Source organism: Exiguobacterium sp. s21, from assembly GCF_018617975.1.
GTDB lineage: Bacteria > Bacillota > Bacilli > Exiguobacteriales > Exiguobacteriaceae > Exiguobacterium > Exiguobacterium mexicanum_A.
Window position 1 is genome coordinate 114,345 of record NZ_JACSLF010000004.1, and the last position, 111,826, is coordinate 226,170.

The 111,826-nt window shown below is 52.2% G+C and carries 124 protein-coding genes, 2 riboswitches and 2 other annotated features (2 of these 128 only partly in view); of the genes, 69 read left to right on the forward strand and 55 right to left on the reverse strand.

Annotated elements, in window-relative coordinates:
- Window positions 1–481, forward strand: the end of a protein-coding gene (locus KNP06_RS06635) for a glycoside hydrolase family 13 protein (RefSeq protein ID WP_214710704.1). The gene continues 1,169 nt to the left of window position 1, outside the view; 481 of the gene's 1,650 nt are visible here — the last part of the coding sequence; the start codon falls outside the window, past its left edge; the stop codon is at window positions 479–481.
- 104 nt (window positions 482–585) lie between these two features.
- The gene (locus KNP06_RS06640) at window positions 586–1,092 is read left to right on the forward strand and encodes a flavodoxin domain-containing protein (protein ID WP_214710703.1); all 507 of its coding nucleotides are present in this window, start codon (window positions 586–588) and stop codon (window positions 1,090–1,092) included.
- Here KNP06_RS06640 and KNP06_RS06645 read toward each other — a convergent pair.
- A complete protein-coding gene (locus KNP06_RS06645; protein ID WP_214710702.1) occupies window positions 1,056–2,654 on the reverse strand; it encodes a glycoside hydrolase family 55 protein in 1,599 nt (532 codons plus the stop codon). The genes KNP06_RS06640 and KNP06_RS06645 overlap by 37 nt on opposite strands.
- 267 nt (window positions 2,655–2,921) lie before the next feature.
- Between KNP06_RS06645 and KNP06_RS06650 the strand changes: the two genes are divergently transcribed.
- From KNP06_RS06650 to KNP06_RS06665, 4 genes are all read left to right on the forward strand, one after another.
- Window positions 2,922–3,122, forward strand: a complete 201-nt coding sequence (locus KNP06_RS06650) for a cold-shock protein (protein ID WP_016507985.1) — start codon at window positions 2,922–2,924, stop codon at window positions 3,120–3,122.
- 126 nt (window positions 3,123–3,248) lie between these two features.
- Window positions 3,249–3,662, forward strand: a complete 414-nt coding sequence (locus KNP06_RS06655; protein ID WP_214709719.1) for a pyridoxamine 5'-phosphate oxidase family protein — start codon at window positions 3,249–3,251, stop codon at window positions 3,660–3,662.
- 192 nt (window positions 3,663–3,854) lie between these two features.
- Window positions 3,855–4,358 (forward strand): DoxX family membrane protein, encoded by a 504-nt coding sequence (locus KNP06_RS06660; RefSeq protein WP_114164914.1) that lies wholly within the window; start codon window positions 3,855–3,857, stop codon window positions 4,356–4,358.
- Between the two features lie 82 nt (window positions 4,359–4,440).
- Window positions 4,441–4,737, forward strand: a complete 297-nt coding sequence (locus KNP06_RS06665) for a DUF3817 domain-containing protein (RefSeq protein ID WP_214710701.1) — start codon at window positions 4,441–4,443, stop codon at window positions 4,735–4,737.
- A gap of 22 nt (window positions 4,738–4,759) precedes the next feature.
- On the opposite strand, the gene KNP06_RS06670 is transcribed toward KNP06_RS06665, so the two are convergent.
- The gene (locus KNP06_RS06670) at window positions 4,760–6,025 is read right to left on the reverse strand and encodes an MFS transporter (RefSeq protein ID WP_214710700.1); all 1,266 of its coding nucleotides are present in this window, start codon (window positions 6,023–6,025) and stop codon (window positions 4,760–4,762) included.
- A 111-nt stretch (window positions 6,026–6,136) separates the two neighbouring features.
- Here KNP06_RS06670 and KNP06_RS06675 point away from each other — a divergent pair, with 111 nt between their 5' ends.
- Window positions 6,137–7,327: a helix-turn-helix domain-containing protein gene (locus tag KNP06_RS06675; protein WP_214710699.1), complete on the forward strand. Its 1,191-nt coding sequence runs from the start codon at window positions 6,137–6,139 to the stop codon at window positions 7,325–7,327.
- Window positions 7,328–7,331: 4 nt separating this feature from the next.
- Here the strand turns inward: KNP06_RS06675 and KNP06_RS06680 are convergent, their stop codons facing one another.
- Window positions 7,332–8,339 (reverse strand): S66 family peptidase, encoded by a 1,008-nt coding sequence (locus KNP06_RS06680; protein ID WP_214710698.1) that lies wholly within the window; start codon window positions 8,337–8,339, stop codon window positions 7,332–7,334.
- Between the two features lie 63 nt (window positions 8,340–8,402).
- On the reverse strand, window positions 8,403–8,729 hold the full coding sequence (locus KNP06_RS06685) for a winged helix-turn-helix transcriptional regulator (protein ID WP_214710697.1): 327 nt from the start codon (window positions 8,727–8,729) through the stop codon (window positions 8,403–8,405).
- A gap of 106 nt (window positions 8,730–8,835) precedes the next feature.
- Between KNP06_RS06685 and KNP06_RS06690 the strand changes: the two genes are divergently transcribed.
- A complete protein-coding gene (locus KNP06_RS06690; protein WP_214710696.1) occupies window positions 8,836–9,636 on the forward strand; it encodes a VOC family protein in 801 nt (266 codons plus the stop codon).
- Window positions 9,637–9,650: 14 nt separating this feature from the next.
- On the opposite strand, the gene KNP06_RS06695 is transcribed toward KNP06_RS06690, so the two are convergent.
- Together KNP06_RS06695 and KNP06_RS06700 are read right to left on the reverse strand one after the other, a co-directional pair.
- A complete protein-coding gene (locus KNP06_RS06695) occupies window positions 9,651–10,643 on the reverse strand; it encodes a 5'-3' exonuclease (RefSeq protein ID WP_034780689.1) in 993 nt (330 codons plus the stop codon).
- Window positions 10,644–10,835: 192 nt separating this feature from the next.
- Window positions 10,836–12,158 carry a hemolysin family protein gene (locus KNP06_RS06700; protein ID WP_034780692.1) on the reverse strand — a complete coding sequence of 441 codons (1,323 nt, stop codon included), beginning with the start codon at window positions 12,156–12,158 and terminating at the stop codon, window positions 10,836–10,838.
- A gap of 191 nt (window positions 12,159–12,349) precedes the next feature.
- Between KNP06_RS06700 and KNP06_RS06705 the strand changes: the two genes are divergently transcribed.
- Window positions 12,350–13,147 (forward strand): glucose 1-dehydrogenase, encoded by a 798-nt coding sequence (locus KNP06_RS06705; RefSeq protein WP_034780694.1) that lies wholly within the window; start codon window positions 12,350–12,352, stop codon window positions 13,145–13,147.
- A 41-nt stretch (window positions 13,148–13,188) separates the two neighbouring features.
- Here KNP06_RS06705 and KNP06_RS06710 read toward each other — a convergent pair whose 3' ends face one another.
- A complete protein-coding gene (locus KNP06_RS06710) occupies window positions 13,189–15,144 on the reverse strand; it encodes a HAMP domain-containing sensor histidine kinase (RefSeq protein ID WP_214710695.1) in 1,956 nt (651 codons plus the stop codon).
- Window positions 15,145–15,335: 191 nt separating this feature from the next.
- Here KNP06_RS06710 and KNP06_RS06715 point away from each other — a divergent pair, with 191 nt between their 5' ends.
- Entirely contained in the window at window positions 15,336–15,656 is a 321-nt protein-coding gene (locus tag KNP06_RS06715; RefSeq protein WP_214710175.1) for a PadR family transcriptional regulator, read from the forward strand.
- Window positions 15,653–16,678 (forward strand): DUF4097 family beta strand repeat-containing protein, encoded by a 1,026-nt coding sequence (locus KNP06_RS06720; protein WP_214710694.1) that lies wholly within the window; start codon window positions 15,653–15,655, stop codon window positions 16,676–16,678. The genes KNP06_RS06715 and KNP06_RS06720 overlap by 4 nt, the downstream gene beginning before the upstream one ends.
- 58 nt (window positions 16,679–16,736) lie before the next feature.
- On the opposite strand, the gene KNP06_RS06725 is transcribed toward KNP06_RS06720, so the two are convergent.
- From KNP06_RS06725 to KNP06_RS06740, 4 genes are all read right to left on the reverse strand, one after another.
- Entirely contained in the window at window positions 16,737–17,432 is a 696-nt protein-coding gene (locus tag KNP06_RS06725) for a LutC/YkgG family protein (RefSeq protein ID WP_138860096.1), read from the reverse strand.
- Window positions 17,429–18,832 (reverse strand): LutB/LldF family L-lactate oxidation iron-sulfur protein, encoded by a 1,404-nt coding sequence (locus tag KNP06_RS06730; RefSeq protein WP_214710778.1) that lies wholly within the window; start codon window positions 18,830–18,832, stop codon window positions 17,429–17,431. Before KNP06_RS06730 ends, KNP06_RS06725 begins: the two co-directional genes overlap by 4 nt.
- Window positions 18,833–18,834: 2 nt before the next feature.
- Window positions 18,835–19,572 carry a (Fe-S)-binding protein gene (locus KNP06_RS06735; RefSeq protein ID WP_138860095.1) on the reverse strand — a complete coding sequence of 246 codons (738 nt, stop codon included), beginning with the start codon at window positions 19,570–19,572 and terminating at the stop codon, window positions 18,835–18,837.
- Window positions 19,573–19,810: 238 nt separating this feature from the next.
- Entirely contained in the window at window positions 19,811–21,100 is a 1,290-nt protein-coding gene (locus tag KNP06_RS06740) for an NCS2 family permease (protein ID WP_214710693.1), read from the reverse strand.
- Window positions 21,101–21,336: 236 nt separating this feature from the next.
- Between KNP06_RS06740 and KNP06_RS06745 the strand changes: the two genes are divergently transcribed.
- The 5 genes from KNP06_RS06745 to KNP06_RS06765 all read left to right on the forward strand — a co-directional run bounded on the left by KNP06_RS06745 (window position 21,337) and on the right by KNP06_RS06765 (window position 24,148).
- On the forward strand, window positions 21,337–21,570 hold the full coding sequence (locus KNP06_RS06745) for a hypothetical protein (RefSeq protein ID WP_114164900.1): 234 nt from the start codon (window positions 21,337–21,339) through the stop codon (window positions 21,568–21,570).
- A gap of 11 nt (window positions 21,571–21,581) precedes the next feature.
- On the forward strand, window positions 21,582–22,541 hold the full coding sequence (locus KNP06_RS06750; RefSeq protein ID WP_214710692.1) for a LacI family DNA-binding transcriptional regulator: 960 nt from the start codon (window positions 21,582–21,584) through the stop codon (window positions 22,539–22,541).
- Window positions 22,542–22,608: 67 nt separating this feature from the next.
- Window positions 22,609–22,890 (forward strand): HesB/YadR/YfhF family protein, encoded by a 282-nt coding sequence (locus KNP06_RS06755; protein ID WP_021068075.1) that lies wholly within the window; start codon window positions 22,609–22,611, stop codon window positions 22,888–22,890.
- 94 nt (window positions 22,891–22,984) lie between these two features.
- The gene (locus KNP06_RS06760) at window positions 22,985–23,122 is read left to right on the forward strand and encodes a hypothetical protein (RefSeq protein ID WP_021068076.1); all 138 of its coding nucleotides are present in this window, start codon (window positions 22,985–22,987) and stop codon (window positions 23,120–23,122) included.
- A 96-nt stretch (window positions 23,123–23,218) separates the two neighbouring features.
- Window positions 23,219–24,148 (forward strand): manganese-dependent inorganic pyrophosphatase, encoded by a 930-nt coding sequence (locus KNP06_RS06765; RefSeq protein ID WP_214710691.1) that lies wholly within the window; start codon window positions 23,219–23,221, stop codon window positions 24,146–24,148.
- A gap of 51 nt (window positions 24,149–24,199) precedes the next feature.
- Here the strand turns inward: KNP06_RS06765 and KNP06_RS06770 are convergent, their stop codons facing one another.
- Genes KNP06_RS06770 through KNP06_RS06780 form a run of 3 tightly spaced genes read right to left on the reverse strand, consistent with a single transcriptional unit; the run spans window position 24,200 to window position 27,568 of the window.
- A complete protein-coding gene (locus KNP06_RS06770) occupies window positions 24,200–25,324 on the reverse strand; it encodes a DUF418 domain-containing protein (RefSeq protein WP_214710690.1) in 1,125 nt (374 codons plus the stop codon).
- 21 nt (window positions 25,325–25,345) lie between these two features.
- Window positions 25,346–26,899 carry an ABC-F family ATP-binding cassette domain-containing protein gene (locus KNP06_RS06775; protein WP_021068083.1) on the reverse strand — a complete coding sequence of 518 codons (1,554 nt, stop codon included), beginning with the start codon at window positions 26,897–26,899 and terminating at the stop codon, window positions 25,346–25,348.
- A 60-nt stretch (window positions 26,900–26,959) separates the two neighbouring features.
- Complete coding sequence (locus tag KNP06_RS06780; RefSeq protein ID WP_214710689.1) at window positions 26,960–27,568, reverse strand: NAD(P)-dependent oxidoreductase; 609 nt, start codon at window positions 27,566–27,568, stop codon at window positions 26,960–26,962.
- Between the two features lie 131 nt (window positions 27,569–27,699).
- A riboswitch (purine riboswitch) is annotated at window positions 27,700–27,801 on the forward strand.
- A 77-nt stretch (window positions 27,802–27,878) separates the two neighbouring features.
- Here KNP06_RS06780 and KNP06_RS06785 point away from each other — a divergent pair.
- From KNP06_RS06785 to KNP06_RS06800, 4 genes are read left to right on the forward strand one after another with little or no spacing between them, the layout of a single operon-like run.
- Entirely contained in the window at window positions 27,879–28,460 is a 582-nt protein-coding gene (locus KNP06_RS06785) for a xanthine phosphoribosyltransferase (protein ID WP_214710688.1), read from the forward strand.
- A complete protein-coding gene (locus tag KNP06_RS06790) occupies window positions 28,457–29,761 on the forward strand; it encodes a nucleobase:cation symporter-2 family protein (RefSeq protein ID WP_214788294.1) in 1,305 nt (434 codons plus the stop codon). The genes KNP06_RS06785 and KNP06_RS06790 overlap by 4 nt, the downstream gene beginning before the upstream one ends.
- Before the next feature lie 34 nt (window positions 29,762–29,795).
- Window positions 29,796–30,443, forward strand: a complete 648-nt coding sequence (locus KNP06_RS06795) for an NAD(P)H-binding protein (protein ID WP_021068087.1) — start codon at window positions 29,796–29,798, stop codon at window positions 30,441–30,443.
- Window positions 30,440–30,832 (forward strand): RDD family protein, encoded by a 393-nt coding sequence (locus KNP06_RS06800; RefSeq protein ID WP_214788297.1) that lies wholly within the window; start codon window positions 30,440–30,442, stop codon window positions 30,830–30,832. The genes KNP06_RS06795 and KNP06_RS06800 overlap by 4 nt, the downstream gene beginning before the upstream one ends.
- 20 nt (window positions 30,833–30,852) lie before the next feature.
- Here the strand turns inward: KNP06_RS06800 and KNP06_RS06805 are convergent, their stop codons facing one another.
- Window positions 30,853–32,118, reverse strand: a complete 1,266-nt coding sequence (locus KNP06_RS06805; protein ID WP_214788300.1) for a purine/pyrimidine permease — start codon at window positions 32,116–32,118, stop codon at window positions 30,853–30,855.
- Window positions 32,119–32,193: 75 nt separating this feature from the next.
- Here KNP06_RS06805 and KNP06_RS06810 point away from each other — a divergent pair, with 75 nt between their 5' ends.
- Window positions 32,194–32,898 carry an alpha/beta hydrolase gene (locus KNP06_RS06810; protein WP_214788302.1) on the forward strand — a complete coding sequence of 235 codons (705 nt, stop codon included), beginning with the start codon at window positions 32,194–32,196 and terminating at the stop codon, window positions 32,896–32,898.
- Window positions 32,899–32,932: 34 nt separating this feature from the next.
- Here KNP06_RS06810 and KNP06_RS06815 read toward each other — a convergent pair whose 3' ends face one another.
- The 3 genes from KNP06_RS06815 to KNP06_RS06825 form a co-directional block, all read right to left on the reverse strand.
- Entirely contained in the window at window positions 32,933–34,114 is a 1,182-nt protein-coding gene (locus KNP06_RS06815) for an MFS transporter (RefSeq protein WP_251131559.1), read from the reverse strand.
- Window positions 34,115–34,230: 116 nt separating this feature from the next.
- Complete coding sequence (locus tag KNP06_RS06820) at window positions 34,231–35,022, reverse strand: endonuclease/exonuclease/phosphatase family protein (RefSeq protein WP_214709236.1); 792 nt, start codon at window positions 35,020–35,022, stop codon at window positions 34,231–34,233.
- A 52-nt stretch (window positions 35,023–35,074) separates the two neighbouring features.
- Window positions 35,075–36,703: a PTS transporter subunit IIBC gene (locus KNP06_RS06825; RefSeq protein ID WP_214788308.1), complete on the reverse strand. Its 1,629-nt coding sequence runs from the start codon at window positions 36,701–36,703 to the stop codon at window positions 35,075–35,077.
- A gap of 221 nt (window positions 36,704–36,924) precedes the next feature.
- Here KNP06_RS06825 and KNP06_RS06830 point away from each other — a divergent pair, with 221 nt between their 5' ends.
- From KNP06_RS06830 to KNP06_RS06840, 3 genes are all read left to right on the forward strand, one after another.
- The gene (locus tag KNP06_RS06830) at window positions 36,925–37,689 is read left to right on the forward strand and encodes a TrmH family RNA methyltransferase (RefSeq protein WP_114164885.1); all 765 of its coding nucleotides are present in this window, start codon (window positions 36,925–36,927) and stop codon (window positions 37,687–37,689) included.
- Between the two features lie 58 nt (window positions 37,690–37,747).
- Window positions 37,748–38,203, forward strand: a complete 456-nt coding sequence (locus KNP06_RS06835; protein ID WP_021068095.1) for a GNAT family N-acetyltransferase — start codon at window positions 37,748–37,750, stop codon at window positions 38,201–38,203.
- Between the two features lie 90 nt (window positions 38,204–38,293).
- Window positions 38,294–38,782, forward strand: a complete 489-nt coding sequence (locus KNP06_RS06840) for a hypothetical protein (protein ID WP_214710682.1) — start codon at window positions 38,294–38,296, stop codon at window positions 38,780–38,782.
- Window positions 38,783–38,814: 32 nt separating this feature from the next.
- Here the strand turns inward: KNP06_RS06840 and KNP06_RS06845 are convergent, their stop codons facing one another.
- Complete coding sequence (locus KNP06_RS06845; RefSeq protein ID WP_138860077.1) at window positions 38,815–39,324, reverse strand: hypothetical protein; 510 nt, start codon at window positions 39,322–39,324, stop codon at window positions 38,815–38,817.
- 115 nt (window positions 39,325–39,439) lie between these two features.
- On the opposite strand from KNP06_RS06845, the gene KNP06_RS06850 reads away from it, so the two are divergent.
- Window positions 39,440–40,096, forward strand: coding sequence for a TVP38/TMEM64 family protein (locus tag KNP06_RS06850; protein WP_138860076.1), 657 nt, complete (start codon window positions 39,440–39,442; stop codon window positions 40,094–40,096).
- Window positions 40,097–40,124: 28 nt separating this feature from the next.
- On the opposite strand, the gene queF is transcribed toward KNP06_RS06850, so the two are convergent.
- Genes queF through queC form a run of 4 tightly spaced genes read right to left on the reverse strand, consistent with a single transcriptional unit; the run spans window position 40,125 to window position 42,416 of the window.
- Window positions 40,125–40,613 (reverse strand): preQ(1) synthase, encoded by a 489-nt coding sequence (gene queF / locus KNP06_RS06855; RefSeq protein ID WP_021068099.1) that lies wholly within the window; start codon window positions 40,611–40,613, stop codon window positions 40,125–40,127.
- Window positions 40,614–40,624: 11 nt separating this feature from the next.
- Window positions 40,625–41,320, reverse strand: coding sequence for a 7-carboxy-7-deazaguanine synthase QueE (queE, locus tag KNP06_RS06860; RefSeq protein ID WP_240731270.1), 696 nt, complete (start codon window positions 41,318–41,320; stop codon window positions 40,625–40,627).
- Window positions 41,320–41,775: a 6-carboxytetrahydropterin synthase QueD gene (queD, locus tag KNP06_RS06865; RefSeq protein WP_021068101.1), complete on the reverse strand. Its 456-nt coding sequence runs from the start codon at window positions 41,773–41,775 to the stop codon at window positions 41,320–41,322. Before queD ends, queE begins: the two co-directional genes overlap by 1 nt.
- Window positions 41,772–42,416, reverse strand: coding sequence for a 7-cyano-7-deazaguanine synthase QueC (gene queC / locus KNP06_RS06870; RefSeq protein ID WP_214710681.1), 645 nt, complete (start codon window positions 42,414–42,416; stop codon window positions 41,772–41,774). The genes queD and queC overlap by 4 nt, the downstream gene beginning before the upstream one ends.
- A 207-nt stretch (window positions 42,417–42,623) precedes the next feature.
- Here queC and nhaC point away from each other — a divergent pair, with 207 nt between their 5' ends.
- The 5 genes from nhaC (at window position 42,624) to KNP06_RS06895 (ending at window position 47,436) form a co-directional block, all read left to right on the forward strand.
- Window positions 42,624–44,000 (forward strand): Na+/H+ antiporter NhaC, encoded by a 1,377-nt coding sequence (gene nhaC / locus KNP06_RS06875; protein ID WP_214764055.1) that lies wholly within the window; start codon window positions 42,624–42,626, stop codon window positions 43,998–44,000.
- A gap of 80 nt (window positions 44,001–44,080) precedes the next feature.
- Window positions 44,081–44,671, forward strand: coding sequence for a DNA-3-methyladenine glycosylase (locus tag KNP06_RS06880; RefSeq protein WP_138860072.1), 591 nt, complete (start codon window positions 44,081–44,083; stop codon window positions 44,669–44,671).
- A 69-nt stretch (window positions 44,672–44,740) separates the two neighbouring features.
- Window positions 44,741–45,253, forward strand: coding sequence for a type 1 glutamine amidotransferase domain-containing protein (locus KNP06_RS06885; RefSeq protein WP_214788311.1), 513 nt, complete (start codon window positions 44,741–44,743; stop codon window positions 45,251–45,253).
- A gap of 128 nt (window positions 45,254–45,381) precedes the next feature.
- On the forward strand, window positions 45,382–46,509 hold the full coding sequence (locus KNP06_RS06890) for an MFS transporter (RefSeq protein ID WP_214788313.1): 1,128 nt from the start codon (window positions 45,382–45,384) through the stop codon (window positions 46,507–46,509).
- Window positions 46,510–46,602: 93 nt separating this feature from the next.
- A complete protein-coding gene (locus tag KNP06_RS06895; RefSeq protein ID WP_214788314.1) occupies window positions 46,603–47,436 on the forward strand; it encodes an undecaprenyl-diphosphate phosphatase in 834 nt (277 codons plus the stop codon).
- 165 nt (window positions 47,437–47,601) lie between these two features.
- On the opposite strand, the gene bshB2 is transcribed toward KNP06_RS06895, so the two are convergent.
- From bshB2 to pdxK, 3 genes are read right to left on the reverse strand one after another with little or no spacing between them, the layout of a single operon-like run.
- Window positions 47,602–48,255 carry a bacillithiol biosynthesis deacetylase BshB2 gene (gene bshB2, locus KNP06_RS06900; protein ID WP_214788317.1) on the reverse strand — a complete coding sequence of 218 codons (654 nt, stop codon included), beginning with the start codon at window positions 48,253–48,255 and terminating at the stop codon, window positions 47,602–47,604.
- A complete protein-coding gene (locus KNP06_RS06905; protein ID WP_034780768.1) occupies window positions 48,252–48,623 on the reverse strand; it encodes a YojF family protein in 372 nt (123 codons plus the stop codon). Before KNP06_RS06905 ends, bshB2 begins: the two co-directional genes overlap by 4 nt.
- 53 nt (window positions 48,624–48,676) lie before the next feature.
- Entirely contained in the window at window positions 48,677–49,501 is an 825-nt protein-coding gene (pdxK, locus tag KNP06_RS06910) for a pyridoxine/pyridoxal/pyridoxamine kinase (RefSeq protein WP_214788320.1), read from the reverse strand.
- 187 nt (window positions 49,502–49,688) lie between these two features.
- Here pdxK and cbpA point away from each other — a divergent pair, with 187 nt between their 5' ends.
- Window positions 49,689–50,324, forward strand: a complete 636-nt coding sequence (gene cbpA / locus KNP06_RS06915; protein WP_034780770.1) for a cyclic di-AMP binding protein CbpA — start codon at window positions 49,689–49,691, stop codon at window positions 50,322–50,324.
- Window positions 50,325–50,358: 34 nt separating this feature from the next.
- Here the strand turns inward: cbpA and KNP06_RS06920 are convergent, their stop codons facing one another.
- The 3 genes from KNP06_RS06920 to KNP06_RS06930 form a co-directional block, all read right to left on the reverse strand.
- Entirely contained in the window at window positions 50,359–50,883 is a 525-nt protein-coding gene (locus tag KNP06_RS06920) for a GNAT family N-acetyltransferase (protein WP_214710676.1), read from the reverse strand.
- A 56-nt stretch (window positions 50,884–50,939) separates the two neighbouring features.
- The gene (locus KNP06_RS06925; RefSeq protein ID WP_214788323.1) at window positions 50,940–51,827 is read right to left on the reverse strand and encodes a diacylglycerol/lipid kinase family protein; all 888 of its coding nucleotides are present in this window, start codon (window positions 51,825–51,827) and stop codon (window positions 50,940–50,942) included.
- Window positions 51,828–51,919: 92 nt separating this feature from the next.
- On the reverse strand, window positions 51,920–52,294 hold the full coding sequence (locus KNP06_RS06930) for a hypothetical protein (RefSeq protein WP_138860066.1): 375 nt from the start codon (window positions 52,292–52,294) through the stop codon (window positions 51,920–51,922).
- Between the two features lie 159 nt (window positions 52,295–52,453).
- Here KNP06_RS06930 and KNP06_RS06935 point away from each other — a divergent pair, with 159 nt between their 5' ends.
- The 4 genes from KNP06_RS06935 to KNP06_RS06950 all read left to right on the forward strand — a co-directional run bounded on the left by KNP06_RS06935 (window position 52,454) and on the right by KNP06_RS06950 (window position 56,335).
- Window positions 52,454–52,885, forward strand: a complete 432-nt coding sequence (locus tag KNP06_RS06935; protein WP_021068116.1) for a MarR family winged helix-turn-helix transcriptional regulator — start codon at window positions 52,454–52,456, stop codon at window positions 52,883–52,885.
- 120 nt (window positions 52,886–53,005) lie between these two features.
- On the forward strand, window positions 53,006–53,641 hold the full coding sequence (locus tag KNP06_RS06940) for an FMN-dependent NADH-azoreductase (protein ID WP_214718468.1): 636 nt from the start codon (window positions 53,006–53,008) through the stop codon (window positions 53,639–53,641).
- Between the two features lie 81 nt (window positions 53,642–53,722).
- Window positions 53,723–54,400, forward strand: a complete 678-nt coding sequence (locus tag KNP06_RS06945) for a uracil-DNA glycosylase (RefSeq protein WP_214788326.1) — start codon at window positions 53,723–53,725, stop codon at window positions 54,398–54,400.
- Window positions 54,401–54,522: 122 nt separating this feature from the next.
- Window positions 54,523–54,719 (forward strand) — a binding site (T-box leader).
- A 53-nt stretch (window positions 54,720–54,772) separates the two neighbouring features.
- Window positions 54,773–56,335 carry an aromatic amino acid hydroxylase gene (locus tag KNP06_RS06950; protein WP_214788329.1) on the forward strand — a complete coding sequence of 521 codons (1,563 nt, stop codon included), beginning with the start codon at window positions 54,773–54,775 and terminating at the stop codon, window positions 56,333–56,335.
- Window positions 56,336–56,375: 40 nt separating this feature from the next.
- Here KNP06_RS06950 and KNP06_RS06955 read toward each other — a convergent pair whose 3' ends face one another.
- Window positions 56,376–57,365, reverse strand: a complete 990-nt coding sequence (locus KNP06_RS06955; RefSeq protein WP_214788332.1) for an alpha/beta hydrolase — start codon at window positions 57,363–57,365, stop codon at window positions 56,376–56,378.
- 36 nt (window positions 57,366–57,401) lie between these two features.
- Entirely contained in the window at window positions 57,402–58,223 is an 822-nt protein-coding gene (locus tag KNP06_RS06960) for a Cof-type HAD-IIB family hydrolase (protein ID WP_214788335.1), read from the reverse strand.
- A 123-nt stretch (window positions 58,224–58,346) separates the two neighbouring features.
- Here KNP06_RS06960 and KNP06_RS06965 point away from each other — a divergent pair, with 123 nt between their 5' ends.
- The 4 genes from KNP06_RS06965 (at window position 58,347) to KNP06_RS06980 (ending at window position 62,266) form a co-directional block, all read left to right on the forward strand.
- A complete protein-coding gene (locus KNP06_RS06965; protein WP_034780802.1) occupies window positions 58,347–59,039 on the forward strand; it encodes a response regulator transcription factor in 693 nt (230 codons plus the stop codon).
- Complete coding sequence (locus KNP06_RS06970) at window positions 59,036–60,415, forward strand: sensor histidine kinase (RefSeq protein ID WP_214788338.1); 1,380 nt, start codon at window positions 59,036–59,038, stop codon at window positions 60,413–60,415. Before KNP06_RS06965 ends, KNP06_RS06970 begins: the two co-directional genes overlap by 4 nt.
- 64 nt (window positions 60,416–60,479) lie before the next feature.
- The gene (locus KNP06_RS06975) at window positions 60,480–60,845 is read left to right on the forward strand and encodes a DUF1499 domain-containing protein (RefSeq protein WP_205729343.1); all 366 of its coding nucleotides are present in this window, start codon (window positions 60,480–60,482) and stop codon (window positions 60,843–60,845) included.
- Window positions 60,842–62,266: a dihydrolipoyl dehydrogenase family protein gene (locus KNP06_RS06980; protein WP_138860060.1), complete on the forward strand. Its 1,425-nt coding sequence runs from the start codon at window positions 60,842–60,844 to the stop codon at window positions 62,264–62,266. Before KNP06_RS06975 ends, KNP06_RS06980 begins: the two co-directional genes overlap by 4 nt.
- A 35-nt stretch (window positions 62,267–62,301) precedes the next feature.
- Here KNP06_RS06980 and KNP06_RS06985 read toward each other — a convergent pair whose 3' ends face one another.
- From KNP06_RS06985 to KNP06_RS06995, 3 genes are all read right to left on the reverse strand, one after another.
- Window positions 62,302–63,078 carry a flagellar motor protein MotB gene (locus tag KNP06_RS06985; protein WP_214788341.1) on the reverse strand — a complete coding sequence of 259 codons (777 nt, stop codon included), beginning with the start codon at window positions 63,076–63,078 and terminating at the stop codon, window positions 62,302–62,304.
- Complete coding sequence (gene motA / locus KNP06_RS06990; RefSeq protein ID WP_021068127.1) at window positions 63,056–63,838, reverse strand: flagellar motor stator protein MotA; 783 nt, start codon at window positions 63,836–63,838, stop codon at window positions 63,056–63,058. The genes KNP06_RS06985 and motA overlap by 23 nt, the downstream gene beginning before the upstream one ends.
- Window positions 63,839–63,925: 87 nt before the next feature.
- The gene (locus tag KNP06_RS06995) at window positions 63,926–64,165 is read right to left on the reverse strand and encodes a hypothetical protein (protein WP_021068128.1); all 240 of its coding nucleotides are present in this window, start codon (window positions 64,163–64,165) and stop codon (window positions 63,926–63,928) included.
- Window positions 64,166–64,318: 153 nt separating this feature from the next.
- On the opposite strand from KNP06_RS06995, the gene KNP06_RS07000 reads away from it, so the two are divergent.
- Complete coding sequence (locus KNP06_RS07000) at window positions 64,319–65,698, forward strand: TrkH family potassium uptake protein (protein ID WP_214788344.1); 1,380 nt, start codon at window positions 64,319–64,321, stop codon at window positions 65,696–65,698.
- A 17-nt stretch (window positions 65,699–65,715) separates the two neighbouring features.
- Here the strand turns inward: KNP06_RS07000 and KNP06_RS07005 are convergent, their stop codons facing one another.
- Both KNP06_RS07005 and KNP06_RS07010 read right to left on the reverse strand, forming a co-directional pair.
- Window positions 65,716–66,786, reverse strand: coding sequence for an SDR family oxidoreductase (locus KNP06_RS07005; protein ID WP_138860057.1), 1,071 nt, complete (start codon window positions 66,784–66,786; stop codon window positions 65,716–65,718).
- Complete coding sequence (locus KNP06_RS07010) at window positions 66,783–68,957, reverse strand: PAS domain-containing sensor histidine kinase (protein WP_214788347.1); 2,175 nt, start codon at window positions 68,955–68,957, stop codon at window positions 66,783–66,785. The genes KNP06_RS07005 and KNP06_RS07010 overlap by 4 nt, the downstream gene beginning before the upstream one ends.
- A 134-nt stretch (window positions 68,958–69,091) precedes the next feature.
- Here KNP06_RS07010 and KNP06_RS07015 point away from each other — a divergent pair, with 134 nt between their 5' ends.
- Both KNP06_RS07015 and KNP06_RS07020 read left to right on the forward strand, forming a co-directional pair.
- On the forward strand, window positions 69,092–69,577 hold the full coding sequence (locus KNP06_RS07015) for a restriction endonuclease (protein WP_235420246.1): 486 nt from the start codon (window positions 69,092–69,094) through the stop codon (window positions 69,575–69,577).
- A 217-nt stretch (window positions 69,578–69,794) separates the two neighbouring features.
- Complete coding sequence (locus KNP06_RS07020) at window positions 69,795–70,274, forward strand: LURP-one-related family protein (RefSeq protein ID WP_034780813.1); 480 nt, start codon at window positions 69,795–69,797, stop codon at window positions 70,272–70,274.
- A gap of 67 nt (window positions 70,275–70,341) precedes the next feature.
- On the opposite strand, the gene KNP06_RS07025 is transcribed toward KNP06_RS07020, so the two are convergent.
- Complete coding sequence (locus KNP06_RS07025) at window positions 70,342–70,965, reverse strand: DUF1836 domain-containing protein (RefSeq protein ID WP_034780815.1); 624 nt, start codon at window positions 70,963–70,965, stop codon at window positions 70,342–70,344.
- Between the two features lie 149 nt (window positions 70,966–71,114).
- Here KNP06_RS07025 and KNP06_RS07030 point away from each other — a divergent pair, with 149 nt between their 5' ends.
- Complete coding sequence (locus tag KNP06_RS07030) at window positions 71,115–71,765, forward strand: diacylglycerol/polyprenol kinase family protein (protein ID WP_034780817.1); 651 nt, start codon at window positions 71,115–71,117, stop codon at window positions 71,763–71,765.
- A gap of 154 nt (window positions 71,766–71,919) precedes the next feature.
- Window positions 71,920–72,840 carry a UDP-N-acetylmuramate dehydrogenase gene (murB, locus tag KNP06_RS07035; RefSeq protein ID WP_034780819.1) on the forward strand — a complete coding sequence of 307 codons (921 nt, stop codon included), beginning with the start codon at window positions 71,920–71,922 and terminating at the stop codon, window positions 72,838–72,840.
- Window positions 72,841–72,929: 89 nt separating this feature from the next.
- Here murB and ald read toward each other — a convergent pair whose 3' ends face one another.
- The 4 genes from ald to trhO form a co-directional block, all read right to left on the reverse strand.
- A complete protein-coding gene (gene ald / locus KNP06_RS07040; protein ID WP_214788350.1) occupies window positions 72,930–74,060 on the reverse strand; it encodes an alanine dehydrogenase in 1,131 nt (376 codons plus the stop codon).
- A gap of 131 nt (window positions 74,061–74,191) precedes the next feature.
- A complete protein-coding gene (locus KNP06_RS07045; RefSeq protein ID WP_138860053.1) occupies window positions 74,192–75,415 on the reverse strand; it encodes a PucR family transcriptional regulator in 1,224 nt (407 codons plus the stop codon).
- A gap of 101 nt (window positions 75,416–75,516) precedes the next feature.
- Complete coding sequence (locus KNP06_RS07050; protein ID WP_034780824.1) at window positions 75,517–75,942, reverse strand: divergent PAP2 family protein; 426 nt, start codon at window positions 75,940–75,942, stop codon at window positions 75,517–75,519.
- A gap of 116 nt (window positions 75,943–76,058) precedes the next feature.
- Window positions 76,059–77,000, reverse strand: coding sequence for an oxygen-dependent tRNA uridine(34) hydroxylase TrhO (trhO, locus tag KNP06_RS07055; protein ID WP_114164846.1), 942 nt, complete (start codon window positions 76,998–77,000; stop codon window positions 76,059–76,061).
- Window positions 77,001–77,222: 222 nt separating this feature from the next.
- On the opposite strand from trhO, the gene KNP06_RS07060 reads away from it, so the two are divergent.
- Window positions 77,223–77,873: a TVP38/TMEM64 family protein gene (locus KNP06_RS07060; RefSeq protein WP_214788353.1), complete on the forward strand. Its 651-nt coding sequence runs from the start codon at window positions 77,223–77,225 to the stop codon at window positions 77,871–77,873.
- Window positions 77,874–77,894: 21 nt separating this feature from the next.
- Here the strand turns inward: KNP06_RS07060 and KNP06_RS07065 are convergent, their stop codons facing one another.
- Both KNP06_RS07065 and KNP06_RS07070 read right to left on the reverse strand, forming a co-directional pair.
- Window positions 77,895–79,196 (reverse strand): Na+/H+ antiporter NhaC family protein, encoded by a 1,302-nt coding sequence (locus KNP06_RS07065; RefSeq protein ID WP_214788356.1) that lies wholly within the window; start codon window positions 79,194–79,196, stop codon window positions 77,895–77,897.
- A gap of 52 nt (window positions 79,197–79,248) precedes the next feature.
- Window positions 79,249–79,344: riboswitch (SAM riboswitch) on the reverse strand.
- A 96-nt stretch (window positions 79,345–79,440) separates the two neighbouring features.
- A complete protein-coding gene (locus KNP06_RS07070) occupies window positions 79,441–81,120 on the reverse strand; it encodes a GGDEF domain-containing protein (protein ID WP_251131561.1) in 1,680 nt (559 codons plus the stop codon).
- A 152-nt stretch (window positions 81,121–81,272) separates the two neighbouring features.
- Window positions 81,273–81,485, forward strand: a binding site (T-box leader).
- Between the two features lie 52 nt (window positions 81,486–81,537).
- Here KNP06_RS07070 and argS point away from each other — a divergent pair.
- Window positions 81,538–83,220 carry an arginine--tRNA ligase gene (argS, locus tag KNP06_RS07075; RefSeq protein WP_034780833.1) on the forward strand — a complete coding sequence of 561 codons (1,683 nt, stop codon included), beginning with the start codon at window positions 81,538–81,540 and terminating at the stop codon, window positions 83,218–83,220.
- Window positions 83,221–83,257: 37 nt separating this feature from the next.
- On the opposite strand, the gene KNP06_RS07080 is transcribed toward argS, so the two are convergent.
- Together KNP06_RS07080 and KNP06_RS07085 are read right to left on the reverse strand one after the other, a co-directional pair.
- Window positions 83,258–83,836: a metallophosphoesterase family protein gene (locus tag KNP06_RS07080; RefSeq protein ID WP_034780835.1), complete on the reverse strand. Its 579-nt coding sequence runs from the start codon at window positions 83,834–83,836 to the stop codon at window positions 83,258–83,260.
- Entirely contained in the window at window positions 83,833–84,324 is a 492-nt protein-coding gene (locus tag KNP06_RS07085) for a YajQ family cyclic di-GMP-binding protein (RefSeq protein ID WP_034780837.1), read from the reverse strand. Before KNP06_RS07085 ends, KNP06_RS07080 begins: the two co-directional genes overlap by 4 nt.
- A gap of 70 nt (window positions 84,325–84,394) precedes the next feature.
- Between KNP06_RS07085 and pulA the strand changes: the two genes are divergently transcribed.
- Complete coding sequence (pulA, locus tag KNP06_RS07090; protein WP_214788359.1) at window positions 84,395–86,389, forward strand: type I pullulanase; 1,995 nt, start codon at window positions 84,395–84,397, stop codon at window positions 86,387–86,389.
- Between the two features lie 17 nt (window positions 86,390–86,406).
- On the opposite strand, the gene KNP06_RS07095 is transcribed toward pulA, so the two are convergent.
- Window positions 86,407–86,571: a YycC family protein gene (locus KNP06_RS07095; RefSeq protein WP_214788361.1), complete on the reverse strand. Its 165-nt coding sequence runs from the start codon at window positions 86,569–86,571 to the stop codon at window positions 86,407–86,409.
- A 140-nt stretch (window positions 86,572–86,711) separates the two neighbouring features.
- Here KNP06_RS07095 and KNP06_RS07100 point away from each other — a divergent pair, with 140 nt between their 5' ends.
- The 3 genes from KNP06_RS07100 to KNP06_RS07110 all read left to right on the forward strand — a co-directional run bounded on the left by KNP06_RS07100 (window position 86,712) and on the right by KNP06_RS07110 (window position 90,617).
- Complete coding sequence (locus tag KNP06_RS07100) at window positions 86,712–87,503, forward strand: hypothetical protein (RefSeq protein WP_034780841.1); 792 nt, start codon at window positions 86,712–86,714, stop codon at window positions 87,501–87,503.
- A 101-nt stretch (window positions 87,504–87,604) separates the two neighbouring features.
- Window positions 87,605–89,728: an MMPL family transporter gene (locus tag KNP06_RS07105; protein WP_214788364.1), complete on the forward strand. Its 2,124-nt coding sequence runs from the start codon at window positions 87,605–87,607 to the stop codon at window positions 89,726–89,728.
- 253 nt (window positions 89,729–89,981) lie between these two features.
- Window positions 89,982–90,617, forward strand: a complete 636-nt coding sequence (locus tag KNP06_RS07110; RefSeq protein WP_214788367.1) for a YitT family protein — start codon at window positions 89,982–89,984, stop codon at window positions 90,615–90,617.
- Between the two features lie 42 nt (window positions 90,618–90,659).
- Here KNP06_RS07110 and KNP06_RS07115 read toward each other — a convergent pair whose 3' ends face one another.
- Window positions 90,660–91,196 carry a DUF4367 domain-containing protein gene (locus KNP06_RS07115; protein WP_353048602.1) on the reverse strand — a complete coding sequence of 179 codons (537 nt, stop codon included), beginning with the start codon at window positions 91,194–91,196 and terminating at the stop codon, window positions 90,660–90,662.
- A gap of 89 nt (window positions 91,197–91,285) precedes the next feature.
- Here KNP06_RS07115 and KNP06_RS07120 point away from each other — a divergent pair, with 89 nt between their 5' ends.
- On the forward strand, window positions 91,286–92,008 hold the full coding sequence (locus tag KNP06_RS07120) for a YwiC-like family protein (RefSeq protein ID WP_214788370.1): 723 nt from the start codon (window positions 91,286–91,288) through the stop codon (window positions 92,006–92,008).
- Window positions 92,009–92,029: 21 nt separating this feature from the next.
- On the opposite strand, the gene KNP06_RS07125 is transcribed toward KNP06_RS07120, so the two are convergent.
- The 3 genes from KNP06_RS07125 to KNP06_RS07135 all read right to left on the reverse strand — a co-directional run bounded on the left by KNP06_RS07125 (window position 92,030) and on the right by KNP06_RS07135 (window position 93,829).
- Complete coding sequence (locus tag KNP06_RS07125; RefSeq protein WP_251131562.1) at window positions 92,030–92,974, reverse strand: DUF4003 family protein; 945 nt, start codon at window positions 92,972–92,974, stop codon at window positions 92,030–92,032.
- Window positions 92,975–93,064: 90 nt separating this feature from the next.
- On the reverse strand, window positions 93,065–93,496 hold the full coding sequence (locus KNP06_RS07130; RefSeq protein WP_016509669.1) for a type III secretion system chaperone family protein: 432 nt from the start codon (window positions 93,494–93,496) through the stop codon (window positions 93,065–93,067).
- A gap of 66 nt (window positions 93,497–93,562) precedes the next feature.
- Entirely contained in the window at window positions 93,563–93,829 is a 267-nt protein-coding gene (locus tag KNP06_RS07135; RefSeq protein ID WP_138860044.1) for a metal-sensitive transcriptional regulator, read from the reverse strand.
- 280 nt (window positions 93,830–94,109) lie between these two features.
- Here KNP06_RS07135 and KNP06_RS07140 point away from each other — a divergent pair, with 280 nt between their 5' ends.
- The 4 genes from KNP06_RS07140 to KNP06_RS07155 all read left to right on the forward strand — a co-directional run bounded on the left by KNP06_RS07140 (window position 94,110) and on the right by KNP06_RS07155 (window position 99,058).
- Window positions 94,110–94,421, forward strand: a complete 312-nt coding sequence (locus KNP06_RS07140) for a rhodanese-like domain-containing protein (protein ID WP_251128478.1) — start codon at window positions 94,110–94,112, stop codon at window positions 94,419–94,421.
- Window positions 94,418–96,886, forward strand: a complete 2,469-nt coding sequence (locus tag KNP06_RS07145; protein ID WP_214788373.1) for a CoA-disulfide reductase — start codon at window positions 94,418–94,420, stop codon at window positions 96,884–96,886. The genes KNP06_RS07140 and KNP06_RS07145 overlap by 4 nt, the downstream gene beginning before the upstream one ends.
- A gap of 183 nt (window positions 96,887–97,069) precedes the next feature.
- Window positions 97,070–98,518 carry an alanine/glycine:cation symporter family protein gene (locus tag KNP06_RS07150; protein WP_214788376.1) on the forward strand — a complete coding sequence of 483 codons (1,449 nt, stop codon included), beginning with the start codon at window positions 97,070–97,072 and terminating at the stop codon, window positions 98,516–98,518.
- Window positions 98,519–98,602: 84 nt separating this feature from the next.
- Window positions 98,603–99,058, forward strand: coding sequence for a DUF1877 family protein (locus tag KNP06_RS07155; RefSeq protein ID WP_138860041.1), 456 nt, complete (start codon window positions 98,603–98,605; stop codon window positions 99,056–99,058).
- Between the two features lie 434 nt (window positions 99,059–99,492).
- Here KNP06_RS07155 and KNP06_RS07160 read toward each other — a convergent pair whose 3' ends face one another.
- Window positions 99,493–100,503, reverse strand: a complete 1,011-nt coding sequence (locus KNP06_RS07160; protein WP_214788379.1) for a metal ABC transporter solute-binding protein, Zn/Mn family — start codon at window positions 100,501–100,503, stop codon at window positions 99,493–99,495.
- A 172-nt stretch (window positions 100,504–100,675) separates the two neighbouring features.
- Here KNP06_RS07160 and KNP06_RS07165 point away from each other — a divergent pair, with 172 nt between their 5' ends.
- The 3 genes from KNP06_RS07165 to KNP06_RS07175 all read left to right on the forward strand — a co-directional run bounded on the left by KNP06_RS07165 (window position 100,676) and on the right by KNP06_RS07175 (window position 102,764).
- The gene (locus KNP06_RS07165) at window positions 100,676–101,611 is read left to right on the forward strand and encodes an alpha/beta hydrolase (RefSeq protein WP_214710652.1); all 936 of its coding nucleotides are present in this window, start codon (window positions 100,676–100,678) and stop codon (window positions 101,609–101,611) included.
- Between the two features lie 66 nt (window positions 101,612–101,677).
- Window positions 101,678–102,277, forward strand: a complete 600-nt coding sequence (locus tag KNP06_RS07170; protein ID WP_138860038.1) for a histidine phosphatase family protein — start codon at window positions 101,678–101,680, stop codon at window positions 102,275–102,277.
- Between the two features lie 10 nt (window positions 102,278–102,287).
- On the forward strand, window positions 102,288–102,764 hold the full coding sequence (locus KNP06_RS07175; RefSeq protein ID WP_034780856.1) for a DUF456 domain-containing protein: 477 nt from the start codon (window positions 102,288–102,290) through the stop codon (window positions 102,762–102,764).
- Between the two features lie 74 nt (window positions 102,765–102,838).
- On the opposite strand, the gene KNP06_RS07180 is transcribed toward KNP06_RS07175, so the two are convergent.
- Entirely contained in the window at window positions 102,839–103,312 is a 474-nt protein-coding gene (locus KNP06_RS07180; RefSeq protein ID WP_214788382.1) for a YwpF-like family protein, read from the reverse strand.
- Window positions 103,313–103,426: 114 nt separating this feature from the next.
- Between KNP06_RS07180 and KNP06_RS07185 the strand changes: the two genes are divergently transcribed.
- Window positions 103,427–103,729: a hypothetical protein gene (locus tag KNP06_RS07185; RefSeq protein WP_034780857.1), complete on the forward strand. Its 303-nt coding sequence runs from the start codon at window positions 103,427–103,429 to the stop codon at window positions 103,727–103,729.
- 40 nt (window positions 103,730–103,769) lie between these two features.
- Here KNP06_RS07185 and KNP06_RS07190 read toward each other — a convergent pair whose 3' ends face one another.
- Entirely contained in the window at window positions 103,770–105,215 is a 1,446-nt protein-coding gene (locus KNP06_RS07190; protein ID WP_214788385.1) for a nicotinate phosphoribosyltransferase, read from the reverse strand.
- Between the two features lie 22 nt (window positions 105,216–105,237).
- A complete protein-coding gene (locus KNP06_RS07195; protein WP_214709345.1) occupies window positions 105,238–105,771 on the reverse strand; it encodes a cysteine hydrolase family protein in 534 nt (177 codons plus the stop codon).
- Window positions 105,772–105,913: 142 nt separating this feature from the next.
- Between KNP06_RS07195 and KNP06_RS07200 the strand changes: the two genes are divergently transcribed.
- The 3 genes from KNP06_RS07200 to KNP06_RS07210 are packed head-to-tail and all read left to right on the forward strand — an operon-like array spanning window position 105,914 to window position 107,015.
- Complete coding sequence (locus KNP06_RS07200; RefSeq protein WP_214788388.1) at window positions 105,914–106,189, forward strand: 4a-hydroxytetrahydrobiopterin dehydratase; 276 nt, start codon at window positions 105,914–105,916, stop codon at window positions 106,187–106,189.
- Window positions 106,182–106,664 carry a hypothetical protein gene (locus KNP06_RS07205; RefSeq protein ID WP_235420248.1) on the forward strand — a complete coding sequence of 161 codons (483 nt, stop codon included), beginning with the start codon at window positions 106,182–106,184 and terminating at the stop codon, window positions 106,662–106,664. Before KNP06_RS07200 ends, KNP06_RS07205 begins: the two co-directional genes overlap by 8 nt.
- A 33-nt stretch (window positions 106,665–106,697) precedes the next feature.
- Window positions 106,698–107,015 carry a hypothetical protein gene (locus KNP06_RS07210; protein ID WP_214709349.1) on the forward strand — a complete coding sequence of 106 codons (318 nt, stop codon included), beginning with the start codon at window positions 106,698–106,700 and terminating at the stop codon, window positions 107,013–107,015.
- Between the two features lie 153 nt (window positions 107,016–107,168).
- On the opposite strand, the gene KNP06_RS07215 is transcribed toward KNP06_RS07210, so the two are convergent.
- On the reverse strand, window positions 107,169–107,894 hold the full coding sequence (locus KNP06_RS07215; protein WP_214709351.1) for a rhomboid family intramembrane serine protease: 726 nt from the start codon (window positions 107,892–107,894) through the stop codon (window positions 107,169–107,171).
- Window positions 107,895–107,957: 63 nt separating this feature from the next.
- Here KNP06_RS07215 and acpS point away from each other — a divergent pair, with 63 nt between their 5' ends.
- The 7 genes from acpS to sigB form a co-directional block, all read left to right on the forward strand.
- Complete coding sequence (gene acpS / locus KNP06_RS07220; protein ID WP_214709353.1) at window positions 107,958–108,335, forward strand: holo-ACP synthase; 378 nt, start codon at window positions 107,958–107,960, stop codon at window positions 108,333–108,335.
- Entirely contained in the window at window positions 108,313–109,389 is a 1,077-nt protein-coding gene (gene alr / locus KNP06_RS07225) for an alanine racemase (protein ID WP_214788391.1), read from the forward strand. The genes acpS and alr overlap by 23 nt, the downstream gene beginning before the upstream one ends.
- A gap of 129 nt (window positions 109,390–109,518) precedes the next feature.
- Window positions 109,519–109,797, forward strand: coding sequence for a hypothetical protein (locus KNP06_RS07230; RefSeq protein WP_034780874.1), 279 nt, complete (start codon window positions 109,519–109,521; stop codon window positions 109,795–109,797).
- A 5-nt stretch (window positions 109,798–109,802) separates the two neighbouring features.
- Entirely contained in the window at window positions 109,803–110,153 is a 351-nt protein-coding gene (locus KNP06_RS07235) for a type II toxin-antitoxin system PemK/MazF family toxin (RefSeq protein WP_029596222.1), read from the forward strand.
- Between the two features lie 140 nt (window positions 110,154–110,293).
- Window positions 110,294–110,620, forward strand: a complete 327-nt coding sequence (locus KNP06_RS07240; protein WP_021068183.1) for an STAS domain-containing protein — start codon at window positions 110,294–110,296, stop codon at window positions 110,618–110,620.
- On the forward strand, window positions 110,617–111,093 hold the full coding sequence (gene rsbW, locus KNP06_RS07245) for an anti-sigma B factor RsbW (protein WP_214788393.1): 477 nt from the start codon (window positions 110,617–110,619) through the stop codon (window positions 111,091–111,093). The genes KNP06_RS07240 and rsbW overlap by 4 nt, the downstream gene beginning before the upstream one ends.
- A protein-coding gene (sigB, locus tag KNP06_RS07250; protein ID WP_021068185.1) for an RNA polymerase sigma factor SigB crosses the window boundary here: on the forward strand, window positions 111,059–111,826 show its 5' portion. It continues 33 nt past the right edge of the window; the window shows 768 of its 801 coding nt (coding positions 1–768); its start codon is at window positions 111,059–111,061; its stop codon lies beyond the right edge, outside the window. The genes rsbW and sigB overlap by 35 nt, the downstream gene beginning before the upstream one ends.

The window sequence follows — 111,826 nt, forward strand, 5'->3', positions numbered from 1 at the left end:
CGCGTATCGGGATTACACGACGAATGGCTTGTTGACGCATGATGAGATTTTCCGCGGTATTCACGCACGTGGGCGCGACAACTCGCGGACACCGGTCCAGTGGTCGGCCGAGGCGCAAGGCGGATTCACGTCCGGAACGCCGTGGATTGGGGTCAACCCGAACTATACGACCGTGAACGCGGAAGCGGCGCGGCGTGATCCAGACTCGCTGTTCCATTACTATCGCCAGTTGATTCAGCTCCGGAAACAAAATCCGACCGTTGTCTACGGGAAGTATGAACTGTTACTCCCAGACGATGAAGCGGTATACGCCTTCACTCGAACGTTCGAAGGGGAGACGTGGCTCGTGCTCTGCAACTTCTCGGATGAGACGGTGACACGCGAACTCCCGTATGACGTGACAGAACGTGTCATCGGGAACATGGAACCGATCGAACCGTTCACGCTTCGTCCGTATGAAGCGCAAGTGTATAAAGTGTGACGAAAAAAAACTCGCCTCCGCGGCGAGTTTTTTTGTGGTTACTAGTAAACGTGGCTGCTTTCGGGAATAAAGATAGTAGAGTCTGACCGAAAGGGGGAAACGCGATGAATACGTTAATTGCTTACTCGACCCGCTACGGGACGAGTGAGAAAGTTGCTCATTTGTTGGCCGAACGGCTTCCGGGAGACGTTCACATCCAAAATGTAGTCGAGCAGCCGAATGTCGAGTGGGGGACGGTCGACCATGTGATTGTCGGCAGCTCGATCCGGATGGGCAAAATTCAAGACGAGATGACGGCTTGGCTGCACAGGAACGAAACCCAACTGCTCAAACGACCGCTCGGCCTCTATTTATGTGCCGGTACGCCGACTGCGGCCGAACGGCAACGAGAACTCGAGGATGCTTATCGAGAAGTGTTGCGGGCACATGCTTATTTCGTCGAAGTCGTCGGCAACGGCTATGATTTCGAACGAATGGGCTTTCTCGACAAAGCCATCGTCCGCATGATGGCGAAACAGACGGTGAGTTCACTCAATTTAGATGAGGCGATGCTCGATGAACTCGTCGAGTCGGCTCAAGCGTCATTGCGTACGCGATCGGAAAACCCATAAGCGAATAAATCATGGGCCTCGATCGGGCTACTCGTGGAGATGAGTACATCTCCACTTTTTTGTTCGCCTTCAATTCGGCGGAGCATGACGTTCGTGAGCTGTCCGCCGATTTTCAACACGACCGGGGCCGAGTGAAGGCAAATGACATCCTCAATCGTGACGTCATCGGTTCGATTATCCCCGCCGAACAGTTCGATGTCGGCCCGGCCCGAAGTAAAACCACTCGTCGCAATCCGCTTCAAGCGGACGTTCCGGGATTTGTATTGAATGGCAAGCGCCGGGTTTCCGCGATAGTCATATTCAGGATTCCCAATCGCCGTGAACCCGTGAATGAACACGTCTTGATACGCTGATATGACGAGGCTACGCGCAGAAGACTTCTTATAAAGACTCGAACGGACCGGCTCCATCGAGACGAGGTTCGTCCCTGAAAGGAAGCGTGCCGTCTTCGACTGCGGATCATCAGCCAAGTGGTGGCTGATGTGCCGGAAGTTGAACGAGCGATTATCGTGATATGAGAAGTGTCCGAATATGTGGACGTCGTGAGCGGCTGAAGACGTCCCGTGCGCCTTCACTTCGACGCCCCCGAAGCAACCCTCGCTCATATTGTTGACGAGTGTGACATGGCGTGACCCGTCATCAATCTCGATTCCGTTCGAGTTCGAGAATCCATGGGCATGGGTGCGTCCGTGTGGATGATGACAATAGCAGTTCGTGATATAGATGGCGTCACTATGGTGGGTCGTGATGCCATCGTCGCCGTAATTCGTCGCCTCGCAATGATCGAGCCACACGTAGCGGCTGCCTTTTTTGGCGCGTAATCCGTCTCCCAAGTAATGATAGTGGGGTGCAGTGATATCAAAGGCATGCAGTCCCGCGTTTTTCGCCGTGACGTGATGGATCCAACCGAATTTGACGTGCGCGAACGTCAACGCGCTCGAAGCGGTATCGCCACTCGACGTCCGGTCGACGTCACCGAGGCGCTCCACGTTCCAGTCGAGCGTCAAATGTGCGACTTCGATATGGTGGTTGCCGGCGAAGGGAGTCGCATTTCGAAGTAATCGTCGATGTTTCGGTGCCCGGTCTGAGAGCTTGATGATCGTTTCCTGCTGGCCGGCCCCTTCGAGCACGCAGTTCGACGGGATACGGATGCCGCGGACGAGATATACGCCGGCCGGCACGTGGACGTGGCGGCTCGACCTGAGGGCGAGCCGAAAAGCGAGCGTGCAATCCGTCTGCCCATCCCCGATGGCGCCATAATCGGTGACGTCGACGTGCTGACGCGTCATTTGTCTCAAGTTCAAGTGCTCGGCGTCGAGCCGGCGCATCCACACCGGACGGACGATTCCATCTACCGTCTCGAGCGGCAACGAACTTGTCACCGGGATGATGCGTTCGGTCATCGGTAGGTGAGAGAGATAGGTTTTTGCTTGATCGGGATAGTGGGCCTGTCGTGTTGATTCATGCCAGTCGAGTGTGTCCGTCACTAGCTCATCGAGTGCCCAATTCGAATGACGGGCGATCGTGGCGGCGATATTCGAGCGATCGATATGTGCGGTCATAGGGTTCATCCTCCTAGCGTTCACTACAATTGGATGTACCCGTTTTAGAAGTATTTTTAGCAAACCGAAGTATTTAGTAGACAGAAGCATTTATCCATGGTATATTCTATATGTGCTTAATTAAGAATAGCTGGAAACATAATTCACAAAACGCTTTGGATTATTTTTCGTTTAAGATAATCCTAGAGGTTTGTGATTTTTTATTGGTCAGTTTTTTCTAGTAAGGCACTACTAGAACGCACAGCGTTTATTTCAGGAGGGTTCATTATGAACACAGGTAAAGTAAAATGGTTTAACTCAGAAAAAGGTTACGGCTTCATCGAAATGGAAGGCGGAGACGACGTATTCGTACACTTCTCAGCAATCCAAGGCGACGGCTTCAAGACACTTGAAGAAGGCCAAGCAGTAACTTTCGAAATCACTGACGGAGCTCGTGGACCACAAGCTTCTAACGTTGAAAAAATCTAATCTTCCTTTCTAAGGAATTTTATAACCTGCTCGCTTCGGCGAGCAGGTTTTTTGTTGTCCGCGTGTTTAATCACTTGCCCCGGGGGAATCAATATACGAGTGACTACCACAAGGAGGTTTTTCAGAATGGATGCAATGCAAACGGCAAAACAGATTTTAGATCATAGTAACGTAGGGACAATGGCAACGGTCTATAAAGGCAAGCCGCACAGCCGTTATATGACGTTTTTCCATGATGAACTGACACTCTACACGGCAACGTCGAAAGACACGGATAAAGTCGATGAATTAAAAAACAATCCGTATACGCATATTTTGATTGGTTATGACGGCGATGGTGTCGGGGATACGTATCTCGAGATTTTAGGCGAGACGAGTGTATCGGATGATGAATCGATGAAAGAAAAAGTATGGAACGAGAAACTCGAAGGCTGGTTCGATGGTCCGGACGATCCAAAACTCGTCATCTTGAAAATCGCGCCGCAGTCGATGCGCGTGATGAATAAAAAAGGACAGCCCCCTCAAGAAGTGAATTTGTAACTCAAACAAGGACGTCCCTCGCGGACGTCCTTTTCAAATTGACCAATTTCCAAAAAGTGACTGACCTGTGACGCACATATGAACGAAACGTGAACTCTTGCCCTAACTTATGTGAAAGTGTGAACATAGATGGTATATTGTGAATGTAATCACATATCAATCATCATTCACTCATTCAAAGGAGGAATTATCATGTTCATAAAATTTTGGCAGAACCACAACATCGCTACCGGTATTTTGACAGTCCTTCGTCTCTGGCTCGGCTATCACTGGCTCACAGCGGGCTGGGGCAAAATCACAGGTGGATTCGAGTCGGGTGGTTATCTTCAAAACGCAGCTTCCCTCGCCACGGGTGATCACCCAGCCGTTGCCGGTTGGTGGGCAGCATTTTTAGAGAACTTCGCCATCCCGAACGCGGCTTTGTTCGATGTGTTGATTCCTTACGGTGAGTTTCTCGTCGGTCTCGGGCTCTTGCTCGGTGCCCTCACACGTAGCGCCGCTTTCTTCGGTCTCGTCATGAACATGGCGTTCTTGCTCTCAGGTACGGTCAGCACGAACCCGACGATGTTGATCGTCTCAGTCCTCATCCTCGTCGCGGGCTACAATGCTGGTAAACTTGGCGTCGATGGATTGTTCCTTCGCAAGTTCGTCGAAACGAAAGTGTTACATCGTTCACCAAATCGTCAAATAGCGTAACGGATTTATGACGTTCTCCTGTGACAAAACTCACCTCTTTCGGCTACGATGAACGTAGCATCGATTGAAAAGGAGAACGAATATGAACGCGACACATTTCAAATGGCTCGGATACACAGAGGGGATGTCTTTCTTACTTCTGTTGCTCATCGCGATGCCACTCAAGTACTTGGCGGGTATGCCGCTCGCCGTCAGCATCGTCGGCGCGGCCCACGGTTTCTTGTTCGTCACCTACGTGGCGGCAGCCGTCTATATGGCATGGCGTTTCAACTGGGGCTTCAAAGTGTTAGTGCTCGCCGTCATGGCGTCGGTCATCCCGTTCGGACCGTTCTTGTTAGAGAAACGAGTCCTCCCATCAACAGAAAAGACATCGAACTGAAACGTTCGATGTCTTTTTGTGTTCACTGATGCGCCGGAGCGCTTTCCGCATCGGCCAATACATCTGATTTTTCGGCAGCAATGTCGTGACGGATGCGATGCATCGCGAACAACGTGATGGTGAGCAGGCAGACCATGCAAATAGAATAGAGGTATGCGACGGGCACCCATTCGCTCAATGCGCCGAATAAGATAAATCCGAGCGGTGTGATGCCCATAGCGAGTGCTTCGAGGACGCCCATGACACGACCGAGATAACTTGGTTCCGTGTTTGTCTGTAAATACAGTTGCATCGGGATGTTGACACGGAGAATGAAAAAGCCGCTCAATAAAGCGAAACTTGTGAATAAGACGATGGCCGGCGTGATTGTGAAGTCAAAATAGATGGGTATGGCCGGTGCAATAAAAAGACAACTCATGACAATGAGCGACGTGCGAACGGTCGCAAGGCGATACTTGATTGCAAAGACTGGTAACGCATGGGCGAGCGAGGCGACTAAAAAGCCGACAGCGAACATGCTCTCTAAAAAGCCGAACTGGAGGGGACTGACACCGATTTCCTGTAAAGCGACAATAGGAAACAAAATTTCTGAGGCGACGAAGAAGAAGTTGAGCAAGGCGGCAAGAACGGTCAATGTCCATAATACCCGTTGTTGTTTCAAATAGCGGAAGCCGGACCGGACGTCGTCCCATGTCGATTGGTCAGAAGAGATGCGTTCATGCGTTCGGAACGTGAGACGAGAAGCGACAAGGGCGGCGATAACAAACAAGAGGGATGAACTGAGTAGGAAGGCCGAGATCGGTAACAGTTTGAACAAGGCACCCGCTAACAATGGTGTACCGATGCTCGAAACGGAAATGACAGTTTGAATCAATGAGTTGGCGCGTTGAAGTTCTCCCTGATTGAACAAGAGCGGAATCGAACTCGACAACGTGACCGATAAGAAAGTCGAGACGATAGAGAGCAGACATGTGATAATCAAGAAAGCAGGTACGCCGAACGTCCAAACGAGACTCGCAATTCCAGCAACCAAAAATAATAAGGCGTTTACTGACTCCATCGTGATAATCACGCGTTTGCGATTCAATTTGTCGGCGAATGCCCCGGCAAACGGAGATAATAAAACGCGCGGTACTGTGCCGGCTAGTAGGACGAGCGCGAACTGTAGTCCCGAGCCAGATGTGGTCAGGACGGTCAATCCCGCGACAAACGTGAAAAGACTGGATGCAAACAACGACATGAACTTTCCGAGCAACAATACATACAAGTTCGATGAGGTGGTCGTCATATCGATTCTCCTTTATAGTTAAGTTCAACCTGATTTAACTTTATAATAAACGATGACAACCGATTTGTATACAATAAGTTCAATTAAATTTAACTTTTAAGAGGTGCCCCTATGATCGGACAACGAATAAAAACGTTACGAAAAGAAAAAAAGTTGACGCAAAGTCAACTGGCCGAAGGCATCATCACAAAATCGATGCTCAGTATGATTGAAAATGGAAAAGCGGAGGCGTCGATGCGCAGTCTTCGGGAACTCGCGAAACGGTTGGACGTGTCGTTACAGTCGTTGCTCGTCGATCCGCGCGAGGCAGACTTGCAGAAAATCGTCGAAGAAATTGAATATATGCAAGGGAGTCTCAACTCATGGGAAGATGCAGCCGTTCAGAAGGCGCTCGTACCTTATTTGGACGTGGAGATGAACTCGGTGTGGCAAGGGAAGGCGTACACGTTACTCGCGGACAGTTTCTTCAATCGTGGGGACCAACAACAACTGTTGGAGTGGTACGACCGGGCAATCGCGGTGTTCGAGCGGCTCGAGGAGAAAGAAGAACTGATTATGGCTCGCATCAGCCAAGCGTTTTATCTGCTCATGTGGAATCGATTTGATGAGGCGATTGAGCGTATCGATACGATTGAGTTGATTGATTCGAGAAGGATGAAGACGAAGACGCACGTCGAATTCAGCATGTTGATGGTGTTTCGTAATATGTTGTATGACGATGATTTACCAGGCGCGATTCGTCGTCTCGAAGATACGCTTGATTACATGAAACGAACGAAAATGTACTATCGGGTCGACGATGTATATCGAACGATCGCCATTTGCGCCCTTTATTTAAAAGATGAAGCAGCGATTGTCGATGCGCTACAAAAAGCGAAACAATACACGAATTTCACAAACGATGTGACGATGAAAATACGACTAGCGATGACAGAAGCGCTCTATGCGATTGAATATCGGAAGACGGATCTTCTACAGCAACAGATTGCTGTCATGAACCAGCTGCTAGAAGGAAATACAGAATTCATCGCAGCGTTCGAGATGAGTAAAGGTGTCTATTTCGCGCTGACTGGTAAGATAGAGGCGGCCCGGAAATCGTTTTTGAAACTGTTGGAGCATCATGATCAATGGGCGAAGCATGGGTTTGTCGATCAAGCGATTTACTTTGAAGGGCTGTTAATTGGAACGAGTCACGGGTGTGGGGATGAATGGGTACCGTTGATTGAACGAGAAGTGGGCTTGTTCCCGGAAGGTCGTTTCCGCAGCCATCTGATGTCGCTCATCAAAAAAATCAAGGGCTGACGCGTCAGCCCTTGAACGTTTGAATAAGTGTCCCTTTGCCGTCATCGACTTGAATCGAGGCGTGGGCACCGTTAATCAGTGTCATTTGCGGCGGGACGTGCCCGCAGTCGATGTCGTAGATGACAGGCACGTCGAGCAATTCCTGCAGTTCCGCATACACGTCTTCTGCCGTGTAGCCTTGGACGGGCTGTTGGGCTGCACTGCGTCCGAACAGAATGCCTGACGTATGATTGAACCAACCGGCCCACTTCATTTGAAGCAGGGTCCGTTTGAGTGCAGGAACATCGAGCTCAGCGTTCTCAAAATACCAGAGGATCGGTTCGCCTTTTAAATAGGTCTGTTGGAACGTGGCGACATCTCCATACGGTGTGCCGATGGTATGCAACAAGACATCGATACAGCCACCGAGCAATCGTCCGGTCGCCTCTGTCCCGCCGAGTGATTTCCACTCCGTCGGTTCGGTCAAGTGATACACATGAGGGCTCGGGTTGTCATGTTGCCACTCTTTTTGGAACTGCTCTGAGGCGAGCTGGATGACTGTCTCGCCTTCTTTCGCCGATACGATGTCGAGCCAACGCGAGCTCGTCGCGTCCCATTCTTCGCCGCGCAGGTCGACGAGGTTCGTCCCGTGAGCCGAAGCGATCCCCGTCTTGAGCGTGTAGACGAATAAAAATAAGCTGACGTCGGAATATCCGAGCATCCATTTTGCGGGTAACGCGTCCCAGTCGAGTCGGTCCAAAGGCTCAATTAAGAGGACGCCGCCCCATGGCGGAATAATCAAATCAATCGTGTCATCGTGAAATAAACGTGTCAATTCATCGGCCCGGACTTCTGCCGGTGCCGATTTTGCTTTGTCTTGCGTCCAGACCGATGGTTCGAATTGGAGGGTGAATCCGTGGCGAATGAATGTCGCCTCGGCCTCATGAAGTAGTCCATGTAACTCAGTAGGAACACCGGATGAAGGGGCCGTCACCCCAAAATGATGGCCGGTTAACTGTGGATAACGAATCATGTGAGCCTCCTGTGGATAAGTGATAGGTAGTTTTGCGGAAACGGGTTATCCACATGTGGATAGTTATTTATTGCGCATCCGTTCGGCATGTTGGATACCCCAAGTGTTCATCATCTCGAGCACTGGAATGAGCGTCTTCCCGTACTCGCTCAAGCGATAATCGACGCGAGGCGGTACTTCCGGATAGACGGTGCGGATCACGATGTCTTGCTCTTCTAAATCGCGGAGCTGGGCCGTCAAAATCTTTTGACTGATGTTCGGGAGCGAGCGTTTCAATTCGCTGAACCGTAACGTGTCTTCATTGATGAGCGTGAGTAAAATCGATGGTTTCCATTTTCCTGTGATCAGCTCGAGCGCGGTATCGACCTCGCAGCTTGAGATTCTGTTCATGTACATCCCTCTTCTCAAAGTATCCTTTTGGTAACTATACCACCTTTTTGTGCCGTCTTCTGCCGCTCCCACCTAGCGGGTATACTGAGGATAGAGGTGATCAACTATGAAATTGACAAACATACAACTCGGCGCCGTCACGTTGCGCGTCCATGATTTAAAAATGATGAAAACGTATTATGAACGCGTCATCGGCATGGATGTACTCGAGACGACAGAGAATCGCGTCATGCTCGGTGCGCCAAATACGCCGCTCGTTATCTTACATGAAGTGAGCGGCGTGCGTTCCAATCCACGAACAGCCGGCTTGTTCCATATGGCAATCCTGTTGCCGGACCGTATCGAACTTGGACGGATTCTCCGTCATTTGATCGAGCAACGGATTGAAGTCGGCCAAGGTGATCATTTGGTCAGCGAGGCGTTTTATTTGAGCGACCCGGAAGGCAACGGCATCGAGCTCTACGCGGATCGTCCCCGAGAGCAGTGGGAATATGAAGCGAACGGTCATGTGAAGATGTCGACGGACCCGGTTGAATATGAATCGATGCTCGAGGCGGCGGCCGACCGTCCGTTCACGGGCCTTCCGAACGGGACGACGATGGGGCATGTCCACTTCAAAGTACGTTCCCTAGAAGCGGCAAAATTATTCTATCAAGATCGTCTCGGTTTCACGGTGACGACCGATTCGTATCCAGGCGCCTTATTTTTAGCGGCCGACGGATATCATCACCACATCGGGACGAACGTCTGGGCCCGGCCGAGCCAGGCGATGGGACAAGAGGCCGGTCTGGAGGCGTGGACGCTTTTGGTCGACGCAGAGACAAACCGCGCGCTTGGCGGAACGACACCGGAATGGTCGCTCACCGACGATGATGGCATCAAGGTAAATATAAAAAGCGTGGACTAATTGTCCGCGCTTTTTTAGCGTGCTGAAATTTTCTTTTGACTCGAATCAAACGAGAGGCGAATGCCGCGTTTTTGATACGCTTGTTCGACACGTTTTGAATTGATACTGAGCTCAAGATGAGCGAGTTTCAAGTGTTCGAGTTCTGGCACCGTGACATCGAGACGGACGAGCTCCATGTTGCGCTCGGCCTTTTTACGTGTGCGTCTCAAGTTACGGGGCACTTCTTCTGACGTCAGTGCCGCGATCGTTTCATTGATTAATTGTCGTTTGTCGCCTTTGACGCTTAGCGCCGTATAGAGCTTATCAAGCGAACCAAAGCGTTTGATCAACTGGACCGATTGGCTTTCGTCCAATCCGGCCACAGGCGGGATCCCGTCTGAACGGTCTCCTGTCAATGCTTTGACTGCTGAGAGCTGTTTTGGCTTCAATCCTTCGTACAACGCCGCAATCTCCTCAGGACGAATCTCGAGATGTCGCTTGAGCGGGAGCGGGCGATTGTCTTTGATGTCGCAACGAGCCTGCATTTGTTGCAACTCTTGCGTTTGAAGCCAAACGGTGATGCGTGGGCTCACGAGCTGAAGCAAGTCCTTGTCTTTCGTCATGATGACGACAGGAGCGCTACAGCTAAACTTCCGAGCGATATGAGCGATCAAATCTTCTCCTTCATAGCCTTCGACTTGATATTGCGGAATCCCGCTATCTTCAAGCAATTGGCGCATGAGTTCCATTTGAGCTTTCAACTCGGGTGGTGTCTGGCGGCGACGGCGTTTATAGCCTGGATAAAGCTCGCGGCGCCATAATGTTTCACGTGAGACGTCCCACACGACGACAAAATGAGTCGGACGATGTCTACGTAGAATCGTCCGGATGAGGCCTGTCATACCGATGACGGCACTCCGATCGTTTTTAGATACCTCGCGTCCTTTTTTCGTTCGGCTCGCGGCGGCACCGTAATAGGCACTGGCCAGCATGGAGTTTCCGTCAATTAAAAATAGTTTACGTTCCATGCGTAACCTTCTTTCTGTAGTTGTTGGACCGAACATTCATGAACTGTTCGGTGATGTTGTGTCAATGAGTGACACGCACTCAAATAAGCAACATATGTGCAGTATATCACGACAAGGTCTGAAAATATAGCGACAGTTCGAACCGCCTACGAAAAGCCCTCCCCGATTTTTCGGGGAGGGCGGTCTAATTGGTCAGTCGAGTTCAGGTTGAATCTCGTCTTTATGAGCCAAAATCAAATCGACGAAAACGATACGGTGATTGTCGATTTCACGAACAATCAGCTCATGTTCGCCCGGTAAGACGAAGCGTTCTCCAGTACGTGCATTCGCTTTTTGTGATAAGACGAAGCCGCCGATCGTATCGACATCATCCTCGATTTCGATGCCGAACCGTTCTTCGATCTCTTGCGTCAAGACGAGACCGGACAGGCGATAATGCCCGGGTGTGACTTCGGTGATCTCAGCTTGCTCGTCACGGTCGAATTCATCACGAATCTCCCCAACGATTTCCTCGAGGATATCTTCAATCGTGAGAAGTCCCGCCGTACCCCCATACTCGTCGATGACGAGACACATCATCGTCCGCGCGTTCTGCATTTTCACCATCGCCTCTTGAAGCGGCGTGAACTCCGTCACGAGCGGGAGTTGATGGATGAACGATTCGAACGGGGCGTCGCTCTTGACGAGTTGAGCGGTGAATAGCTGCTTGGCGTTAATAAAGCCAAGCACATCATCGCGGTCACCGTCACGGGTGACCGGGTAGCGCGTATATTGGTGCTCTTGGACGGTAGCGATAATCGTCTCAATCGAGTCTTCTTCGTCGATGGTCACCATGTTCATCCGTGGGACCATCGCGTCTTTGGCGACACGTTCGTCGAAAGAGAAGATATTTTGAACGTAGGCGAGCTCATTCTCGTTAATTTCTCCACTGCGGAAACTCTCGGTCATGATGATTTTGAGTTCTTCTTCCGAGTGCGCCGTCTCCTGTGCTGTCGTCTGCACGCCGAACAAGCGAAGTGTCAGCCGGGCTGTGCCGTTTAGCACGTGGATGAACGGATACAATAATTTCGTGAAGAAATAAAGCGGTCGGGCGACGAGCAGTGTCAAGCGCTCGGCTTCGTGCACGGCCAGTGTTTTCGGGACCAGTTCCCCGATGACGACGTGCAAGAAGGCAATCAGTAAGAAGGCAATCAAAAAGGATAGGACGGTCGCGAGCGACGTCGATACGTTCAAACGGTCGACAAGCGGTTGAATCATCCCTTCGATTTGATCCGCACCAATCCAACCGAGACCGAGTGCGGCGAGCGTGATACCGAACTGTGAAGCCGATAGCGAGTCATCAAGATTTTCAATCACCTTTTTGGCGACAGAGGCCCGTTTGTTTCCCTCGAGCACGAGTTGGTCAAGACGGGCGCCGCGCACTTTAACAATCGAGAATTCAGCCGCCACAAAAAAGGCGGTCATGAAAATGAGCAGGGCGACGATCAATAAGCTGAATAACATGGGACTGTCCAAAAATTCCCCCAAAAATCGGGGAGTCACCTCCATTAGAGTAAGTTGTATGTCGTTCAGGAGAATCCCTGAAAACGAATAGTTTGTTTCAGTATAGTAGATTTGCCACAAATATTCAAAAAACAGCCTAAAAGGTTTCACGAAGAGGGGAATGAGGGAACTACAAATCGAGAAGAGACGAAGGAGGAATTGATATGGCTAACTATCCAGAACTGAAAGGCAAAGTCGCAGTCATCACCGGCAGTTCGAAAGGACTCGGTCGAGCGATTGCAGAGCGTTACGCAAAAGAAGGGGTCCATGTCGTCCTGAACTATCGCAGCAGTGAAGACGAGATGAAGAAAGTGATTCAAGGAATTGAAGAGGCTGGCGGCAAGGCAGTCGCGGTGAAAGGTGACGTCGCGGAAGAAGGACTCGCCGAGAAGATGATTGAAACGGCCGTGTCCGAGTTCGGGAAGATGGACATCTTCGTCAATAATGCAGGGGTGCAGGTCGAAGCAAAAACGCATGAGATGGAACTCGACAACTGGAAGAAAATCATCGACACGAACTTGACTGGAACGTTCCTTGGTGTGCGGGCCGCTCTCAAATATTTTGTGGAGCACAAAATCCAAGGGAACATCATCAACATGTCGTCGGTGCACGAAGTGATTCCGCGTCCTGGTTATACCCATTACGCAGCGAGTAAGGGTGGCGTCAAGATGTTCACGAAATCGGTCGCGCTCGAGTACGCACCGAACAAGATCCGTGTCAACGGTATCGCGCCGGGGGCGATCGACACACCAATCAACGAAGAGACAATGCAAGACCCGGAAGAGAAAAAAGGACTTGAGGCACTTATCCCGACGCATGAGATCGGGCGTCCTGAACAGATTGCGGCCGTGGCGGCCTGGCTTGCTTCTGACGAGTCGTCGTACGTCACAGGCGCGACGATTTTCGCGGATGGCGGTCTATCGCTGTACCCGGCTTTCGGACCTGAAAATAAAGTGCAATGACGAAAGGGAGGACTCGCTTTACGCGAGTCCTCCCTTGTTCGTTAGCTGCTCATCTGGTCTTCCATACTATACTTCGGCAAGATAATCGTGAACGTCGAGCCATGGCCGACGCTCGAATCGACTCGAATCGAGCCGCCGTGCCCTTCAGCAATCTCTTTACAGATGGCGAGGCCGAGGCCCGTGCCGCCGATTTTACGGCTGGCCGAATTGTCGACGCGATAAAACTTGTCGAACAGTTTCGGCAATGCCGCCATCGGAATCCCGATGCCTGTGTCTTGAATGGAAATCTCGATGACGTCTGATTTATCATTTGTAACGCAGACGGCCACTTTCCCGCCATCCGGCGAGTACTTGATCGCATTGTGGAGCAAGTTCGTGAACAGCTGACTGAGCCGATCCCGGTCACCATATACATAGAGATTTGTGTCACATTCGAGGGCGAGCTGATGATGTTCGCTCGCGCCTTGGTGGACGGCAATCGTCTCTTTCAAGATGTCATGCAGGCTCTCCGGTTGGCTATGGTACGTCTGTTTGCCGGACTCCATCCGTTGCACGTCCAATAAGTTTGAAATCAAGTCCTCGAGACGCAATGTCTCTTGGTGGATCATTCCTAAGTATTGGTCGGTGCGTTCGGCAGGCATCGTTCGATAACGCAACAGCTCGGTGAAGCCGATGATGCTCGTGAGCGGTGTACGCAATTCGTGCGACACGGTCGAGACGAGCTCTGTCTTCAACCGATCGACCTCGGTCTCTTGTGTCACGTCCCGGAAGACGAGCATCGTACCGTGCCGGGTACCACGCAAGTGAATCTTTTCCGCGTACATCTGGATGAAACGGGCTTCTTGATTCATCGAGAATGTCACGCTCTCTTCCATGCTCTCGCCATCAAACGCGCGACGCATAAATGAGAAGAACGAATCTTTTTGATCGACTTGAAGACCGAGTTCTTCTAGATCGGCGTCCAAGCGATACAAGTCCATCTCGTTTCGTTTCGTGGCGGCTTGATTGAACATGATGAAGAGGGCCTGGTTGGCAAACTTTTGATGCGTCGTATGCTCGACATAAATGACCGCATCACGAATCGAGTGCAGGAGCCGCGCCGTTTTCTCGCGTTCTTCCTCGACTTGATGGCGTTGCGTCGCGAGGGAAGAAGCCATTTGACGGAATGAATTCGTCAACTGTCCGACCTCGTTTCGTGACGACACAGCCGCCGGGATCGGGATGATCCGTTCGTCCGCCAAACGTTCACTGTTGATGATCAACTCATGAAGTTGACCGGTCAGTCGTTGGACGTAAGGACGGGCGGCGATGAAGAGGACGAGCAAGACCGCTAAGAGAGAGAGGAGCCATAACACTTGGGCCCACTTCGTATGTGTGGCCAGTTGTTCCCGTAGCAGATTCTCTTCTTCATTCAATGAGTTGCGATACTCCGTGAATACGGTCTCCATATCGACGATGCTCGCGCTCATGTCAGCGGCACTTTTCGAATTGATCTTGAATTTGCGATCGGCAGGTGGTTCCGCTTGTGGATTCACTTTACCGAGCGTCGGCATTTTCAAGAACGGTTCAGAGACCGTCCCTTCGCGTTTGGCGATGACATATCGCTCTAGGCTCGGCATGACGCGTTGTTGATAGGCCGAGAATAGCGTCCGCGCGTCGCTGGCATACGTCTTCTCTTTTTCCGTGACCGCGTTCGTCTCGAACCATGCGGTCTGAATCTCAATCAAGTCTTGTTTTTCTTTCACGCGAGCGAGCATCGCCTCGTCGCCGAGGATGACATAGCCACGCATTTCATATTGCATCGACTGCCACGTTTCGAATAGTTCGGTCGCGTTCGTGCGACGTTCACTAATGTTCTCGAGCGATGATGTCGTCTGTTCGATTCGGTTTTCCGTATACATGTACACGGCGAGTGAGGTCAGGAGGATCAGTCCGATGAATAAATAGAAGACGAATAAAAACTGTCTTCCGATCCGCTGGTCAATCCATGCTTTCATAAAAATCGGTCCTTCCCGGAACTGCGTACATTCCTGATGTGACAAATATCCTGCGAGTGTCGTTCTTTCATTGTACAGATTTAAACCAGTTGTTTCCACCAATCAAGAAATAAGCGGAAATCTAACTATTGTCTATTGAATAATAGTGAACGATAAGCTATTGTTTAATATATAGTAGAGGAGGCGAAGGAATGAATCCTCAATTTAAGAAAGGCGTGCTCAACTTGTGCGTGCTCGCACTTGTCGAGACGCATGATCGTTACGGTTATGAGCTCGTGCAAGCCATTTCGGCAAAAGTCGCCATCTCAGAAGGTGCCGTCTACCCGCTCCTAAGGCGACTCACGTCAGACGGGTACTTCACGACGTATTTAAAAGAATCGGCAGAAGGACCACCGCGAAAGTACTACGCCATCACGGAGCAGGGGAAAGCTCATTTGACGGAACTACGCGCGGAATGGGAGACGTTCACGACCGGCGTCAACGAATTGATCGAAGGGGGAACGGACAAATGACAGAAGAACAGTATTTATTGGAACTCGAACGTTTGTTGATGGGGATGCGCGTCATCGATCGGGTTGATATTTTACGGGATGTGTCGGAGTACTTTGCGAGCGGACGACTCGACGGGAAAAGTGATGCGGCAATGGTCGAGGAGCTCGGGACGCCAAGCGCACTCGCGAGCGAGTTGCTCGGCACGGTCGAGCCACTCACTGCAGGGCGAAAGGAACCGGCTATTGTGAAAAGTCCGAACGTTGCGTTCCGCAACGTCTCGATCAACGTCCTGCAAGCACACGTCAAAGTCGTCCCATCTGATGACGGCTTTGCCTACGCGACGCTCGAGACGGAACGGGACCACGGGGTGACGATGGATATCGTTGGAGACACGCTCGAAATCCGAATTGAGTCAGAACGTCGTTTCGGTCTGTCGAACCTATTCTCCTGGATCGTCACGAAAGCACCGGTGTTACACGTCGAGCTGCCGCGCCATGCGTATGAGAAGGTCATGATCAAAAACCGTCTTGGCTCGTGCGATATGAGCAATGTTGACGCCACGTCGGTCGACGTCGAGAGTGAGAATGGGAGCATCACGGCCCACACAGTTCGCGCCGAGCGTGCCTCATTCCGCTCCTCGAACGGAAAAGTCAGTTTGACGTCGATAACAGGACAGATCCTTGACGCGCAATCATCGAACGGGAGTGTGGAAGTGGGTGCCTCGAACGTGGACCGCCTCGAAATCCAATCGTCGAACGGTCGCCTCGATATTAACGACGTGACAGGAGCGATTGAGGGGAAAACCTCGAACGGCCGCATCGACTGTGTGATTGATGTGATCGAGCATCCAATCCGTCTGAAGACGAACAATGGCCGCATCGATATGCGTCTGAAGCAAGATCCGCGTGATGCCGTCATTCGGGCCAAGACGAGAAACGGTAAAGTCGAGCTGTTCGGGGATCGGGCGAACGAGCGGACGTTCGGGGACGGAGCGGTTGAAGTCAAACTGACGAGCTCAAACGGGAGTATCACGGTCGAATAAACTGAACACAAAAAGACTCGCTACGTGAATGGCTTCATCACGCGGCGAGTCTTTTTCCTTATAAGTCATGGACGAGCAAATAGGCGACACGGACAGGTCCGTGGACGCCGACAATCAAATTCATCTCGATATCGGCCGAGTTCGACGGGCCGGAGATGAAGTTGACACCGTTCGGCGAGGCGAGGTCACCGGTCCGGTCAAGTTCGGCTAATTTTTTGGCTGCCTGTGTCATCCGCGGCACGAGCACCGATTTCGGGATGATGGCAATATGGTCGCGCGGCAATAAGCTGATTGTGCGTGACTTCCCTGGAGCCGCGTACTGGACGATCGTCGCACTCTCGGCGAGGGCCTGGTCGGCAATCGTGATACCGATATCGGCCTTCACGGCGAGGGCACGGCTGTCTTCTGGCCGCTCCGCATCCCACCAGTCGAACGATTCGCTCGTCTGGGGCGCCCATGCCTGGATTCGGTCGTCACGTTCGGCGATGATGCTCTGCCCATCATACCGTTCAATCAAGAGACGGAGTGTATCATCGAGGTTAGCCGACTCGCATTCGACGACGTCAGTATGGATGCGTGTCGCGACCATCCGGAACGTCTCGAGCAGTTCCTCGTCAGAGGCGTCTTTCAGCACCTCGTCTTGCGGGCGGTGCTTATACACGCGTTTCGGCGGCGTCAAGTCGACGTCACGTCCGAGCTGTCCGGCGATTCGTTTTAGAAAGTCTTCGCGATTGGTGATCGTGCCTGGATTCATTCTGCATTCCCCCGTTTCTTGAACCAATCCCGTACCGTCTGCTTGGCGGGTCGCGGCAAGTCTTTCGAATCCGTCCAGGCCGGCAAGCCTTTCTCGATTTGTCCCGCTTTCGTGAATGGGGACGATGCGAACGGCGCGATGTGTTCGGCCGCTTCGAACAAGAACGGGCTCGACGACGTGACCGCAAAGCCTTTCATGGCGATGCGCTCGACGAACGGTGACTGTTTTTTCTCTTCGACGATGACACGGCGATGTTCGATCAATAGCTCGTGGAGCGGAATCTTGACCGGGCAGGCTTCCGTACAGGCACCGCATAGACTCGAGGCATACGGCAACTCTTTATAATTCTCGTAGCCGTCGAGGAGCGGGGCGAGCACGGCGCCGATCGGACCCGGATAAATCGAGCCGTAGGCATGACCACCGATGTGGCGGTACACGGGACAGACGTTGATACAGGCCGCACAACGGATGCATTGAAGGACAGATTGGAACTGTGTGCCGAGGATGCCGGAACGTTTGTTGTCGACGATGACGAGATGGAACTCCTCAGGTCCATCGACTTCGCCGTGATCGCGCGTGCCAGCGAACGTCGTGATGTACGAGGTGAGTCGTTGACCGACGGCGCTCCGGCACAACATGTTGACGAGTACTTCGAACTCCTCGTACGACGGGACGATCCGTTCCATCCCCATGACGGAAATGACAGTGTCCGGAAGCGACGTCACCATGCGGCCGTTCCCTTCGTTCGTGACGAGTCCGACGGCACCGCTCTCGGCGATGGCGAAGTTACAGCCGGTGATGCCGACCTCCGCTTTCAAAAAGTCTTTTCGTAACTCACGGCGTGCATAGCGCCCGAGCTCGGTCGGGTCGTTCGTCCCTTCGTAGCCGTGGGCCGTGAACGTCTCATGGACGGCGTTCCGGTCTTTATGGAGGGCCGGGGCGACGATATGCGACGGCGGATCATTATCGAGTTGAAGGATCCATTCCCCGAGGTCGGACTCGACGACCGTGCAACCTTCCTCATGGAGCGCCTCGTTCAGCCCGATTTCTTCTGTCACCATCGACTTCGATTTGACGACATGTTTGGCGTTTTTGGCGCGTACAACTTCCCGGATATAACGGTTTGCTTCTTCCGGCGTCTCGGCGAAGAAGACGTTGCCGCCTCGTTTCGAGATGTTCTCGCTCAATTGATATAAGTAATAGTCGAGATGTTCGAGTACGTGTTGGCGAATCTCTTCCGAATGGTCCCGGAACGCTTCCCAATCCCCGAGTTCACCTGCCGCGTTTAAACGACCGTCACGCAGACGGTTTTGCGCCGAACTGACAGCCTGACGCATGAACGGATTGTCGATTCCGTCTTTGCGTCGATCCTGAAACTTCTCATCTAACCGAATCCCCATACTCATGCTTGTTTCACCCCTTCGTTCAACACTTCCGCGATATGCATCACTTTGATCGGATGACCTTGTTTATGCAAACGTCCCCCGATGTTCATCAGACATGAAGCGTCAGCCCCAATCAACACTTCGGCTCCCGAGTTCAAGATCGATTCGACTTTCTCATCGACCATCTGCACCGAGACGTCTGGCATCTTGACGGAGAACGTCCCCCCGAAGCCACAACAGTTGTGGACATTGTCGAGCGGGAGCATCGTCAATCCGTCGACATTTTTAAGTAGCTGGCCCGGTGCCGCCTCGATTCCGAGGAGGCGCGTCATATGACAAGACGCATGATACGTTGCCTTGGCTGGGAACTTGGCCCCGACGTCCGTCACTTCGAGCACGTCAACGATGAACTGCGTCAACTCGAACGTCTTCGCCGCATGAGCCTCGGCCCGCGCCTTCCAAACGGGATCATCTTTAAATAAATGTGGATAGTCGCGCATCATCATGACACAAGATCCAGACGGACCGACGATATACTCAGCATCCGCCTTCTCGAACGTCTCAATCATATGTTTCGCAATCTTTTTCGTCTCTTCATGGTAGCCGCTATTGTAAGCGGGCTGCCCGCAACACGTTTGTTCAAATGGGAAACTGACTTCACAACCTAGATGTTCTAATAGTTCGACCGTCGCTTGTCCTACCGATGGGAACAACGTATCGGAGAGACAAGTGACGAACAGCGCCACGTTAGGCATGTCCATTCCTTCTTTCCTGTTCTTAGTCAAAATCGAAAACGGTTTCACATTTATTATTCCATAACAAACGAGTCCAAAACAGAAAAATGGAACGATTCTCACAAAAAAATGTTAAATCCTGTCTAATTGAGAACTAAATGATAATGAATCAATATTCAGAAGATGACTGCTATAAAACAGCATTACCCTGCCCGATAACAGAAAAACCCTCATCGGTCGACGAGGGCTCGAATCTAACTTATAAGAAAAACATTTCCAGGATGAATAGCGCGCCGAACAAGTAGATGAGCGGGTGGACTGTTTCTTTGTTCATCGCTTTAAAAATCGGATACAGGATGAAACCGAAGGCGATCCCGCGTTCGATACTGCCTGAGAGCGGCATGATGAGAATCGTCATGAACGCCGGGAAGTATTCGCTGAAGTCTGTCCAGTCGATGTAACGGACGTTCGTCAACATGAGCGCACCGACGATGATGAGGGCCGGTGCCGTGATGGCGGCAACACCAGAGATGGCACCGATGAGCGGGCTGAAGAACAATGTCAGTCCGAACATGGCGGCCACGACCGCTGTCGTAAGACCGGTCCGTCCGCCTTGGGCGACACCGGCGGCCGACTCGATATAAGCCGTCGACGGGCTCGTCCCGACGAGCGAGCCGCCCATCGTCGCGAGCGAATCGGCGAACAAAGCGCGGTGCCCGTTTTCGATCGTCCCATCCTCTTTCAACAGATTGGCCTGTTTTCCGACACCGACGAGTGTTCCGGTCGTATCGAACAACGTGACGAGGAAGAATGACAAGACGGCACCGAACAAACCGTATTGGATGACGTCTGAGAACGCCGTGAGCGGATTGACCATGAGCCCTTCCGGCAATGTCGGCATCGCCGTCACGCCTTCAATCTTCAAGAGACCCATGAAATAGGCGGCGATGCCTGTGAGCACCATCCCGATGAGGAGTGAGCCCGGCACGTTCCGTGAGAACAAGAGGGCCGAGACGATCAAACCGCCGAGGACGAGCAGGACGCTTGGCGACGACAAGTCCCCGAGGCGAACGAGGTTTGCTTCATCGGCGACGATGAGTCCTGACAACTTCAATCCGAGCGAGGCGATGAACAAACCAATACCGGTCGTGATGGCGTGCTTGAGCGAGGCCGGGATGGCTTGAATCAGTTTAGTCCGAATCGGTGACAGCGACAAAATCAAGAAGAAGACCGATGAGACGAAGACGACGCCGAGCGCGGCGGACGGCGTGATCTGTTGCTGGGCGACGAGCGTATACGCGAAGAATGCGTTCAGTCCCATCCCTGGGGCGACGGCAATCGGAAGGTTGGCGTAGAACGCCATGAGCCCGGTACCGATCAAGATGGCGATGATGGTCGCCGTGAATGCCTGGGCGAACGGGATGCCGGCATCTGACAGAATTGCCGGGTTGACGACAGAGATGTAAGCCATCGTCACGAACGTTGTGATGCCGGCCATCACTTCTTGTTTAACGTTCGTTCCATGTTGTTTCAATTGAAATAAGTTCATGAGTAGGACTCCCTATGATTAGTAATTTCCGAACAATATTGTCCGACAATCGTCGAATTAACGTTATCAACTTGATGACTATACAAAATGAGTCGGCGGTCGTCAATGATTTTGAGTGAAAAAACATTAAATATTCTCATGTAAGCGTTGATTGTTCGGAAATAGACGAAATAAAAATAATGCTTGCTCTGAAACGCGTTTCAGACTGTACGGTTAAGTCAAAGGAGGGAAAGCTCATGAATCCGACAACGTGGAAAACCTGGTGTAGTGGGATCGTCTACGAACTCGTCATCAATCAGTTGTATACGCCGCTCGGAAGAATGTTGTGCGCCCGTTTTCAAGACGAGTTTCTTCATCTACCCGTCGAAGAACGGTTTCGTCTCGTCCAAGCTATCCGAAAACAAGTGATTGCGAAAGGTGACAGTCAGGAGGCAGACTGGGTACACTATATGCAAAGACTGACAGATTGAGGTGAGGCGGAATGGCGAACATCCGAGATATCGCAAAATATGCGGACGTATCCGTGACGACGGTGTCGCGCGTGCTCAATGAGCATCCGTACGTCTCGAAAGAGAAGCGTGAGCGGGTGCAACGGGCAATGGCCGAACTTGGCTATTTACGGAATCAGCAGGCGCTGACGTTATCGACCGGTCGCACGCAGCGTTTCGTCGTCGTGTTGCCGTATTTGGATCATCCGTATTATGGACTGTTCGTCAACGGGCTCGCGAAAGCTGCCCTCCAAAGAGATTATCGACTCGTCATGTGGCAGACAGAGTATCAACTCGACCAAGAACGGCAAGCGCTTGATCTATTGAAGCACCGTGAAGTCGATGGGGCGATCCTGTTATCCCATACGATGTCATTCGATGAGATGGAAACGTATCGACAATTTGGTCCAATCTCGGTCGCGACCGTCGGGGCGCCGCAGACGATTTCTTCGGTCCACGTCGATCATTACACCGCGTTCGTCGCCGGTTTGCGCGTGTTGGCGCAAGCGGGATATACTGAAATCGGCATCGTGTTGTCAAGAGAAGACAGTCCAAGCTCGATCGCGCGTCAGCAGGCGTACTTCGATGAAGTCGAACTTGCGCGTGAGCGATGGGTTTGGACCGGTTACTTGACGAGCGAGGACGGAATCGGACTGGCCGATGCGTTTCTGCGTCAACAAGAGCGTCCTCGAGCGCTCTTTTTCTCGTCGGATTATGTGGCGCTCGGTTTTTTAGGGGAATTACGCCGTCGCGGTGTCAGCATCCCCGATGAAGTCGCCATCCTCGGCTTCGATGGCCATCCGATTGGTCAGGCGTTCGGTCTGTCGACGATGCATTCCCCAAACGAAGACATCGGCCGGACGTTGTTCGATGTGACGTTTGAGGAGATGAACGGTGGGGCTTCGGTCACAAACAGTTTAACGGTCACGTATTTGCCGGGGACGACACTCTAGGCAACTTCCTCGCTCGTCTTTTCTGAAACGATTAGAATGGAGACAGAAGTCGAGAGGAGGATGACAGATGAAGATTAACGTGACAGAAGAAGCACTCCAATTTTTTAAAGATGAGATGGAGGTCGAGGCAGGCCAGACGGTGCGTTTATTCGCTAAATATGGGGGTTCGACCGATTTGACGCACGGTTTCTCAGTGGGGGTCATCACAGAAGATATCGACAACGCGGCGGTCGAAACGGAAGCGGACGGGATTCGCTTCGTCGTGGCTGAACAGGATGAATGGTTGTTCCAAGGACAAGACGTCAACGTCGAGATCCGTGGCGACGAGGTCGTCTTCGTTCAAGCGTGACATCACAGTTTGTTAACAGTAAGAATACATCCGTTTGAAGCCATCCAGCTCGGGGAACAGTCTACGACATGACAAAACCGAAAGGATGAGACAGATGTCAGAACAAGATAAAAAGCGTGAACAAGAAGAACAAGAGAAGTTGAAACGAGACCAACCGGATATTTCGCACGAAGAAGATTCAAAAGGGGATCATTCGGACCTCGAAGAGACGGACGAAGACGAACAAGCGTAAAGAGCCCCTGGTGGCTCTTTTTGTTTGGGAATTGAAAGAATGAGTATAGACGTTATAATGGATAAGGGAAAACTATCATAGTGAGGAGAATGTATGATGAGTACAGTACTAGTCTTTGGACATAAAAATCCAGATACGGATACGATTTGTTCGGCGCTCGCTTACGCGGAGCTCAAGAAAAAGTTAGGGATGGACGCTGAGGCAATCCGTCTCGGTGAAGTGAACGGGGAGACGCAATATGCGCTCGACCACTTCCGCGTCAAGGTACCACGCCTCGTGGAACGCGTATCAGACGAGGTGAACTCGGTCATCCTGGTCGACCATAACGAGTTCCAGCAAAGCGCGGAAGACATCGCAGACGTGCGCATCCTCGAAGTCGTCGACCATCACCGCATCGCCAACTTCCAAACAGCGGATGCCCTCTACTATCGGGCGGAGCCTGTCGGATGCACGGCGACGATTTTGCTCAAACTCTATAAAGAGCACGGTGTCGAAATCGCGCCTGACATGGCAGGATTGATGCTATCGGCGATCATCTCGGACTCGCTCTTGTTCAAGTCACCGACATGCACGGACGAGGATATCAAAGCGGCAAAAGAACTCGCAGCGATCTCAGGTACAGACATCGAGACATACGGTCTTGAGATGTTGAAAGCTGGAGCTGACCTTAGCCAAAAGACAATTCCAGAACTCATCTCGCTCGACGCGAAAGAGTTTGCGATGGGCGACTACCGCATCGAGATTGCTCAAGTGAACACGGTCGACGCGAACGATGTATTGAGCCGTAAAGCTGAAGTCGAAGCGGCAATGGCCGTGAAGATATTAGACAAAGAACTCGATTTGTTTGTCTTCGCCATCACGAACATCTTGACGAACGATTCGGAGGCACTCGTTGTTGGTAAGAAGACTGACCTATTCGAACAGGCGTTCAACGTCAAATTGGTGGAGGGTCTCGCGACACTTCCTGGTGTTGTCTCACGTAAAAAGCAAATCGTACCGGTGCTCACAGCAGCGGCGACGAACTAAGAAACGAGAAAGGCTCGAAGCAGATCAATCTGCTCCGAGCCTTTTTTGCGGTTAAGATGCTTGTTTTTGTCGTCCATACGTTCCGATGCGCCATAATTTCTCGAACGGACCGTATCGATGCGATTTCAGCCACCACATTGAGAAGAACGCTTGGGCAATCAAAATCGCGATACTTAAGAACAATCCTTCCGTCAACGACAGGCGACCGTAGTAGCCGAGGGCGATGACGGGCAGGACGACGACGAGCGTGTGCGTCAAATAGTTCGTCAGCGCCATACGGCCGAGCGCCTGCAGTGGACGGAATGCGCGCCCGTTACGGACGGCGATCGTAAAGAGACAGACGTACGTCGTCGCGAGCAGTTTCCCGGAGACGAGGACAGCCGCAGAGTTCGTCGCCGAATACTCGGCACCACTACCGTAGTGATGCCAAATAATGACTGCGAAGAACGGTAGGGCCGCTATCGTGCAGATGATGGCCGTCCGGGTCAATCCTCGGATACTCCACGTGAGGAGTTTCCGTTCCCGTCCGATATAAAGACCGAACAAGAACAGGCTGAAGATTTCAAAGCCAGCAAACAACGAGTTTTGGAACATATCAATAATTTCATTTTCCAAGCGATAGTCGAACCATGGTCCGAATCCAGAATTGAATGCGGACGGGAATGGGCCTCCGATAGATGTATATCCTAGCGCCGATTCCAGATAGATTGATGAGCCGTAGAACAATACGAAGCTCGTAATCAACAAGCCCCATGCCCACCTTAGAATCGCGCGATTACTCAATCCATAAAACAGTGGGAGCAACAAGCCCCACATCGCATACGTATGTAAGATGTCACCCGACCAGATGGCCAGGTGAACGAGTCCGAATAGGAACAAGATGGCGATGCGCCGGATGTAGCGGCCGACCGAGTCCCCACGCGCATACGAGCGCTCAAGGAAAATCGAGAAGCCGATCCCGAACAAGAGCGAGAAGATCGTGTAAAACTTCGTCTGGACGAACAAATCGAACAGCGTCCGGACGAGTAAATCGCTCCCCGTATAGTCGGCGCCACCGGAAATCCAGTCGCTCCCGAGCATCGTGGGGATATTGACGAGGAAGATGCCACACAGGGCAAACCCTCGAATGATGTCATACAGAACGATGCGTTCGTTTACTTGAATCGGGCCAGCCATACGCCACTTCCTCTACACGGATTAGAATACTTTCGTCGTCCACGATTCACAGTTCCAGACGTCGGTGACGATGTCTTGATAGAACTCCGGTTCGTGGCTGATGAGTAGGATACTGCCTTTATATTCCTTCAACGCGCGCTTCAACTCTTCCTTCGCATCGACGTCCAAGTGGTTCGTCGGCTCATCGAGGAGGAGCAAGTTCGATTCGTTGTTTTGGAGCTTACAGAGACGGACCTTCGCCTTCTCTCCACCACTGAGGACCGCGATTTTACTCTCGATATGCTTCGTCATGAGACCGCATTTCGCGAGCATGGCGCGGACTTGTTGCTGGTTGAGGGACGGGAATTCGCTCCAAATCTCTTCGATACACGTGTTGTTGCTGACGGCCGCTTCTTGTTCGAAGTACCCGATCTCCAAGAACTCACCGCGTTCGACGGTTCCTTCAAGCGGGTTAATCATGCCGAGCAGACTCTTCAACAGCGTCGTTTTCCCGATCCCGTTCGCACCGACGAGGGCGATCTTCTGACCGCGCTCCATTTGGAGGTCGAGCGGGCGTGAGAGCGGCTCGTCATAACCGATGACGAGATTTTTGGCGTCAAAGATGAGACGACCTGACGTGCGTGCCTGCAAGAACCGGAACTCTGGTTTCGGACGTTCCGCACTCAATTCGATGACGTCCATCTTATCGAGTTTCTTCTGGCGTGACATCGCCATGTTCCGTGTCGAGACGCGTGCCTTGTTGCGGGCGACGAAGTCTTTCAAGTCGGCGATTTCCGCCTGCTGGCGTTTATAAGCCGATTCAAGCTGCGAGCGTTTCATCTCGTATACTTCCATGAACTTGTCGTAGTCCCCGACATAGCGTGACAAGTCCTGGTTTTCCATATGGTAGACCAAGTTGATGACGCTGTTTAAGAACGGGATATCGTGCGAAATCAAGATGAAGGCGTTGTCGTAGTTTTGGAGATAACGCTTCAACCACTCGATGTGGGCCTCGTCCAAATAGTTGGTCGGCTCATCGAGGAGAAGGATGTCCGGCTTCTCGAGAAGCAATTTTGCGAGCAATACTTTCGTCCGCTGACCACCTGAGAGGTCCGTGACGTCACGGTCGAGTCCGACATCTAAAATACCGAGACCGCGAGCGACTTCCTCGACTTTTGCGTCGATGATATAGAAGTCGTTTGAATCGAGCATTTCCTGCAGTTCGCCGACTTCAGCGAGCATGTCGTCCATCTGTTCAGGCGTCGCATCGCCCATTTCCATGTAGAGCTCACCGATTCGTGTCTCCGTATCAATCAAGTATTGGAACGCGCTCTTTAATACGTCCCGAATCGTCATCCCACGCTCGAGGACAGCGTGCTGGTCGAGGTAACCGACACGGACGTTTTTCGCCCATTCGATTTTGCCTTCGTCCGGTTGGAGTTTGCGCGTGATGATGTTCATGAACGTTGATTTTCCTTCACCGTTCGCTCCGATGAGGCCGATGTGTTCGCCTTTCAATAGACGGAAAGACACGTCGTTCAAAATGGCGCGGTCACCGAAACCGTGGCTCAAGTTTTGTACTGTTAATATACTCATATTTCTTATTCGTTCCCTTCAAAGTTGACTATCCGATATTGTAGCATGGATTCAAAAAAATTAGTACGCCAGCCCGACTGATTGGCGGACGAAGTGTTGTTCTTCAACGGCGTTCAGCATGAACTGGGCGACATCGGCCCGTGAAATCTGTTTTCCGTTGTCTGGAATGCCGTCGATAGACGTTCGATACACCGAGGTCCGAGGACCGTCCGTCAGTTGCATCGGCCGCACGATCGTGTAGTCGAACGACGAGTTGCGCCATAAATCGACCGCGGCCCGGTGGTCACGGAGCGGTTTCCGAAGCATGAACGTCACGACCGTACCGGCGATGCCCGGAATTTCTTTGTCGATTCCGGCAGAAGCGAGATAGACGACCCGGTTGATGGCGTTTGCTTTCAGCGCCGGGACGAGTGCGTCGGTGACGCGGGCCAGGAAGTCTGGATCGCTCAAGTCGGTTCCGAGACAGCTGATGACGGCGTCATGACCAGCGAGGGCGTCTGTCAAAGCGGCGCTGTCTGTGACGTCGCCTTCGATGATTTCAAGTTGCGGAGTCGGAATCAATTTTTTTTGTTCCCGCACGAAGGCGGTCACATGGTGGCCATGCTCGATGGCTTGGTCGACAAACTGATGACCGGTCCGGCCGGTGGCACCTAAAACGAATAGCTTCATAATGGATGTGGCTCCTCTCGTTTTTCCAGTATCTTTAGTATACAGGAGTTTCAGAAAAATCGAACTTTTAGCCGTCTTTTCAGAAACGGGTTGCAATTTCTACAATATCGTCTAGAATAAGTCCTATCTTATATAAATAAAAGATTCGCACTCGTATATCAGCGGGAATATGGCCCGCAAGTCTCTACCGAACCACCGTAAATGGTTCGACTACGGGTGACGCTTGTCGTGTGCATTCGTTTTGTTTCCACGCGGTTCGTCGTCCCCGGGTTGGGGTGACGAATCGCATTTTTTTATTGGAGGGAAAACAATGAAGCAGTTAGAAGACAAAATCAGAGATGAAGGGCAAGCGTTGTCCGAGCACGTATTGAAAGTCGATGCCTTCTTGAACCATCAAATCGATCCTGTCTTGATGCAGGCGATCGGTCGTGAGTTCGCGGATCGGTTCCGTGACGCGGGAATCGATCGTATCGTCACATTGGAATCGAGCGGAATCGCTCCGGCGATAATGACGGCGCTCGAGATGAACATTCCGTTCGTCTTCGCCCGTAAACGCAAATCACTCACACTTCAAGATGATCTCGTCGAAGCGGACGTTTACTCGTTCACGAAACAAGAGACGAACCGCATCAGTTTGAGCCGTCGCTTCGTCCAACCTGGGGAGCGCGTGCTCGTCATCGACGATTTCCTCGCCAACGGGGAAGCGGCACTCGGTTTGACGCAACTCGTCGAATCGGCCGGTGCGGTCGTCGCCGGTGTCGGGATCGTCATCGAGAAATCATTCCAGCCGGGACGGGACAAGTTGCTCGAGCGAGGCTATCAGGTCGAGTCACTCGCTCGGATCGCCAAGCTTGAAGCAGGTGAGATTTCCTTCATGGAGGTAGTCCGATGAACACGTTCAAGACAGCCAGTCTCGGATTCCAACACTTACTTGCCATGTACACGGGCGCGGCGATCGTCCCGCTCATCGTCGGCGGTGCCATCGGTCTCGGACCGACTGAACTCGCTTACCTCGTCGCAATCGATTTGTTCATGTGCGGTGTAGCCACGCTGTTGCAAGTATGGACGACTCGTTTCACCGGTGTTGGTCTGCCAGTCGTACTTGGTTGTACGTTCACCGCGGTCGGTCCGATGATTGCCATCGGTAGTTCGAGCGGCATCACCGCCATCTATGGGGCACTCATCGCGAGCGGAATCATTGTCATCTTAATTTCAGGCTTTGTCGGGAAACTGGCTCGCTTCTTCCCGCCGGTCGTGCTCGGCTCGGTCGTGACGATTATCGGTCTCTCGCTCATCCCAGTCGCTGTCAATGATATCGGCGGTGGGATGCCAGGTGAGCCTGGCTTCGCTTCGATGCAAAACTTGGCGCTCGGTGGCTTGACCATCGGTTTGATTCTCGTCTTGAACCGAATCGGTACCGTGTTCACGCGCGCGGCCGCTGTCTTGTTTGCGGTCTTGATCGGTACAGGGGTCGCCGCGTTCCTCGGTCTCGTCGACTTCAGCCCGGTCCGTGAGGCCGGTTGGTTCCAAATGGTACAACCGTTCTACTTCGGGATGCCGACGTTTGACGTCTCGGCCATCCTCGTCATGACGCTCGTGGCCATCATCTCGATGATTGAATCGACCGGTGTCTTCTTAGCATTGAGCGATATCACGAAAAAACCGATTGGCTCGAACGAGTTGACGAAAGGGTATCGGGCCGAGGGTGTGGCAACGATTCTCGGAGGGATTTTCAACAGCTTCCCGTACACGACGTTCAGTCAAAACGTCGGTCTCGTCCAATTGTCAGGCGTCAAATCACGTCGCGTCATCTTCTGGACGAGCGGTCTGTTGATTTTGCTCGGCTTCTTGCCGAAAGTCGCGACGTTCACGACATTGATCCCGAAACCGGTTCTCGGCGGGGCGATGCTCGTCATGTTCGGCACGGTCGCCGCGTCAGGGATTCGGATTTTGAGCCAAGTCGATTTTGCGAAAAATGAGAACTTGATTACAATCGCCTTGTCGATCGGTGTCGGGCTTGGCATCACGGCCAACCCGGCCATCGTCGCGAACATGCCTGAGGCGGTCCAATTGTTCACGGACAGCGCCATCGTCGCTGGATCGTTCACTGCTTTGTTGTTGAACGGGTTCTTCCGACTCGTCGACCGGTTCCGTCCGGTCGAGGTCGTTGCCGATAACCGGCAAGTCAGCTAGACTGAAAGGAACTACGGATCTAGGAGGAACAAGCATGGGGAAAACTGCACTTGTCGTTGGCGCCACCGGTTTGATTGGGCGCGAACTCGTCGAGCAGCTGCTCGAACAAGAACGATATGATCAAGTCTGGATTATCGTCCGACGTTCAAAGCGTTGGAGTCATCCAAAACTGCATGAAGTCGTCGGGTTTGAAGGAATGGACGAGGCGTTGCCGCACATTGATGACGTCTACTGCGCACTTGGGACGACGATTGCCGTCGCTGGTTCACGTCAGGCGTTCAAACATGTCGATCTCGACTTGCCGCTCGAAGTGGCACGGGTCGCGAAACGACACGGAGCGACACGTTACGCCGTCGTCTCGGCGCAAGGCGCGTCACTTCGGTCACCGTTCTTCTACAACCGCGTGAAAGGGGAGCTCGAGAATGGGCTCAAAGTGTTCGGTTTCGAGCACTTGATTATCGCCCGTCCGTCGCTCTTGCTCGGAGACCGTGAGGAGTTCCGTCTCGGCGAGAAAGCAGCCGAGGTCGTCAGCCGTCCGCTCCAACCATTATTGCTCGATAAATTACCAGATGCTGCACCGATTCAAGCGCTCCATGTGGCGCGCGCGTTGATTATGGCCGCGGAAGAAGGACAAGGCATCGAAGTATTGACGTCTGGCATGATGCAGAGGATGAGCCAATGAACCCATTAACGAAGAAACGGACCAAAGCCGTCTTGATTGACGGTGTCATTGCCGGATTGCTAAGTTTTGGTGTCGAGCAGCTCGTCCGCAAGAAAGTGAAGAGCGAGTTCGTCCACGTCGTCATCACGCCGACACTCATCGCCTACGCGCTCGAGGCATGTCAGATGCGCCGTGGCGGACAGACGCTCGGGTATAAGCTGATGGGTCTCGAGTTGAAAAATGACGATGGGACACCGGTGACGGCCGAGCAAGCGTTCAAACGGGCGCTTCACCGCGACACAATCTCGATTGTCGCCTACGTCAAAGACCGCCCGCACTTCGAGGCCGAAGACGGTGCCGTCTTGCCGCACGACGCAGCGTTCCATATGCACGTAACCGAAAAAAACTGACCTCTCGAGGTCAGTTTTTTTTAGTCTTTGATGCGGCTGAGAATGGCCGTCGTCAAGGCGACGATTGTTCCGAGGACGAGTCCGTTCGAGAACACGGTCGCCAAGAGCGGCGGCAAATCGTTCATCGCCCCAGGTGGGAGCAACATCGCGCCGGCCCCAATCACAAGTGGAAGACCGACAGTGAGCGAGGCCGTCTTTTGGTTCAATTCGAACGCTGCCTCGTTAATTCCGATGATAATCATCGTCGCGATGAGCGGGGTGACGATGGCGTATCCGACGGCGGCTGGGATGCTCGCGATGAGCGAGACGAACGGACCGATGAGGGCGAGCACCATCATCACAGCATGGGCCACGAGATGGGGTGAGCGATGGACGCTCTCCGTCGAGGATAAGAAACCAGCCGTTCCAGAGATGGCGACCGGTCCGGGTGTCCCAAACATGCCCGCCACCATTTGACTGATCCCACTGACGACACCAGACGCCGGGACGTTGCCTTCGATTTGACGCTTCTCACGCGAGCTGACGATGCGTTCAATCAATTTGATATTGGCAAGGACGTTCGTCATGAGAAGAAGCGTGATGACGAATGCAGTCGGAAGTAAGTTCCAATCCCACACCCACGTTCCGAACGGGAACAGTTCAGGCACGAGGAAAAATGACTCGGAACGGACGATCGGGTTGCCGAGTCCGAGCAAGTTGAACAACCAAAATCCGACGATGAGCGTCATGACGAGTCCATACTGTTTGAACCGGCTCCGCTCGAGCGTGAGCGCGAACAACACGAGACCGGCCGTCGCGACGGCTTGAACGATGTTAATGCCGTCCTCGGTCACACCAAAGCCGCCTTTAATGACGGCACCCGACAGTTGCAGAACGAGCAGAATCATATAGACCCCGAGCACTTGTGGGGTAAACAACGACAGCATCCGTCGCAACAGGCCGGTGACAGTCATGACCACACCGAGCACACCACTTAAGAACAACATGAAACCGAGCGCTTGGAGCGTCTCTTGTCCGCTCCCATAAAGTGCTGGACCGATGGAGGCATAGAGTGTGAACACGCCCCACCAAATCCCGGCTGGTCCTTCTAAGATGGGCAGGCGGTGGCCGAGAAGCGTCTGGATGATGCTGAAGAGTGCGAAGACGAACAGTGAACGTGAGATGAACGTCATCGTCTCGCCTGGCGACAGTTCAAATAAGGCAGCGATCGAGAGCGGTGGTACAATGTTTGTAGCTAAAATAAAAATAAACCACTGAATCGTCGTGGTTACAGAACTTTTGGTCATGGTGTCCCCCTGGTATTTCCCTTTTTTAATACTAGTGTACCGTGACGGGGAAGTGGATGCAAATGGAGGTATATAATGAAGAAAAAACTGAAGTGGATTGGCCTTGGTCTATTAGGAGTCATCTTGGTCGCCATCATCGGCTTCCTCGTGTGGACACAACTGACGTACGGACCGACGGAAGAAGCGCGCGGTTACGTGGCTGAGGCGAGGGAAGTGGACAATCGTCTCGAGTTCGGGCAGACGGACAGCGAGGTTGGTTTCATCCTGTATCCTGGAGCGAAAGTCGAGAAAGAGGCGTACGCTTACTATGGCACCAGACTGGCAGAAGAAGGTGTCTTCGTCGCCATCCCATCGTTGCGCTTAAATCTCGGGATAGCAGATATTGATGCTGCGGAGACGATTATCGCCGCCCATCCAGACATCGAACGTTGGGTCGTCGGCGGTCATTCACTCGGCGGTTCGGCGGCGTCCGGTTTTGCGCTCGAACACGAGGCGCAAGTCGAGGGGGTCATCTTCCTTGCCTCGTATCCGATCAGTACGATGGCGGATAGCAATCTGCGTGTTTTGTCCGTCTCCGGGGAGATTGACGGTCTGGCCACACCGGCTGATATCGAGGCGAGCCGTGACAACGTCCCGGATGACGCCGTCTTCCATCAAATCAAAGACGGCAATCACGCCAACTTCGGGATGTATGGCCCGCAGGACGGAGATAACGATAGCCCGCTCAGCGCCAAAGAGCAACTCGACGAGACGATTGACCAAATTATCGAGTGGCTCTAAAAAATAGCGTGCCCACATCATGGGGCACGCTGTTTTAACGTTGGTCGAGCTGATGACTGACCGCGGTCAATAAGGCGGTCACGAGCGCGACGGCGCCGGCGACGAGGGCGAGCATCATCACGGGTGCGTTGGCATAGACAAGACCACCGAGCGCCGAACCCATCCCGATGCCGACATTACTTGCGACCGGCATGAGCGATGACGCCAGTCCTTTAGCGTCCGGATTGAACTTCTCGGCCAAGTCGATCAAGTAGATTTGCGTCGATGTCGTCAGTAGAATCGCCATGAACGACATGAGCGCGATATTGATTAGACCGAGCGTCACGTTCGACGTCGTCACATACAAGGCCGCCAAGACGAGCGCTTGGATGAGAAAGACGAACCGGAGACGTCCAATCGGATTATGGCTGGCGATTTTCCCGGCCGCCATATTGCTGAAGATGGAGATGAACCCGTAAGCAAACAGGATTGGGCTAATCCAGGCGACCGGGACGCCGAGTACACCTTTCAAAATCGGGACGAGATACGTATAGACGACGTACGTCGCGCCGAAGCCGAACGCCGGGATGAAGAATGCGATTAAAATCCGCAGGTTCGTCAAGAGCCGCAATTGATCGGCAATCGACGTTTTGACGCTCGTTAAATGGCTCGGCACGACACGGTAGACGGCGAGAAATGCGACGACGCCTAAAGCGGTCGTCAACAAGAATGTCGTTTCCCATCCGGCGCGTTGACCGATGAACGTACCGAGCGGGACGCCGAAAACGTTCGCCATCGTGAAACCGCCGAAGATGAATGAGACAGCGATGCCGCGCTTCCCGGTTGGCACCGATTCACTGGCGACGAGCATGGCGAGCGAGATGAGCACGCCGGTCACGACGGCGGTCATCATCCGGAGCACGAGCAATATCCCGTACGTCGGAGCGAGGCTGCTGAACAAGTTAAAGACGATGAACGCAGCGGTGAGTGTAAGCATCAGTTTTCGTTTCGGCAAATGGCTCGTCAGTGACATCGTCAGCGGGGTCCCGATGGCGAAGGTGATCGCGAACGCCGAGACGAGCGTTCCGGCCGTGGCAATCGAAATCGATAAGCCATCGGCGATATCGGGTAAAATCCCGACGATGACAAATTCACTCGTGCCGAGCACGAACGTGAGCAAGGCGAGCGATAAGATAAGCGTCCAGTCGGTCCGACTGAGCGATGGGGTAGTCGTCAAAATAAAATCACTTCTTTCGTTCAAGGTTGTTAGACTTCAGTCGTTTTCAACCATACAGGATTTCCACGCAAAGCAAAACCCTTTTCCCTTCCGTGAGGAAAAGAAAAGGGTGCCATTTACCGCCAAAATGCCGTTGCTTCAACACCGGCATGATCAGAGACGATCGGACCGTTCTCGCCGTCAAAGACGACGGCATGGCGTGAGACGTGGATCGGGGCGTTCGTCAGCATCAAGTCGATGCGAAGCGCCTGCTTGTTCTCGTCCCAGCCGGCAATCTTGCCTTGGACGGTCGCATCGCCTTCACGCTCGGTCGCCAAATGGAACAAATCTTGGAGACCGTGCTCAATCAAGTAGTCGTACCCTTCGCCACGGATGAAGGCGTCGTTATTGAAGTCACCGAGCAGCAAGGCGCGGTCGTCGTCCTCGACGCGGCGCAACAGTTCATCGAGCTGATGGCGCACCGGTTCATCGGCATCATGCCACCAACCGAGGTGACAGGAGTAAATCGCCGTCGGCGCGTCCATGCCGTCCACGACCGCCTTGACGATTTTCCGAGATTTGTAATCGTTCGGGTCGGTCGTCTGGGAGACGAAGAACGATTCGGTCGACACGAACGGAGTGCGCGATAAAATCGCGACGCCCTCCTCGTAGATGTCGTATCCATAATGGGCGAAGTCCCACGTCATGTAGTAATCGACGCCTTGCTCTTTCAAACGCTCGACGAGCACATAGGCGAAGTTGTTCTCTCGAATCAAGCCGTCGATGAGTGGGGCCTCTTTATGTTGATTCACTTCTTGGAGTGCGATGATGTCATATTCCTTGCTCGCAATCCGTTCAACGATCGAGTCGATTTTCTCTTGTTGACGGTCCTCTAACCAGGCGTGACAGTTCAGCGTTAAAATATTCACGATAGTCCTCCTTTAGAAAAAACAGGCCAACTCGTACGAGCTGGCCTGTTGATTATGCACCGATGACGTCTTGAATATCAGACTTCAATACGTCGGCTTTCGGGCCGTAGATTGCTTGGACACCGCGGTCTTTTAAGATGAGACCCATGGCGCCGTTCTTTTTCCATTCGCTCTCTTCTGAGACGAGCGACATGTCTTTGACTGTGACACGGAGACGCGTCATGCAGGCATCGACGTCTTCGATGTTGTCTTCCCCACCGAGTAGAGCGATAATCCCCATCACTTGTTCGTTGCCTGTCACTGTCGATTTCTCTGTCGATTCTTCCATGTAGTTCCCGTTACGGCCAGGCGTCGGAAGGTTCATCTTCTTGATGAAGAAGTTGAACACACCGAAGTTCAAGAAGAAGAAAGCGGCCGAAACGAGGAAGAAGTTAATCAAGTCTTGCAACAGTCCCGCTTTGACAATCATCGGGATGCGTGTGAGCAATTCAATCGCACCGAATGCGTGGACACGAAGGTCGATGACATCCGCCAAAGCGAAAGCGGCACCGGCCAAAAGCGCGTAGACGACGTAAAGGACTGGCGCGACGAACATGAACATGAACTCGATCGGTTCTGTGACACCTGTCAAGAACACGGCGAGACCAGCCGACAAGAACATCGGCTTGTATTGCGCTTTTTTGTCTTCGTCAACGTTGCGGTACATCGCATAAGCAGCACCGATCAATGAAGCGAATGACAAGATGACTTGACCGACTTTAAAGCGGGCCGGTACGACGTCAGCGATCAATGCGTTGTAAGCAGCTGTGTCACCAGCGGCGCGTAAGTTGACGAGATCGGTTACCCAAGCCAACCAAAGTGGGTCTTGACCTGCAACGACCGAACCAGCTGTCGCACCTGTCAAAATCGTGTATGTCCCACCGAGTTCAGTATAGTTCATCGGTACGGTGAGCATATGGTGGAGTCCGAACGGCAAGAGGAGACGTTCGAGCGCACCGTAGATGAACGGGGCGAGTACCGGTGCTGTATCACGCGATGTGGCGATCCATTCGCCAAAACTATTAAGCGCACCTTGAATCGTCGGCCAAATAATCGATAGGGCGAGTGCTGCCACGACTGATCCGAGAATGACGACGAATGGGACAAAACGTTTCCCGTTGAAGAACGAGAGAGCGTTTGGAAGTTTGTTAAAGTTATAGAAACGATTATAGAGTGCACCGCCTAGGAAACCGGCAATGATCCCGACAAACACGCCCATATTAAGGGCTGGTGAACCAAGTACGGATGTGAAATAGTCTGCGACGACAAGGTCAGCTCCGAAGAGAGACTGGACTGTCGCTTCTGGGTCTTGGAGCATTGCACCATTGACGCCGAAGATTGCTCCGGTGACGCGGTTGATCAAAATGAACGCGATCAATGCTGCGAATGCACCGCCAGCCTTATCTTTTGCCCACGATCCCCCGATCGCGACTGCGAATAAGATATGTAGGTTAACGATAATTCCCCAACCTAGATCTTCAATGATGCGAGCCGTCGTGAGCAAGATGCTGACGTCTCCGGCAGACATACCGATCAATTTACCGATCGAGATCATGAGACCTGCAGCTGGCATGACGGCGATGACGACCATTAAGGCCTTACCGAGTTTTTGCCAAAAATCAAACGAGATGAGTTGTTTCATTCTATACGCTTCCTTCCTGTACGGAACTTTTTATCTGTATATGGCGACTATCAATGCAATCGCTTGCATAGATAATTGTAATCGATTGCATAACTTTGTGCAACCGTTTTCCTAATTTTCATGGATTTTCATAACGAGAGGATATTCGACTCGTTTCTCACCTAGCTTGTCAGTCGGAACGAATCTCGCTACAATACTAAAGGTTGAAAGGGGCGAGAACGATGGGATGGAGACAGACAACATCGGCATTATCAAAAGAAGAGCAAGCGGCATTACTCGATGAATTGTTGCAGTCGGGCCTGTTATTAGAAGAGGATCGACTGCTGTACAGCATGTTGATGCCCGACCGCGTCAAGCGTATGCAGGAAGTGCTAGAGTTACGGACGAACCATATCACGATTTTGACGGAAGGGGTCGATGACCCGCACAATCAGTCGGCCGTGCTCCGTTCGGCGGACGCGTTCGGTGTCCAGACGTTGCACGTCGTCGAGGGACGGGCCAAGTTCAAGCCGAACTCGATTATCGCCAAAAGCGCCGATCGCTGGGTCGACGTGGTCGAACATCCTTCGATCGAGGACGCAATCGATCGGTTGAAGGCGGACGGTTACCAAGTGCTCGCGACGGCACTCAGCGAAGAGGCGGTCCCACTTGAGGACATCGATGTGTCAAAACCGACCGTGCTCTTGTTCGGGAACGAACATCACGGCGTATCGGAACGAGCGCTCGCCAAGGCAGACGGCAATTACTTGATTCCGATGCAAGGATACGTCCAAAGTTTGAACATCTCTGTCGCTGCCGCCATCTCGTTGTACGATGTGACGACGCGGGCGCGCCATGTCGTGACGGACGGATATGGACTGAAGGTGGAAGACAAGCAGCGCATCTTAAAAAATTGGATGGTAAAGAGCCTTCCGAAGCGGTCGCTCGGTGTGTATAAGCAAAAAGGTTTGACCGCTTTTGCGCGTGAGACAGGAAAAACGGAGTAAACGGCGAAAGGTACAGGCGTACGAACAACTTGTCCATATACTGAAAGGGGATGGAAAGATGAGTACGACCAGTTCATTTATCGTGAAAGATGTGACGACGAATTTCAAAGACTACGAAGAGGAATTCTTTAACCTGTACCGCACGCTTTACGGGGACATCGATCAACTGCGTTTTAAAGAACGGCTGTATCGTCATGCGAACCCGCTCGTGTTGCTCGCATTCTCAGACGAGCGTCTCGTCGGCTTCAAAATCGGTTACGAGGCCGAGCCGTATCGCTTCTATAGCTGGGCCGGAGGTGTGCACCCCGAGTTTCAAAAGCATGGCATCGGCCGCAAGCTGATGGACACGCAACTCGAGTGGGTGAAAGCGCAAGGGTTCCATTCGATTCGAACGAAAGCCCGTAACACGAACAAAGGGGTCATCATCTTGAACCTGTTGTGCGGCTACGACATCATGGGAGCTTACACAGAGGATAACGAGCCTCGCATCATGATGGAGAAACAATTGAACTGACCGCAAAGCCGTGGCGCATGCCACGGTTTTTTCGTGTAGATGAAACCAAATGGGGACGCATCCGTATTATAGAAAAAAGGGGGAGACATCATGGTCCATACGTTTGCATTCGGGGAAGAAGTATACATCGATTCAACAGGGATGGGGGACTCGTTTTTTAGTGGAGTACCAATCATTTTCCCGATATTCTTTTTCCTGATTATCGGTATTATCGTGTTCGCTGTTATTGGAGGCATCGGTAAGCAAGTGAAGACGAACAGTCTATTGAAAGACATGCAACAGTTCGCGTCAGACTTGGCCGACCATCCGAGTGACGAATCGGCAAGCCGTCTCGCTGACTACTTGCGAGACGTGACGTCGTTCCCGGTCGAGCGGACACAGATGGAGCCGTTCCGGGTCGCGCTCGGCAGCTATCATTTGATTATGGAGTCGTCGCACGTGCACGACGAGACGAAAGAGCGGGTCGACCGCCAATACAAACGGCTCGGCATCTTGGACGGGGAGAAGTTCGCCGACGAGCCGGTCCCGCGACGCCGTTCGAGCTCGCACCATCATGACCACCATAACCATCACATGTAAAAACGCGTCGGAACGTCCCGACGCGTTTTTTGTTACATATAACGACTTGCGTCAAACTCGATTTCGGTCCGATGATTGGCCGCCTCGATGGCGCTGGCGATGCGGTTGGCCCGTTTCTCGACGTCGCGTGCTTTCAACCGATACAGTTCCGGGTCATAGAGCGCATGCTTGATGACGCTCGTCCCTTCCCCGTAACCCGTTTGGAACTCGCGTTTCGGCCGCTCGGCCAAATCTTGATACATCCGAGCCTGAGCTCGTAATTGAACGGCGAACTCCATCGCTTCGACGAGTGGGAGCGGTCCGTCATTCGTCTCGATGACGGTATGCAGGTTCGCCTCACAGACGAGACGATCAAGACGGCGTAAATCGGTCCGGATCGCCTCGAGCTCAACTTCGATATCCTCGAGCGACCGGGACTGGATCGTCGGGAGCGGCTCATCTTTCTCGAGTTCGATGAATGCGACACGTTCGACTTCTTCGAGCAACTTATCAATCTGCTTCAGAAGCAGGTGTTTCAACTTGATGGCATCTGCCAAGTACATAGGGATTCCTCCTTCTGCTTTTTTTAACCGTACCATACTGCGATTCCTAAAAAAAGGAAGGCGTTACTTTTTCGAGGTGAGGCGATATGATGGAAGGAAGAGAGGAGGTCGACCGATGAACAAGTGGAAAACGCAATGGATCATTGCCATCGTCTTGCTCGTCTTCGGTACCGCGACGTTCCTTTATCAGTGGATCGACTTGCGACCGGGTGAGATTCGCGATTATATCGTTCAATTCGGGTGGCTCGCCCCGCTCGTCTATATTTTACTGTTCACCGTTCGCCCGTTGATTTTATTTCCGACGTCGGTCTTGTCCGTCGCCGGTGGATTGGCGTTCGGGACGCTGCCTGGTGTCGTCTATACGGTCATCGGGGCCACGCTCAGCGCGCTCGTCGCTTACTATATCGCGATTCGCTTCGGTGACCGCTTTCTCCACCATTTCGAGACGAGCAACTATGAGAAGGTGCAGCATAAGATTGAAGAGGACGGGTTCTTCTACGTCTTGATTTTACGCTTGATCCCGCTCGTCAACTTTGACTTGGTCAGTTACGCCTCAGGGCTCGCGAAAGTGAGACTCCCGGGTTATGTCTTCGCGACCACGGTCGGTATGATTCCAGGTGCGTTCGCCAACAATTTCCTCGGTAGTAGCCTCGCGAGCGGAGACTTTAAGTTAATCATCCTCGCCCTCGTCGTCTTGGTCGTCCTGACGCTCGTCGCGACGGTGTTCCGGGAACCGATTAAACGACAAGTTAATCGCTATAAAAAGAAGTAGGCGCTCCCGTTGAGCGCCTACTTTTTGGTTAACGGTTGTCGACCGTCTCAGGATACAGGTCGTGATTGAACAAGCGATGTTCAGCCATTCGTTCGTATTTCGTGCCCGGTTTGCCGTAGTTGTAGTACGGATCGATCGAGATGCCGCCGCGTGGCGTGAACTTGCCCCACACTTCGAGATAGCGTGGCTCCATCAACTTGACGAGGTCTTTTCCGATGACGTTGATGCAGTTCTCATGGAAGTCCCCGTGGTTGCGGAAGCTGAACAAATACAGCTTGAGCGATTTTGACTCGACGAGCTTCTCGTCCGGGATATATGAGATATAAATCGTCGCGAAGTCCGGTTGGTTCGTGATCGGGCAGAGCGACGTGAACTCCGGTGCGTTGAACTTCACGAAGTAGTCGTTCTCCGGGTGACGGTTCGGGAACGCCTCGAGGACGTCCGGTGCGTATTCAAAAATGTATGGGACGCTCTTCTGTCCGAGGAGCGACAAGTCTTGTAAGTCTTCTGGTCTCATAAGTATTCTCCTTAGACGCCACGTTCGTTGGCGTACAGTAATGTGTGCAGTTGCGGCAGGACACGGACGCTTTGCCATGACGGGTCGCGGGCGACGTCCTCCCACAGTTCTTTCAAACGACGGAGCTGGGCGTCGGTGATGTCACCGTCCGCACCGGGCTCGGGATTGCCGGCCGATAAGTACATGACGTCCGGGGTGTAGCGCGTCTGTACCGATTTCGCATAGGCGAGGTCGATCTCGTCGAAGACGGCGACTTTGAACGTCATCTGTTCGGGGCGCAGCCGTTCGACGATGGCGTCGAGTTTCTCCCAGTCGGTCGTCATGCCGGAAGATGGTGGTTTCGGGCTGAGCGTCACGTCGTCGATGTCAGCGAGCCAGTCCTGATAGCGGCTGCCTTGCGTCTCGACGGCGAGTTTGACGTCGCGCGCCTTCAGTTTCATCACCAAGTCTTTCATCGCGGCGATGAGGAGCGGATTGCCGCCCGAGATGGTGACATAGTCGTACACGCCGAGCGCGTCGAGCCGTTCGATCACTTCGTCGGCTGTCAGCATGTCGGGTTTCTCCGAGCCGTCCCACGTGAAGGCGGAGTCGCACCACGAACAGCGATAATCGCAACCGGCGGTCCGGACGAACATCGTCTTTTGTCCGATGGCGCGGCCTTCCCCTTGAAACGTCGGGCCGAACACTTCGAGGACAGGGATTTTCATCAGTCCACCAACCATTCGCGGCGGAACTCGGCGTACGATGTCGGCGTCTCGTACAGTTTGACGAATTCGACGCGGACGTCGCGCTCGTCAGGCAAGTGTTTGGCGAGCTGCTCGAAAATCCAGTAGCACATGTTTTCGGCAGTCGTATTCATATAAGGTAACGACTCATTCAAATAACGATGGTCGAGGTATGGTTCGAGTTCTTCTTTAAAGATGGCTTTTAAATCGCCAAAATCGAGCGTCATGCCGCGGTTATCGAGAAAACCGCTGATGCCCATTTGCAATTTATACGTATGTCCGTGCAGCGCTCGGCATTTACCGTCGTAATCGAACAAATGATGCGCGGCGTCGAACGTCACTTCTTTGACAATTTGGACGCGGTGCGGACAATAGATGAGCGAGCCGTCTTGTTTGGCTTCGACACTCGTCGGGGCGAGGAATGGGGCGTTCTTCATACGCGCACCTCCTCATAAGCGGCGAGGCCGTTTTGACGGAGCACGCACGCCGGACATTCGCCACAACCTGATCCGAGGATGCCGTTATAGCACGTGAGCGTCCGTTCTTTGACGTAATCGAACGCACCGAGTCGGTCCGCGAGTTCCCACGTCTGCTTTTTGTCGAGCCACATGAGCGGTGTGTCGATGACGAACGGATAGTCCATCGCCAAGTTGAGCGTCACGTTCAAGGATTTGACGAACTGGTCCCGGCAATCCGGATAACCTGAGAAGTCGGTCTCACATACGCCGGTGACGATGTGATGCATACCGAGCTGTTTGGCCATGACGGCCGCAAAGGATAAGAATAAGTGATTGCGTCCATCGACGAACGTGTTTGGGACGTCCGCATTGTCGATGTCGAGATTGTGTCTCGTCAACGCGTTAGAGGTGAGTTGTCCGAGTAAGGACAAGTCGAGGATGTGGTGCGGGACATCGAGTTCGGCCGCAATCTCTTTTGCGACCTCGATTTCCGCGTCATGGCGTTGCCCGTAGGCGAACGTCACCGCTTCCACATGAGAGAATTGTTGTTTTGCCCAAAATAGGCAGGTGGTTGAATCTTGACCGCCGCTAAAGACGACCAATGCTTTTTCGTGTTGCAACGTGCACACTTCCTTTTTCGCTAGTTTTGATGTCGGAGGAGGTTACGAACTCCGGAGGTCACCCTCGAGCGTTTACTTTACCATAAAAAGACGTTTGACAGGGAAAAGAGAAGCAGGTATAGTAAAGAACATCACTGAAACACTTTCGCGCATAAAAGCGTTTAAGCGGTTAGGTAGAAAATAATGGACTGAAAGGAGGGGACGTCGCTGCAGATGAAAGGAAAAGAGGCTGTATTCGTCGTGCTGATGAGCGGTATTTCCCTGCTCGCACTGATGTTTTTGGCCAAAGCGACGCCACACATGGCGATCTTTGGCACAATGGTATTAATAGGGGGTTACGCGTATTATCGCACGCGTGATTTTAAACGAATCGAAGCCGCGATGATCAGCGGGATCCGTGAAGCCATCATGCCGGTCTTGATTTTACTGTTGATCGGGATGTTGATTGGTGTATGGCAGATGTCTGGTACGGTGGCGACGATCCTCTCCATCGGTTTAGATACAATCTCAGCGCAATGGTTCTTGCCGAGCGTCTTGTTCATCACAATGATTGTCTCGTCGTTCACGGGCAGTGCCTTTACGACGGTCGGTACGGTCGGGGTCGCCTTGTTCGGTATCGGGATGGCGCTCGGGATTTCTCCGGCGCTTGCCGCAGGGGCAATCGTCTCAGGTGCATTATTCGGCGACAAAATGAGCCCATTGTCAGATACGACGAACTTCGCGCCGGCCGTGGCCGGTGTCAAACTGTTCGACCATATCCGTTTCATGATGGGGACGACCGTCCCGGCTTTCCTCATCACCCTTGTTTTGTTCACAATCCTCGGTCGGAGCGGGCAAGCGGCGGATACGACCCAAATCGCTGAGGCACAGGCGGCTCTCGCCGGGCGGTTCAACTTATCATGGCTGACTTTGCTCGCGCCGATCCTTGTTGCCGTTCTCGCCTTCCGCCGGATGCCGGTCTTGCCGACGATGCTCGTCGGCATGTTCGCCGGTGTGTTGACGGCTGGATTTGTCCAAGGCAACTGGAACGTCACGAACTGGTTCGGCGTCATGCAGGCCGGCTTCAAATCGGGCGTCGAGAATGAGACGATTGCGGCCGTACTTGACCGTGGCGGTCTCGAATCGATGCTCTGGTCGGTCAGCCTCGTCTTGATCGCACTTGCGTTCGGTGGATTGCTCCGTGAACTTGGTGTGTTCCAAGCGATCGTCGACGCATTGCTCGAACGGTTGAAGTCACCAGGCAGCTCGGTCTTGTCGGTCGTCCTCAGCTCGATTGGTGTCAACTTGCTCGCGGGTGAGCAGTACTTGTCGATCTTGCTTCCAGGTCAGGCGTTCAAGCAAGGGTTCATCGATCGCGGCATCGATCCCCGTTACTTGTCACGTGCTCTTGAAGACGGCGGGACGGTGATCAACCCGCTCATCCCATGGGGCGTGTCGGGTGCATTCTTCGCGGCCACGCTCGGGGTACCGGTACTTGAATACGCACCGTTCGCCTTCTTCCTCTGGCTCAGCCCGATCTTCTCGATCATTCTCGGATACGTGAAATTGGGAAAGCAACGTGAGGCGATGCGGATCGCATCATAATTTAACAGATGTCCTGAATCGTTCAGGGCATCTTTTTTGTATCTTCCCGTCTTCATTTGAGAAAATGAGACCGAGGAGGGATGACGATGAAACGACTCGATCCATCATTTTATGAGCAACCGACGCTCGAATTGGCCCGTTCGTTACTTGGTCACTATCTCGTCCATGATCATCTCGACGGTCAAATCGTCGGAAAGATCGTCGAGACGGAAGCTTATCTCGGTGCCATCGACCGGGCGGCCCACAGTTTCGGCGGCAGACGGACGAATCGGACCGAGGTGATGTTCGGGTTACCTGGACACGTCTATACTTATCAGATGCATACACACACGCTGCTCAATGTCGTGAGCGGTCCGGTCGGCACGCCGGAAGCCGTCCTCATTCGGGCCATCGAGCCGATTGAAGGACAGGGCATCATTGAGGCGAATCGTCCCGGCATCAAGCGATTCGACCAGACGAATGGACCTGGAAAGCTGACGAAAGCGCTTGGCATCACGATGGACCTATACGGACATTCGCTCCAACATGAGCCGCTTTATATCGTTGAAGGGAGTGCCATCCCGGAAATCGAGGCCGGTCCACGCGTAGGGATCCCGAATACGGGCGAAGCACGCGATTACCCGTACCGCTTCTTCGAACGAGCTAATCCGTACGTCTCGAAGTTTCGTTGAATGTTTATGGGCCGGTTAGGTGTGGAACACTCCTTATGTGAATAAAAATAATGAGGGAGTGTTTTCAATATGGCAAAAGTAGCAACGCTAATCACAGATATGTTTGAAGACGTAGAGTTCACGGGTCCACGCGACGCATTGGTGGAAGCGGGGCACGAAGTTGTCACGATTGAAAAGAAAGTCGGTAACACGGTTGAAGGCAAACAAGGTGAGTCGAAAGTCACGATCGACAAAGCGATCGATGACGTGTCGCCGGAAGACTTCGACGCGTTGCTGTTACCAGGTGGGTTCTCACCCGACTTGTTACGTGAAGACGAGCGATTCGTTCAATTCGCGAAAGCGTTCATGGACGCGAAGAAACCTGTGTTCGCTATCTGTCACGGCCCACAACTGTTGATTACGGCGAAGACGCTCGAAGGCCGCGATGCAACCGGTTATAAGTCGATTAAAGTCGACATGGAGTATGCCGGTGCGAAGTATGCGGACAAAGAAGTCGTCGTCTGCCAAGAACAGCTGGTGACAAGCCGTCAACCGGACGACATCCCGGCGTTCAATCGCGAAATCCTTAATCTGCTCAAATAATCGTCTGGCCACGGAATTTTCCGTGGCTTTTTTTGTGCAATCGGGAATAGGTGAATAAGGAGGAGATTTAGATGAAACGAGCACGTTCACCTAGCTAAGTCGGTCGAAACGTTACGTTGCTTGGATGGATGCGTTGGTTCGAGGCACTCGTCCCGGCCTACACGATTGAGCGTCTGTTTTGGGAGTCGCGGACGATCACGATGCAAGAAGTCGTCTATCTCGAAATGCTCTATGCCGTCCTCGTCGTCATCCTCGAAGTGCCGACCGGGGTGTTAGCCGATCGCTTGGAACGCCGACGTCTGTTGCAAATCGGGACTGCACTCGAGTGGGGTTCCTTTGTCGTGTTACTTGTGTCCTTTTCGTTCGGCGGTTTCGCCTTAGCCATCGCCTTGTCAGGCATTGGGGCGGCGCTCCGGAGCGGGGCGGAGAATGCACTGCTCTATGAGACGCTTGAACAGGATGGGAAGACGGAGGCGTTCGAGCGCTGGGTCGGCCGGTTGAATGTCATCGGAATCGTTGCAGCCGTTCTCGCGGCGATCAGCGGCGCCTTGCTGGCCACACGCTTCCCGTTTGAACTGAACTATGTGCTGTCGACTGTCAGTTTGTTTATCGCGACAGCATGTGGCCTTGGCCTTGTCGAGCCGAGACGAGTCGTGACAGAGGAACGAATGACATGGGCGGACATCGGGGCAGGTTTTCGCTTCGTGTGGCACGACCACCAGCTACTTGCCTTGTCGTCGGTGTTCATCGTGACAATCGGTGCGTTCAACTTCATCGATGAGTTTTGGCAGTTGTACGCCCGTGACGTCGAAGTTCCCATCTATTGGTTCGGAATGATTTCGACTGTCCTGTTGCTCATTCAAATACCAGGGCAACTGCTCGCCCCGGTCCTGTTACACATCACGACGGTCGATCGTTGGTTGCACGGAATCGGTTGGGGCATCGGTCTCGGTTTTGTCATTCTCGGCTTTTTCCCAGGACAAGTCGGACTCGTCTGGATGGCAGGCATGGCGTTTCTTATCGGCATCGTCGAACCGCTCTATCTCGGGGCATTGCATCACCGTGTCCCGTCTGTCATCCGGGCGACGACCGAGTCATCCGTCTCGATGTTGCTGCACGTTAGTATCATCCTCATCGGACTAGTGTTTGTGGTCGGGGCCGGTATGACGCTCTTCACTGCCTTTTTATGGATTGGGATCATCGTTTGTATGCATCAATTGCTCATCATATTCGTTATTTGGAAAAAGGGTGCTTAAGCGAGCATCCTTTTTTTTTACGCCTCAAGACCTAGGGCGGGTGAGAATAAATTTGTGTATGATAAGAAACAATACTGGAGTAGGAGATAAACAATGGAATGGTATGAGTTACTGATTGGCTTTTTGTTAGGCGTCGTCGAAGGACTGACAGAGTTTGCTCCGGTATCGTCAACGGGACATATGATTCTCGTGGACGACCTGTGGCTCAACTCGAGTAGCTTCCTCGGTCAAGAGGTGGCGAACACATTTAAGATCGTAATTCAGCTCGGTTCGATTTTAGCGGTTATCGTCGTATTTCGAAATCGGTTCAAGGAGTTGTTGAATCCGAAGGAGTTGCTCGCGATTCGCAGCAGCGGGCCGACAAAGAAACTGAACTTGCTACATATCTTCATCGGTCTGCTCCCAGCAGGCGTGCTCGGGCTATTGTTTGAAGACTATATCGATGAGAACTTGTTCTCGATCAAGACCGTCTTAATCGGACTCGTCATCGGAGCATTCTTCATGATTGCCGCGGATTTGTCAGGTGTGAAGCGTCAAACGACAGCAACGCTCGATGAGATTTCGTATAAACAAGCGCTCGGTGTCGGCTTGATTCAATGTTTCTCGCTCTGGCCAGGTTTTTCACGCTCAGGGTCGACCATCTCGGGCGGTGTCCTCTTAGGGATGAGTCACCGGGCCGCGGCGGACTTCACGTTCATCATGGCCGTACCGATTATGTTCGGTGCTAGTGCGCTCTCGCTCTACAGCAAATGGGAGTACTTCACGATGGCGACCCTCCCGGTCTTCGTCGTCGGATTCATTAGCGCGTTCTTATTCGCGCTGTTGTCGATCAAGTTCTTCTTGAAGCTGATCAATAAAGTCAAATTGACGCCGTTCGCCATATATCGCATCGCGTTGGCGGCTGTCATTTACTTCTTGTACTTCTAAGAAAAAAAGCGCATGTCAGCACATGCGCTTTGAAACCAATGATCCATCAAGTTCGTATAACCAAGTAGAGGTGAGAACATGGAACATATCGTTGTCGTATTGGGAACGTTGATCGGCCTCGGGGCTGTCGGTGCACTCTTGTACATGACACGTCTCGCTTACGAATCATGAGAACGGATAGTGATAGAAGCGCTCACGTTGGAGTAACTCCATGACGTGGGCGTTTTCTGCGTTGTCGATGGCCCGCAGCAATCCTTCCGTCTGAGAGCGGTGGGCGAGCAACGCCTCGCGTTTCGCGGCACTCTCGTCGCCGACTTCGATGAGGACGTGCGGTTTTCCGAGTTCCGCTTCGGTGCGATGGTCAAAGGCGACGCCTAAAAACTCTGGACGACTCACTTCATCCATCTCTTGGAGCGCTCGAACGACCGCTCGTGCTGTCGCCTCATGGTCGGGATGGACGGCGTAGCCCGGGTAGAAGGAAATGACGCGGGCCGGTTTCACTTCTTCGATTAACGCGCTGAACCGTCCAGCGAGTTCCGCTTCGTCTTCGAACTCGACGGTCTTATCACGGAGTCCCCACATGCGGAGGTCGTCGATGCCCATGACGGCACATGCTTCCTCGAGCTCATGTTTACGAATTTTCGGCAACTCTTCACGCGTCGTGAAAATCGGCGAGCCCATGTTGCGGCCCATCTCACCGAGTGTCAGACAGACGTACGTGACCGGGAAGCCGTTCTTATGGTGTTGGATAATCGTCCCGGCCGAGCTGAACGCTTCATCATCGGGATGCGGAAAAATAACGAGTAATGGTCCATTCATTGGCTTTCCACCTCCGAGGCTCCTTGCGGGAGCGGTTTGATATCTAAGTGTAAGGCACAGGCGAGACGTCCGAGACGGTCATGCCCGGCGAGCAGGAGCTGGTCCCCATGCTGTTCGTAATCGGTCAATCCTTCGACGTAAAGCCAACCGTGATCGAGCTTCAAGCCGACCCGATATGGACCGTTGCCTTTGATTTGGCCGATGCTGTATTCGATGACGACGTTCCGGATGAACATACCGGCGTTATGAAAGTCAGGGTCGTTATGCGTCGCATACGCCCCGTTCGTCGTCTCGACGTGGACATAGAGCGGCATGGATACATGCGCGTCCAAGTATGTCTGGATAGTTGTAGGTTGAATCGATTTCACGCGGTTCCCTCCAATGGAAACGATGACCCGAGACATACGTCCCGGGTCACCCGTTAAGATTGTGTTGCTAGTTTTTTACGGTAACCGGTATGATTCGTCGGGCCAACGTATTGGTTGAGGCGGAACGAGTGACGGACCGCTTCAGTGATAAACTCTTTTCCGATTTGGATAGCCTCGTCGACCGAGTGACCGTTCGCGAGTGAGGCCGCGATCGCTGACGAGAACGTGCAGCCGCCGCCATGTGTGAAGGCAGGCTCGATTTTCTCGCTCTCAAGGAGACGATACTCGTTACCGTCGTAAAGCACGTCGAATGCTGTATCAAACCCGAGCTTGCCGCCGACTTTGACGATGACAATCTCAGCGCCGAGCTCATGGATCAAACGAGCAGCTTCTTTGATTTCATCCATCGTCGAAGGTGTTTTATCGAGACCTGCGAGCATGCGCGCCTCGAACAAGTTCGGTGTGATGATTTTAGCGACCGGTACGAGGTGCTTGCGCATCGCGACCGCGACGTCCGGGTTGAGAATCTCGTCTGCACCTTTACAAGCCATGACCGGGTCAACGACCGCGTTCTGGATGCCGTATTCTTTAATCTTACGAGCGGCGAGTTCGATGATCTCTGGCGTCGGGAGCATGCCTGTCTTGACGGCATCGACACCGATTCCGGCGAGGACCGTATCGATTTGTTTCTCAATCAACGTCGTGTCGATCGGGAATACTTCGTGGTGCCACGCGTTATGAGGGTCTTGAGCCACGATGACCGTGAGTGCGGTCATCCCGTAAACACCGAGCTCTTCCATCGTCTTCAAATCAGCCTGGATGCCTGCACCGCCGCTCGTATCCGAGCCAGCGATCGTTAACGTTTTTTTCATTGTCATAGTCGTTCAATCCCCTTTGTCTGTTTGGATAGTTTCACTATAACGACTTTTTGACGCTACGACAAATTCCGAGGTCGCATTCAAGCCGGAATAAGTTTCGAAAATTGATGGCAGGATTTCAATCATATTTGGGGAATAGTAATGAATAGGGTGTAGACCACTTTCAATTGGCTAGGAGGAAAACCGCATGTTAGTGCATAGCTTATGCATTCCGAAGAAAGATGTCGTCACAATCAGTGAAAAGGCGACATTACGCGAGGCGCTCGACACGCTCGAAAAGACAGGCTACCGCTGTGTCCCTGTGCTCGATGAGACGGGAACGTTTTTCCGCGGTAATATCTATAAAATGCATATTTATCGCCACGGGATGAGTGGGGCGAGCCTAGACGACAACGTCATGGAGCTCATCAAGAACACGCAAAAGTACGTCCATGAATCGGACGGTTTCTTCAAAGTGTTCTTCTCGATCAAAGAATTACCGTATATCGCGGTCTTGAAAGATGAGAGCAACGAATTCTACGGGATTTTGCCGCACGGGAAGATGCTCGGCATGCTCGAAGAGGCATGGAGTCGTGACACGGGGAGTTATGTCGTCACAATCGCACTCAGTGAGCAAGCGGGGGCGCTTGAGAAAATCACGAAAATCATCAGCAAATACTCATCGATTGCCAGTCTCATGACGCTCGATGCCAAGAGTAAAGTCTTGCGCCGGGTATTAATCACGTTGCCGCCTGATTGCGACGAGCCGAAGAAAGACAAAATCGTCGCTAAACTCGAACAAAAAGGGTTCCGCGTCGTCGAAGTCGAGAATTTAAATAACTGACGAAAGGCCTTCCTCGATGCGAGGAAGGCCTTATTCAGTCCAATCGTTTTTCCATCCGGATATCTGGCCAAAATCGACCGTTCCAATAAGTGAACGCCTCGATGCGGGCAATTTCCGTGTAGCCGACCTTTCGATAAAGGTGATGAGCCGCTTCATTGAATCCAAACACACCGAGCTCGATGCGAGGCACATTTTGTGCACGCAATCGTTCTTCTAACAGGGTCAGGGCCGTTGTGCCGACACCTCTCCCGCGACCGGTCGGCTCTCCAATCACGAGTCCGAGCCAGGCGCTTCCGCGTTCGTTGTCGTACAGATGCGGGGCATCATAGATGATATTCACCTCACCGACAAGCACGTCATCTGCGTAGATGAGGAAGATGTCATGGGTCCGGAGGCGGTCCGTCAAGTCCTCGACCGTCATGTGATGTTCGGCGGCGAGTTCTTCCTCCGAGCGGACGGGACGAATCAAATGGACGATGGCGGGGTCGTTATTCCAGCGATTGAATGTCGCGACGATGGCGTCGGACGCTTCCTGCAATGGGACGAGCGAGATGGGCATCGAATCTCCTCCTTTCAGGTAGACGCATTCGCCCTCGAACTGAAAAAGTCCGCGTTTTATTGAGTCGGCTTCAAGACGTTGAGATGGCTTGGCAGCACCTCGAACGTGAGCGGCAGCTGCCCGCCCGTGTCGCCGTCAGCATTGACCGGAAGCGATTCTGGTGAGTCGACATGCACGCGTTTCGTCGTGAACGACGTGACGCTGTCCGTTTCTTTCAACTTGCCGGTGAAGAGGGCCGGTGCGAGTTGGACCGCGTCTTTGAAGCCGAGGTTTTCAAATAAGTAGACATGAAGCAAGCCATCGTTCAACTCAGCGTCCGGTTCAAAGTTCTCAAACCCGCCGACCGAGTTCGTGAGGGCGATGACGACCAAATAGGCGTCTCCGTCGAACGTGTGCTCATCGGCTTGGACCGACAGCGCATACGGACTATGTTCGCGGAACGCTTTGATGCCTTCAATCAAGTAGGCGAACGGGCCCCATTTCGTTTTCTCCTCGACACTGACCTCGTCGACGGCCTCGGCGATGAGCCCGATCGCGATGACATTCATGAAATAGCCGTTCTCGTATTTACCGATATCCATCGGTGTCGGTTGCGCCGTCTTGAGCGCCTCGATGGCATCTGCGGGATCGCTCGGGACACCGAGCGCGCGGGCGAGGTCGTTGACGGTACCGAGCGGGATGATGCCGAAATCAGGACGATGGTCGGCTTCGGCGAGACCGGTGACGGCCTCGTTCAGTGTCCCGTCACCGCCCATCGCGATGACGGCTTTATATTGTTTCGAGGCCGCTTCTTTCGCGAAACGGGTGGCATCGTCAGCCTTCTCCGTGAAGCGGACATCGACGTTGCCGTAACGCTCGCGTAACACGTCCTCCGCAGCCGCGGCGTGTTCTTTCCCTAACTCTTTCCCAGATGACGGGTTGACGATTAACATGACTGTATCCATCAAAGCACATTCCCCTTTTCACATTCAGATATTGTCATGTATTCCCGTCCGTGCGTCGGTCTAGTCATAAAAAAACAACACAGACGTGTTGTTCAGTAATGGCGGAACGCCGACATATCAAGGTGGCTCGCATCCGATTCGTCGACGGCGAGTTCAATCTTCAAATGTTCATGGAACGGTGAGTCGAACGCACCCATGCAAGCGACCGGTTCATGGTCAGGGACGGGAGACTTGCGTTTTGTTTTGACGAACAAATAGTCCTCGCGTGACAACGTCAATAAGAAACGTTCGACCGCATGGGGTTCCCGTGTGACGTTCGGCCATGGCAAGTGGTTGAACAGTAAAAAGACCGCGCCTTCTTTTTCGAGCGCATAGTCTGGGGCAATCCCTTCCCGGTTCAACAACTCGATGACCGTTCCCAAATAAGCTTCTTTAATCGTCAATGAAATTTCATAATACTCGCGCATACCGTCCATCCTTTCTAAAAATCGCAATAATTCCATTCTATACGTTTCCGACAGGAGCGACAATGAAGAAGTTTCTTGACGAAGCGTTTTTCCGACCGTATACTGCTCATGTCCTGCTATACTAAAAGTAAATGATGAACGAATTGAGGTGAAACCGACATGATTGAATCACTCGAATTGAAGGCATGGATCGTCTTGGCACGAGCGATGGACGCGATCAGTGACCGTGTGAAGGACGATTTACGACGCCACCAATTGAATTCAACAGAGTTCGGTGTTTTATCGGTCTTGTATAAACGAGGGGATACCCCGCTCCAGCAAATCGGGGACCAAATTTTGATTACGAGCGGCAGTGTCACATACGTGATCGATAAGCTTGAAAAACGTGGCTTAATCGAGCGTGTGGCTTGCCCGTCTGACCGGCGCGTCACATACGCCTCGTTGACAGAAGAAGGCAAGCGCTTGATGGACGTCGTCTATCCAGAGCATATCGAGATTTTTAAAGACATCTATGGTCCACTTAGCGACCAAGAGACGGAACAGTTAATCGATTTATTGAAGCGAGTCGGTTATAACGCGGCAGGCAAATGACGCCTGCCTGTTTTTTATCATTTATCTTGAAGTTAAACTAATTGACTGTGAGATATACAGATGATATAGTCCTAACTGTTGTTACAAAAATAGAGATTACGCTTATGGAGGAAACCATTTATGAAAAAGGTATTATACGTATCGGCTAACCCGAAACCAACTGAATTGTCATACAGCAAACAAGTCGCAGAAACGTTCATGACGACACTCACGAACGAGAACCCGGCACTTGAAGTCGAAGCGATTGAACTTTACGATGTCGATGTTCAAGAAATCGACGGCGACGTCCTCAGCGCATGGGGCAAATTCGCTTCAGGCGAAGCACTCACTGATGTCGAAGCGGCTAAAGTCGCAACAATGAACGGTATGCTCGAGAAGTTCATGGAAGCTGACATGTATGTGTTCGCGACGCCAATGTGGAACTTCTTCTTCCCAGCACGCATGAAGATGTTCCTCGACAGCGTCTTGACGGCTGGTAAAACATTCCGTTACACAGAGCAAGGTCCAGTCGGTCTTCTCGAGAACAAACAAGCAATCCACATCCAAGGCACTGGTGGTATCTACACGGGTACGGACCTCAACTTCGCAGACGCATACCTTCGTCAAGCACTCGCATTCGTAGGCGTGACAGAAGTGACGACACTTCCAGTTGAAGGCATGAACCAATACCCAGACAAAATCGAAGAAATCGTTGCTGACGCAAAAGCGAAAGCCGAAGCACTTGCGAAAGAAGTCGCAGGCGCAGTCACAGTATAAAGATCAAGGGCGAGTCCAATCGGGCTCGTCTTTTTGTGTGCCATCGATTCTGGTATGATAAGACGGAAAGGGGAGAAACACATGGGAGAACAGTTATCAAATCGCCTGCTTGGGGATTGGAGCGACATCATCGCATCCGAGATGGCCGAGCCTTATTTTACTAACTTGAAAGCGTTCGTCGATGAAGCGTACGAGACATCGACCGTCTATCCGGAGCGAGAAGATATTTGGAACGCGTTCGTCTATACGAAGTTCAAGGACGTCAAATGTGTCATCCTCGGGCAAGATCCCTATCACGGACCGAACCAAGCGCATGGACTCAGTTTCTCGGTCCAAGACGGCGTCCGCCTTCCACCGTCACTCCGTAATATCTTTAAAGAATTGCAGGATGATATCGGCTGTAAGGTCCCGACTAGCGGCAATTTGGAGAAATGGGCCCGACAAGGCGTGCTATTGCTCAACACCGCGCTCACGGTCGAAGCAGGCAAGGCCGGGTCTCACCGCGGGAAGGGCTGGGAACAGTTCACTGATTCCATCATCGAGCGACTCGGAGAGCGGGAAGAGCCGCTCGTGTTCATCCTATGGGGGAACGACGCGAAGAAGAAACAGAAATGGATTGGCCCGCAACATGCCGTCTTGACATCGGTCCATCCGAGCCCGCTCTCGTCCCATCGCGGCTTTTTCGGATCGAAGCCGTTCTCGCAAGTGAACGCGAAGTTGAGTGAGTGGGGACAACCTGAAATTGATTGGTGTTTGTGACAGTCTGCACATGCGGACTGTTTTTTTGTTGACGACATTCAAACGGTCTGTTATCGTTACTACCAACAAGATACTTTAGCGATTAAAAGCGCATGTGCATAGAAGCATAACTGTATAACAGTATAAAAGCGATGACCGAACCGAAGTAGAGACATCTTCCCTGGCCCAGAGAGCGTGTGGTGCTGTGAACACGCCCATAGGATGAATCGAATTACAGTTCGCGAGCTCTCACGTGTTGAGCGGTCCCCCGTTATCGGAGTAGAGTGACTAGACGTCCGTCTAGTAATCAGGGTGGTACCGCGGCATCGTCGTCCCTATCGAGTGAATCGATAGGGATTTTTTTACGTTCAGTCAATCAAAGGAGGAAATATCATGCTCACACAAATCATTCCACGCCATTTGGCCCCACATATTTCGCCACAGTTCTACGACGAGTACACGCCGACCGATCATGCAGTCTGGCGCTTCGTCTTACGACTGAACTTGCACACGCTTGAAGGGAAGGCCCACCCGTTCTACATCGAAGGGTTGAAAAAGACGGGCATGGGGCCAGAGCGTCTCCCTGACGTTGAAAAGATGACCGAAGAGATGCGAGCGGCCGGTTGGTCGACGGTCGCGGTCGATGGACTCATCCCAGGCGTCGCTTTCTTTGATTTCCAAGGCAACGGGATGTTGCCGGTCGCGACCGATATTCGTAAAGTCGAGAATATTTTGTACAGTCCGGCACCAGATATCATCCACGAGGCGGCCGGCCATGCGCCGATGTTAATGGATCCTGAATTTTCACAGATTGTGAAGCGGTTCGGTCAGCTCGGGGCGAGGGCATTCATGAATCGAGAAGAACATGCCTCGTTCGCAGCACTGAAACGATTGACCGTCGTGAAGGAGAATGCGAACTCGACGGACGAGGAGATCGCGGCAGCCGAAGCGGCGGTTCATGCGGCCAAAGCCCAAGTAACCGGCTTCTCTGAAGCGCAACAAGTCGCACGCATTTTTTGGTGGACGGTCGAGTTCGGTCTCATCGGTGAGGTGGACAACCCGCTCATCTACGGGGCGGGACTGTTATCATCGGTCGGGGAGAGCCGTCATTGTTTGACTGACGCCGTCACGAAACATCCGTTCAATTTAGAGCACGCACTCGAAACGAAACAGGACGTGACGAATATGCAACGCGAGTTGTTCGTCATCCCGGACTTTGAAGCGTTGAAGGACGCGCTAGACGAACTCGAGTCACGGATGGCGGTCAACCAAGGTGGAATCGCCTCGCTCGAGAAAGCACTCGCGTCGGGCAGTCAATCGACTGTCCGGCTTGAAGACGGGACGGACCGTGTCGGTGTGATTCGTCACGTGACACGCTCCGGAGCCCATGCGCTCGTCCAGTGGGACGACTGTGTGAACGTCAATCACGGTCAATTGACGAACTTACAGAACCACGGCGTACTCGTTCTCGACGGACCGCTTCAAGACGTATTGGCGACGGCAGGGATTCGACTGGACGGACGCCTCGTCAGCGAGACGACGGAAGCGTTACAGTTCGAAGACGTCGTCGTCACCATCGAAGGACGACAGATTAAACTGGAGACACTCGAAGTGAGACAAGACACGCTCCCATCGATCTTCCCAGGCACCGAGATTGAAGAACTCGTCATCTTGGAGAAGCCGGTCCGCATCGAACGTGACGCCCGTGTTTGGACGAACGATGATCCGATGTTCAATCGAATTCGCAATATGCGGGAGCAAGGCGAGTCGATTGATGAGCTCGTGCCGACGATTCTTGCCGATCATCCCGATGCTTGGTTGCTCCACATCGAATGTTTGGAGCTCGTCGAGTCCGATGCGCTTCGACAGGCGTTGACGGAACGGTTGCACGCGTTACGTGAGACGTCACCGTCGCGGCATGAGTTGATTGGCCGCGCGCTCGCATTGCTCAACTGACAAAAATAATCCCCGCCCAATGATGGGCGGGGATTATTTGTTAACGCGTCGTTTCACGCAAGAACGTGATTAAACGGCGATACGTGGCACTGGCGGCTGGCTTATCCATTTCAAAATGGTAGTCGTGGCCGAGTGTGTGCTCGTTTCGGTCATAAAAGACGCTCGTGACGTCCGCACGACCTGAGAGGATCGTCGCAAATTCTTTCGCTTGCGTTTCGAACGAACCGGTGTTGCCATCGGTGATAAACGTCGGAACGAATGTGGCCGGGATATTCACGAGCGGCGACGCTTCCGCGACGACCGGCAAGTCTTCCCAATTGTATGTTCCGAAGTAAGCCCAACCAATCCGTTTGAACAAGAAGCGGGTGACCGTCTTCGATGACTCGACGATGCTCCGTTTCAAATCGTACGGACCCGACATGAGAACCGTGCCGAGAATCGACGATTTCGGGACGATTTGCTTCACTTCGGCAGACGGTGCGTAGCCATCGTTCAATTGGATTCCGACGAATTGGGCCACAAGTTGGGCCCCGTTCGAATCGCCCGCAAAGAAGACGCGGTCGAGATCGAGCCGAAAGCGGTCATTGTTTTCAGCGATATACGTGTATGCCTCTTCAAGTTGTTGGAGCGGGACGGGGTACGTGACGTCTGGAGCGAGCGCATAATTGACGCTGACGACGTTGTAGCCGTTGCTTGCGATCGACGTCGCATACTTGAAGACGTCGTCCTTATCGCCACCGACGAATGAACCGCCGTGCACCCAAAAGATGGTTGGGACAATCTGCTTCTCACCTTCGTAGCGAATCAAGTCGAACGTTCCGTTCTCGTAAGCCGAATGATAGTCGATGTCTTTACGAACCGACGTTTTTTGTACGACTTCCTCGAACCCTTTAATGGCCACTTCGTTCCCGCCGGCAAATGAGGTTTTGACGAGGCGTGAGGTCGGTTTCGGGGACAAGAATACATAGGCGGCACCGGCGACAGCCGTGCCGACGAGTCCGAGTCCCGCCCGTTTCAATCCTTTATTCATCGTAATTCCTCCTTGAATTCAACCTGAGTTGTCCGTTTAGCGATCGACGACGACAGTTCCCATGAACGTTTCGATAACGTGGGCGATCCCGTCTTCATTGTTTGATTTCGTGATGAAGTCGGCTTTGCCTTTGACCGTTGTGTTGGCGTTGCCCATTGCGACCCCAAGCCCGGCCCATTCAATCATCGTCAAGTCGTTGTTCCCGTCTCCGCAAGCGATGACGTGGGCTTGCTCGATGCCGACGTGCTCCGCTAAGAAGGCGAGGCTCGTCCCTTTCGTCACACCCGCTTCCGTAAATTCGAGGAAGAACGGTTTCGAACGGGCGACGGCGAGTTTGCCTTCAAGTTCGACTTGCAGTTTCGTTTCAATCGGGGCAAGCGTGTCGCCATCACCGAGCATGAGACACTTGACGACAGGCGTCGTGACCGCTTCTTTGAAGTCGTCGACATGGATGACCGGCATCCCTGTCAATTCACCTTCGATATCGGTATACGGGTTCGGTTGATCGGTTACGATTTCGTTACCGATGTACGTATGAATCGCGATTTCTTCCCGGACACTGATATCATGGAGATGGGCGACCGTCTCTGGAAGCAATGTACTTGAGAAGATTTCTTCATTTGTCTCACAGTTGATGATTGAGGCACCGTTAAATGAGAGAATATAGCTACCGTATTTGGCGAGCTCGAGCTCTCGGGCGGCATCCCACATCGCGTATGTCGGGCGACCGCTCGCGAGCACGACTTTATGTCCGCGTTCTTGTACATCTAGCAAGGCAGCTTTCGTTTTGGCGGAAATCGTGTGATCGCTCGTGAGGAGCGTATCGTCCATATCTAAAACAATCATCTTGTAACTCATAATGGTAAGGAGTCCTCCTTCAGAATCTAGTGACTCCATCCTAATACGATTTGAGGTCAATTGACAACCTTGTCGCAAAAACGTAACTATTAAGAAGTAGTGAATTTCAGAAGAGGTGGAATGATGAATCGAATATTAGTAGCCGAAGATGAGCATGCGATTCGCAGCTTTATCATCGTTAATTTAAAGCGGGCCGGATTCGACGTCTTTGAGGCGACGAACGGACGCGAGGCGGTCACAGCGTTCGATCGTGAACCGTTCGATGTCGTGTTATTGGATGTGATGATGCCAGAGATGGACGGTTTTGAGGCATGTGCGGCCATCCGTGATTTAGATGAGAATGTCGGCATTATCATGCTGACGGCGCGAACACTCGAAGAAGATAAAATCGAAGGACTCGGCCGTGGGGCGGACGACTACATCGCCAAGCCGTTCAGTCCCGGCGAACTCGTGGCGCGGATTCAAGCACTCCTCCGACGTGTCGAGAAAGTGAAACGAAAAGAGAAGAAGCGATTGAAGTCCGGACCGTTCGCCATCGACTTGGCAGCGAAGCAAGTGACGAAGTATGGGCAGTCGATTGATTTGACCCCGACCGAATACGATTTGATTTGTCACCTCGTCCAAAACGAGGAAGTCGTCTTATCACGTGATGCGCTGTTAGATGCCGTTTGGGGCATCAATTACTTCGGGGACAGAAAGACGGTCGACGTCAACATTCGTCGTCTCCGTCAAAAAATTGAAGATGATCCGAGCCACCCGGCTTATATCGAGACACTGTGGGGGCACGGGTACAAATGGCGGAGACATGACGGATGAAGCAACAGCTCGTCATTCGGATTATGCTCGTCATAACGTTCGTGCTCGTCTTGCTCGTGAGCGTCTTGTCGTACGGAACGTACCGCTACTACTATGAATATGAATCAGAGGCCTTACTTAGCCATGCGACGACGAGTGCCTATCTCTATCCCCAGGCGCAGGTCGGTTTTGAAACACCGAGCGCGTTCTCGGTTCTCGTCCGGACGTTCGGGTATCCAGGCACCGATTTGACGATTGTCGACCGGACCGGTCAAATCATTAAAACGACGGGACAGAGGGCGCAGCAGGCGGCCTTCACACCGGAACAACTGCAAGACCTCGCCCGCGGTGAGTCCATCGTCCAAGATTACGATGCGGAAGGGAACCACTATTTGTCGGTGACGAGTCCCATCATCACGGACGGCACGAGTGAATTCGCCATCAGTTTCACGCGGCCGCTCGCCGATCTCGATACGTTGATTCGCGAGATTTGGATGGCTGTCGTCATGATTGGCGTCTTGATTTGGCTGGTCGCGCTCTATGCCGTCATTCGGATTGCAGACCGCTTCGTCCGACCGATTCGAGACATCATTGAGACGGCTGATGAGATGGCGCAAGGTGATTTTGACGTCGAAGTCTATTCCAATGAAAAACATGAGCTCGGGGCACTGGCCCGGACGCTGACGTATTTAGGAGCGAAAGTGCAGCAGCATCAGTCGACGCGAAATGAATTTCTATCAAACGTGTCGCACGAGTTGCGGACGCCGCTCACTTCGATCAAAGGGTGGACCGAGACGATTCGCGGCGGGGACGAGAAAGTGTCGGAGGAGACCGAGCTCGGTTTGAGCATCATCCATTCGGAGACGGAGCGGATGATTGGGCTCGTCGAGCAGTTGCTCGATTACACGAAAATTGAAGAGAGCCGGCTCGTCTTGTATCGGCAAGAACTCGACCTCGTATCGCTGTTACGGAAAGTGACGATTCAGTTGAAACAGTCGCTCGAGGATAAACAAATCACCCTCATCGAACGGTACCCCCAAAAATCGATTGGACTGTTTGATGAGAACCGGTTGAAACAAGTATTTTTAAACTTACTCGAGAACGCCATTCGCTTCTCACCCGAAGGTGGGACGTTGACCGTACGGTTCGTGCAATCCGAGCGGGTCGCGTTCATCTCGATTATTGACGAGGGGCCTGGTATCTCACGGGATCACCTGCAACGCATCACGGAAATGTTCTATCAGGCGCAAGTGACGAAAGGCAGCAGTGGTCTTGGTCTCGCGATTGCGAAGGAGTTGATCGAGGCGCACGAAGGAAAGCTCGTCATTGAAAGTGAGGTCGGTCATGGGACGACGGTGACTGTTTTGTTGCCGCTCGACCCGAGCGAACTGCATTAAAAGGGTTAAACCTTCCGAATTCAGGATACATGTAATTGTATGTAGAATGAGGGAGGTTTTTTTCGTGGCAACGAAATCATTGAAGCCATTGTCAGGTAGTCCGAACGCTGTCTCGACCGAAACAGAAATTGAGGCGCTACGCATGGAGCCGCTCCCATACGGGCAAGACCGTGCTGAGAGCATCGAGACAATGAAGATGGTGATGGGGCAACTGCCTCGGACCGAGCTTGTCAAGGAGACGGATGACACGCTCCATTATGTCGTCACGTCGAAAATGATGCGCTTTAAGGATGACGTTGAATTCCGATTCGACGATGAGACAAGACAGATTGAATTCCGCTCGGCATCACGACTCGGTCACTCTGACTTTGGGGTGAACCGGAAGCGGATGCAGGATGTGAGTGAACGCTATCGGAGGTTGATGAGATGAAGGATTATCAGTTGATTGTGATTGGTGGTGGCGCGGCCGGGATGACGGTCGCGGCTGGTGCCGCAAACTTAGGCGCAAAGGTCGCCTTGGTCGAGAAGAAAAAACACCTTGGTGGAGACTGTCTTCACGTCGGGTGTGTCCCGTCGAAAGCGCTGATTGCCGCTTCGAAAGAAGCGAGTAGCATGATGCAGGCGGCGCGTGTGCTCGGAGCTGAGTTTGATGGCCGCGACCATTACCAGACGACGAAGGCGCGTGTCGATCGTGCCCGTGCCATCATCCAAGATCATGACGGAACGGAGCGTTTCGAAAAACTTGGTGTCGATGTGTATATCGGCGAGGCATCATTCCAAAGCCCGTACGAGCTTAAAGTCGGAGACGACTTATTGATTGGGAAAAAGTTTGTCATCGCGACCGGATCGAAACCGACCGTACCGCCGATTGATGGATTGGACAGTGTTCCGTACTTAACGAACGAACAAGTTTTTGAAGAAGAGACGCTGCCAGAAAGTATCATCGTCATCGGTGCCGGCACGGTCGGGCTTGAACTTGCCCAATCGTTCGCTCGTCTTGGAAGCCAAGTGACCGTGCTTGAGGCACAGGACACGTTCTTACCGAAAGAAGATGAGTCTGTCAGCAAATTGCTCCGCTCCCAGCTCGAGATGGCGATGCGTCTGAAAATCGGGGTGAAAGTGAAGCAGATTGCGGAAGAGGACGGACGTATTCACGTCACGACTGAAGTCGATGGCGAGACCGTGACGTATGAGGCTGACAAACTGCTCATGGCGACGGGCCGTAAACCGAGAATTGATGAACTACGGCTCGACCGGGCGCATGTGAACGTGAAAGACGGGTACGTTGATGTCACTTCGACATACCGGACGTCCCAACCGCACATTTTCGCGATCGGTGACACGATCAAGACGTTACCGTTCACCCATGCGGCCGGAGAAGAAGGGAAAGCCGTCGTGGCGAACGCCTTGTTCGGACTATGGAACAAGGTCGACTACACGAAGATGCCGTGGATCACGTTCACGGACCCGGAAGTGTTCCACGTTGGCATGACCGAGGCCGAGGCACGTGAGCGTCACGGCGATGACGTCGAGATTTTTGAAGCGAAACTGTCTGAGGTCGATCGGTTCGTCGCCGACCGTCAAGAGACAGGATTCGTCAAAATCATCACCCGGAAGAACGGTAAGATTATCGGTGGGCACGCGGTCGGAATGACGGCCGGGGATTGGATGCAAATCGTCGTCTATGCGATGCAGCGGGGCGAGAAGATCGGTAAACTGTCCCGGATGATCTATCCGTACCCATCGCGTAGCGAAGCGGTCAAGAAGGCGGCCGACTTGTACTGGCGGAAACGTTTGTTCAACAGTCCGCTCACTGAGCTCGCTCGTAAATATTTCGAATGGACGCGGTAACGAAAAAATCCCACTCTCGATCGAGTGGGGTTTTTTTATGGCAAAACGATCGTATCAATCATTTTGGGCGATCCTTCTGACAAATCGACAAGTGGTTTAATCAATACTTCGACGCGGCGGTTTTTCGAACGTCCGGCTTCCGTGTCGTTCGTCGCAATCGGCTTATATTCCCCGTAGCTCGCAAGTGTGAACTGCCCAGGGTTCAAGGCGTCGTTCGTCAACAAGCCGCGCATGAAAGCGGTGGCTCGGGCTGAACTGAGTTCCCAGTTCGACGGGAAGCGGGCCGTGTTGATTGGGATGTTATCCGTATGACCCGATACGACGATTTCACGATTGCCGGCTTGTTCGAGAATACCGCTGATGGAGCGGGCGACTGCTCTAGCATCGCCATCGAGCGTCGCTTCACCCATGCTGAATAGAGCCCGGTCTTGGATCGTCAGGACGAGACCGCTCGAATTGATGGTCGCTTCGATCTCATCCTCGAGTCCATTCTTTTGAATGTATTGATTGACCTCTTCTTTTAACTCATCCAGTTTGGCGAGCTCATATGTCCGAGGATTCGCTGTCGTATCTGTCTTGTTCGTACGGCTGATGTCACTGTTCGAGGCGGTCGACGCTTGGAACACGCTCGTCCCGCCAGAGAACACTTGATTAAAGGACTGGGACATCTTTTCGAGCTTCGTCTGGTCGACGTTACTCGAGGCGAACAAGACGATGAAGAGGGCGAGTAAGAGCGTCAATAAATCGGCGTACGGGATTAACCAACCTTCCGGGATATGTTCCTCATGATCATGCTTCTTTTTGCGCTTCATAGTCGGCTCGCTCCTTTGGAGACAAATACACAGACAATTTATCTTCTAACGTCTTCGGAGACTCCCCACTTTGAATCGAGAGAATCCCTTCAATCATCATCTCTTTGATAATGACCTCGCTCTTCGAATACTGCTTCAATTTATTGGCGAACGGGAACCAGAGGACGTATCCTGTGAAAATCCCGAACAGCGTCGCGACGAACGCGGCTGAAATCGCGTGACCGAGCTTTTCGATATCAGACAAATCTTTGAGGGCCGCAATCAAACCGATAACGGCTCCGAGCACCCCGAGTGTCGGCGCGTACGTACCAGCTTGTGTGAAGATGTCCGAGTTCGCTTTATGGCGTTGCTCCATATTCTCGATATCGCGCGACATCACTTCGGCGATATATTCGGACGGTTGGCCGTCGATGACCATCATCATGCCTTGCTTCAAGAACGGCTCTTCGACTTGTTCGAGCGCTGTCTCGAGCGACAAGAGTCCTTCTTTACGCGCTTGCGTCGACAAGTCGACGAACTGTGTCAACAGCCCGGATTTACTTGGCAACTCCTGCTTTTTGAAGAGAATGCCGAACAACTTCGGTACGTTTTGTAATTGTTCCTTCGAGACGGCGATACTGACCGCGGCCGCTGTCCCGACAAAAATGATGACGAGAGCTGCCGGGTTGATGAGCGGGGCAATCCCGGCTCCTTTCAATACCATCCCTCCGACGAGGGTGAGGAACCCAAGTATGAGTCCTACTAACGTGACGACATCCATGTCTATGTTTTCCACCTTTCTAAAAAAAATCAGGAGACAAAAAAAGCGAGAGACTTAACTCGTCTCCCGCAAATGCGTTCCCGATGGTTAAGCGCCGTTTTCGTCAATCAGCATTTGAATGCTGATATTTCGTTCTTCACGCTCTATATCGGTTAACACGTCGTATTTTTTTAATAATGCGTACAATTGATTCACAACTTCTTGATCGAGTGACCAATGTAGCAGTTCTTCAAGTTGGAAATAAAGATGGGCGGGCATACATTGTGACTGACGCTCCAACCTTCGCGAGACATCCGTTAGCGAATGATCTACCGTACTAGGGTCCACGGTTTCATTCAACCTCCTCAACATTCTTAAAGTCTATCTCTCATATTACCAAAAAAATCGACAAACAGTTAGCGATACATTTTTCTAGTTGGCAATTTTAAAAGTGAGGAGTAATATGAGCCTTAGAAAACTAGATATGAAGGAGATAGCGAGATGCGACATCGATTGACCGTGCGGGAAATGCGCATAAAACGAATTGAAGCGCTCTACCGGCTCGTGTTTGAAAAGCCGGCCCGTTTTATCGCGACTGGATTTTTACTCGCCATCTTGACTGGTGCGACCCTGCTCTACATGCCGTTTGCACAGACGCAACCCGTGTCGTGGATTGACTGTTTCTTTATCGCCACGTCGGCCGGTACGGTGACCGGGTTGTCGACGATTGATATCGGCTCTTCCTTCAACACGTTCGGCGAGCTCGTCATCGTCGCCTTGATTCAAATCGGAGGTCTCGGCTTCATGACGGTCGCTCTCATGTTACTCAGCGTGCTCGGGAAGAAAATCGGCTTGAAACAGCGGATTCTCCTTCAAGAATCGCTCAACTTGTCGGGGCCTGGCGGCACGGTCCGGCTCGTCCGCAACATCGTCTTCACGACACTGATCGTTCAGTTTCTAGGCATGTTGTTTTTGACGGTCGAACTGTACAGCACCGGTGACTATCGTTTCGGTGAGGCGCTCTATTATGGGTTCTTCCATGCGGTGTCAGCGTTCAACAATGCCGGATTCGCCCTATGGCCGGACAATTTGATGCAGTTCGAGCAGAACACAGCTATCGTTATCACGATTGCCGCGCTCTTAATGATTGGGGGGCTCGGTTTTACGACCATCGCCGACGCGACCGAGGTGAAACGTTGGAAACGTCTCGCCCTCCATTCGAAAATCATGATTGCTTCACTCGTCATCGTCAACGGAATCGCCTGGTTCTCGCTCATGTTGTTCGAATGGGTGTCGAATGAAGGTGGGCTGTATGGCCGCCCGTTCGGTGAAGCGATGCACGTCACTTTCTTCCAAGCGGTGACGACGCGAACGGCAGGCTTTAACACAATCGACCTGACGACGATGGCGCCGATTTCGATTGCCGTCATGATCATTCTTATGTATATCGGGGCCGGCGCCGCCTCGACAGGGTCGGGGATTAAAGTGACAACGGTGGCTGTCATCTTGGCCGATATGTGGGCGTTCATCGTCGGGAAGAAAGAGACGGTCATCTTGGAGCGGACGATTGACGCGTTTCAAATTAAAAAGGCGTACGTCGTGGCCATCACGAGTTTCTTCTTTATTTTATTGATTACCGCACTGACCATCTTGACGAACGGTCATATTCCGGCGACGGCGCTCTTGTTTGAGACGGTCTCGGCCTTCGGGACGGTCGGATTGTCGCTCGGAGTCACAACAGAATTGAACGATGCGGGCAAAAGTCTCATCATGTTCATGATGTTGCTCGGACGTGTCGGCTCGTTGACCATCCTGTTCACGGTTGCGCGCCAGATGGATCGAAAGATTCGCTATCCAAAAGAGAAGTTGTTAATCGGATAACACACAAAAAGCCCTGGTCAGGGCTTTTTGTGTGTCTCATAATAGGCGACGACTTTCGGCAAGTAGTCTTTCAAGTCAGGACAGACGATGTCCGTACCGCTCAGTGCCCGCAACGTCTGGGTCGTATCGAAATGGACTTGATGTTTGAAATAGGCGAGTAGTTCGCGCGGAACGCCATAACGTTCCGACAGATGCAGTGCCGAGAATCCGGTCTCCGCGACCGCATGTGGAATCGTCCCGCGTGGAGGACGACCGAACATCTCTTCATGAATCATCCGGTACACTTCGCGTGCGCCGTGTGGGAACGGGTCCGTCAAATGGAACGTCCGTTTTAAACCGACCGGGGCGTGTGCGAGGTAAGCGGTCGCCTCGACGACATAATCGTACGGGACGAGGTTCACTTCGATATTCTGTCGTCCGATGTACGGCAGCGGGGCGGCTTGGCGGAGTTGGTCCATCAGCTTCAAGACGAAGTAGACCCCGTCAAACTTTTTCGTCTCGCCGGTCTCGCTGTGGCCGATGACGATGCCGGGACGGATGATGGTCACCGGCATCGAACCGAGCTCCCGCGAGACGATGGCCTCGGCTTCATACTTCGTCGCCTCGTAATGATTTTTAAAGCGGACACGGTGCCATAACTCGTTCTCATAAACGGTGCCCTGACGGCGTCCGGACACATAGGCGGTGCTGAAGTAGACGTATCGTTTCAAGTGCGGGGCCCGTTTCGCGAGCGAGGTGATGTGTTTCGTCCCAAGCAGATTGATGCGATACCCGACATCATAAGGGATGCTCAAGTCGTACGCAGCGGCCAAGTGAAACACGTAATTCACTTCACGTTCAATGACCGAGCGCATGATCGGGTCGAGCACGACTTCAGGCAGCGTGATATCGGCCTCGACGAGCACGAGTTGATCATCTCGTAACGATGTCGCTTCCAACAGCTCCTGTTTTAAAGCGAGTGCCCCGGAACGTTCGGTCGGGAGGTGGAGCGCGTAAATCGTTCCGATTTGATTCGGCAAGGTTGCGAGGTGCGTAATCATCTTTCCGGCTAAAAAGCCGGGGAAACCGGTGAAAGCGTAATGGTTCATAATGTCTCCTCCGCTAAGTCCAACGTGAACGTGAATGTCGAGCCGACGCCGACGCTCGACTCGACCTCGATACTACCGCCATGTGATTCGATGATTTCCTTACAAATTGACAGCCCAAGACCCGTCCCGCCAATTTGACGTGTGTCCGAGTTGTCGACGCGATAAAACTTTTTGAATAACTCTTCGAACGCATGCTCGGGAATCCCGATGCCGAAGTCTTGAATGGAGACGTGGGCTTGGTTACGTTCATGGCGGACCCGTACCTCGACTTCGTGGTGATGAGGCGAGTACTTGATTGCGTTCGAGAGCAGGTTGATGATGACTTGCTCGATGCGGTCTTTGTCGGCGATGAGGTGAAGCGATTCATCGGCGTCATCGAAATGAATCGAGTGATTGCTCGTCTCGCGGAAGCGTTCGACAACATCGCGGACGAGTTCGTTCAAGATGAAGTGGTCTTTTTTATACTCTTGATTGCCGTCTTCCATTCGTTGAATATCGAGAAAATCGTTCAACAGGTCGGTCAGTCGCTTCGCTTCCTTCGCCATCGTCTTTAAGTAGCGCTCACGCTTTTCGGGGTTCAAGTCGCGAGTGAGCATCAATTCGATATATCCCGACAGTGACGAGAGCGGGGTTCTCAGTTCGTGGGACACGGTGCTGACCAATTCGTTTTTGATTTGGTCCATCCGTTCTTCTTCGGTCCGGTTGCGAAAAACAAACAAGAACCCACTGTCCATTCCGATTTGGCGTTTCGTATCCATACCAGTCCCATACATCTCGTAATATTGCTCGTCCCGATCATTCGGTTGCGGAATCGAGAAGCGCATTGACACTTCTCGCGCCGATCCGTCGAGCAACAAATCGATTTTTTTCAACATCTCGGTGCGGTCACGCGCGCGGAACGTCGTCAGGAGCGGAATTCGCTCTTGCATCTTGTTCGGGGCGATACCCGGCAAATCGAGCAGACGACGGGCGTGCACGTTCATGAACAGGACGCTGCCGTTCGATTCGGTTAAGACGAACGCTTCATTGGACGCCTGTAAAATCGATTGGATGATATCCCGTTGCCGGGCGATGGCGTTCTTCTCCCGCTCGAGCATGCGCTCGACTTTCTTTCGGTCGCTAATGTCGCGCATGACGGCGACACGAAGCGTCTGGCCTTGGAACGCCACTTCTTTCGGGTACACTTCCATCTCGAGGAACGTCCCGTCCTCACGACGGCCGATGACCTCATACGGTGTCTGGATATGATTGCGAATGCGGCGCAACACATCGGCCCGGTAGCCTTCGGCGATGAACTCGATCGTTTGACGGCCGACCATCTGTTCGGCCGGGATACGAAAAATCGTTTCGGCCGCCTTGTTCGCGTCTAAGATCGTCCCGCCTTCATGGAATAGCACGGCTTCGATAACTGATTCGGCAAACATGCGATAGCGTTGTTCTTTATGAAGCAATTCGCCTTTCAAGGCGATCTCAGGACTGACATCGAACACGAAAAAGAAAAATCCGATGACGCGTGCCTGCTCATAGACAGGGTGCATGAACAGTTTTCCGACGAAATGGGTCCGGTCTTTTCGTTGGAACTTCCATTCACGGTCGCCTCGGTCTAACGCCACACGCAGCATCTGTTCGAATGACAAGAGCCGCTCCGTCTCGTCTTGATAGTGGGTCCGCTTCTCGCTCAGTTCTCTTGACTCGAACAGACCGAACGGGGTCATTTCATAGAGTACTTCGTGCGGCGCATATCCGAACAGTTCGGTCGCCCCTTTATTGAAGCGATTGATTAACAGATTGGCATCGGTCATGATCATCGCCATATCAAGCTCAGTGTGCATCATGGCTTCGAACGCGTTATGTTGTACCGTCACCCGTGTATCGAGCGGAAGCGGCTCGATTGAGAGGATGTAGACGTCACCATTGGGGATGGCATGAATCCGGATCGTCGGCATCTCATACGTCCAAGATAGTCCTTGCTCCATCCGTCGTGACAGCTCCATCGTGATCGGTGACTGGTTGACCATATGAAAGATGTTTGATCGCGTTTGTAAGTCTTCAGGGAATTGCTCTAAAAACGGACGGTTTGCTTGGACGATTGTCCCATCCGTCGTGATTAACGCTACACCGTACGGTAAGGCGTGTAGCAGTTCGCTTTGGAGATGTCCTCGGTTCTCCATTAACGATGATCCCTCCTTCTCTATATCAAACGGGTACATCTTCAATACATTCGACAGCTCCCCCTTTGTTTTCCTGCCTTCAAACGGTAAAGTGAAGATAAGAACACATAGAGAGGGCGATGGACGTGAAAGGAATGGGGCTCAGCTTAATGATTGCCCTCGGGTTATGGTGGTGGGATGCACCGATTTGGAGCATCATCGCTTGCGTGGCAGTCGGCCTGCTTTGGCTCATTTGGCGGATGCGTCTCTCGACGATCCACCGCATCGACCGGATGGACGGCCGAGAATTTGAACTATTTTTAGAGGAAGTGTTCACCGCGCTCGGGTACACCGTGACGGTGACCCCGGCGTCACGTGACTTCGGGGCGGATCTGCTCCTTGAAGCAGAAGATGGATGGTCGATCGCGGTCCAAGCGAAACGCTATGAAAAGGCGGTCGGACTCGAAGCCGTCCAGCAAGTCGCGGCGTCTGTTCCATACTATGGCGTGAACGAGGGCTGGGTCGTGACGAACTCATCGTATACCGATAGTGCGTACGAATTGGCGGAACCGAATCAAGTTCGTCTGATTGCAAGAATGGAGCTCGAACAGTTGCTAAAAGAGGCCGGTTTTAAGCGATAAAATCAGGCGTGTTCACAACTTTGACAGAATGGCGGATTGTGTCGAAGAAAAAGGGGTTGTCTTTTTCATCAATCGATGCAATAATCATCTTCGTCATATGAAATATGTAGTCGCTGAAACGAGGAAAGGCGGCTAGCAGTACCAATTTGGGGGTTTCATAGAAAGACCAACCAAACACACACAAATCCAAGGTTGGAACGTATTAGGAGGAAAAGCGGTGCGCAAATTAATTTATGTAAAAGGTTGTGTCTTTACGCAAGGCGAAGCAACCATTTATGACGAGACAAATGATGCGATCGGATCTGTTCACCGCGACGCGGAGGGCAGTGTTCAAGTGCACAACTTGTCAGGCCGTCAAATCGCTCACGGGAAGTACATCCCGAACTGTCAAAAGTGGGTCGTCATGAACCACGACGGGCAGGCGATTGGTCAGTTGAAGGACAAATTCTCGTTATTCGGGAAAAAGTGTGAGTACAACGTCTATGAACGCGGTCTCTATACGATTCAATACGATGTCGAGCGCTATAAGTTCAGCGTTCGAGACAAAGCAGGCAAGCTTGTGGCGGAACTCCGCAAACAAGAGGATGACTGCTTCTGCTTGACGAAAGAGGCCGACCAACTCTCGATGTTCGAGTTGTTGTCTGTCCTTAAAACGTTGACAGTAAAATCACGGATGCCCATCGCGGTATCGGTGTGACCAATATGACGAACACCAGTCACGGCGACTGGTGTTTTTTTATGAAAAAAAGCTCCATTCGACGTGGTCAAATGAAGCGGTTCAAATAATGTTTGGCCTCGATCTCGAGGGTCGTCACGCGGTGCGCGTATAAACAGAGTTTAAGGACGTGCAAGATGTTCGGGTGGGTATAGCCCATCTTCTCGATCGAACGCTTCGCACGGGTGTCGAGGAGCTCGATCGGGCTCGTCGATTTGGCGTACTCGGCGTAGAGACGATAAAAGTCGATCGGTGAGATGAGGTCGTCTTCATCACGGTCAGGGTTGTTGAAGATGAGCGCCAGGAGCGAACTCGTCTCTTCTAGCGAGAACAAGTGCTTCAAATCATCGAGTAAATAAATGATGGCCGCTTGTTGGAGCGAGTACTTTTTACCGACCCGGGGCACTCCGATGATTTTCCGGACCTCTCGTTTCGTCCAGTTTTGGATCGTGGTGGCGGATAAGTGTTCCCCCGTCAACGTGTTCGCCAAAGCAACGATTTGATTGATTGACAATCCGTTCTTTTCAATATGAAACAAATGAATTTTGCGAAGTTCTTTCGGGAAATGCTCACGCACGTCCTCTGGGAAGAGAGAGATGGCCCGGTCTACGTCGCCAACCCGCATATAATGAAGGCAATCAGCCAAAGTTTGAATCGAAATTGCGTCGCGCATACAGGCATCCTTTCTATAGCCACCTACGTCCGTTGGCTATACAGTCATTTGACCTCATTCTACCAAATGTTTGAAAAGGAAGCTAGGCTATCGCCTGATTAAGGTATAATGGAAACGTATAAAAAAATGTAGATAAAGGTGGTCCAACGATGAATGAATGGGTCAGTTCCATCCTGTCCATCGTCATTGTCCTGGTGTTTCTCGTCGGTCTTGAACAGATTGGCAAACGCCTCGGCTGGACGGATGAGACAATTCGAAAGAGTGTACATATCGCGGTCGGCCATTGGTCGCTGCTTGCAGTCTGGTTAATGGAGACTTGGTACGTCGCAGCCGTCCCGCTCGTCTTCTTCACGTTTGCGAACGCATTGCTTCTTTATAAGAGTCCGTCACCGGTCCACCAGACGGAGCGCAAATCACTCGGTACCGTCTATTATCCGATCGCCTTGCTCGTCATCCTGTACTTTTTCTTCGAATCGGAGCCGCTCGCTTTTTTGGCCGGATCGCTCGTTTTGGCGTGGGGAGATGGGTTGGCCGCTCTGATTGGACGTAAATATGGTACAGTGACGTACGACTTATACGGACAGAAACGCTCGTTTCAAGGGAGCATGGCCATGTTCCTCAGTTCGTACGCTGTCCTCTTTTTATTGTTTTTGTGGGATGATGTTCCACTTTGGCAAGTGGTAACATATGGATTCATCATTTCCATTATCGCTACGTTGACAGAAGCGATTTCGTATCGGGACTGGGATAATTTCACAATTCCTATCGTGGTGGCAGTAGCTACATCATTATTGCTATAAACTAATTGCTTCGTTGTAAAGAAAACGTTGCTTGTCACCCCTGTCAAAGATTTGTATACTGTGTTTCGTACTGAAATCATTCAGTGACGTGTTTGCCTCTCTCTTGACGAACCGAGGCATGCTTAAAATAGAACGTAAAGGATTGAGGCAACGCATGAGCTTTTTAGACCAACTACTTACTATCATTCCGGCCGATCGCGTCAACCAAGACGAACCACTGTCGGCACACACGTATACAAAATTAGGCGGGAAGGCCGATTATTTCGTGGCCCCGCACACGTACGAGGAAGTACAAGCCGTGCTTGAACTTGCTCATCGCGAGAGCGTCCCGTTCATGATTCTCGGGTTTGGATCAAACTTGATTGTCCGTGACGGCGGCCTTCGCGGAATCGTCTTGAACTTGAACGAGTTGAAAACGATTCGTCGCGATGGGAATCAATTGATCGCCCAAGCCGGCGCGGCCATCATCGATGTGTCACGCCAAGCGCTCACCGAGGAACTATCAGGCTTAGAATTCGCCTGTGGCATCCCGGGGACGGTCGGTGGCGCGGTCTACATGAACGCAGGCGCCTACGGTGGAGAGACGAAAGACGTCATCGCGAGCGCGGTCGTCTTGTCACCAGAAGGCGAACTCATGACGCTCACGAAAGAAGAGCTCGACCTCGATTATCGGACGAGCCGAGTTTCTAAAGACGGGCTGATTGTCCTCGAAGCGACGTTCGAACTCGAGCCGCTCGGCTATGAGGCGATCAAAGAAGTGATGGATGACTTGACGCACAAGCGCGAGTCGAAACAACCGCTTGAATACCCATCGTGTGGTAGCGTTTTTAAACGACCGCCTGGTTATTTTGCCGGTAAATTGATTCAAGACTGCGGCCTGCAAGGGAAGCGGATTGGCGGGGCGGAGGTCTCGCTCAAGCACGCCGGATTCATCGTCAATATCGATGAAGCGACGGCGACTGAATATATCTCGCTCATCCGTCACGTCCAAGCGACGGTGAAGGCGAAGTTCGAGATTGAGCTTGAACCAGAAGTCAAAATCATTGGTGAGGATATCGCCGTCGAAAACGCATAAGCACGAAAACGCTCGAACCAACCGGTTCGAGCGTTTTTTGATGATGTGACGACATAAAAACCGACAGAACTATTCTGTCGGTTTGGTCCTTACGCTTGTAATTGTTTTGTGACCGCTTCAGCAGGCGCCACGAACGTGTAGCCGAGGTCACGCGCGACAGCCTCATACGTGACTGTCCCGTCGATGACATTCAAGCCTTTGAGTAACGCCGCGTTTTCACGAAGCGCCGGGAAAATCCCTTTTTGAGCGCACTCGACGATATACGGAATCGTCGCGTTCGTCAAACCGAGCGTCGACGTCCGTGGGACAGCACCTGGCATGTTGGCGACGGCATAGTGTTGGACGCCGTAGCGCTCATACGTCGGTGCGTCATGCGTCGTAATATGGTCGATCGTCTCGCAAATCCCGCCTTGGTCGATGGCGACGTCGACGATGACCGACCCAGGTGACATCTGTTGCACCATTTCTTTTGTGACGAGTTTCGGTGCTTTCGCGCCTGGGATGAGGACGGCACCGATGACGAGGTCACTGTCCGCCACTTGTTTGGCGATATTGTAGCTGTTTGAGATGAGCGTATTGATCGTGTTGCCGAATTGGTCGTCGATTTGGCGAAGACGGGCTGGGCTGATGTCCATGATTGTGACGTTGGCACCGAGGCCGATGGCGATGCGGGCTGCGTTCATCCCGACGACACCGCCCCCGATGACGGTGACGTTCGCACGTGGTACGCCAGGCAAGCCTGACAAGAGAATCCCTTTTCCACCGTGCGGTTTTTCAAGGATTTGGGCCCCGATTTGAGCGGCCATCCGTCCAGCCACTTCGCTCATCGGCGTGAGGAGCGGCAACGTGCGGTCGATCTCAACCGTCTCGTAAGCGATCGCCGTCACGCCTGAATCGACGAGTGCTTTCGTGAGTTCTGGTTCGGCTGCCAAGTGCAAGTAGGTGAAGAGCGTCAAGTCCGGACGGAAATAACGATATTCAGACGGTTGCGGTTCTTTTACTTTCAACGCTAATTCGACGTTTCCCCAAACGTCTGCGGCTGTGTCGACGATTGTCGCCCCTGCATCGACATACTCCATGTTCGTGAAGCCGCTCCCGACACCGGCTTCCGTCTCGACGAGAACCTCGTGTCCAAGCTCAGTTAATACGGCTGCACCCATCGGCGTCAAGGCGACGCGGTTTTCATTGTTTTTGATTTCTTTCAATACCCCGATTTTCATGTAAAGTTCCCCTTTCTCTCTACTGACACAATTTGTTCACACCTCTAGTATAGACCCATCCGAAAACGCTGTCTTTAGCATGGATTCTAAAAATGACAATGCCCACTTTGTGAAAAATCACAAAGCGGGCATCAATCATCTTGTCGGTATTGGCCTGCCTTGATGGCGAGGTAAACAGCGGCTCGTTCGGGCAGTGAGACTTGCGTAATATTCGTCAGTTCCTCGATGCGGCGAATCCGATAGAGCACGGTGTTCGGGTGGATGTGAAGATGGGAGGCGACGCGTTTGACGTTCCCGTCAAAATAGAAATACCACTCGAGCGTCGTGACGAGCTCGGTATGATGGGCGACATCATATGCCTGCAAACGCTCGATGGTCGGATGCGTTTCGAGCCGAAGCCCGATTCGGCGAGCGAGATCTGGGACGAGCTGATAAATCCCAATTTGTTCGAACGTGTGCGTCGCGGCAAGCTCATAGGGGAATTTCCGACGAAGCGACGTGACCTGTCGTGCTTCTTCCATCGCGGCATACAGCGTGTCGCTCTCAAAGAAACGACGGCTGACGCCTAAACGTGGATCGACTTCCGTGAATTTCTCTCGGAGCTGTGTCTCGAAGCGATTGGCCCACTGCAAAAGTGCCGTCTCTTCCTCGGCTAACTCCGATTTCATATAATGCCAGACGAGGAGCTGTTGACCATCGATGGCGTGCAGCACGACCTCGATCGCTTGTTGGGTCGCGAGAACATAAAACAATCGCTCCGCCAGCTGTGGGGTGATCGGTTGGCTGCACTCGATGATGGTGAGTCGGCTGGCGACAGCAATCGGAGCGAGTTCATTCAAACGATCGCGATGAGCGGACGACAAATTGGGGCTGGCCAACACCTCTAAAAAGAAACGCTCGAGCTCGGCATCGATGCGCCGCTCATGCATGGCGATGGTCATGAGCAATTTTTTAGCGATGCTCGCGCCTTCTTTTAACACAGTGAGCTCTTGTTCCGAGAACGGGGTCGTTCGGGCGAGGCTCCAAATATAACCGAGCACATCGTCCTGTTGTTTGATAACGACAGCGGCACGTTCGCCTAAACCGACAGCCATCCGGGCTGGGATGACGACCGGTTCGTCTCGGTCGATCACTTCTTGCAGGATTCCACTTTCCCATAAGTCCTCGATGACCGCTTCCGGCACACGACGGCCGATGATGGTCGCGATGCGGGCCGGGTCGGTCGAGTCGGGGTGGGTGCTGTAGGCGAGCAACTGATGGTGGCGATTTTCAATCGTGATTGGGGCCCGAATCGCTTGTCCGATTGCTTCGGCAAGCGTATCGAGCGATTCATAAGATTTCTGCAAAAAAGGCATGTCGATTCCTCCTCTCTCTCACTATACCGTCTCTGTTGTGAAAGTTCACAAAAAGATAGAGTGTTTTGAGAAGAAGGGGCGACATGCCTCTAAAATTCAGCTTAAATCGGGAAAAATAATCCGATGACGAGACCGAGCAGGGCACCGACGATGACTTGGAACGGGGTGTGACCGACCAACTCATTTAAAATCGGTGTTTCATGTTTGATGCCTTTGAAATAGTCGTTCAACAAACGGGCTTGAAACCCGACCGCTTGCCGGACACCGGTCGCATCGTACATGACAATCGTCGCGAAAATCAGGGCGAGCGCGAACATGCTGGAATCGATTCCTTCGATACGCCCGATCACGGTCGTCAATGCGACGACGGTCGAGGAGTGGGAACTTGGCATCCCACCTGAGGCAAACATGATTTCAAGTTCAAAATCTCGTGTTTTAATGAGTTCGGTTACGAGCTTGGCCGCTTGGGCGATGAACCACGCGAGCAAGGCGGCGAGTAAAGGTTCGTTAAAGAGCAATCGATTCACTTCCTGTCTGACAATGGTATCTACACTATACCCGATTCTTTCAGGCACTAGACGTAAAGTTTCTGTCAAAAAAGCACCCCGAGCGTAGGCTCGAAGTGCTTTCTGGTCGATTTTTGTTACCCGACGACGCCTTCAGTCTCCTGAAGTTTGTCCGCGATATTCTCGATGATATAGCGGTTACGTGGATGCTCCTGGCACTCTTTCGAGCATGAACGCATTTGTTTCGGTTCACACTCTTCACAACAGAAGTGTTGGGCATTACACACCGGGTTGGCACAATTAACGTAGCGGACCGTCTTCGTTCCGCAGTGCATGCACTCCGAAACAACGGACGGGTTGACCGTGTTGACCGGGACGTTGATGCGCTCGTCAAAGACGTAAAGCTCACCTTCCCAGTCTTCGCCTTTCGTGGCTTCGTCTTTGCCGTACATGGCGACGCCGCCTTTTAGGTGGAAAATGTTGTCGTGACCTTGGTCACGCATATATGCGGTAAATTTCTCGCAACGGACGCCTCCGGTACAGTACGTGAGTAAGGTTTTCCCTTCGTAGAGGTCCTTGTTCTCTTCGAGCCAATCTGGCATGTAACGAGAAGCCTCTACGTCGATTTTGATCGCATTTTTAAAGTGACCAAGATCGTACTCGTAGTTGTTACGAACATCGAGGATGACGACATCGTCGCGATTCATCATCTCTTTCCATTCTGCCGGTTCGAGGTACGCACCGTGCTGTTTAGGAACGTCGAACTCACCATCAAAGCGCCACGTCACAAGCTCTTTCTTATGACGGACAAAGATTTTTTTGAACGCATGCTCTTCGACTTCATCGATTTTGAACTCGATATCGCTGAAAAGCGGGTTCGCTTTCAAGTCGTTCATGTATTGCTCGGTCTGTTCCCAAGTCCCAGAGCACGTTCCGTTGATTCCTTCGGAAGAAATCAAGATCCGTCCTTTGATGCCAAGGTCCTTACAATACTTGAGGTGCTCTTGTGTGAGCGTTTCTGGGTCTTCGATGTTGACGTACTTATAGTACAGCAAGACCCGCATTGGTTTTGTTTCCATGTTATTACTCCCCTGTGTTCAGTTTTTTGCAGGAAAACGAACGTTGGGTTGTGTCGTTCGACGAGCGGACTTGCCTGCAACCACAAGTCCATATTATATGATAGATATCACAGCGAAATTTCGCAAATACTTTTTATTTTTTTTACTGGCGTGCAGGGGGATGCGTCTTCCTGAGCGAAATCGGGTAAAAGGTATTAATGAAAGTCGAAGGTGGAAACTGATATGCTCACATCACTCCAACAATGGATTATCCAACTGATTGAATGGCTGCAAGAGCTTCCGGGAGGCCCATGGGCGGGACTAGGGGCGCCGTTCCTTGAGGCGATCTTTCCATTTCTTCCGCTCGTCCTCATCATTTCGGCGAACGCGGCCACGTATGGGTTCTTGCTCGGGACGTTATTGTCTTGGGTCGGTAGTTTACTAGGGACGATTCTTGTCTTTACAGCCGTCCGTTACGTATTCCGTAAACCGATGACACGGTGGCTCGAAAAACATAAACAAGGGGTATATTGGCTGGAACGCATCAACCATATGAGCCCGATCTCGCTTGGGTTTTTATATTCACTCCCGTTCATCCCGGTCAGTTTGATCACATACTTACTCGCCCTCATTCAAATGCCGCTTCGGACATTCATCATGGCGGCGGGGTTCGGGAAACTGCTTGTCGTCTTGATTTTTTCGGTCATTGGTGACCAGTGGGAAGAGTTTATTCAAAGTCCGTTCCGCTTATCGATGCTTGGACTGTTACTGTTTATCCTTTGGGCGATCAGCCGTGGTCTCGAGGAATTGCTCAAGCGGCGCGCCTTCAAAAAACGCAACGAACAACTTCAACGTGAACGTGAAACGAAACGTCAAACGACCCTTCGAAGCTAGTGCTTCAAAGGGTCGTTTTGGTTAGGCGCGCTTTTTGAAACGCGGGAAGTTAAAGACGATGGCCAGCCCTCCGCAAATGAAGAGCAGGAATGGATAGAACATATACGGGACGAGCGCTGGTGACGCCGTATTCGTCAATTCGGCGGCGATGAGCAACTGTGCCCCATAAGGCAACAGGCCTTGGACGCCACACGAGAAGATGTCGAGCACACTCGCTGATTTCTTTCGCTCGATGTCATACGTGTCGGCGATATTGGCGGCGAGCGGACCGGCCACAAGAACCGAGATCGTGTTGTTCGCCGTCGCGACGTTGGTCGCGCTGACGAGCCCGGCAGTGCTCCATTCGGCACCGGCACGTTTTTGAATCCGCGACGTGAGCGCGTCACGCAAGTAAGTGAGCCCGCCGTTATGTGAGATGAGTCCGACGAGTCCGCCCATGAGGAGCGTCAAGAGCGAAATCTCGGCCATACCCATCATCCCGTCTGCCATAGCCGTGACGTATGAAGTGAAAGCCAAACTCCCATCGATCAAACCGATGATGCCGGTCAAGGCGATCCCGCCAAGCAAAACGAGAATGACGTTCAACCCGGTCAAGGCGAGAGCGATGACGGCGAGGTATGGAATGAGTTTATACCATTCGAACGCGGCTGCATCGACAGTCGATTCTCCACTCGATAACACCGATAAGAGGACGATTGTGATAAGGGCGGCCGGGAGGACAATCCAAAAGTTGGTTCGGAATTTGTCACGCATATTGGTACGCTGGGTCCGGACGGCAGCGATTGTCGTGTCCGAGATGAACGACAAGTTGTCCCCGAACATGGCACCACCGACGACGGCAGCCGCCGCGATAGCGATATTGACGCCACTTTCTTCGTGGATACCGAGCGTGATCGGGGCGAGGGCCGCAATCGTGCCCGTCGACGTTCCCATCGCCATCGAGATGAAAGCCGCGATGACGAATAAACCGCTCAGTAGAAGCGAGGACGGTAAAAATGTCAGCGCCACATTGACGGTCGCGTCGATTGCGCCGATTGCTTCGGCGACACTCGAGAACGCTCCGGCGAGCAAGAAGATGAAGACCATGATTAAAATGCCGGGGTTCCCCGCACCTTGGGCGACACGCTCGACCGTCTGAGTGACGCTGCCTTTCGTCATCATCGCCGCGACGATGACCGCGATCAACGCCGCGATCAGGACCGGGAATTTATAAAAGTCGTTATAGTAGATGCCTGCCCCGATAAAGAAGACGAGGAAGACGAGCAAAGGCAATAGTGCCCATTTGTTAGCTGTCGGTTGTTCCAATCGATTCACCTCATTCATAAAATAAAAAGAGAGCCTTCTGAAAAAAGGCTCTCTCTACAAGAAAACACTTTTTTCATCTTTCGAGCAGACTGCTCGCTGGATTTGGCACAGGTTACCCGCTGCCGAGACGTCACTGGGCCAGTCCCTCAGTCTCTCTTGATAAAAAAGTTGTGATATTTAATTATAAGACACGTTCCCTAACGTACTTGTTTCAAATCCGCTTGTCAATAGCAAACCCCCACGCGGTGAACGTGGGGGTGAGTCAGGTCGTTAAGAAATTGTAATGGGCGACGCGGTTGCGTCCGGCGTACTTCCCGCCGACGTAGAGGGCCCGGTCAGCGTTACGAATCGTATCGTCGAGGCGTTTGTCACCGAACGCCTGAATCGTGTCGACACCGATCGAAGCGGTGACGGGGATATCGATCCCGTCGACGTGGAACGGTTTGTTCTCGATTTGTTGCCGGATCCGTTCGGCGATCTCGATTGCCTGTTCGACATCGCAACGGTTCAATAGCAAGATGAACTCTTCACCGCCGTAACGGGCGGCAAAATCTTCGGTGCGGAGTGCCTGGCGAATCCGCCGTCCAAACTCTTGGAGCACACTGTCCCCGACTTGATGTCCGTGCACATCGTTGATTTTTTTGAAAAAGTCGATGTCGAGCATCGCGACCGAAATCGGATACATCGAACCGTCCGAGATTTGTTGAATCCCGTATTCGTAAAACGCGCGTGCATTGGCGAGGAGCGTCAAGCTGTCGGTCCGACTTTCCGTGTAAAGACGGTCGCGCTCATGGCAGCGGCTGATCGTCCGGTTGAACGACTTGAGAAGTTTGACGATTTCACGTTGGATGGTCGGGGGATACCCATAGACGTGTTCACCCGTCATGACGAGCCACGTGCGAATCCCTTCGATCTCCTCGGACCGAACCGAGATGAAACTATGATAGTCGTCGTCAAATTCGTTCGACAGTGGTGCGTCCCATTCGAAGCGCATCTCATATTCGACCGAGGCTTCGTTCGGATAAGCGTGATCGAGCAAATCGAACACGATGTGACGGTCGATCGGCTGGCGCGTCTTTAAATCAAAGTAAAGTGTGCGGTCGAACAGTTTGAACTCAACGAACCCTTCGTCGTACTCGTTGAGTCGTTCACATTGACTGAGGAACACCTCGATGGCTTGCGCCTCGCTCTGCGACAACGACACGGCTTCTTTTGCCTCATCATATTGTTCAATCAACGATTTGAAGGCGTCTTGCCGACCTTTCTGGATGATGAGCCGCTTAATAAAGAAGGTGAGTGCGGCGGCGATACTGCTGACGACAAGCAAGTTCGTCTCACGGAAGAGCGAGGCTGCTAAAATGAAGACGAGACTGACGATATACGTGTAAAACGCGATGTTTAGAAAGTCGCGGACCGGGATATCGACACGGAACCACCAACCGACTTGATACTTTTGCACGACCGTGTTCAAGATGATGGCCAGAATCAAACCGGCGAGCGGCAGGAACGAGTCTTGAGAATAGAAGCCGAGACCGGTCACACCACCAAGTGCCAAGTAAACACCGGCTGGGATGGCAATCTCCAAGAAAGACGTGATGGCGTTCCAAGGATACGTGAAGCGGAAGCGTCGAAGCGCGACGCGCGGTTTCAAGTTGACGAACTGGAAGACGAGGAGACCAATCTGATTGACGAAAAGCGCCGTCTCGAAATCAAAAAACAAGAAAATGATGAGGACGATACTTTCCGAAAACGTGAAGTAGACGCCTTTCCGTTCGATGGAGTCCATTTGAAAAATGATGACAAGGAGCGCGATCAAGATGAACGGCAACGGCTCGATGGCGGGTATGTTCAATACGCCTGTGGCGAACAAGGTGATCGTCGATATGAGTAAAACACTCCATATGCTCCAACCAAGGACGGACATCTTGCGAAAATGGTTCATGGTTCCCTCCTATATGGGAAAATTCGATATGTATGGTAGGAGATTCGGCACATTCATGCCCGAGTCCTGCCTATTCATCATAATGGCGGAATTCTAGCATTGAGTCTATATGAAATATCCTCTATAATGAAATTGCTTTTCAACCACATAGACGAAAGTCGATGAAAAAGAGAGTAACGATCGTTCCGTCAACAAAGCGACCTAGGGATTGGTGAGAGCCTAGGCTGACAAACATCGCGAAACGCACTTTTGAGATGCTGCCCGAACCTTAGTAGGCGTAGCCGGGGGACCCCCGTTATCACCGATAAAGCGGTCTGCGTCAAGCAGGCAAGAAGAGTGGTACCGCGGGCCATCCCGTCTCTTTGCATCTGTGCAAAGGGCGTTTTTTTTATGAAAATTTTATAAGGAGGAATTGTAATGAGTTATGAACGCAAATATGCGGAAGCCTTGTCCCGTGTCATCGGGGACGAGTTGACGCTCGACCAAATTGAAGCTCTAATTGAAAAACCAAAACATGAGGCACACGGGGACCTTGCTTTCCCTTGTTTCCAACTCGCGAAAGCCTACCGGAAAGCGCCGGTCATGATCGCGACTGATATCGCGAACGATTTGAACGATGAATTGTTCACAAAAGTCGAGGCGGCTGGACCATACGTGAACGTCTTCTTGAGCCGTGACGTCGTGTCACAAGAAATCATCAACATGGTGCTCGACGAAAAAGCGGACTATGCGACGCACGCAACCCGCAACGAGACAATCGTGACCGACTTCTCGTCACCGAACATCGCCAAACCGTTCTCGATGGGACACCTCCGTTCAACGGTAATCGGGAACGCCATTAACCAGATCGCCCGTAAAAACGGCTACGACGTCGTTGGGGTCAACCACCTTGGGGACTGGGGGACACAGTTTGGAAAACTGATGGTCGCCTATAAAAAATGGGGCAACGAGGAAGCGGTACGTGAGCATCCGATTGCCGAATTGTTGAAGCTTTACGTTCACTTCCATGAAGAGGCGAAGACGCAACCGGAACTTGAGGACGAAGGGCGTGCTTGGTTCAAGAAACTTGAAGACGGCAACGAAGAAGCGACAGAGCTATGGACATGGTTCCGTGACGAGTCGCTCAAAGAGTTCCAAAAAGTATACGACTTGCTCGGCGTCGAGTTCGACAGCTTCCACGGGGAGGCGTTCTACAACGACAAGATGGACCGCATCGTCGCCATGCTCGAAGAGAAGAACCTTCTCGTCGAAAGTGAAGGGGCGATGGTCGTCTCACTCGAAGATGAGAACTTGCCGCCATGCTTGATTAAAAAGAAAGATGGCGCGACGCTTTACGCAACACGTGACTTGGCAGCGGCCGTTTATCGTCATGAGACGTATAACTTCGTCCAAGCGAACTACGTCGTCGGCGGCGAACAGGCGCTTCACTTCAAGCAGTTGTTCTCGGTCCTCCGTAAACTCGGCTACGACTTCGTCGACGGTATGCACCACGTGCCGTTCGGTTTGATTTTGCAAGAAGGGAAAAAGATGTCGACACGTAAAGGTCGCATCGTCCTGCTCGAGGAAGTGCTGAAAGAAGCGATCGAGAAAGCTCAAGGCAACATCGCCCAGAAGAACCCAGAACTTGCGAACGCGGACGATGTGGCACGTATGGTCGGTGTCGGCGCGGTCATCTTCCACGACTTGAAGAACGAGCGCATCAACAACATCGAGTTCGACCTCGACAGCATGCTCAAGTTTGAAGGCGAGACAGGCCCGTACGTGCAGTACACGAACGCGCGTGCGAACTCGCTCCTCCGTAAGGGCAACTACGACGGCTCGACATTCACGGGTGCGGATGACGACCACACGTGGGGCGTCGTGACGATGCTCAACGCGTTCCCACACGTGATCACACGTGCCCATGAGCGCCGTGAACCGTCGATTATCAGCCGTTACGTCCTCGACTTGGCGCAATCGTTCAACAAGTATTACGGCCATGTCCGTGTACTCGAAGAAGATGCTGGTAAACAGTCGCGTCTCGCCCTCGTCAAAGCGGTGACGATCGTATTGACAGAAGGACTCCGTCTGATCGGTGTTCAAGCTCCAGAAGAAATGTAAGCACAAATAAGGGACCCTTTTGAGGGGGTCCCTTTTCCTATGCCTTCATTCGTGTGACTGTCCGGGTTTTTGTATCGTACAAACACCATTCCCGGTCGAAGATGACGGCGCCGACGTTAATGACGTACCGTTTTTTCTTCAATGTGAACGGTTTCCCGATTTCCCAGGGAATCGAACGGCCTTTCCGGTAAATCCCCGGGATATGGCTGTGGCCGATAAAGACGAGCGGATACTTGCCTTTCTCGACGATCGGTTCCCAGTCCGGACTCCAGTTCACTTGATGGCCATGCAAGAACAACGCCTCATCGAGCGTCGTCTGTTCCGGTAATAATGAAATCCGCGTCTTAACTGGATGCGACACGACGAGCACCTCGTCAATCCGTTCTTCTTGATTGCCACGCAGGCTCGGGAACGTGAGCAGCGCCTCGTAATCCGGGTCGTACGTCACGACGTCGGACACTTCGTGGAACCGTTCGTTCCGTCGCTTTTTGCCAATGTGGCATTCATATAAATCGCCGAGGCAGAGGATATGCTCCGTCTCACGCCGGACCGACTCGAGGACGGCCTTCAAATCATCAAACGAGCCATGCGGGTCACTGATGATGGCGAGCTTCATCGGTAGTTCGTGAATTGGGCATCGACAGACAATTCGAGCTCACGGACGAGCTGCATGACGGCTTGGAGGTCATCGCGTGACTTGGCCGTCACACGGATTTGATCGTCTTGGATTTGCGACTTCACTTTCAACTTTGATTCTTTAATGGCGTTGTTGATTTTTTTCGCATCGTCTTTATCGATGCCGCTCTTCAACTTGACGCGTTGACGGACGGTGCCACCGAGGGCGCGCTCGATTTTTTGGTAGTCAAGGTTTTTCGTCGGCACGCCGCGCTTGATCAATTTCGAGATCATGACGTCCTTCAATTGCTCGAGCTTGTAGTCGTCATCCGATACGAGGACGAGGTCGCCGTTGTCGAGTGACATCTCACTCTTCGATCCTTTAAAGTCGTAACGGTTTAAAATTTCTTTCTCGGCGATTTGGATCGCGTTCTTCACTTCTTCCAGGTTCATTTCTGACACAATATCAAAAGAATTGTCTTTTGCCATGTTTCATCCATCCTTTACAAGGGTTTTGTTATAATGATAGCAGATTTGAAGTAGTGAAGGAGTGAAAGAGATGGAACATACTATCGATCAACAGACAAATGTAGATTTAGACCATATGGCGTATCACGGCAAAGACCTCGGGGTGACGTTTAAAGGTGATATCATCCGGTTGCGGGTCTGGTCGCCAGTCGCCGAAGAGATGACCGTAAAACTATACCGGACGCCGCGGGCACGAAAGTTCGAACGGATTGAGCTCGAACGGGCCGAGAAAGGGACGTGGGTCCTTGAACTCGACCGCGCTTCATTCGAAGGATATTTTTACGTGTTTGAAGCTACCGTCGAAGGCAAACGTGTCGAGTCGCTCGATCCGTATGCGAAAGTCGTCGGTGTCAATGGGAAGCGCGGGTGTCTGCTCGACCCGTCAGCGCTCAACCCGGACCATTGGGTCAAAGAACGTCCGCTTTTCCACTCTTCACAAGAGGCGGTCATTTATGAAGCGCACGTCCGTGATTTGACGAGCCATCCCGACAGCGGCGTCATGCATCGTGGCAAATTCCTTGGGATGACCGAGGTCGGCACGAAAACGCCGAACGGCTATCCGACCGCGCTCGACTATATCACCGCGCTCGGCGTCACGCACCTCCAACTCATGCCGTTCTTCGATTACGGTTCGGTGAACGAGTCGCGTGAGAGCGAGGCGAATTATAACTGGGGCTATGACCCGGTCCATTATTTCGCCGTCGAAGGTTCGTACGCCTCGTCTGCCGATGACCCGGCCGCTCGCATCATCGAGTTGAAGGCGATGATCCAGGCACTGCACGACCGTGGGATCCGTGTCATCATGGACGTCGTGTTCAACCATACGTATGATGCGTTGACGACACCGCTCGGTCAGTTCGTGCCCGATTACTATTACCGCTTGAACGAGGATGGAACGCTCGCCGATGGTTCGGCGTGTGGGAACGATACGGCTTCAGAGCGCGCGATGATGCGGAAGTTGATCGTCGAATGTGTCTCATACTGGGCGAAAGAGTTCATGATCGATGGCTTCCGCTTCGATTTGATGGGGCTCCATGACGTCAAGACGATGAACCAAGTCCGGAAAGCACTCGATCGCATCGACCCATCGATTCTCGTCACCGGAGAAGGTTGGGATCTCGACACGCCGCTCTCGGTCCGCAAGAAAGCGAACCAGCATAACGCCCATAAGATGCCACGTATCGCCCAGTTCAACGACGCGATTCGCGACGGCGTCCGTGGGGACGTGTTCATCGAGGACTTGCCAGGCTGGATCAGCGGCAACGCGGATATGACGGCGGACGTCAAGCGCGGCATTGCCGGCGCGGTGACAAGTCAGAGTTTTGCCGATGAACCGAACCAAGTCGTGAACTACGTTGAGTGTCATGACAACTTGACGCTTTGGGACAAGCTCGCCGTTACGAACCCGGACGATGACGAGACGACACGTCGTCGCCGGCATCGCCTCGCGACAACGATCGTCATGCTCGGTCAAGGCATCCCATTCTTGCATAGCGGTCAAGAGTTCTTCCGAACAAAAGATGGGGACGAGAACAGCTTTAACTCGGGTGAGGTCGTCAACCGCTTGGACTGGACACGGGCCGAGCAGGAGACGCCGAGCGTCGAATACGTGAAGGGATTGATCAGTTTGCGCAAACAATATCCGTTGTTCCGTCTCGAGAACACGGAGCAGATTCGCAAACATTTGCGCTTCTTCGATGAAGAAGAAGGGGTGATCGCCTTTGAACTGAGTCGCCACGTCGAAGGGTATGTCGAACGTCACCTCGTCTACCATAACGGGCTCGAGGAAGCGGTCGAGGTGAAGCTGCCGGCCGGTAAGTTCGAGGTCCACGTTGAAGACCATACCGTCAATTTGACAGCGCCGCGCCTCCTTGAAGAACGACACGTCACTGTGGCACCGCTCTCGACGCTCGTCGTGACGGAACGCCGCCCGGATTACAGCAAATATGCGGTCGCCGGCGGGGCTGCCCTTGCGATCCTTGGTCTCTGGTACGTCGCGAAAAAACGCAAGAACAAACAGCAGTAACCAAAAAAAAGGAGACGTCATTCCGTCTCCTTTTCCTCGTTCGTTTCAGTTTTGGCTGCCTCCAGTTCCATCATCTTCTTCACGATGATGTGTTTTGGCATATGCATGAGCTCCTCGAGCGGAATGTTCAGCTTTTTAGCAAGCTCGACCGCCGTCTCGGGAGAGAGTTGAAGTGGGCGCATTGAGGTTCCTCCTTTCACATTCAGGGTATGCTAATGCCAGTATACAGGAAAATCAGGCGCATGGAGAATGTGTTCTGTGAACACATTCAAAATCGAAAAATGCGTGGGGCGTTGCTAAGCTGAAACTAGGAAGTGATCAAATGTACAAACAAGTAGCAGACTATCAATTTCATCAAACGGTTGAATGGTTGGAGCGCGTTGGTGGAGGATGGATGTTGTATTTGGCGCAAACCGGTTTTCTGTTTTTTGACGAGACGTTCCAAATCCGATGGGAACTCGAGTGGAAATGGGCACCGTGCGCACTATATATTGAACCTCATGGCAGACGAGCCGTCGCGCTGTTTCGGGATTTACAGACATACGGAGTCATGGATTTAACAAACGGGACGATGGAACGTCATCCGATCCCACGGACGTTTCATGACGATTGGTTCAGTAACCTGCACCACTGGTCAGGAGACGACCTGTTTCTTTACTCGGCCGAATCAGACATTGTCGCTTTGAACTTGAACGACCACACGTTCCGGTATAGCCGCTACGAAGAGGTCCCCGAGTTCGGGAGTATCATCGAACTTGCCTATCAGCCGACCTATGATTTCGAACGATTCACGGCACCGGGCCTCGTGACGCTGTACGACGAACCGAATCAACAGTTCGTGGTCGAGAATGTTGCGTCGAGCGCGTCTTGGATGATTCCATACGGAGGTGACCGCGATTTGGCCATCGTCGATCAAATCGGCGAGACGACCGCGATCACATCGATGACGTCGTTCCAACTGTTTGAACGCGATCGCGAAGTGTTCTCGTCTGAAGTGTGTGCTGAAACTGAATTACTGAAAGTCGTCTTATTGGACGAACCGGGCGACCGACTTGTCGTCTTGTCAACGCCACGCCGCTTTTGCCATAGTTGGCTTCAAGTGTTCGAGCGTTGATGCTCCTGGACCAGACCATGGTTCAGGATTTTTTTACGAAGACTTGGTGAATCCCGAAAAAAACGGGAACAGTCTTCTTAGATGGAGAGGAGTGGACAGGGATGGAACGATTAGGACAAGCGTTAGTCCGATGGCGCTACGCTGTCGTGTTGATTTGGACGGTTTTACTCGCGGTATCGGTATATTTCGGATTACAGTTGCCAAGTGAACTGCGCGGCAATGGATTTGCGATTCAAGACGGGCGCTTCGCCCAAGTGGAAGATACGTTGAACGACCGGTTCGACCGGGCCGGTGCCTCGATGATCGTCTTGTTGGAAGGTGGTGACCTTGATATGGTCATCGAGCAGCAACGCGATCGACTCGTCGAAGTCGATGGGGTCGATGGCGTGATCACGCCAGCCGAGAATCCGGAGGCACGCGATGGGGACGTCGCCTATTTATTGCTCGAGTTCGAGGACTACGATACGGCCGAGACGTCGATTGAAGACGTCCGCAGCGCCTTGATTCGAGATACGGATACAGACGTGCGATTGACTGGAGAGCCGGTCTTCGCGGATGACTTGAACGAGGCGTCAAAGAATGACTTGATTCGGGCCGAGTTGATTGGAATCCCGGTCGCGTTGCTCGTCCTCTTGCTCGTCTTCGGGACGCCGCTCGCCGCAGTCATGCCATTATTCGTCGGTTTAATCACGTTCATCGTGGCAGCGGGCTCGCTATTCTTCTTTGCCCAGACGATGGAACTGTCTATTTTCGTGTTGAATGCGGTCGCGATGATTGCCATCGCGCTCGGCATTGATTTCTCCTTATTGCTCGTCAACCGGTACCGGGAAGAGCTCGCGAAAGGGAAGTCACGTGAGGCGGCCATCGTCCGAACGGTCGCGACGGCTGGACGCTCGATTCTATTCTCAGGACTTTGCGTCTTCGTCGGACTGGCTGGGTTGTTGTTCATCCAAGTCGACGTGTTCCAAGCGATTGCCCTCGGTGCGTTGATTGCCGTCGCCGGTGCGGTCTTGTCCGCGCTCACATTGTTGCCGTCTGCCCTGTACATCGTCGGAGACACGATCAATAAAGGACGGCTCGTCAAGACGAATGAGACGCGCTCGGAAGTGCGATGGCAGAAGTTGGCCCGCTTCGTCATGAGACGTCCCGTCACGATGACGCTCGTCGCGCTCTTGCTGCTACTGCCAAGCCTCTGGTTCGTCCGTGACCTCGAACTGAACATCCCGGACGCCGATGCGCTCCCGACCTCGTACGAGTCACGGGCCGCCCTTGAGCGGTGGGACGACGTGTTCGGAGAGACGTCGACCGATGCGGTGCTCTTGTTTGAGACGAATGACTTGACCGATTCGATGATTCTCGATGAATTGACCGCACTCACTGATGAGCTATCCGAGGATCCGATTGTCGACAACGTCACGACGTTCTTGACGGCATCCGGTCTCGAACCAGCCGAGTTCCAACAACTCGCTGAAGCGGCACCAGAGCAACTTGAGGCGTTCGAACGTCTCGTCACGCTTGAAGGAAATACAGACCTTGCCCTCGTCAACGTCAGTTTCAACGTCCCGCCGAGTGATAAGGACGCGCAGGCGTTCGTCCGTGATTGGCGCGACAAAGGTTTCGATGTCGGAGGGCCGGCCGCGTTCAACGAAGAAATTTATGAAGAGATTTATGACAGCATCCCGTATGCGGTCGTGACTGTCATCTTGGCGACGATGGTCATTCTCATGTGGGCGTTCCGCTCGGTCTTGATTCCAATTAAGGCGATTATCATGAACGTGCTCGGTCTCGGGGCGACGTTCGGGCTGCTCGTCATCATCTTCGAATCGGGTTACGTGTATGACGCCGAGACGATCAGTATTTTGACCCCTGTATTTATCTTCTCGCTCGTATTTGGCCTGTCGATGGACTACGAAGTGTTCCTCGTCTCACGGATCGAAGAATATTATCGGGAGACCGGGGATAACGACTATGCGACGGAGATGGGGCTCGCCAAGACGAGTAAAATCATCACGTCGGCCGCTGTCATTATGATCGTCGTCACGGGAGCGTTCGCCTTCACCGGCGTCAGCCCAATCAAACAGCTAGGTGTCGGCATCGCGCTCGCCATCTTCATCGACGCGACAATCATTCGCATCTTGCTCGTACCGTCTTTGATGAAAGTGTTCGGGGACTGGAACTGGTGGTGGTTCGGGAAGAAAGATTTACCGAAACGTAATCTACACTAAATATACATTTAATGAAATAGTCTTGAAAATGTGTTAAAATAGTTTCATGATTACACGCAATTTGGGAAAGGAAGGTCTTTATGGATACCGAGAGGACATGGCCTCTGTTTCAATTGCCGGACTTCTAGCGTTGAGTTTTTACAAGCGACATCAATGTAAAAATCAACAAACGGAAGATCGGAGATGGAACAGATGGAACCGCGGCTACGACTGAGGATCCTCCTCTCCGTTGAAAACGGGGAGGACAATCGGAATGAAACGAGTTGCTACCATAGTGCTCGGAACGCTGATCATGGCGTTCGGTTATTATTATTTGAATGAACAGTTTGGTTTGGCAGAAGGGGGCTTCGTCGGGCTAGCATTGCTCGGCCGCTATTTATTTGATATCGATCCAGCGATCTCGATGATCGTACTCGATATCCCCTTCTTTTTAATTGCCCTTTGGTGGAAGGGCTGGCGCTTCGTCGGACAAGCCGTGCTTGCCGCCGCGTCGTTATCGCTCAGTTATGCGATGTGGGACCGATTGGATTTACTCACATTCGACATTCAAGTCTGGCCGGCAACGTTGTTTGCCGCCATCGCGAGCGGGATTGTGACCGGTTACGGTCTCGGTCTGGTCTTGAAGTCAGGCGGGGCGACCGGAGGCGACGATTTATTCGCACTCGGCCTATCAAAATGGACCGGCGTATCGGTCGGGACGATTCTCGTCATATTTGATGTGATCGTCTTGGCGATTTCGCTCATCTATTTGCCGCTGTCGAACGCGCTTTATACGCTTCTCGCGGTCTCGATCGCAGGTCGTGTCGTCACGAAAATGTTGACGGACGATGTGGTCGAAGTAACCGTGCCAAGTGTGACCAAACTAAAAACAAAAAACGATCTCGCGTGAGATCGTTTTTTTAATGGCGTATTTAAAGGAGCTTGTCATTACTTACTTCTCGATTGAACTCGCAATCTTTAGTAACTCTTCTTTTGAAAGACGACTCCCTGAATAGTCGATTGCGTATTCAACATTTTCGTATTGCCAACTAACCATTTTTGTTTGATCAACTTCTGTATAATATCCGCTCGAGCCATCCGATAACTTGATCGACTCGTCCCAACTAGTGACGTGATTCCAGCCTAGGTTTGTCGTGGCCCATATCGTCAACGATTCGACGTCGTTCTCGTATACAAGTTTGACTTGACTCAAATTGACGACATTGGAGTAGTGATTCGTTGTTTCGATTGGGAGATAATTAGGTTCATTGACTTCGAACGGAACGAACGATGTCGTGAATGTGAGTGGTAATGGAGCCCTTCCGGCAATCAGAAGAATAAAAATCAAGCCAAAAATGACTTTGAATATGGGACGGCTGGTTCTTTGATTTGGTTGACGGGTCACTGTTCTGTCTCCTCTCATTCGAATCACTTCTAGCATACCGAAATAAAATTCTAAATAGACAATCGTTTTATGTAACAGGGACATGAGAAATCGAATATGCGGAGAACAGTAACAAACGTCACAGCGCTTTCTGGAGCTGTTGCTCTACACTAAACATAGAAGGAGGGAGTCACATGACATGGATGATTCCAAAACAGCACGGCGCCTGGTCGATGCTGATCTTACCGTTCTTACTCGGCGGTATCGTCGGAGGGTGGACGCTCGCGCACATCCCGTTCGCGATCGCTTGGTTATTCGTTTATATGGGCACGTTTTTCTTGTTCCAATACATCAAGCAACGGAAGAAGTCTAAGGAACTGTTGCGTACGGTCGTGGCGTATTTGACGATTGCCACCGTCGCCGCCGTCCCGGTGTTTCTGTCCGAGTGGCGTCTCGTCTGGTTCGTCCTCGCCATGATCCCGTTCGGACTCGTCAACGCCTATTTCGCCAAAATCAAAGACGAGCGCAACGTCTGGAACGACGTCAGCGCCGTCACTTCATTTTGTATCGGCGGGATGGCGAGTTATTATCTCGGGGCACGGGTCTTGGACGAGACAATGATGTGGATGTTCGTCTTGCCGTACTTATATTTCCTCGGAAGTATCTTTTTCGTCAAGACGATGATTCGAGAGAAAAAAAGTCTATTCTATCGAAACGTATCATGGGGGTATCACTCCTTGCTTGTCGCCATCTTCATCGCGTTCGGCTATCCGGTTTTGGCACTCGCTTACGCGCCAAGTCTCGTCCGGGCGGTCGCGTTCTACGGCAAAAAGATCCCCATCATGAGGATCGGGATCGTCGAAATCGCCAACTCGGTGTTTGTGCTCGGTTGTCTCAGCTGGTATTTATTTTCTTAAGAAGGGGCGACCCTTCTTTTTTTAATCGCTTGAAGCGCTGCTAGAGATGATGGCGACAGTCGTCGCGGCCGTTGCTGCCTGTTGCATGGCGAGCAGGTGGGCGAACGTCCCGTGTAACAGTAAATCGCTCGCGTCTTCCTTGATGTTGTTTGCCGCGACGAGTTGCAGGGCGACCGTCAACGCGTGGGTGTGGAACCAGCGATGCTTTTCCTTCTCGGCGTTCGTGATTTCGATCAGGTCGCGCTCGTCGTTGTCGTTCGGAGCCGCGACGATGGCCAAGAGGGCGAGCGCTGGCAGATGCTCGTTTTTGACAGCGATTGTTTGTCCTTGGAGCCGCGTGCGCCACTCGAGCAGGCGGTTGATGACCTCGTCTGAAGGCAAGTCGCTAAAAGCAAGTAGATGGGAGACGAGTTGGAGCTCGTTTGAGCGGGGCAACTCGGCTTTCAACGCTTCGTAATACGTCTCGATTCGTTCATTTAGCGCAACATGGTCATCGAACGCTTGAACGAGGACGAGGGCAGACAAGAGATCTTCTTCGCTCGTCAGCCAAGGATGGTTTCGTTTGAACGTTTGATAGAGTGTGCTTGCCTCATCGAGCCGGCGCTCGGGCTCATCGACGTTGATCAGTTGGCTCGCGATAAAGGGCCGCAACATACTGAAACGGAAGTGCTTCCGGTCGAGTAACGTATCGAGCCGGAGTGCCTCGTCGATGGCCGGTTCGATGTCTTCGTACTTGGCATCGAGAAACGACAGCCAGACAAAATTAGTACTGCCGCGAAATTTCGAGAACATGCCGGTCTTCTGTTTCAGAACCGCTTGAGCGTGTTCGAACCGTCCCGAATCGAACGGGGTATCGTGCATGGCATAGTTGATGGCCATCAAACGTCGGAAATCATCGGTGAACCACTTTGTCGCTCCCTTGATTCCTTCGAGTGCTTCGAGGTAACGGGTGTAACGTGTCATCATCAGCAATTCCTCCTTTTGCTCCTTATACGAGTACAATCGAAAGAATGATTCAAAAACAGCCGCCCTGGATTCGTCCGGGGCGGCTGTTTGTTATTGGACTTGCGTATACAACTTCTGCATGTACTCGTTCACTTCATCGGCCGCTTGGAACATCATGAATGAATGTTGCAAGATGATCTCTGGCGAGAAGCCGAGGTCGAGGTCGAGCGTCGAGGCGAGCGTGACATCACGGTCGCTATCGAGTACGCAACGGAAGTATTTGAATTCTTGGTTGAACTCGTTCAAGGCGTTAAGAATCGGTAGGTCTTCCACGTAGTCCGGCACGTGTGTGACTGTCGCGGCATAAAGTTCCGCATCCGTCGTCTTTTTATTGAAGGCGATAATCATAACGGGCTGAGCCCCGGATTTAGTCGTTTCACGCGTCAAGAATGTGACGTGCGTTTCAGTCTCGCTCTCTTTGAACGTCATATTGCGTTCAGCGACGAGCGCTTTAAATGATTCTACTTTTTCTTCGAAGTTCACAAACAAGTCCCCCTTAAAAGTCGTTACTCTAACTTTCTCCCATTTGCGGAGGGAAAGCAAGGGGAACTAGCGTTTCATCAACATTTTGATGGCTTCTTCGACGGTTTCTGACGTATCTTCGCCATCTTCTTGGGCGGTGATGATGCACTGCTCCAAGTTCTTCGCGACGATGATGGTCGAAGCACGGTCGAGTGCCGAACGAGCCGCGCTCAACTGCGTCACGACGTCGCGGCACTCTTTCCCTTCTTCCATCATACGGATGATGGCCCGGATTTGTCCTTCGACTCGTTTCATCCGGTTCAATACTTTCGCATCGTATTGATACTGTTCCATTAGATTCACCTCTATATTCAAATCGTTCAGTAACCCAACTATTTATTGTGTAGTCTCATCTTAATACGTGGGGGAGTATGTGTCGAGCCACAACGTTTGAGATAAAGATTTTTTGAAAGTTTACCGTTTCGTCAAACAAATCCCTTGCAATCAAATACCATAGGGGGTATATTTATGACGTGGAAGCGATATGTTCAATGAATCACAAACTTTCGTCGGACGCCCGCTACCAAGATGACGAATAAATAAGTGAAACATCCTAGATTAAAAGGATGGGTAAATGAACATGAAAGCATCTGCTTTAAAACGTCAAATGGATTTTGAAGTACCAGTGAACATCGTCGACGTTCGTGAACGTGACGAGTTCCAAGAAGCGCACATTGCTGGCGCGAGCAATTATCCGCTATCTGAAATTTCGGAATGGATCGAGACACTCGACCCTGAAGAAGAATACATCGTTCTCTGCCGTTCAGGTGCTCGCAGCACGCAAGCAACTTGGCAAATGGAAGCGAAAGGTTATAAAGTGATCAATATAGAAGATGGCTTGATGAGCTGGCCTGGTGAAGTCGTCAAAGGAGGAAATGAGCAATGAGTAAAAAAATCGTAATCGTCGGTGGAGTCGCCGGTGGCGCTTCAGCAGCCGCACGCCTTCGTCGCTTAAACGAAGAGAACCAAATCGTCATGTTCGACCGGGGCGAATACATTTCGTTCGCGAACTGTGGTCTTCCATATTACATTGGTGACGTGATTCAAGATCGTCAAAAATTGCTCGTCCAAACGGTCGAGGGCATGAATAAACGTTTCCAACTCGACATCCGCAACTTGACGGAAGTGACAAAAATCAACCGTGCCGAGAAGACGGTATCGGTGAAAAACGTTAAGACGGGCGAAACATACGATGAGTCGTACGATGTACTCGTCTTGTCACCAGGAGCGAAACCAATTCGTCCGAACATCCCTGGAATTGAAGAAGCAGAAGACATCTTCACGCTCCGCAACATTCCGGATACGGATAAAATCCGCAGCTACGTTGACGACAAAGCGCCGAAACACGCGACAGTCATCGGTGGCGGTTTCATCGGGATCGAAATGGCTGAAAACTTACGTGAGCGCGGCGTCGAGGTCACGCTCGTCGAGATGGCCGACCAAGTTATGACACCGCTCGATCGTGAGATGGTATCACCTGTTCACGAACACATGCGTCTCCATGGCGTCGACCTTCAACTTTCTGACGGTGTCGATTCGTTCTCTGAGAAAGGGAAACGTGTCCACTTGAAGAGCGGTCGCGTCATCGATACCGATATGGTCGTCTTGTCAATCGGCGTCGTGCCAGAATCGTCAATCGCAACGGAAGCAGGACTTGAAACAGGCATCCGCGGCGCCATCCGCGTCAACGAGAAGATGCTCACGTCAGATCCGAACATTTACGCGATCGGAGATGCTGTCGAAGTACTCGATTATATCTTTAAAGAGCCGACGGTCGTTCCGCTTGCATGGCCGGCCAACCGCCAAGGCCGTCTTGTCGCTGATATCATCAACGGTCGTGACGTTAAATACAACGGAACGATGGGGACTGGGATTGCCAAAGTATTCGATATGACAGTTGCTTCGACAGGTTGGAACGAAAAACGTTTAACAGCAGCTGGTAAAGAATTCGAAGCCGTTCACGTGCACCCGGGTTCACATGCGGGTTATTACCCAGGATCGACACCAGTATCACTCAAACTCTTGTTCCATCCGACGACAGGTGAAATCTACGGGGCGCAAGGCGTGGGGATGAACGGCGTCGATAAACGAATCGATGTGATTGCGACAGCGATGAAAGGTGGCTTGACGGTCCTTGACCTTCCAGACCTTGAACTCAGCTACGCACCACCGTTCAGCTCAGCGAAAGATCCAGTCAACATGATCGGTTACGTCGCGTCGAACGTCGTCCTCGGCGATAACGAAGTCGTGCACTGGAACGAGATTGACGAGTTGGTCCAAAACGGCGCGACATTGCTCGACGTCCGTGACGAGTCAGAACATGAACTTGGCAAAATTCCTGGTTCAATCAACGTTCCGCTCAACTCGCTACGCGATCATTTGGACAACTACAGCAAAGACGAAACGATTTATGTGACGTGCCAAGTCGGGCTTCGCGGATATCTCGCATCCCGTATCTTGCGTCAAAACGGCTTCAAGGTGAAAAACTTGAGCGGTGGCTACAAAACATGGTCACAAGTAAAACGTGATTTTGATGCCATTGAGGCAGGCACGAAGGCAGAGAGTGAGACTGCCGCAACAGTAACGGAGGAGGCACCGCCAGCAATGACAAATGAACCAGTCGGGGAACCGATTTTCCTAGATACATGCGGTCTGCAATGCCCGGGACCAATTTTAGAAGTAAATAAAAAAGTAGCCGAGCTCGGCGAAGGCGAGACGCTTCGTGTCCTCGCGAGTGACCCTGGTTTCTTTGCAGACATCGAAGCATGGGCTAAGAAAACCGGCAACAAGCTCGTCTCGAAACAGTTCGTGAACGGTCGCGTGGAAGCAATTCTTCAAAAAGGTAATGGTCCTGCGGCTGTACAAGCAGGGGCACCAGCGACAGACGGCGCATCGATGGTCGTCTTCAGCGGAGATCTCGACCGCGCGCTCGCTTCGTTCATCATCGCCCAAGGTGCGGCGGCGATGGGCAAAGACGTGACGATGTTCTTCACATTCTGGGGACTCAACGTCATTCGTAAGCCAGATGCACCGGAAGTGAAGAAACAAGGTCTCGAGAAGATGTTCGGCATGATGATGCCATCGCATGCGGGTGAACTTCCACTCTCGAACATGAACTTCGGTGGAGTTGGTCAAAAGATGATGAAAAAAGTGATGAGCGACAAAAATGTGCCATCACTTGACGAAATGATCAAATCGGCTCAAGAAGCAGGCGTCAAAATGGTCGCTTGTACGATGTCGATGGACGTCATGGGAATCAAAGAAGAAGAGTTGATCGACGGCATCGATCTCGGTGGTGTGGCAGCATACCTCGGGGCGGCTGAAGGCGGCAACTTGAACCTCTTCATCTAATCAAATGATGCAGGATGGGCGATCGGTCACTTGACCGGTCGCTTTTTCTGTTGTTCGACAGCTCATGTGAAATTTGTCGAAAAAAGATTGCAATTCTTAGACGTTTTTCCTATAATTCTACTCATGTAAAGAAAGTTGACATAACTTTTTCTTATAACTCATACATACACGGAGGATTTAAAGATGGAGAAATTCGTAGAAGGTCTCGTTTCATCAGCCAACGACTTGCTTTGGTCATCAGTGCTAATCGTTGTCCTTGTCGCCTTAGGTTTGTACTTCACCGTCCGGATGGGGTTTGTCCAGTTCCGGATGTTGCCTGAAATGTTCCGCCTCTTGTTCAAAGACGGCATGAAACGTGAACAAGGCCAAGTCTCGTCATTCCAAGCGTTCGCGATCGGGACAGCAGCCCGCGTCGGAACGGGTAACATCGCCGGTGTCGCGACAGCAATCGCGCTCGGAGGTCCAGGAGCCGTCTTTTGGATGTGGCTCATCGCCCTCATCGGATCGGCTTCGGCGTTCGTAGAAAGCACGCTCGCACAAGTCTACAAGATTCGGGACGGACGCACATGGCGTGGAGGCCCGGCGTACTATATGGAGCGCGCCCTCGGTCAACGTTGGCTGGGGATCTTGTTCGCAATTCTCATCACGTTCTCGTTCGGATTCGCCTTCAACTCGGTGCAGTCGAACACAATCTCGCTCTCGATGAGCAATCAGTTCGGCGTGAGCACGACGACAGTCGGTCTCGTCTTGGCCGTCGTCACAGCAATCGTCATCTTCGGTGGGATTCAGTCGATCGCCGTGCTCTCGAGTATCATCGTCCCGGTCATGGCCGGTGGCTATATCTTGCTCGCAGGATGGGTCATGATTTCAAACGCATCATTATTGCCGGAAGTGTTCGGTTTGATCTTCTCAGAAGGCGTGTTCGGTCTGCAGCAACTGTTCGGCGGTGCCATCGGAGCGATGGTGCTCCAAGGAATTCGTCGCGGTCTCTTCTCGAACGAAGCCGGAATGGGTTCTGCCCCGAACGCGGCGGCGACAGCGGAAGTATCGCACCCGGTCAAGCAAGGCTTGATTCAATCGTTCAGCGTCTTCGTTGATACGCTTCTCGTCTGTACGTCGACAGCGATGATCATCTTGTTGTCAGGTGTAGCCGGATCGGAGTCGTTCGCAGGTGTTGAATTGACACAAGCGGCGCTTACGGCTGAGATTGGTCCGATGGCGACATCGTTCCTCACGATCGCGATTTTCTTGTTCGCGTTCAGCTCGATTCTTGGAAACTACTACTACGGTGAGACGAACATCCAGTTCATCTCGGATAAAAAGATTTACGTCACGCTCTACCGCATCGGTGTCGTCGGTATGGTCCTCTTCGGAGCCGTCCGTTCGGCCGGTCTCGTCTGGTCGATTGCGGACGTGTTCATGGGCCTTATGGCGCTCGTCAACTTGTATGCGATTTTCCGTCTCGCGAAAGTCGCTCGTCTCGTCCTCGACGATTACTTGGAGCAACGCCGTCAAGGTGATGACCCGGTATTTTACGCCGATTCGATCGACAACTTGCCAGGCCGCGAGTACATCGAGGCTTGGGAGACGGCAGAAGAGGAAGAAGTCAAGACAGGCACGATTCGTTCATAAGCGACAAACCGTCTACGAAAACACGTAGGCGGTTTTTTTGCGCCTAAAAGATGGGTAAACTGAAGAAAAGGGGGGCGTTCAATCATGGAGACGACACATTATATACGCATTTCCCCAGAAGTATGGGTCTCGTTCGGGCAAGACCCGGAAATGATTTTAGATTGGCTGTTGCACGTTCACGCTCAACAGCGTGACACGTATGAGACGTTGACGCTCCCGAACATTGAACGGTTCCAAAAAATTCTCGGGCAAATCGAAGTCTATATCGATGGGGATGACACGTATAACTTGGAGATGGCGGTCATTGGGGAAGAGTTGATCGTCAACGAGAAGCAGGCGGTCGTCGTCGGGATTTTGACGCCGCAACTGCTCCACATCGTCAAAGACGCGATGAACGCGTTCACGAAAGAGGGTGTCGCCGACATGGCGTTCGTCGACCATGAAGGCCTCGATGATGTATGGCTCAAATGGACGTTGCTGAAACGATTCTGCGAAGAAGCGATTGAACGGGATGAGCTCGTATTGATTTATTATGAGTAAGATCGTCTAAATGGTATAATTAGGAAAGATGTCAGTCACTTCTAGTCTCGATTCACGTGAACTAATGGGGAAGAAGTGCTACAAGTGTGATGATCATGGAGGTTCGCTGAATGTTATCTTGGTTAGGTATAACGAATGCAGATGAGACAAATCAAACTGAACGTCAATTTTTCGCGAATGTGAAGAAAAAAACGATTACTTTAATTCTACTTACGGCTTTAATCGCACTCTATGGCGTTAAGGTTTTGTTAACTTACCTAATCCCGGCCTCATATTTGGCCGACCCAATTGTCGCCGTTTTACCAGGTACCGTAGGCGTTTTGGTTTCTATAGTCTACGTCTTGGTCGCGGAACGAATTCTACAGGACAACGCCAAATGCTAGTCATACCATTTAGACAAAAAAACTCGACGCCGCAGCGCCGAGTTTTTTGTCTTATTTCAATGTCGTCTCAAGCGCTTTGACGTTCTCGCGCATGAGATCGAAGTAACTCTTGTCTATCTGTTCTTTCGTGACCGATTCCAAGTTATAGATCGTCACCGTCTCCGCGCCGATTTCGTTTTGAACGACCTGGGCGACTTTCGGTGTCACCGTGTCCTCGAAGGCGATGTATTTCAAGTCGTGAAGTTGAGCCTCTTCGATGACGCGCTTCAACGCCTGTTGTGACGGTTCTTCCGAAGGCGTGAGACCTGCGATTGGGAGTTGGTCAAATCCGTAGCGCTCTGCTAGGTAGCCATAGGCTGCGTGCGTCACGAGTAGCTCTGACTTCGAACCGCCCTCGACTGCCGCTTTCAGCTCGGCGTCGAGCGTGTCGGCTTCTTCTTTAAAGGCGCTCAAGCGATCCACGAACTCGTCTTTATAGTCAGGGGCCTGTTCACTGAAGGCCGCTTCGACCGCTTCGGCCATCGAGACAGCATTCATTGGATCGAGCCAGACGTGTGGGTCGTATTGACCGTGGTTATGGCCGTCATCTTCACTATGACCGGCTTCTTCCTCAGCATGGTCATCGTCATCATGTCCGTGCTCGTCTTCTTCACTATGCTCGTCCTCACCGTGGACGTGGACCGTGTCATCAGCCGATAAAAGGGTGATGTCTTCGGCTGTTTTCACGAATGTGACGTTCTCATTGGCCAAGCTTTTCTCCATCGACTCGACGTATGGCTCGAGGTCATGGCCGACAGTCAAGAACAAGTCCGCTTCGGCGATGTCTGTCATTTGCTTTGAGGTCGGCTCATATGTGTGCGGGTCTGCACCAGGTGGGATGACCATCTCGACGCGGACGCGGTCTCCGCCAATCTCCTCGGCGAATGATTTCAACGCGAACGTCGACGCATATACGGTCAACTGGTCGTTGGCTTCCTCTGTGGCACCGCCCTCTTCATTGCTTGCGCAACCACCTAATAAAAGTGTCCCGGCAGCGGCGACACCTAACAGTTTTTTGTTCATAACCCTCTCCACCTGTCCTCTCTATATAAAACCTTTAAATCGTAACCGTTACGTTCTGAGACTGCGTTTTATATTATAGGGGGCGAATGCGAACACGTCAAGTCCGACTTCAGATGGATGGTTTTTCGAGAAAAAGGGAATATGATTAAAAAAGAACGAGGAGTGGATGTATATGAGAAAGGAGACCGCCTGGTTCGTCGGTGGTGCGGCGCTCGCGGCCGCCACCGCAGCCGGGGCAAGCGTATGGAACCAATACGGATCGCTCGTGCGTTGGCAAGAGCCTGAGTTGCCGGTGTGTCCCTCGACCCGTAAACGCCGGACTCACACGTACAAGATTGTCAATGACCGTCCGCTCCAATTTGATGTGTACTACCCACCCGGCGAAGGACCATTTCCGGTCGCAGTCTATGCACACGGCGGGGCATTCGTTCGAGGGAATCGAGGCATGGTGACGTTGTTCCATCCATTGCTCGACCACTTCCTCGCCAAAGGATTCGCGGTCATCAGCATCGATTATCGTCTGTTCGAGGACGGGGTCTATTTCCCGGACAACATCATCGACGTCTCCGATGCGCTTTGCTATCTCAAACAACACGACGGTCTGCTCAATCTTGACATCGACAAATTGATTGTCTGGGGCGACTCGGCAGGCGCGGCCCTTGTCCTTGCGACAGCACTCGACCGAAGCAAGCAGTTTATAGGAGAACTCGGCGATGACGTGCCGCCGGTGAAAGGTGTCATCGCCCTTTATCCGCCGACGAACTTCTTGTTGTTCAAGTTCATCCAGACGTGGCTCGCCCATTTGAAGTTTTACGAAGGTAGTCGTGAGGCGTGGCGCGAACTGATGGTGAAGTGTTCTCCGGTCACGCATCTGTACGATGATGCCCCGCCGATTCTCCTTTTGCATGGGAAGAAAGACCCCATCGTTCCGTTCGGGCAAGCACTCCATTTCGTGGAGCATGCGAGCGAGGTCGGCGCGAACGTGCAATTGATTTCTTTTCCGAACGGCACCCATTCGTTAGCGAGTTTCCTCCAATCCGATAACCCGATCAAAGAAACACAACTCATGGTCCGGATCGATCGTTTCATCGATGACGCGATGATGTGACGTTGCGCTTTTTTTCAAAGATGGTACGATGGGGTAGGATTGAGGAATCAAAAAGGAGTGACTCGCGTGACAGAACTTTGTTTGGTCCGACATGGTCAGACCGATTGGAATTTTCAAGAAATCATTCAGGGGCGGGAAGATATCCCGCTCAACGCACTCGGACATCGGCAGGCCGAAGAGAGTGCGGCCTTTTTAAGCCAAGAATCATGGGACGTGATCGTCGCGAGCCCGCTTTCGCGAGCGATGGATACGGCCCGCTACATCGCAGAGGCGTGCGGCATTGACCCAGGCGTGATTATTCAGGACGAACGGTTCATCGAGCGTGAGTTCGGTCATGCGTCGGGAAAACCGGTGCCTGGCATTTACGAAGCTGTCCAAGCCGATGATCAAGACCGCGTCCCGGGTCTCGAGTCAGAAGATGAGATGCGGGCCCGGGTCTTGAGCGGCATGGAAGACATCGTCGAGGCACATGCTGGAAAACGTATCATCGTCGTCTGTCATTCACATGCAATTAAAGCCGCCTTATCGGCGATTGACGACACGTATACGTTCCGCCACGCCATGCGCAACGCCTGCTCGAACTATATCGAATATCAAGATGGTCAGTTCGTGGTCAAGGCGGTCAATGTCGCCGACCATATTACGAATGTGATCGTCGCGAAGTGAGGAGAAGCTCATGACGACATTGCTCTGGATTTTCATCATCGCATCGTTTGTTGTCGCGTTCGCGGGTCTGATCTATCCGGTCATCCCGAGCGTCTTGTTCTTATTCATCGGTTATATGATTTACGGTTTTGGATTCTCGTTCGAGCCGCTCACATGGACGTTTTGGCTTTGGCAAACCGTATTTTTGATCTTCTTGTTCGTAGTCGACTATATCGTCACTCGGGCGACGGTCGATAAACGAGGCGGTTCCGAACGGGCGAAGTGGGGAGCGACGATCGGATTGATCGCAGGTCCGTTCATCTTCCCGCTCGTCGGCGTGCTCATCTTCCCGTTCATCTTCGCGTTTCTAGCGGAGCTCACGCTCGGTAAATCGACGCGTGAGGCGTGGAGTATCGGTGTCGGGACGGTACTTGCTTTCCTTGGCAGTACAATGCTCAAAGTCGTCGGAATGACGATGATGGTCATCTTGTTTTTCATCTACATTTGAGGCGGAGAAATTTCTTCGCCTTTTTGGGTTGAGATATTTGAAAAAACGGGGAAAGAAAAACAAGACCGTTCGACTTATTCGAACGATCCTGTCTTAACGAGCTGAGTGAAGGCGGAGCGGCTGAACGACTGCTGTTGCTCCATTTGTTTTTCGAAGAAGGACGGTTTGAGTTCGGCGTGGGCCACGCCTTCAGAAATCAACGAATCGAGCACTTGCTTCGTCGGATCTTGTTTCGGCATCAGCATGAGCCCTTCCGCGACGAACGTGTGATGGTCGCTGAGCGACCGTTCGCTCGTGAACGTCAGCGCGAGGGCGGCCGGCCGGTTCGCCGGAGACGTGATGACGGCCTCGGCGAGGAGCAGGATTCGTTTATTCAAGTAATGATGAAGCGTGACGGCAAATTCAGTCGGTACGAGCATCTCGAGGAGCCATTCGTTGTCGTGCTCTTTTGAGATGATCAACCCATCGAGCAGTTCGACGGGCAGGTTCAACTCGTTGCCGTACTCGTCTTGGACGAGGCGAACTTGGACTAGGCGGAACGTTTTCATCGTATCGATCCCTTCCACATTTTCTTTAACTCATCTTAACACAGTCTGATTCGAAGATTGTGTTACGATAGCGGGGAAGCGACGTAAAAAAATAGAGGACAAGGAGGCATCAAGATGAGTTGGGTTGTTGGCATAATCGGGTATATCGCGATTCTAGCAATCGGTTATTATGGTGTCCTTTTCTTCAAAGTAAAGCAGGAGCGGAGTCGGGCCGGATATCGAATCTTCCTTTTGCTCGCGGGCTTGTTCTTCGTGAGCGGGAGTGACTATATCATCGCGTTGTTCCGAGGGGATACGGAAGCGACGTTTTGGCAACGGACCGTTTACTTCATATTGATTTTGATCTCTCTTTCGATCGCCCTTTACTTTCGGAGAAAAGAAGATAAGATCCATGCGAATGAGATGACGACGGCATAAAAACAAGAGGCTAACGGAAAAAATCCGCAGCCTCTTGTTTTTATTTCGGGATCCGAGTTTGACGAATCATTTCGAGCTTCAAGTCCCAGAGCGGTTTACTGAATGTGACCGAGTACACTTCCGGCAAGCGGAGTCGTTTGTACTCTTCCCACAGACCGTTCATCTGCTCGTGATGATACGTGCGGATTTCTTTTGCGTTCGGTAACTCATAGACGCGTTCGCCGTCTCGGAAAATCGGGACAAGCAAACGTTTGACGCTAAAGTTACGTGTCTTGATGCGGAACGCGGGGTCTCGCACGTCAATCAAGTCAATCTCGTTATACGACTCGACTGGTTCGTCGGCAAGGGCGATATAGTCACCTTTGAACTTCCCGGTCTCGTTATCGATGATGCGATACAATTCTTTCTTGTGCGGAGTCGTCGTTTTCACTTTCGAAGACGACACTTTGATGACCGGCTTCAGCTTCCCGTCGGCGCCTTCGCGGGCGACGAGTTTGTACACCATACCGAGTGCAGGTTGCTCATAGGCCGTGATACCGCGCGTCCCGACGAGGAACGTATCGGCTTCAGCTCCTTGCATCCGCAAGTCTTGAATGACGTACTCATCGAGGTCGCCCGAGACAACGATTTTGACGTAATCGAGTCCGGCCGCGTTCAATGCTTTTCGGGCCCGTTTCGACAAGTAGGCCAAGTCACCCGAGTCGAGTCGGACCGACTTCAAGCGGTAGCCTTTCGCTTCAAGTTCTTTGGCGACCGTGATCGCGTTCGGGAGACCTGACTTGAGCGTATCGTACGTGTCGATCAACAGGCTCGTATTGTCCGGGTACATCGAGGCGAACGAGCGGAATGCCTCGAGTTCGTCATCGTGGAACTGGATATCGGCGTGCTCCATCGTTCCACCGGTCGGGACGTCAAAATCACGTCCGGCCGAAACCAAGCTCGTGACGTCGAAACCGGCGATATAGGCGGCCCGTGTTCCGTAGTACGCAGCATCGACGCCTTGGGCGCGACGAGCACCGCCTTCGAGTAGTGTCTCGTTCGGCGCAGCTTGGCGGATGCGCGCGTATTTCGTCGCGATGAGTGATTCGTGGTTGGCGATGTTCAAGAGCGCCGTCTGGAACAGCTTCGCCTCAAAGATCGTCGATTCGATGCGGACGACTTGTTCGTTCGGGAAGATGACTTCTCCTTCACGGACACTGTAGAGCGAGCCCGTGAACTTGAAGTTACGGAGTACATCCGCGAACTCGTCCTCGAAGTCGAGTTGCTGTTTCAAGTAGCGGATATCTTCTTCCGTGAATGAGACGTTCTCTAAATAATGCACGATATTTTGGAGGCCGGCGAAGACGACGTAACCTCCGCTGAACGGGTTCGAGCGATAATAGAGGTCGAACACGACTCGTTCGTTGTGACGGCCTTGTTTCCAATAGATATACATCCAACGTGGGAGGTATAGGTCGGTGTGAAGCGCTAAGTTGCGATGTAACATAATCGTTCCTTTCTGTTTTAAGTCACTTCCCGGTCACAGTGGCCCCGAGTGTCGTGACAAAATGTTCGAGCGCCCAATCGTGTCCGACTGGGTTGAAGCTTTGGACGGCATCGGCGTGGACGACGATTGTATAGCCGAGGTTGTACGCGTCGACTGCCGTATGGAGCACACAAATATCCGTGCACACACCGACGAGATGGATTTCCGTGATGGCCCGTTCGCGTAAACGCAAATCAAGGTCGGTCCCGGCGAAGGCACTGTAGCGTGTCTTATCGATCCAATGGTCGGCCCGGCTTGCCGCGTTTTTGACGGCACCGTATAATTCACGGCCCTCTGTACCGCGAATGTTGTGGGGCGGGAAGAGCGTCGTCTCAGGATGATACGTGTCGCCGGCGTCGTGGACATCGTTCGCGATGACGACATAATTCTCGTCCGCAAACTCCTCGATCAACTGGACGATTCGTTCTTCTATGTCTTGCCCTGGTTTTCCACAAGTCAAACGACCCGTATCTGCGATAAAATCAAACGTGTAGTCGATCACAATCAATGCTCGCATGGCGAGATCTCCTCTCTCATGTGAAGAATAGTTGGCTATTCTTCTTATTCTAAATCATTTTGCGTGATGCGAAAAAGATTATTTTTGATCGGGGTCGGGTACTAGGTGTAAGAAGAACCGTTTGCGAAAGGGGAATCAGCACATGCTGCTGTCATCATCCGAACTGTCAGAGCAACTATCCCGCTTAAATGGCTGGGATGTTGTTGAAGGGGAATTACAAAAGACGTATCGGCTCGAGACGTTTCCAGAGGCGATTCAGTTCGTCCATCTCGTCGCTGATTTGGCGGAGGAGCTCAATCATCATCCGAACATCTTGATCGAGTATCGGAACGTCACATTGACCGTGTCCACGCATGACGAAGGTGGAATCACGGAGAAAGACATCATGCTCGCGAAAGGGTGTGAGGGGCTTGTCTAAACTGTTCATGACGTTTGCCTCAGGAACTGTCGCTGAACGATTGCGTCAACAACCCGGTATCCTTGTCGCCAACGGGACCGAGACGATTTTGCTCGCAGAAGGCGACAAGTCTCCCTTCCAAAGCGGGAAGACGTTTCAAATCGAAGAAGCGGAAGGACAATTCGCCTCGAAAGGGAATATTGTCTATGCGAACATTCCGGTCGATTCGAACGCCCGGTCGCTCTTGTTCCATCGCTTGTTGAAAGACAAATCACGTCTTGGGTCTGGCCATAGCGGTTTTGCCGCCTATCGGCTCGGTGTCGACCCGGACGATCACCACGGGATTATCTTCATCCAATTCACCGAGGGCGGAAATCGTTTCCGTGATTCGACCGACTATGTCTTGTTCCAAGAATGGCTGAAAGAAGCCGTCGAACAAAAAGGAGCCGGTCCAATCATAAAACACTATGTCGTCGATGAAGCGGATGATTTATAATAAATATAACGTCATGTTAGGGGAGGATTTTTTATGAACAAGAACTACTTCTGGATGGGAATGGCCGCAGGTGCCGTCATCGGAGCCGGGGCATCGCTTCTCCACAGAGAGACGCGCGAACAACAAGTCAGACAGCTCAAACATATGAAATCACGACTCAAGTCGAAGGATGCGTCAACACAAAGCCATTCGGTCGGCCTTCAAGCCTCATCGAAAGGGAGCTTAAAAGATCGCGTCATGGATTTGAAGGCGCTCTACGAAGAGAACCAAGACACGATTCAAAATCTCGTCGAAGATGTGAAAGACTTGGTCGACGCGCTCCAAGACGCTCGTCACAAAAATCAAATCTAATTCATATTCACGGTCCGGTGCTGTTGCGCCGGGCTGTTTTTTATGTTGTCTTCATCGCTGTCCCTATATGATAAATGTTTCACGAATACAAAAGCTCCTGAAAACAAATCGGTCACGTGACGAAACCCGTCTGCTTTTCAGGAGCACTTGTGATTACAAAAAGCGGGCGAACAGGCCGAACACGGCCAGTCCGACAATTACGTAAAAAATCCATTTGCCTTCACCCGTATGAATGATCGGCGGGGAATACTTGCGTGGTTGGTACTTCCCATGACGGAGCGGACGCGAGTATGGGACCGCGAACCGGGCAAGCGGGACCGCAAGCAAGAACCCGGCAAGGAAGCCGTACACATGTCCCCAAAGTGATACGTTCGCCCCGATGAGCGTGAACACGGCGCTAATGGCGACGAAGATATAGACGAGTCGCGCGTCCTGGCTATAGATGAGCGTCCGGCGGAACCGGCCGATGTACACATAGAAGCCAAGAATCGCTAAAATCGCACCTGAAGCACCGGCTTGCAGGTAGAACAGTTCACTCACCGTGAAGAACGTGAGCAAGTTGGCAAGCACACCGGCCACGATATAGAACACGGCGAACTTGATGTGACCGACCATGCGTTCCATGGCAGGTCCGAATATAATCAAAGCGAACGAGTTGAACAGCAAATGACCGAGCCCTAAATGGATGAAGTTGGCCGTCAAGAGACGGTACCATTCCCCTTGGGCGAGTGCGAGATGGAATGACCCGCCGAGTGCGACGATCCGGAGGTCGGGGACCAAAGAATCGATGACAAACACGAGCAGTTGGATTACAATGAACAGCGTTACGAGTGGATACGCCCGGACGAACGTTTGAACATTCTCAGTACGACTAAACATAACATCACCTCTTTCCTTAATTGTATAAGGAAACGAGTGAAAAAGGAAAGGAGCGAGTGTCCTGTGATTGTGGGAATCGGAATCGATATCGTCGAGCTCGAGCGGATTGCTCACTCGCTCAAAAATGACCGTTTCGTCGCACGTCTGTTGACCGAAGCCGAGCGGGCGCTTGCGGACGCCTATCCAGAACAACGGCGCATCGAATTCGTCGCCGGACGATTTGCGGCGAAAGAAGCGTATGCCAAAGCGGTCGGGACCGGGATTGCTCGGGGCCTGTCGTGGCAACAAATCGAAATTTTACCGGATGAGACCGGACGGCCGTATATGACGGCGCCGTACTCAGGCCGGATTCATATGAGTATCAGCCACAGCGAGCAATATGCCGTGGCACAAGTCATCATTGAAGAGGGGGATCACGATGTTTCGTCCAAGTTGGATTGAAATCGATCGGGCGGCGATCAAACATAACGTAATCGAAATCAAAAAACGGATCCCGCAAGCGCTCATGGCCGTCGTCAAAGCGAACGCTTACGGGCATGGTGCCGTCGAAGTGGCAAAGATTGCGCTTGATAACGGAGCGACGATGCTCGGCGTGGCCTTACTCGAGGAAGCCATCGAGCTCCGAGAGGCCGGGATTAAAGCGCCGATTCTCGTCATGGAGGCCCAGTTCCCAGAATATGCGGGCGTCGCAGCCGAACACGATGTGACGTTGTCCGTCTTTTCGGCCGACTGGTTGCGTGAGGCGCGCACACATCTTTCTGACCGTCCACTCACCGTTCATGTGAAAGTCGACACCGGAATGGGGCGCCTCGGTCTGCGGACCCGCGCCGAACTTGATGCCCTTTTAGAAGCGGCAGATAACCGTTTTATCGTCGAAGGGATCTATACGCACTTTGCGACAGCGGATGAGCCGGACAGTGAGCTTTACTATGAGCAGCAGGAGCGATTTGGTCAGTTGATGGATGGACTCCACTCGCGATTCCGCTACATTCATACGTCAAACTCGGCCGGAGCGATCCGCATGGTCGGACAAGACGTACCGTACAACGTGGTGCGGGTCGGAATTGCGATTTATGGGCTCTACCCGTCAGCTGAAATGGCTTCCTTCTATTCATTTTTACGTCCGGTTTTCACGTTGAAGAGCAAGCTCATGCAAGTGAAGCAACTCGAAGCTGGACAGACGATCAGCTACGGGGCGACATACACGACGGCAGGGGACGAGTGGATCGGGACCGTGCCGGTCGGATATGCCGACGGCTGGATTCGTAAAGCGAGCGGCTTCGAAGTAGACGTCAATGGAGAGCGCTGCCCCATTATCGGTCGTGTCTGCATGGATCGCTTCATGGTGAGGCTTCCTAAAGAGCTGCCGGTCGGAACTGTGGTCACGCTCATCGGCGGACCAGTCGCGATTGACGAACTGGCCACGCATCTCGAGACAATCAACTATGAGGTCGTCTGTCAATTAACGAATCGCCTCCCGCGACGTTATGTGTAAAGCGGAAAACGTGTGAAATTATCTGAATTCTTTCGGGAATTCTCTATATTTTCCCAAACTCGCGTGTTATATTGGTAAAGAACGCGGGAATATTTCCGCCAGTCATTGAAACGATTCTGGAGGTGTAAGATGTTAAAACAGCGAACTGCGGGTGCTTTAGCGTCCGTTCCAGATCGGTTCTCGCAGCATGGGGGTCCGATTTCGATGAAAGACCGTGAATCATTGTCATTGAACGATGTAGTGACGTACTTGTCCAAAGAAATTGCTGATCGACAACAAACACTGCGCGAAGAATTGGCGAGAGGCTATCAAGAGATGGCCGCGTTTAATTTGAATATGGCAGAAGAGATGCTGATGATTGAGACGGAAGCCGAACATGCTCTCTTACGTCAAGTAAGCGGGGTGTGAGCGGAGTGATCGTAAAGCGTGGTGACGTGTTTTATGCGAATCTGTCGCCCGTAGTCGGTTCAGAGCAAGGTGGAGTTCGTCCGGTTCTCGTCATTCAAAACGATATCGGCAATCGCTTTAGCCCGACCGTCATTGTCGCTGCGATTACGGCTCAGATCCAGAAAGCAAAACTGCCGACTCATGTAGAGGTATATCAAGTCAAACATGGTCTCGAACGAGATTCCGTGATTTTACTTGAACAGATTCGAACGATTGATAAGCGTCGTCTGACGGATAAAGTCACTCATCTTGATGATGAGACGATGCACAAAGTTGACCGAGCGCTAGAGATTAGTCTGGGATTAATCCCTCTCTAGCTTACATATAAAGAAACCGATACATGGGTATCGGTTTTTTTTCAAAAAAATCTTTAAAAAATAGTTTAGAATTCTGTGAAACGGGAATTTAGTTTAATCGTACTCAATTTTTCTGTACGCACATTAGGAGGGAATATACGATGGATTTAGCGATTCGCGAGCAAGTCATTGGAGAACAATTACACCTTTACGTATCCGGAGAAGTGGATACATATACCGCACCAAAATTGAAGGAAGTCTTGCACCCGGCTATCACGGAACAAGATGTTACCGTTCATTTAGATGAAGTGGATTATATGGATTCAACTGGTCTCGGCGTATTTGTCGGTGCCCTTAAAATAGCCAAACGTAATGAGAAAGAGTTGTCGCTCGTCGGCGTCACCGACCGCGTCAATCGTCTCTTTGAATTGACAGGACTGCACAAGTTGCTTTCGATCAATACAAACGTAAGAGGTGGCACGCAATGAGTAACATCGAACAGACGGTGATGACGTTCCCGGCCAAACCGGAGTATGTCGGTGTGGTCCGTTTAGTCGTCTCAGGAATCGCTAACCGTATGGGATATACGTACGACGAGATCGAAGATATTAAAATCGCGGTCTCGGAAGCCTGTGGCAATGCTGTTCAACATGCTTATGAAGACCAAGAAGGTGAAGTGAAACTCACGTGTGGCGTCCATCAAGATCGTCTCGAGATGACGATTGAGGACTCGGGCAAAACGTTTGCCGACGACGTGAAACGCCAAGCGGCGCCAGTCGAAGAGACGACTGAAATCGAATCGCTTCACGAAGGAGGACTCGGTCTTTTCCTCATTGAAGCCTTAATGGATGACGTCTCGATCAACAAGGACAATGGTGTCAAGGTGACGATGACGAAACTCCTTAACAGGGACGAGGTGGATCAGAGTGCCAGCAAAATCTCAACAACGCCATCACAGTGATGATGAAGTATTAGAGTGGATTGAGCGTTATCAACAGGACGATCAAAATGAAGAAGTCCAGATGCTCCTCATTAACCGATACTCGGACCTCGTTGAGGCACTTGCACGAAAGTTTTCACGCGGCCGGGCTATCCACGATGACCTCGTTCAAGTCGGGATGATCGGACTTCTCGCTGCCCTTCGTCGTTTCGACCCTGAGTTCGGTCGTAGTTTCGAGTCGTTTGCCGTTCCGACGATTATCGGTGAAATCAAGCGTTTCATCCGTGACAAGACGTGGAGCGTCCACGTTCCGCGCCGGATTAAAGAGCTTGGACCGAAAATCAAGAAGACGGTCGAAGAATTGACGACCGAGTTGCAACGTTCACCGCGCATCGATGAGATTGCTGATCACCTCGGTGTTTCAGATGAAGAGATTCTCGAAACGCTCGAGATGGGTAAGAGCTACCAAGCCCTTTCCGTCGACAGCTCAATCGAAGCGGACAACGAAGGTTCGACCGTCACGCTCCTCGACCTCGTCGGGAGCCAAGAACGTGGTTACGAATCGGTTGACCAGCGCCTCATCCTTGAAAAAGCGTTCAGCGTGTTGAATGAACGGGAACAGGCGATTTTAGAATGTGCTTATTATAAAAACATGAGCCAAAAAGAGACGGGTGAACTCCTCGGGATTTCGCAGATGCACGTATCGCGCTTGCAGCGACGCGCGCTTGAGAAGTTACGTGAGGCCATCAAAGTC

Coding starts and splice junctions, on each gene's coding strand:
- KNP06_RS06640 (WP_214710703.1), top strand. CDS start 586: ATGAATACGTTAATTGCTTACTCGACCCGCTACGGGACGAGTGAGAAA.
- KNP06_RS06645 (WP_214710702.1), bottom strand. CDS start 2,654: ATGACCGCACATATCGATCGCTCGAATATCGCCGCCACGATCGCCCGT.
- KNP06_RS06650 (WP_016507985.1), top strand. CDS start 2,922: ATGAACACAGGTAAAGTAAAATGGTTTAACTCAGAAAAAGGTTACGGC.
- KNP06_RS06655 (WP_214709719.1), top strand. CDS start 3,249: ATGGATGCAATGCAAACGGCAAAACAGATTTTAGATCATAGTAACGTA.
- KNP06_RS06660 (WP_114164914.1), top strand. CDS start 3,855: ATGTTCATAAAATTTTGGCAGAACCACAACATCGCTACCGGTATTTTG.
- KNP06_RS06665 (WP_214710701.1), top strand. CDS start 4,441: ATGAACGCGACACATTTCAAATGGCTCGGATACACAGAGGGGATGTCT.
- KNP06_RS06670 (WP_214710700.1), bottom strand. CDS start 6,025: ATGACGACCACCTCATCGAACTTGTATGTATTGTTGCTCGGAAAGTTC.
- KNP06_RS06675 (WP_214710699.1), top strand. CDS start 6,137: ATGATCGGACAACGAATAAAAACGTTACGAAAAGAAAAAAAGTTGACG.
- KNP06_RS06680 (WP_214710698.1), bottom strand. CDS start 8,339: ATGATTCGTTATCCACAGTTAACCGGCCATCATTTTGGGGTGACGGCC.
- KNP06_RS06685 (WP_214710697.1), bottom strand. CDS start 8,729: ATGAACAGAATCTCAAGCTGCGAGGTCGATACCGCGCTCGAGCTGATC.
- KNP06_RS06690 (WP_214710696.1), top strand. CDS start 8,836: ATGAAATTGACAAACATACAACTCGGCGCCGTCACGTTGCGCGTCCAT.
- KNP06_RS06695 (WP_034780689.1), bottom strand. CDS start 10,643: ATGGAACGTAAACTATTTTTAATTGACGGAAACTCCATGCTGGCCAGT.
- KNP06_RS06705 (WP_034780694.1), top strand. CDS start 12,350: ATGGCTAACTATCCAGAACTGAAAGGCAAAGTCGCAGTCATCACCGGC.
- KNP06_RS06710 (WP_214710695.1), bottom strand. CDS start 15,144: ATGAAAGCATGGATTGACCAGCGGATCGGAAGACAGTTTTTATTCGTC.
- KNP06_RS06715 (WP_214710175.1), top strand. CDS start 15,336: ATGAATCCTCAATTTAAGAAAGGCGTGCTCAACTTGTGCGTGCTCGCA.
- KNP06_RS06720 (WP_214710694.1), top strand. CDS start 15,653: ATGACAGAAGAACAGTATTTATTGGAACTCGAACGTTTGTTGATGGGG.
- KNP06_RS06725 (WP_138860096.1), bottom strand. CDS start 17,432: ATGAATCCAGGCACGATCACCAATCGCGAAGACTTTCTAAAACGAATC.
- KNP06_RS06730 (WP_214710778.1), bottom strand. CDS start 18,832: ATGGGGATTCGGTTAGATGAGAAGTTTCAGGATCGACGCAAAGACGGA.
- KNP06_RS06735 (WP_138860095.1), bottom strand. CDS start 19,572: ATGCCTAACGTGGCGCTGTTCGTCACTTGTCTCTCCGATACGTTGTTC.
- KNP06_RS06740 (WP_214710693.1), bottom strand. CDS start 21,100: ATGAACTTATTTCAATTGAAACAACATGGAACGAACGTTAAACAAGAA.
- KNP06_RS06745 (WP_114164900.1), top strand. CDS start 21,337: ATGAATCCGACAACGTGGAAAACCTGGTGTAGTGGGATCGTCTACGAA.
- KNP06_RS06750 (WP_214710692.1), top strand. CDS start 21,582: ATGGCGAACATCCGAGATATCGCAAAATATGCGGACGTATCCGTGACG.
- KNP06_RS06755 (WP_021068075.1), top strand. CDS start 22,609: ATGAAGATTAACGTGACAGAAGAAGCACTCCAATTTTTTAAAGATGAG.
- KNP06_RS06760 (WP_021068076.1), top strand. CDS start 22,985: ATGTCAGAACAAGATAAAAAGCGTGAACAAGAAGAACAAGAGAAGTTG.
- KNP06_RS06765 (WP_214710691.1), top strand. CDS start 23,219: ATGAGTACAGTACTAGTCTTTGGACATAAAAATCCAGATACGGATACG.
- KNP06_RS06770 (WP_214710690.1), bottom strand. CDS start 25,324: ATGGCTGGCCCGATTCAAGTAAACGAACGCATCGTTCTGTATGACATC.
- KNP06_RS06775 (WP_021068083.1), bottom strand. CDS start 26,899: ATGAGTATATTAACAGTACAAAACTTGAGCCACGGTTTCGGTGACCGC.
- KNP06_RS06780 (WP_214710689.1), bottom strand. CDS start 27,568: ATGAAGCTATTCGTTTTAGGTGCCACCGGCCGGACCGGTCATCAGTTT.
- KNP06_RS06785 (WP_214710688.1), top strand. CDS start 27,879: ATGAAGCAGTTAGAAGACAAAATCAGAGATGAAGGGCAAGCGTTGTCC.
- KNP06_RS06790 (WP_214788294.1), top strand. CDS start 28,457: ATGAACACGTTCAAGACAGCCAGTCTCGGATTCCAACACTTACTTGCC.
- KNP06_RS06795 (WP_021068087.1), top strand. CDS start 29,796: ATGGGGAAAACTGCACTTGTCGTTGGCGCCACCGGTTTGATTGGGCGC.
- KNP06_RS06800 (WP_214788297.1), top strand. CDS start 30,440: ATGAACCCATTAACGAAGAAACGGACCAAAGCCGTCTTGATTGACGGT.
- KNP06_RS06805 (WP_214788300.1), bottom strand. CDS start 32,118: ATGACCAAAAGTTCTGTAACCACGACGATTCAGTGGTTTATTTTTATT.
- KNP06_RS06810 (WP_214788302.1), top strand. CDS start 32,194: ATGAAGAAAAAACTGAAGTGGATTGGCCTTGGTCTATTAGGAGTCATC.
- KNP06_RS06825 (WP_214788308.1), bottom strand. CDS start 36,703: ATGAAACAACTCATCTCGTTTGATTTTTGGCAAAAACTCGGTAAGGCC.
- KNP06_RS06830 (WP_114164885.1), top strand. CDS start 36,925: ATGGGATGGAGACAGACAACATCGGCATTATCAAAAGAAGAGCAAGCG.
- KNP06_RS06835 (WP_021068095.1), top strand. CDS start 37,748: ATGAGTACGACCAGTTCATTTATCGTGAAAGATGTGACGACGAATTTC.
- KNP06_RS06840 (WP_214710682.1), top strand. CDS start 38,294: ATGGTCCATACGTTTGCATTCGGGGAAGAAGTATACATCGATTCAACA.
- KNP06_RS06845 (WP_138860077.1), bottom strand. CDS start 39,324: ATGTACTTGGCAGATGCCATCAAGTTGAAACACCTGCTTCTGAAGCAG.
- KNP06_RS06850 (WP_138860076.1), top strand. CDS start 39,440: ATGAACAAGTGGAAAACGCAATGGATCATTGCCATCGTCTTGCTCGTC.
- queF (WP_021068099.1), bottom strand. CDS start 40,613: ATGAGACCAGAAGACTTACAAGACTTGTCGCTCCTCGGACAGAAGAGC.
- queE (WP_240731270.1), bottom strand. CDS start 41,320: ATGAAAATCCCTGTCCTCGAAGTGTTCGGCCCGACGTTTCAAGGGGAA.
- queD (WP_021068101.1), bottom strand. CDS start 41,775: ATGAAGAACGCCCCATTCCTCGCCCCGACGAGTGTCGAAGCCAAACAA.
- KNP06_RS06880 (WP_138860072.1), top strand. CDS start 44,081: ATGACGATGAAACGACTCGATCCATCATTTTATGAGCAACCGACGCTC.
- KNP06_RS06885 (WP_214788311.1), top strand. CDS start 44,741: ATGGCAAAAGTAGCAACGCTAATCACAGATATGTTTGAAGACGTAGAG.
- KNP06_RS06890 (WP_214788313.1), top strand. CDS start 45,382: ATGCGTTGGTTCGAGGCACTCGTCCCGGCCTACACGATTGAGCGTCTG.
- KNP06_RS06895 (WP_214788314.1), top strand. CDS start 46,603: ATGGAATGGTATGAGTTACTGATTGGCTTTTTGTTAGGCGTCGTCGAA.
- bshB2 (WP_214788317.1), bottom strand. CDS start 48,255: ATGAATGGACCATTACTCGTTATTTTTCCGCATCCCGATGATGAAGCG.
- pdxK (WP_214788320.1), bottom strand. CDS start 49,501: ATGACAATGAAAAAAACGTTAACGATCGCTGGCTCGGATACGAGCGGC.
- cbpA (WP_034780770.1), top strand. CDS start 49,689: ATGTTAGTGCATAGCTTATGCATTCCGAAGAAAGATGTCGTCACAATC.
- KNP06_RS06920 (WP_214710676.1), bottom strand. CDS start 50,883: ATGCCCATCTCGCTCGTCCCATTGCAGGAAGCGTCCGACGCCATCGTC.
- KNP06_RS06925 (WP_214788323.1), bottom strand. CDS start 51,827: ATGGATACAGTCATGTTAATCGTCAACCCGTCATCTGGGAAAGAGTTA.
- KNP06_RS06930 (WP_138860066.1), bottom strand. CDS start 52,294: ATGCGCGAGTATTATGAAATTTCATTGACGATTAAAGAAGCTTATTTG.
- KNP06_RS06935 (WP_021068116.1), top strand. CDS start 52,454: ATGATTGAATCACTCGAATTGAAGGCATGGATCGTCTTGGCACGAGCG.
- KNP06_RS06940 (WP_214718468.1), top strand. CDS start 53,006: ATGAAAAAGGTATTATACGTATCGGCTAACCCGAAACCAACTGAATTG.
- KNP06_RS06945 (WP_214788326.1), top strand. CDS start 53,723: ATGGGAGAACAGTTATCAAATCGCCTGCTTGGGGATTGGAGCGACATC.
- KNP06_RS06950 (WP_214788329.1), top strand. CDS start 54,773: ATGCTCACACAAATCATTCCACGCCATTTGGCCCCACATATTTCGCCA.
- KNP06_RS06955 (WP_214788332.1), bottom strand. CDS start 57,365: ATGAATAAAGGATTGAAACGGGCGGGACTCGGACTCGTCGGCACGGCT.
- KNP06_RS06960 (WP_214788335.1), bottom strand. CDS start 58,223: ATGAGTTACAAGATGATTGTTTTAGATATGGACGATACGCTCCTCACG.
- KNP06_RS06965 (WP_034780802.1), top strand. CDS start 58,347: ATGAATCGAATATTAGTAGCCGAAGATGAGCATGCGATTCGCAGCTTT.
- KNP06_RS06970 (WP_214788338.1), top strand. CDS start 59,036: ATGAAGCAACAGCTCGTCATTCGGATTATGCTCGTCATAACGTTCGTG.
- KNP06_RS06980 (WP_138860060.1), top strand. CDS start 60,842: ATGAAGGATTATCAGTTGATTGTGATTGGTGGTGGCGCGGCCGGGATG.
- KNP06_RS06985 (WP_214788341.1), bottom strand. CDS start 63,078: ATGAAGCGCAAAAAGAAGCATGATCATGAGGAACATATCCCGGAAGGT.
- motA (WP_021068127.1), bottom strand. CDS start 63,838: ATGGATGTCGTCACGTTAGTAGGACTCATACTTGGGTTCCTCACCCTC.
- KNP06_RS07000 (WP_214788344.1), top strand. CDS start 64,319: ATGCGACATCGATTGACCGTGCGGGAAATGCGCATAAAACGAATTGAA.
- KNP06_RS07005 (WP_138860057.1), bottom strand. CDS start 66,786: ATGAACCATTACGCTTTCACCGGTTTCCCCGGCTTTTTAGCCGGAAAG.
- KNP06_RS07010 (WP_214788347.1), bottom strand. CDS start 68,957: ATGGAGAACCGAGGACATCTCCAAAGCGAACTGCTACACGCCTTACCG.
- KNP06_RS07015 (WP_235420246.1), top strand. CDS start 69,092: ATGGGGCTCAGCTTAATGATTGCCCTCGGGTTATGGTGGTGGGATGCA.
- KNP06_RS07025 (WP_034780815.1), bottom strand. CDS start 70,965: ATGCGCGACGCAATTTCGATTCAAACTTTGGCTGATTGCCTTCATTAT.
- KNP06_RS07030 (WP_034780817.1), top strand. CDS start 71,115: ATGAATGAATGGGTCAGTTCCATCCTGTCCATCGTCATTGTCCTGGTG.
- murB (WP_034780819.1), top strand. CDS start 71,920: ATGAGCTTTTTAGACCAACTACTTACTATCATTCCGGCCGATCGCGTC.
- ald (WP_214788350.1), bottom strand. CDS start 74,060: ATGAAAATCGGGGTATTGAAAGAAATCAAAAACAATGAAAACCGCGTC.
- KNP06_RS07045 (WP_138860053.1), bottom strand. CDS start 75,415: ATGCCTTTTTTGCAGAAATCTTATGAATCGCTCGATACGCTTGCCGAA.
- trhO (WP_114164846.1), bottom strand. CDS start 77,000: ATGGAAACAAAACCAATGCGGGTCTTGCTGTACTATAAGTACGTCAAC.
- KNP06_RS07060 (WP_214788353.1), top strand. CDS start 77,223: ATGCTCACATCACTCCAACAATGGATTATCCAACTGATTGAATGGCTG.
- KNP06_RS07065 (WP_214788356.1), bottom strand. CDS start 79,196: ATGAATGAGGTGAATCGATTGGAACAACCGACAGCTAACAAATGGGCA.
- KNP06_RS07070 (WP_251131561.1), bottom strand. CDS start 81,120: ATGAACCATTTTCGCAAGATGTCCGTCCTTGGTTGGAGCATATGGAGT.
- argS (WP_034780833.1), top strand. CDS start 81,538: ATGAGTTATGAACGCAAATATGCGGAAGCCTTGTCCCGTGTCATCGGG.
- KNP06_RS07080 (WP_034780835.1), bottom strand. CDS start 83,836: ATGAAGCTCGCCATCATCAGTGACCCGCATGGCTCGTTTGATGATTTG.
- KNP06_RS07085 (WP_034780837.1), bottom strand. CDS start 84,324: ATGGCAAAAGACAATTCTTTTGATATTGTGTCAGAAATGAACCTGGAA.
- pulA (WP_214788359.1), top strand. CDS start 84,395: ATGGAACATACTATCGATCAACAGACAAATGTAGATTTAGACCATATG.
- KNP06_RS07095 (WP_214788361.1), bottom strand. CDS start 86,571: ATGCGCCCACTTCAACTCTCTCCCGAGACGGCGGTCGAGCTTGCTAAA.
- KNP06_RS07100 (WP_034780841.1), top strand. CDS start 86,712: ATGTACAAACAAGTAGCAGACTATCAATTTCATCAAACGGTTGAATGG.
- KNP06_RS07105 (WP_214788364.1), top strand. CDS start 87,605: ATGGAACGATTAGGACAAGCGTTAGTCCGATGGCGCTACGCTGTCGTG.
- KNP06_RS07110 (WP_214788367.1), top strand. CDS start 89,982: ATGAAACGAGTTGCTACCATAGTGCTCGGAACGCTGATCATGGCGTTC.
- KNP06_RS07115 (WP_353048602.1), bottom strand. CDS start 91,196: ATGTCCCTGTTACATAAAACGATTGTCTATTTAGAATTTTATTTCGGT.
- KNP06_RS07120 (WP_214788370.1), top strand. CDS start 91,286: ATGACATGGATGATTCCAAAACAGCACGGCGCCTGGTCGATGCTGATC.
- KNP06_RS07125 (WP_251131562.1), bottom strand. CDS start 92,974: ATGATGACACGTTACACCCGTTACCTCGAAGCACTCGAAGGAATCAAG.
- KNP06_RS07135 (WP_138860044.1), bottom strand. CDS start 93,829: ATGGAACAGTATCAATACGATGCGAAAGTATTGAACCGGATGAAACGA.
- KNP06_RS07140 (WP_251128478.1), top strand. CDS start 94,110: ATGAACATGAAAGCATCTGCTTTAAAACGTCAAATGGATTTTGAAGTA.
- KNP06_RS07145 (WP_214788373.1), top strand. CDS start 94,418: ATGAGTAAAAAAATCGTAATCGTCGGTGGAGTCGCCGGTGGCGCTTCA.
- KNP06_RS07150 (WP_214788376.1), top strand. CDS start 97,070: ATGGAGAAATTCGTAGAAGGTCTCGTTTCATCAGCCAACGACTTGCTT.
- KNP06_RS07155 (WP_138860041.1), top strand. CDS start 98,603: ATGGAGACGACACATTATATACGCATTTCCCCAGAAGTATGGGTCTCG.
- KNP06_RS07160 (WP_214788379.1), bottom strand. CDS start 100,503: ATGAACAAAAAACTGTTAGGTGTCGCCGCTGCCGGGACACTTTTATTA.
- KNP06_RS07165 (WP_214710652.1), top strand. CDS start 100,676: ATGAGAAAGGAGACCGCCTGGTTCGTCGGTGGTGCGGCGCTCGCGGCC.
- KNP06_RS07175 (WP_034780856.1), top strand. CDS start 102,288: ATGACGACATTGCTCTGGATTTTCATCATCGCATCGTTTGTTGTCGCG.
- KNP06_RS07180 (WP_214788382.1), bottom strand. CDS start 103,312: ATGAAAACGTTCCGCCTAGTCCAAGTTCGCCTCGTCCAAGACGAGTAC.
- KNP06_RS07185 (WP_034780857.1), top strand. CDS start 103,427: ATGAGTTGGGTTGTTGGCATAATCGGGTATATCGCGATTCTAGCAATC.
- KNP06_RS07190 (WP_214788385.1), bottom strand. CDS start 105,215: ATGTTACATCGCAACTTAGCGCTTCACACCGACCTATACCTCCCACGT.
- KNP06_RS07195 (WP_214709345.1), bottom strand. CDS start 105,771: ATGCGAGCATTGATTGTGATCGACTACACGTTTGATTTTATCGCAGAT.
- KNP06_RS07200 (WP_214788388.1), top strand. CDS start 105,914: ATGCTGCTGTCATCATCCGAACTGTCAGAGCAACTATCCCGCTTAAAT.
- KNP06_RS07210 (WP_214709349.1), top strand. CDS start 106,698: ATGAACAAGAACTACTTCTGGATGGGAATGGCCGCAGGTGCCGTCATC.
- KNP06_RS07215 (WP_214709351.1), bottom strand. CDS start 107,894: ATGTTTAGTCGTACTGAGAATGTTCAAACGTTCGTCCGGGCGTATCCA.
- alr (WP_214788391.1), top strand. CDS start 108,313: ATGTTTCGTCCAAGTTGGATTGAAATCGATCGGGCGGCGATCAAACAT.
- KNP06_RS07230 (WP_034780874.1), top strand. CDS start 109,519: ATGTTAAAACAGCGAACTGCGGGTGCTTTAGCGTCCGTTCCAGATCGG.
- KNP06_RS07240 (WP_021068183.1), top strand. CDS start 110,294: ATGGATTTAGCGATTCGCGAGCAAGTCATTGGAGAACAATTACACCTT.
- rsbW (WP_214788393.1), top strand. CDS start 110,617: ATGAGTAACATCGAACAGACGGTGATGACGTTCCCGGCCAAACCGGAG.